Below are 115,343 nucleotides of genomic sequence, written 5' to 3'. Positions count from 1 at the left end.
CATGGCGGCACGGTGGCGGCGCAGATCGCGCAGCCGGTTCCTGTCCATGCCGAGCACGTCCTCGCCGTCGATGCTCAGCTCACCGGCGGTGGGCTCGATCAGCCGGGTCAGACAGCGCACCAGCGTGGACTTGCCGGAGCCGGAGAGCCCCATGACCACGAAGACCTCGCCCGGCTGCACGTCGAAGGAGACGTCGCGGACGGCGGCGGTGCAGCCGGTGCGGGCGCGGAGTTCCTCGGCCGAGAGACCGGCCTCGGCCGAGCCGGGTATCCGGTCGGCCTTGGGTCCGAAGACCTTCCACAGGCCACGGACGGAGAACACCGGCGCCTTGCCGTTGTTCTCGGACTTCTCAGGGGTCTCGGGGGTCTCGGGGACCAGGGTCGCGGACATCAGGCGTCACCTCCGGGAGCGGGTTGCGTAGCTCGGTCCCGGGAACGGTGCCGGTCCTGGGTGAGCAGTTCGGCGCACTTCTCGCCCACCATCAGAACGCCGATCATCGGGTTCACCGCGGGCATGGTGGGGAACACGGACGCGTCGGCGATACGTACGCCGTGCAGTCCGCGGATCGTCAGGTCGGGGCCGACCACGGCCTGTTCGTCCGTGGTGGCGCCCATGCGGCAGGTGCCCGCCGGGTGGTACACGGTGTGCGCGACCTTACGGGCGTACTCGCTGATCTCCTCGTCCGAGGTGACCTCCGGGCCGGGGCAGACCTCACGCTTCAGCCAGCCCGCCAGCGGCTCGGTCTTGGCGATCTCACGGGCGATCCGGATGCCGTCGACCAGGGTGCGGCCGTCGTAGTCCTCCTCGTCCGTGAAGTAGCGGAAGTCCAGCGCGGGCTTCACGGCCGGGTCGGCGCTGGTGAGGTAGAGCCGGCCGCGGCTGCGCGGCTTGGGGATGTTGGGGGTCATCGACACCCCGTGCTCGGGCTTCTCGTAGCCCAGCCGCTCGGGGTTGTCGGTGAACGGGATCTGGTAGAAGTGGAACATCAGGTCCGGGCCCCGGGAGTCGGGGTCGCGCCGGACGAACAGACCCGCGTCGGAGTCCATCGCGGAGTTGTCCGGGATGGGGCCGTCCGTCTCCCACACGATCACCGACTCGGGATGGTCGAGCAGGTTCTCGCCGACGCCCGGCAGATCGTGGACCACCGGGATGCCCAGCGCCTCCAGATCGGCCTTGGGACCGATACCGGAGTGCATCAGCAGCCGGGGGGTGTCCACCGCGCCCGCGCAGACCAGCACCTCGCGCGACGCCTCGATCAGCAGTTCCTCGCCGTCCTTGGTGCGCACCCGCACCCCGGTGGCGTGGCCGGTCTCGTCCAGCTCCAGCCGGTACGCCCAGGTCTCCAGCATCAGGTGCAGATTGGGCCGGTCCAGGAAGGGGTGCAGATAGGCGACCGACGCCGAGGAGCGCTTGTTGTTCTCCGGGTGGTAGGCGAGGTCGAAGAAGCCGACGCCCTCGTGGAAGGGCTTCTTGTTGAAGCCCTCCACCCGCGGCACCCCGGCGGCGGCCTGGGCGGCCTCCACGAAGTCACGCGCGATGGCGTTCCGGTCCTTCTCGTCCACGGCGACGATGTTGTTGCGCAGCCGGTCGAAGTACGGGTCCATGGACGTGGCGTCCCAGCCCTCGGCACCGGCCTCGGCCCACTCGTCCCAGTCGCCCGGCAGCGGCTTGAAGGAGATCAGGGTGTTGTGCGAGGAGCACCCGCCGAGCACCCGCGCCCGGCTGTGCCGGATGTGGGAGTTGCCGCGCGGCTGCTCGGTGGTGGGGTAGTCGTAGTCGAGGTCGCCGCCGAGCAGCCCCAGCCAGCGGCGCAGGGTGAGCACATCGGGGCGGTCGATGTCGGTGGGACCGCCCTCGATGACGGCGACGCGGATGTCCGGGTCCTCCGTGAGCCGGGAGGCGATCACCGACCCTGCGGTGCCGCCGCCGATGACGACGTAGTCATAGCCTTCAGGTACGGACATGGTGGGGGTTACTCCTCGCGGTCTTGCAGGGGCCCGCGACGGCGCGGGCCATGGGGCTGACGCCCCGGGTGGGGACGGATCACGGTGCGGACCGCCGGCGCCTCACCGGGCGCGGCCGGACCGCGGCCCGGGGGGCGGGCCGGGTCCGGCACGGTCCGGGAGGGACGCCGGCGGTGAGGTGTCAGCCGCCGAACCAGCGCACCGGGCTGGGCCGCAGGTTCTCGTAGACATGCTTGGACTCCCGGTATTCGGCCAGCCCGGACGGGCCGAGCTCACGCCCGACACCGGACTTGCCGAACCCGCCCCATTCGGCCTGCGGGAGGTAGGGGTGGTAGTCGTTGATCCACACGGTGCCGTGCCGCAGTCGGGCGGCGACGCGGCGGGCCCGTGCGGTGTCGGCGGACCAGACGGCGCCGGCGAGTCCGTACTCCGTGTCATTGGCGAGTGTGACGGCCTCGTCCTCGGTCTGGAAGGACTCGACCGTCAAAATCGGCCCAAACGTTTCCTCGCGCACCACGCGCATCTCGCGGTGGCACTGGTCGAGGATGGTCGGCAGGTAGAAGTAGCCGGTGGCGGGACGGACCGAGGAGGGCTCGGGCTGCTTGCCGCCGCAACGCAGCAGCGCGCCTTCCTCCAGGGCGGAGGCGACATACGTCTCGGTCTTGTCCAGCTGCTGGGCGGAGACCAGGGGGCCGCATTCGACACCCTCCTCGGTGCCCCGGCCCAGCTTGATCTTCTCGGCGCGACGGGCCAGCTCGGCCACGAAGCGCTCCCGCACCGACTCCTCGATGATCAGCCGGGCACCGGCGGAGCAGACCTGGCCGCTGTGGATGAACGCGGCGTTCAGCGCCTGGTCGACGGCGGTGTCGAAGCCCTCGGCGGTGGAGCAGGCGTCGGCGAAGACGACATTGGGGTTCTTGCCGCCGAGCTCCAGGGCGACCTTCTTCACGGTCGGCGCGGCGGCCTGGGCCACCTTGGTGCCGCTGACCAGACCACCGGTGAAGGACACCAGGTCCACATCCGGGTGCTCGGACAGCCGGGCGCCCACGGGGTCACCGGCGCCGGTCACCAGGTTGGCCACACCGGCCGGCAGCCCGGCCTCGACCAGCAGCTTCACCAGGTGGACGGTGGACAGCGGGGTCACTTCACTGGGCTTGATCACGAAGGTGTTGCCCGCCGCCAGCGCGGGGGCCACCTTCCAGCTCGCCTGGAGCAGCGGATAGTTCCAGGGGGTGATCATCGCGCAGACACCGACCGGCTCATGGACCACGACGCTGTGCACATCGGGGGTGCCGGCGTCCACCACGCGCCCGGCGGCCTCGCCCGTGACCTGGTCGGCGAAGTAGCGGAAGGCGTTGGTCACGTCATCGACGTCGACCCGGCCCTCCTCGAGGGTCTTGCCGGTGTCCCGGCTCTCGATGAGCGCGATGGTCTCCCGGTCGCGCTGGAGCAGATCGGCCACGCGGCGCAGCAGCGCGGCCCGCTCGGCCACCGGGGTACCGGGCCAGGGGCCCTCGTCGAAGGCGCGGCGCGCGGCGGCGATGGCCGCGTCGGTGTCTTCGGCGCCACCCTCGGCCACTACGGCGAGGGTCTTGGCGTCCGCGGGGTCGAGGACCTCCCGCTGCGCGCCGGATGCGGCCGTCCGCCACACCCCGTCCACATGAATGGTCTCGACTGACGACACGTCGTTCTGCCTTCCGGTTCTGCGGTCTTTCCCGCTGGCCACGCCAGCAACAAGGACCCCTAACCCAATGGGGCGAACGTATGCCCACTTCGTGAAGGAAAGTGGTGGGGCTCACGTCACTTGAGGTGGCGGTCCGGTCACTGGGTCGTGCAGTAGGCCGTGGGACAGAAGGTGTCCAGGGCCGCCTGGTGGACCTCTTGCTCATTCGCCCGGTCCCCGGACGGGCCGATGACCAGCACCGCGTACATCGTGCCGCTGGGCGCGGCGAAGCGGCGGTCCATGATCCGCCGATGGCCCTCGCTCTTGCTCTGGTAGGTGTACTCCAGCTCCGCCGGGTCCATGGCGGCGGTGCCGAGCGGCGCCAGGGTGACCTGCTCGTAGCCGCGGTGGCGGGAGGCCAGCCGCTCCGCCTCCTGGGCCGACGCGTACGGGGTGGCCTCGGGGCCGTGCAGCTCGAAGACCTGGATCATCGTGCTGTCGTCGGGTGAGGTGTAGAAGACGCTGACGCCCTCGACGGAGCGCAGCCAGCCGTCCGGGACGGCGAGGTGGAATCCGGCCGGATCGCTCTGGGTGCTGTAGCCCGCGGGCGGGGCACCGCCGGTCAGCGAGGGGGACGACGGGTCGCCGAACGGGGTGGCCGACGGTGAGGGCACCCCGGGCAGATCCGTGGGCACATCGGTGGCCGACCCGGTGGGCGCCTCGGTCCAGGGATCGGAGGTGGGCACACTGTCGGTCGTCGGGACGTCCGTGGGCGTGGAGGGGCTCTCGCTCACCCCCGGCAGTGGACCGGCCCGGTATCCGGTGTCCCCGTCGTCGCCGAACGCCACCCAGCCGGAGAACGCAGCCCCGACGGTCAGGAAGATCGCCACGGCCAGCGCCTGGTACACCCGGCGGGTCTCGGCGCCCGGCACCGGCGGAGGGGATGGCGGCGGCGCCGGTGCCCACTGCGGCGCACCGTCCGCGAGTGTGTCATCCCACTGCCATGCGGCCTCCTGGCGCTGCTCCTCGCCATCCGGCCACTGCTGCCGGTCGCCCGGCCCCCCGTGCTCCATGAACGCCCCCCATAGCGGAACTCTTCTGGCGATAAGGCGAGTTAGCCGACATACGGAGAACCCAGTATGAGGGACATCGCCTCGTCTGCCACCGTCTCGATCCCGGATACTTCGCCGGATACTCACTGGATGCGCCCCACCGCACCGGACGCGGCCGACCACACCGGACGCGGGCAACCGCCCGTGGCACCGCCCGCCCTACGGCTCCGATCCCGCCGGGCAGTACGCGGTGGGGCAGAAGGCGTCGAGCACGATCTCCTGCCGCTTCCGCTGCTCAGGCCAGTCCGCGGCCGGGCCCGCGATCAGCACCGCGTACTGCACTCCGTTCTCCCCGGAGAAGGCACGGTCGAGGATGCGGCGCTGACCGTACTTCTCGCTGCGATAGCCGTATTCGAGCTCGGCGTCCGCCCCGTCGCCGGGGCCGAGCCGCTCCAGCCGGTAGCGGTGGTAGCCGGGGTTCTTGCGCAGTCCCGTCTCCGCCTGGCTCAGCGCCTCATACGGGGTGATCTTGGGCTCGGTCAGCGCGAAGACCTGGATCAGACCGCTGGCGTCGGACGATTCGTAGAACACGCCCGTATCGCGCTTCTCCCGCTGCCAGCCCACCGGGACATCGAGGGTGAAGCCCTCCGGGTCCCGGGTGCGCACATAGCCCGCGGGTGCCTCACCGCCCGCACCCGAGGAGGCCGAAGGCACCACGGACTGCGGCGACGAGGGCACCGGGGACGACGGAGAGGACGGAGTGGACGCAGCGGACGACGGGGGCGGCACCCCGTCCCCGTTCGGCCACTCCGCGCTCGCGGTGGAACCACTCCGGGCCGGTTCACCGTCACCGTCACCGTCCAGCAACTTCCAGACGCCGAAACCGATCCCGCCGGTCAGCAGGACCGCGAGCACCGACAGCAGCACCACGCCCTGATGGGGCCAGGGCGGTCGGCGGCGCGGGGCCGACGGCCCCGCGCCCTCCCCCACCCAGCGCTGTGTCTCCTCGTCCCAGCGGGGGCCGTGCCCGCCACCCGGGGTGGTCATCTCAACCGCCCAGCAGCACGCCGACCGCCTGCCCCACGGCGACGCCCGACGCGAGCATGCCGATGCTGGCGCTGGCGTCCTGGAGCAGGGCACGCACCCGGGCCAGCCGCCCGACCCCGGCCCGGCCGGTGCGCTGGATCTCGTCCTGGGCGGTGGCCAGTTCATTGGACAGGGCCTGGACCTCCGGTCCGGGGACCATCCGCTCCAGATCGGCGGCGAGCTGCCGGACCGCCTCCAGCAGCTCCTCATACGCCGGGTCGCATGCCATCTCGCTCTGCGGCGCGTTCACGATGCGATTGTGGTCGCCGAAGCTGACCGTGCTGCCGCGGACACCGCCGATGCGGATGTCCCCGAACTTCCGCCCGCCGCCCCCGCCGGCCCCGCCGTTCGTCGGGCCGTGCTCACCGTCCGTGTCAGCCGTCGTCATGGCCGCCTCCCGCTCCATTGCGTGGGGTGTTGCTGATGGTGTTGTTGTCGCCGAAGCTGAGGGCACTGTTCTCGGCGGACTCGATGAAGATGCCGCCGCCGCTGACATTGATGACCTTCTGCTCGAACTCGCCGGTCTCCCAGCCGGCTTCGGCCAGCGCCTGCCGGACGCCATTGGCCACCCGGTCCTCGACGCTCTTCAGATAGCGGCTGACGTCCATCTCCTGGAACAGCGAGGCTCCGGTGTCACTGCCCAGCTCACGCACCGACGCCCAGGGGCCGTCGGGGATCGCGGCGTCATAACCGCCCGCGTACATCCGCCAGAGGAAGGCGAGCGACTGGAAGAGGCTGATCAGCGACCGGCCCGCCGCCGTGGGGGTGCGGGCCAGCGCCCAGACCGCCTTGCCCGGCATCCCGCCCCGGCGGTGGGAGTCGGAGATCCGGTCGACCGCGCGGAAGGCCGGGCGGATCGGGCGCAGCACATGGGGCGCGAACTCCAGCATCAGCATGCCGCCCTGGGTGTGCACCCGGACGAAGACGGTGACCACGACCTCTTCCCGCCACGCCCCGACCCGGACCCGCAGGAAGTGGCGCCGGATCTCCCCGCCCTCCTCGACAGCCTCGGCCCGCTCCCGGGCGAACTCCGCCTCGCCGTACGGCACCAGGGACCTGCTGCGCAGACCGGTGGCCTTGAGGAACACGCACTCGTCCAGCTCCAGACCGCGCAGCCGGTCACGGACCGCGCCGTCCTGCGGGGCATGGCCGGCGGACGGTGTGCGCAGCGCCTCGACCAGCGGGCGGATCCGCTCCAGGATCACGCGGTTGTCCAGCGGTACGGCCGTGGCGCCCTCGCGCGGGCGCAGCTCCACGGCGAGGGTCCAGGTGGCATGGGCGGTGCCGGCGCCGAGGAAGGGGTGCTGATCGTGGTAGAGGATCGCCGGTGCGTGCTGCTCGCGCCGGATCAGGGCGCGCACCCGCTGGAAGCGGGCGCCGTCGAACCGCTCGGCCGGGTCCCTGCCGGGGTCGGCGAAGGTCGTCTGATCCAGCTCGGTGGCCAGCACCCGGGCGATGTGCTCCCGGTGCCAGGCGACCGCACCGGCCATCGCGGCGGGGATCAGCAGCGCGAACCAGGCCGCGGTGGGATCCGCCCCGGCCAGCAGCGGCGGCGGCAGCGCGACGCTCAGCGCGGTCGGGTCCGCGTCATCGGCGAGGGCCAGCTCAAGGGCAGCGGCCACATAGGAGACCAGCGTGAGCCATCCGGCCACCCGCAGGACCGCGGCCAGCCGCCGCCGGTAGAGCCCGACCCGGTCGGCCCCCGGATAGTCGGCGCGGAACGGGCCGGAGGCGCCGCCCCTGGCCCAGGAGGCCATCAGCAGCAGCGCGCTGGACAGCAGGAAGGCGTAGAAGAAGCCCTTGGCGAGCAGGAAGTCCATCAGCCATAACGCCGCCAGCAGCGCCGTCCAGCCCGCCTCCACCCGGCGGGCACGCAGTGCGTGGGCGAGCACCCGGGCCGCGTCGACCCCGAGGGACGGCGCCACGGAGCGCTCCTCGTGGACATACAGCTCGTCCACGACGGCATCCCGGAAGTCGTCGTCGAGATAGGTGCCCGCGCACAGCAGCCGGGTGGCCTCACTGCTGGTGTGGGGTGAGGATGACGAGGGAACGGGGCGCACGGGCTCCGGCCGCGGACGCGGCGGACGTACGGCGTGATCGGCGCGACTGTCCCTGGCCATGCTCTCCCCCCGAGGCCGGCGTCAACTCCTCCCACGGTAGGGGAGGATGAGCCGACTTCACAGGGAATGGCCGAAGGGTCACACTCCGGAGTGAATACCGGAGTGTGAACCTTCGGATGACTGCCCGACGGAGAACGGACGCCGCTCAGGCGTCAGATGAGGCCGAGACCGCGCACCGCCTCGCGCTCCTCCTCGAGCTCCTTGACGGAGGCGTCGATCCGGGTGCGCGAGAACTCGTTGATGTCCAGGCCCTGGACGATCTCGAACGCGCCGTCCTTCGCGGTGACCGGGAAGGAGGAGATCAGGCCCTCCGGCACACCGTAGGAACCGTCGGAGACCACACCGGCGGAGGTCCAGTCACCGGCGTCGGTGCCGTTCACCCAGGTGTGGACGTGGTCGATGGCCGCGTTGGCGGCGGAGGCGGCCGAGGACGCACCGCGCGCCTCGATGATCGCCGCACCGCGCTTGGCGACGGTCGGGATGAAGGTGTCGGCCAGCCACTGCTCGTCGCTGACGACCTCGGCGGCATTCTTGCCCGCGACCTCGGCGTGGAAGACGTCCGGGTACTGGGTGGCGGAGTGGTTGCCCCAGATCGTCAGCTTGGTGATCTCGGCGACCGGCACCCCGGTCTTCTTCGAGAGCTGCGACAGGGCGCGGTTGTGGTCCAGCCGGGTCATCGCGGTGAAGCGCTCGGCCGGTACGTCCGGGGCGGCGGCCTGCGCGATGAGCGCGTTGGTGTTGGCCGGGTTGCCGACCACGAGGACCTTGATGTCGTCCGCGGCGTGGTCGTTGATGGCCTTGCCCTGCGGCTTGAAGATGCCGCCGTTGGCCTCGAGCAGGTCGCCCCGCTCCATGCCCTTGGTGCGCGGACGGGCGCCCACGAGCAGGGCCACGTTGGCGCCGTCGAAGGCCACGTTCGGGTCATCGGAGATGTCGATGCCGCGCAGCAGCGGGAAGGCGCAGTCGTCGAGCTCCATCGCGGTGCCCTCGGCGGCCTTCAGTCCCTGTGGGATCTCCAGGAGACGCAGCGCGACCGGCACGTCCGGGCCGAGCAGCTGACCGGAGGCGATACGGAAGAGCAGCGCGTAGCCGATCTGGCCTGCCGCGCCGGTGACGGTGACATTGACGGGAGTGCGGGTCATGGCGGTCTCCTGCGCTGTGTTTTCTGTCAAGATCTCTTGGTGTCGAGATACCTGCGTCAGGCTATCGGACGGCATCATGGGCCCGGTCTCCCGGGCCACTGTGTCACCGCTCACCGCTCACACGCCTGGGCGGCCGCCTGCCAGGAGGGGGAGTGCAGGCGGCCGCCCATAGCCGCACCCGTGGGGGGGTCGGCGTGCGTCTGCCCCCATTCCCGAGGGTCATTCCCCCTGAATCAAAAATCGTCCGGACGAGTTCCGAAGAGCCCTCTCACCCGTTCGCGGTACGGTCCGTGCAGCCACGCTTTCCGCTGGTCAGCGTGGCGCAGGCGGTGGCCTGCGCAGTGGTCTCCACCGGAACCATCCGCGTGTACGCGTCGCCGTCGGCGTCGACCTCGCCCCGCTGACCGGCCCCCGCGCCACCGCCGGGGGCGGTGACCCGTATCTCGTCGCCGGGGGCCGCCCGGGTGATCCGGGCCCAGGCCGCGCCGCAGGTCTCGCTGTAGCGGACCTCGACGTAGGCGGTGCCCACCGTGAGGTTGGCGGAGGTCGTCGCCTTCGCGCCGCCGCAGCCCATGTCCTCCGGGTCCTTGCCCGCGCAGCCCTTCCCCGCGCACTTCACCCCGCGCGGCAGGCTGGGCGCGGTGGTGGCCGGGGCGGTCTTCGGGGCCGCCGCCGGTTTCCCGTCGTCGCCGCCCGTGCCGACCAGCGCCACGGCCCCGGCGGCGAGCAGCAGCGAGCCCACGACGCCCCCGGCGAACAGCGCGATCCGGCGCCGCCCGCCCTTCTTCCCCTCGGCGGGCGCGTCCGGATGCGCGGCGGGGGGCGGGGCAGCGGGCGGCGTGGCGGCAGGAGCCGTGACGGGCACGGGGGACGCCGGAGCCGCGGGGGCCGTGGCAGCGGCCGCGGCGGTGGCGGTGGCGGCCGGAGCGGTGGGCAGCAGCGGCTGCTCCGGTCCGGGCAGTTCGACGGACCGCCCCGTGCGCTCCGTCCGCGCGGGCCCGTCGGCACGCCGGCCGTTCTTCCCGCCTCTCCCCTTCTTCTCCTCCTCCGGCGCGAACTCCTCGATGGCGGCGCGCGCCTGGGCGACGCTGATGGCCTCCATCGTCACGTCGTGCCGGTTCTCGGAGCGGCTCCAGGACCTTTCCGCCAACTCCCACAGGGTGATGAGGTGATGGGTCCCGGCGCCGGTGGCCTCCGCCAGCGCCTCCACCGCGCGCTGCGGCGGCAGCAGCCGTCCGTTGAGGTACCGCTCCCAGGAAGTCTTGCTGTAGCCGGTGCGGTCGGCGACGGTCACCACGCTCAATCCGCTGCGGTCGACGATCCTGCGCAGCTGACCGGTGAACTCCCGCACCTGCGGGTCAAGTTCTTCCGGAAGCTCCCTCCAGCGAGGCATGGCCTCCCCCTGTTCCCCCCGTGTAGATCCGGTGAATCTTCTCCAGGATGTCAGTTCCTCCGCCGGGGGCGCATAGCGGCTTTGGATATAAGCCGAACGCGCTCCTGCGCCCCAGCTCATCGTTGCGCAGCCGAGAACTCGTACCGGAATGGTCACCTCCGCGCCACAGGCTGCCAACGTCCATTGATCCCGCACAGCCGACACACAACGCTGAGGTCCATGCGGTCCGTCCTTCCTCGGGGGAGAGGGCGGACCGTCGCCGGGTCGAGAAGACCCGGCCCACAGCCGAACGGCGGCCCGTCCTCCCACGGGGGAGAGGACGGGCCGCCGTTCGTCCGGGGCAGCTCCTGAGAGCGCGTCAACCCGGCTAACGCACCGTGAACTAGCGCACCGTGAAGTGGACCAGATCCTCCAGGAACGGAATCGTCACCCAGGGATGCGGCTGGGCCATCAGGGACAGCAGCACGATCACCGCGCCCAGCAGCCCGTACGTCAGCATGTCGGTGAAGCGCGACCGCACCGCGAGCATCCCGACCTCCGGCAGCGCCCACCGCAGTACCGCGCCCGCCAGCAGTGCGAGCCCGATCACCAGGGTGCCCGCCCGGAAGGCGTCCAGGGCGACGATCATCAACCCCAGGCCGACCCCGCCCATCACCGTGAGCAGCGGCCACTGGCGCACCGGCGCCGGAGCGCCGCCGGACGCCGCCCGGCCACCGCCCTCCGGACGCGCGGTGTCCCGGGTGATCAGCGGGAAACGCCGTGACTTCCGGACGGGCGGCCCGGTCTGCGGCTCACCCGCCGCCGGTTCGCTCGCCTCAGCCGTCATGACCGGCTCCGCCGTCGGCCGCCCCCGCCGCGCGCTCGGCGGCCTCCACCACGTTCACCAGGAGCTGGGCGCGGGTCATCGGGCCCACTCCGCCGGGGTTCGGCGAGATCCACGCCGCCACCTCGGACACCCCGGGGTGCACATCTCCGGCGATCTTGCCGTGCTCGTCCCGGCTGACACCCACGTCCAGCACTGCGGCGCCCGGCTTGACGTCCTCCGGCTTGACCAGGTGCCGCACCCCGGCCGCCGCCACGATGATGTCGGCCTGACGCAGCACCGAGGGCAGATCACGGGTACCGGTGTGGCACAGCGTGACCGTGGCGTTCTCGGAGCGCCGGGTCAGCAGCAGCCCGATCGAGCGGCCGACGGTGATCCCGCGGCCCACGACCACCACATGCGCGCCCTTGATCTCCACACCGTGGTGGCGCAGCAGCTGGATGACGCCCTGGGGGGTGCACGGCAGCGGTCCGGGCTCGTTCAGCACCAGCCGGCCGAGGTTCATCGGGTGCAGTCCGTCGGCGTCCTTGGCGGGGTCCATCAGTTCCAGGACACGGTTGGTGTCGATGCCCTTGGGCAGCGGGAGCTGGACGATGTACCCGGTGCACTCCGGGTCCTCGTTCAGCTCGCGGACCACCGCCTCGATCTCCTCCTGGGTGGCGGTCTCCGGCAGATCACGCCGGATGGAGGCGATACCCACCTCGGCGCAGTCGCGGTGCTTGCCCGCCACGTACCACTTGCTGCCGGGGTCCTCGCCGACCAGCACCGTCCCCAGTCCGGGGTGGATGCCCTGCGCCTTCAGCGCCTCCACGCGAGCGACGAGGTCGGACTTGATCGCGGCTGCGGTTGCCTTGCCATCGAGAATCTGGGCGGTCATGTCTTTCATCCTCCCGGATGCGGGGACGTCGGATCCAATCAGGTGCGGCGGGGCCGCGCAAAGACTCGGTCGCGGCCCGGGCCGCGCAAAGGCCGCACCCCCGGACCCGGGGGTGCGGCCTGGTGGTGACGTACGACTCAGTGGAAGAAGTGGCGGGTGCCGGTGAAGTACATGGTCACGCCCGCCTTCGCGGCGGCCTCCACGACCTGCTCGTCACGGACCGAACCGCCCGGCTGCACCACGGCGCGGACCCCGGCGCGGGCCAGCACCTCGAAGCCGTCCGGGAAGGGGAAGAAGGCGTCGGAGGCGGCGTACGCACCGCGCGCCCGCTCCTCCCCCGCCCGCTCCACGGCCAGCTTCGCCGAGTCGACCCGGTTGACCTGGCCCATCCCGACGCCGACCGTGGCGCCCTCCTTGGACAGCAGGATCGCGTTGGACTTCACGGCGCGGCAGGCGCGCCAGGCGAAGGACAGCTCGGCCAGGCCGTCGGCGTCCAGCGCCGCACCGGTGGCCAGCGTCCAGTGCGCCGGGTCGTCGCCCTCGGCCTGGAACCGGTCCTTGGCCTGGACCAGCGCACCGCCCTCGACCGGGCGCTCCTCGACGGTCGCCTCGGGGGCGTCCGCGCAGCGCAGCACGCGGATGTTCTTCTTGCGGGCCAGCACCTCGACCGCGCCGTCCTCGTAGTCCGGCGCCACGATGACCTCGGTGAAGATCTCGGCGACCTGCTCGGCCATGGCGACCGACACCGGGCGGTTGACCGCGATGACCCCGCCGAAGGCCGACAGCGGGTCACAGGCGTGCGCCTTGCGGTGCGCCTCGGCGACGTCCGCGCCGACCGCGATGCCGCAGGGGTTGGCGTGCTTGATGATCGCGACGCACGGGGCGGCGTGGTCATGGGCGGCGCGCCGGGCGGCCTCGGTGTCGACGTAGTTGTTGTACGACATCTCCTTGCCGTGGAGCTGCTCCGCGTGCGCCAGGCCCTTGCCGGAGCCGTCGGAGTAGAGCGCGGCGGCCTGGTGCGGGTTCTCGCCGTAGCGCAGCACATTGGCGCGGGTGACGGTGGCGCCCAGGAACTCGGGGAAGCCGGAGTCGTCGGCGGCGGCGTAGTCACGGGCGAACCAGTTGGCCACCGCCACGTCGTACGCGGCGGTGTGCTGGAACGCCTCGGCGGCCAGCCGCTTGCGCCCGTCGAGGTCGAAGCCGCCGTCGGCGACGGCCTTCAGCACCTCGTCGTACCGCCCGGGGTTGACGACCACGGCCACGGACGGGTGGTTCTTGGCGGCGGCGCGCACCATGGACGGCCCGCCGATGTCGATCTGCTCGACGCACTCGTCGGGCGACGCGCCCGAGGCGACGGTCTCGCGGAACGGGTAGAGGTTGACGATCACCAGCTCGAACGGCTCCACGCCCAGCTCGCCGAGCTGCTCGCGGTGCGCCTCCAGGCGCTGGTCGGCCAGGATGCCCGCGTGGACCCGCGGATGCAGCGTCTTGACGCGGCCGTCCAGACACTCCGGGAAGCCGGTCAGCTCCTCGACCTTGGTGACCGGGACGCCCGCGGCGGCGATCTTCGCGGCCGTCGAGCCGGTGGAGACGAGCTGGACACCCGCCGTGTGCAGCCCGCGGGCCAGCTCCTCGAGCCCCGTCTTGTCGTAGACGCTGACCAGCGCGCGGCGGATGGGCCGCTTCGTACCTTCGGCGGTCACGGGATCCTTACCTTTCGTCCCTCAATGCGGTAGCCGTGACGCGCCAGACGCCCCACGACCTCGACGAGCAGCGAACGCTCGACTTCCTTGATCCGCTCATGCAGAGCGGACTCGTCGTCCTCGTCCCGGACCTCGACCACGCCCTGGGCGATGATCGGGCCGGTGTCGACGCCGTCGTCGACGAAGTGGACGGTGCAGCCGGTCACCCGCACACCGTGCGCGAGGGCGTCGCGCACACCGTGGGCACCGGGAAAGCTGGGCAGCAGCGCGGGGTGGGTGTTGACACAGCGGCCGCCGAACCGGGCGAGGAATTCCTTGCCCAGGATCTTCATGAACCCCGCCGAGACCACGAGGTCGGGCTCGTACCCGGCGGTGGCCCCGGCCAGCGCGGCGTCCCACTCGTCCCGGCTGCCGTGGTCCTTGACCCGGCACACGAAGGTGGGGATCCCGGCGCGCTCGGCACGCTCAAGACCCACGATGTCCTCGCGGTCGGCGCCGACGGCCACCACCTCGGCGCCGTAGGAGTCCACCCCCTCCGCGGCGATGGCGTCGAGCAGCGCCTGGAGGTTCGTACCGGAACCGGAGACGAGTACGACGAGACGGGCGGGGCGCCCGGGGCGGGCGGAGGAAGGCGGGGAGGCCACGGCGTGGATCTTTCTCGCGGGCGGTGCTGCCATTTGTGTGGTCGTACAAGGTCATGGGCTCGCGAATTCCGGGGAACTCTACGAAGCCGCCGACCGTCAGCAACGATACCGGCACACGAAGCGGCCCCCGGGGGACGGGGGCGGGCACGGGAGGTAGCGTCTGGACTGCGAATCCAACTGACGCCGTGGGAACGACCCTCGCGCCCGCGCCGCCGGACCGCCCGGCATCCGCCGGTCGCGGATCAGGTGTGCAGGACGACGACACAAGGGGAAGACACACTCCAGATGCCGGACCGACGCCGCCGCGCGGCTCATCGCCTCACTCCGACTCCCGCCTCGACCGGGGGGCGGCGATGAGGCACGCCCGCACGTCGCGTACGACGCCGCTGATGCATGAGCAGCAGTCGCCGTCCTCCTCACCCCCGCCCTCGCCCCACGGCCCCTCCGGGGACCCCTCCCGGGGCGGTTCCGCCGGGACCCCGTCCGGTGGTCAGGGCGGCGGCCCCGAGGACAATCCGTTCGCACCGCCGCCGGAGGACCGGCCGGACCAGCCCTGGCAGCCCCGCCACCACCCGGACGGCGGCAACGGCCGGGACGGCTCCGAGGACGGGCAGAACGGCCAGGACGGGCAGAACGGCCAGGACGGCCAGCAGCCCCCGGCCTGGGGCAGCCAGTGGAGCAGCCGCCAGCCCGGCCGCCAGGGCGGCGGCTTCGGCGGCCTCCCCGGCGCCAACCGGCCGGCCGGCCCCACCCAGAACAACCCCCGCTGGGACCCCACCGACCCGGCCCAGCGCCGCGCCCGGTACGCCCTGCTCTCGGGCATGTGGGGGTTCTTCTTCGCCCTCTTCAGCCTGCCGCAGATCGCACTGCTGCTCGGCGCGCTGGCCCTGTTCTGGGGCATCAGCTCGCTGCGGGCCAAGCCGCGCCGCCCGGCGCCGTCCCCGGTGCCCGCGCAGGCCGCGCTGAACGCACCGCCCCCGCCGCCCGGCGCCACCCCGGCCCGGCTGCCCGCGCCCGGCTCCACCGGGTCGAAGCCGCAGTCCACGGCGGCGATCAGCGGTCTGGTGACGGGCGGACTCGCGCTCGCCATCGTGGCCGCGACCTTCAGCCTCCAGCTCGTCTACAAGGACTACTACACCTGTGTGGACGACGCCCTGACCCAGACCTCCCGCACACAATGCGAGAACCTGCTGCCCGAGCAGCTGCGTCCGCTGCTCAGCACCGAGGACTGACCCCAGGGCCACGACCGACGACGACACGGCCCGGCAGGCGCTCACCGCCTGCCGGGCCGTGCGTATGTCCTGGCCGCCGTCCTGGCCGCGCCGCTACGCGTCCCGCGCGCCGTCGTCACCGGCCTCCGGCGACGCCGCCGTGGACTCGCTCCCGGCGGCGCCCGACCCGCCCGACTCCACCGGCGCGGTGGACGGCTCCGCCGCCACGGACGCGGTGGGCTTGCGCCAGGAGGTCAGCCGACGGCGCGGATGCGGAGCCGTACCGAGGGCCGGCCGGTCCGCCTCCGGGCCACCGTCCGGGGCACCGTTCCTGCTGCCGTTGGCCCCGCCCGCGCCGGGACGCCCATTGGCCGCCCCGGCGCCCTTCCCGGCGGAGCTCCCGTTCGCGACCGCGGAGCCCGTCCCGGCCGAGGACCCGTTCGCGGCCGGTGCACCGTTCCTGATGGAGCTCCCGTCGACCGCCGGGGCACCGTTCGTGCCCGAGGCACCGCCCTTGCCGGACGCCCCGCTCGCCGCCGGGGCGCCGTCCGTACCGGTCACCGGCGCCGTCGTGGGCCCGGCGGGGTCCTGGGCGGTGCGCGCACCGGTCTCTGCCGCGCCCCCGGCGCGCACCCGCTTCCGCCGACGGGCCGACCCGGCACGCGCGCCCGGGCGGAGCCACTGCCACCACGGCTCGGCCATCGCCTTGCGCAGATCGATGTCGTCCATGGGCGACGCCGGCCGCGGACGCGCCGCCGCCCTCGCCGCCGCCTCCGCGTGCTCGGCCTCGCGCTCGGCCTTCCGGGCGGCCCGCTCCGAGGCGCGTGCCTGGCGCTTCCGCGTCCGCAGCTCCGCGCTCGCGACCCGGGCCGCCTTCCACTCGTCCCAGGTCATCCACGTCGGGACGTACAGCCGGAACCAGCGCACCACCAGCGCGCCCGGCACTCCGAACAGCACCGTCCAGCCGAGCGTGGTCCCGCCCGTACGCCACCAGCTCGGGCCCAGGTCGGCGAGGATGCCGACGCCGAGCGGACCGCCGGAGACGGCGGCCAGCAGCGCCATCGCGGCCGAACAGCCCAGCGCGGCCAGCGTGGCCAGCAGTGTGGTCTCGGTGAGCGTCCAGGAGGGCCGGTCACCGCGGCCCAGCCGGCGCGCCGACGCGATCCCGATGAAGAGGGCGAGCGACATCCCCGCGGTGACCCCGGTCATCCAGACCAGCGGGACGCCGGACCCGTCGTCGGGCAGGGCGGCGACGAGGGGGAAGTCCGGCAGCTTCGGGGTCGAGGTGACCCCGAGCGGGGCGATCACACTGCCGCCGCCGGCCGCGAACCCGGCACCGACCCCGTACGCGGCGCCCCAGACGATCGCGTTCGGCAGCAGCGCCAGGCTCACCAGCAGCACCGCGAACCGCCCGGACCACACATCGCTGAGCTGGAGGAACGCAAGCTGGGCGGCGCCGGAGTGACTGAGCATCGAGGTGGCGGTGAGCAGCGCGCCACAGCCCATCAGCACCACCAGGGAGCTGGCCCCGGCCCGGAGCGCGGCCATCAGCGGACGGCGTCGGCACCAGCTACGGCCGCGCACCCACACCAGGGCGCGCACGGCACGGTCGGCGCCCCGGACCCGCAGGAGCGGGGCCTTGAACCGGGTGGGGAGCCGCACCGGGAACCGCCCGTCGGCCACCCACACCCCGAGGGCCGCGACGGTGCCGACGACCACCGGCAGGTGGAGCACCGCGCTGACCACATCGACGTGCAGCGGGCCGGACGCGGCGTAGAGCGCGGCCGCCAGGCCCACCAGCAGATAGCCGCCGCTCACCCACGCGAAGGCGGTGCGCGGATCCCCGGCGGACTCCTCGGACACCCACTGTCCGTCGCCGTCAGGGGTCTCCTGCTGGTAGACGGCGTGCTGTGCGGCGCGGTAGAGCATCCAGCACGGCACCAGGCCGATCAGCAGCGGGAGCAGTCCGATGGGCATCGAGTGCCCGGACAGCGTCTCGGTACGGACGAGGTCCGCGCCGTGGCCGAGCAGCCATAGATCGGCGGCGACGTGCAGGGCCCCGTCGGGGCTGCTCGCCGGGGACGGAGAGGTGATCCACAACAGGAGGACGGCCACGGAGAACGCGCCCAGGCCGAGCCCCGCGGCGACCACCCCGCCGAGGAAGGCCTCCCGGGCGGCGGAGGGACGCTGGAGCGCGGCGCGGCCGCGTGAGGACAACGTCGGGCTGCGATCGGTCGTCTGGGTCACGACGACCATGCTGCCAATAACAGCCCTTTCATCCCTACATCAAGCGATTGGTCGCCGTGTCGCGCTTAGTCCGTTTATGCGTCTTTTATTCATGCGCGGCCATATGGGCGATACGTACCTCCGCCGGAACGCCCCCGCGGAGAGCGGAAAAGGCGCGGGCCCGCACCACCCGGAGGTGATGCGGGCCCGCGCCTGTCAGCCGTGGACCGGCGCCGTGAAGGCGTCAGCCGGCCAGCGCAGCGCGCGCGAGGCGGGCGGTCTCGGACGGGGTCTTGCCGACCTTCACGCCCGCGGCCTCCAGGGCCTCCTTCTTCGCCTGCGCGGTGCCGGAGGAACCGGACACGATCGCACCCGCGTGGCCCATGGTCTTGCCCTCGGGGGCGGTGAAACCCGCCACATAGCCGACGACCGGCTTGGTGACGTTGGCCTTGATGAAGTCCGCGGCCCGCTCCTCGGCGTCGCCGCCGATCTCGCCGATCATCACGATCAGGTCGGTGTCGGGGTCGGCCTCGAAGGCGGCCAGGGCGTCGATGTGGGTGGTGCCGATGATCGGGTCACCGCCGATGCCGACGCAGGACGAGAAGCCGATGTCCCGCAGCTCGTACATCATCTGGTAGGTCAGGGTGCCGGACTTCGACACCAGACCGATACGGCCGGGCTTGGTGATGTCGGCCGGGATGATGCCCGCGTTCGACTGACCCGGCGTGATCAGACCCGGGCAGTTCGGGCCGATGATGCGGGTCTTGTTGCCCTTCTTGCCCGCGTAGGCCCAGAAGTTGGCCGAGTCGTGGACGGCGATGCCCTCGGTGATCACGACGGCGAGCGGGATCTCGGCGTCGATCGCCTCGATGACCGCGTCCTTGGTGAACTTCTCCGGGACGAAGATGACCGTGACATCGGCGCCGGTGGCGTCGATGGCCTCCTTGACGGAGCCGAAGACCGGGACCTCGGTGCCGTCGAAGTCAACGGTGGTGCCGGCCTTGCGCGGGTTCACGCCGCCGACGATGTTGGTGCCCGAGGCAAGCATCCGACGGGTGTGCTTCTGACCCTCGGACCCGGTCATCCCCTGGACGATGACCTTGCTTTCCTTGGTGAGGAAGATAGCCATGGTTTCTGGTGACCTCGTCCCTTACTTCGCAGCCAGCTCGGCGGCACGCTCAGCCGCGCCGTCCATGGTGTCCACCTGCTGCACCAGCGGGTGGTTGGCGTCGGTGAGGATCTTGCGACCCAGCTCCGCGTTGTTGCCGTCGAGGCGCACGACCAGCGGCTTGCTGACGTCCTCGCCCTTGGACTTCAGCAGCTCCAGGGCCTGGACGATGCCGTTGGCCACGGCGTCGCAGGCGGTGATGCCACCGAAGACGTTGACGAAGACCGACTTGACGTCGGGGTCGCCCAGGATGATCTCGAGACCGTTGGCCATCACCTCGGCGGAGGCGCCGCCACCGATGTCGAGGAAGTTGGCGGGCTTCACATTGCCGTGGTTCTCACCGGCGTAGGCGACGACGTCGAGGGTCGACATGACCAGACCCGCGCCGTTGCCGATGATGCCGACCTCGCCGTCGAGCTTGACGTAGTTGAGGCCCTTGGCCTTGGCCGCGGCCTCCAGCGGGTTGGCGGCGTCCTTGTCCTCGAGCGCCGCGTGCTCCGGCTGGCGGAACTCGGCGTTGGCGTCCAGGGAGACCTTGCCGTCCAGCGCGATGATCTGGCCGTCGCCGGTCTTGACCAGCGGGTTCACCTCGACGAGCAGGGCGTCTTCCTTGATGAAGACGGTCCACAGCTGCTGGAGGACCTCCGTGACCTGGCCCGCGATGTCGGCCGGGAACTTCGCGGCGGCGACGATCTCGGCGGCCTTCTCCGCGGTCACACCGTCGATGGCGTCCACCGGGATCTTGGCGAGCGCCTCGGGGTTCTGCTCCGCGACGACCTCGATCTCCACGCCGCCCTCGACGGAGGCCATGGCGAGGAAGGTGCGGTTGGTGCGGTCCAGCAGGAAGGAGACGTAGTACTCCTCCTTGATGTCCGCGGTCTGGGCGAGCATCACCTTGTGGACCGTGTGGCCCTTGATGTCCATCCCCAGGATCTGGCCCGCCTTCTCCACGGCGTCCGCCGGGTCGGAGGCCAGCTTGACGCCGCCGGCCTTGCCACGGCCACCGACCTTCACCTGCGCCTTGACGACCGCGCGGCCGCCCAGTCGCTCGGCCACCTCGCGCGCCGCCTCAGGCGTGTCGATGACTTCACCGGCCAGCACCGGTACACCGTGCTTGGCGAAGAGGTCCCTCGCCTGGTACTCGAACAGGTCCACGCGCGTCCGTCCCTTTTCTGGATATCGCGGTCGTTGTCTGCGCGGGCGTGCCGCTGGGGCAGCGTGAGGACGCGATCTTTGACGAGGGCGGCACACGTGCGCCGGGTACGCGGCATGTCCGCCACGCAGGTTATCCCTGTGGACCGGATGACCCTAAATCGCAGATCACACTCGAGCGGTGATTACGGTCACAGATCGCTGCCATGGGTATCTATTCCGATGGTGCCTCGCCCGGTGCGGTCGTGTCGCGGCGAAGCGGTGGCCCCGCCGGAGTGGCCCCCGGAAACGCCGCGACCGGGCGAGCCCCCTCCCCAAAGGGGGCCGCCCGGTCAGCGGCAGTCCTCTCCCCAAAGAGGGCTGCCGTACGGCACAGCTTTCCGTGCGGCCGGACCGGCCGCCGCGGAGATCAGACGGCCGGCAGCTCGGCCGGGACGGCCGGCACATCGGCCGGGACGGCCGGCACATCGGCCGGGACGGCCGGGAGGACCGGGAGCGCCGGGATGTTGGCGGCGTCCGTCAGGTCGGCCGGGACGGCCGGGAGCAGGCTCTTCGCACCGTCGGTGGCGTTGCCCGCGGTGACCTGGGCGTCCACGACGGCCGAGGTGCCGAGGTCCCGCGCGAACGGCACCGTGCTGGTGGCCACCTCCTGCGCGAACGGCACGGTGGTGACGACCACGCGCTGGGCCGCCGGAACGGCACCGGCGGCGGTGTCCTGGACGAACGGCACGACGTTGGACACGGTGCCGAGCGCGTGGCCCTGGGCGCTGCCGGTCACGTAGCCCGCGTACGGGGTGGTGTGGTCCACCGCGTCACCGGCCAGCACACCGGCGTCACCGACGGCGAGCTGGGCCACCGGGACGACCTTGACCACGACGCGGTGGGCGGCGGGCGGCAGCACGTCGGAGGCGGCGCCGTCCACGGTCGGCCGGGCGGCGTCCGCGGCGGCCTGCGCCGTGCCGGTGAGCTGCTCGGGACGGACGGCCGCGCCGCCGAGGGCGCCCAGCAGCTCGTCGGCCGAGCCGGGAACGGCGGGCAGCTCCGGGGTGGCGGGGAGCCGGGTGGGCAGCTCGGCCGGGACGGCACCGTCGACGGACGGCACGGAGCCCACGGCGGGCAGCGCGGAGCTGTCGGGGACGGCCGGCAGCGTGCCGAGGGCCGGGATGTCCACCGCACCGGGGACCACACCGGGGACCTCACCGGTGGGCAGGTCCACGTCGGTGCTCCGCTGGGCCTTGCCGGCCGCCTTCTTCACGGCCTTCCCGGCCTTCCCGGCGACCTTGTCCGCGTCCGCGTCGGCGGCACCGCCGGTGACGCGGTCCACGGTGCCGGAGGCGTCCGGCACACCCGGCAGGCCGTCGGTGGCGGGCACGCCGCCCTTGACGGTGCCGGTGACCGTCGAGGCGGCGCCGCCCACGGTCTTCTTCGCGGTGCCGGTGACCCCGGAGGTGTCGGCGAGACCGTCGGTCGCGCCCTTGACGGTGTCGGTGACCGAGTCGGTGGAGGCGGTGCCCCCGGCGGTCTCACCGACGCCGTCCACCGTGCTGGTGACGCTGTCGGCGGAGGGAACGGCGGGCAGCTCGTCGGCGCTGGCGGCGGCGGTGCCCAGGGCCCAGATGCCGGTGGCGGCAGCGGCGACGAGGAGGGAACGGCGGATGTTCTTGCGCATGGCGTGGAAGTCCTTCGAATTCACAAGGGGGATGTCGGACGGGCAGACCTGACCCGCCCCCGCGCGGCAGGTCTTGTGCAGACGGGGGTGAGGTCTGCCCTATCCGGGGAATTCGAGGACTTCGTCGTACCGCTCGCGCGTCGGCGCCGAGCTCTCCGCGCGGATCGCACCGGGCCGCAGCCCGAAGTGGTCCGTGCCGGACGGCTCCAGTGCGGCCTGGGTGTCCCCGCCACGGGGAGAGCCGCTGTCGCCGGTGTACTGGGGAACGGTCCCGAAGGGGGACCGGGGAAGGGGCAGCGCCGGGGCGCCACCGTCCTGGGCCGCGCCCGCGACCGCCCGGACGACCGGACGGTGCCCGGCGTCGTCGGCGGTGCGCGACGGGGCGGTGACGGACGGCGCCGCCTCCGGTCCCGCCGGGGCCGCGGTGGCCGCGGACCGCTCGGCATGCGGGGCGGAACCGCCCCGCGCCGCACGGTCCCCACCCGGCTCGTCGCCGGGCGCGGAGCCGTCGGAGCCCGCGCCGTCTCCGCTGCCGACACCGAGGTCGGGCAGCTCGACGGGCAGGTTGTCGCCGGTGTTCCGCACCAGGTCACCGACCGGATCGGTGACCGGCCGCGTCTGACGCTCGATCGGCTCCCGAACCGGGCGCACGGCCTCGGTGACCGCGTCCCCGGTGGCGTCGCCCGCCTCGGCGGCCCGCTCCCGGGTGTGGGTCCCGGCCTGTCCGGCCCGCTCGGCGCGGTCCCGGGCGGCGTCGGCCCCGGAGGGGTCGAGCAGCCCGGACGCACCGGAGCCCCGGGCCTGACCGGCCGTCACGGACGGCTGCTCCGGTCCGGCGGCGTGAGCGGTACCGCCGAACAGGAACGCCAGGGCCAGGAAGCCCCCGAGGAAGAACGCCGCCACCAGCGCTCGCCGAGCGGCCACCGTGCGCGGCAGGCGCACGGCGGCAGACAGGGCGAACACAGCGGACAAGAGCGGGCCTTCCGGGATATGGGACGCGTTGCCGGAGCACACGACGGATGGACGCACCGAGCAGGACGGGCCTGCCGAACCGGACGGTCGGATTCACGTCCGGGGCGACGAGGTTGATCCTTGCATGACGCACAGGGGGCGGCGCAAGCCCCTGGTCAGTGATGCATCACCATGTCCGGTATCGGCAGTTGGCGCCGCTCGATCGCCGCCGCCATCACCTCCGGGAAGAGATCGGGGGTGCAGGCGAAGGCGGGTGCGCCGAGCGCGGCGAGCGCCGCCGCGTGCTCGCGGTCGTAACTCGGCGCCCCCTCGTCGGACAGCGCGAGCAGCGCCACGAACTGCACCCCGGACGCCTTCATCGCCGCGACCCGCCCCAGCATCTCGTCCCGGATGCCGCCCTCGTAGAGGTCGCTGATGAGCACGACGACGGTGTCGGCGGGCCGGGTGATCCGCGACTGGCAGTACGCCAGCGCCCGGTTGATGTCGGTGCCGCCGCCGAGCCGGGTGCCGAAGAGCACGTCCACCGGGTCGTCGAGCTGGTCGGTGAGGTCCACGACGGAGGTGTCGAAGACGACGAGCCGGGTGGAGAGCGAACGCATCGAGGCGAGCACCGCGCCGAACACGGAGGCGTGGACGACGGACGCGGCCATCGACCCGGACTGGTCGACACAGAGCACCACGTCCTTGCGCACCCCGCGCGCCGCGCGCCCGTGGCCGATCAGCCGCTCGGGGACGACCGTGCGGTGCTCGGGGAGGTAGTGCGCGAGGTTGGCCCGGATGGTGCGGTCCCAGTCGATGTCCCGGTAGCGCGGACGGCTGGTCCGGGCGGAGCGGTCGAGGGCGCCGGTGAGTGTGGCGCGGGTGCGGGTGGCCAGCCGCTTCTCCAGGTCCTCGACGACCTTGCGGACCACCGCCCGCGCGGTGGTCCGGGTGGTCTCCGGCATCGCCTTGCTGAGCGTGAGCAGGGTGCCCACGAGATGCACGTCCGCCTCGACGGCCGCCAGCATCTCGGGCTCCAGCAGCAGCGCGGACAGACCGAGCCGGTCGATGGCGTCGCGCTGCATCACCTGGACCACGGAGCCGGGGAAGTACCGGCGGATATCACCCAGCCAGCGCGCCACCTGGGGCGCGGAGCCGCCGAGTCCGCCGGAGCGCGGACCGGACGCGGCGGGGCCACCGCCGTGCCCGGTGACGCCCGGTACGCCGCCGGTGCCGGGGCCGTCGCCGCCCCGGCCGCCGTAGAGCGCTTCGAGAGTGCGGTCCATGGCGGCGTCGGCCCCGCTGAGCGGGCAGCCGGTGCCGTCGGCCCCCCGCCCGCCCAGCACCAGCCGCCAGCGCCGCAGCCGCTCGTGGTGGTCGGTGGTGGTGGCGGTGGCGGGTGTGTGGCTGCTCATCCGGCTGCCTCCAGCGCGTGGTGGTGGTCAGGGGCGGGCGCGGCGGGGGTGAGGCCCAGCAGGAGCCGGACCACCGGCTCGGCCGCCGCCGCCCGTCGCGCGTCGAGACCGGGCCCGAACCCGGGCGCCGCGGGGGCGCTGAGACCGGGTGCCCCGCCGGGGACGCCGTGGTCCGGCCCGGCCGGACCGCGCCGCACCAGCTCACCGAGGGTGCGGCGGACGCCCGCGTCATACGCGGAGAAGGTGCGCCGCAGCAGCGGCAGCACATCTGTGAACGCCTCGGCGGACACACCCGTCAGCCAGTGGTCGACGAGGCCGAGCAGCCGCTCGTCGTGGACGAGCAGCATCCCGCCGCCCGCCTCGCCGCCGAGGAACCCCTCGACCCAGGCGGCGGCTTCGGGCGGAGCGGTGCCGGGCGAGAGGGCCAGCCCCATCAGCCGGGCGGCCTCGTCCTCGGCGAGCCGTCCGTCGTCCAGCAGCAACCGCGCGGCCCGGCCCCGGATCAGTCCGGGGACCCCGTCCCGCCCCGCGATCCCGCGCAGCGCCCCGGCCCACCGCCCGCGCAACCCGCCGTCGCGGTCCGCGCCGTCGCGGTCCGCACCGCACCGCGCGGCGGGCTCCGGCCCCGTCCCGGAATCGCCCGCCGGGGGCCGCGACGCCTCCGCCAGGAGGCCGACCGCACGGTGGACGGATTCCATATGGGCGCACATCTCGGCGGCACCGTCGGGGCCGAGACCGGCACAGGCGGGCGGGAAGCCGACGAGGACACGTTCGGCGAGACCGGCGGCGACCTCGGTGAGGGCCGCGGTGTCGGTGGCGCGCACATCGCCGTAGCGCACCGAGCGCACCAACGCGGGGAGGGCACGGGCGAGATGGCCGACGTCGGTGGCGAGCGCCGCGCGGTCGGCGAGCGCGCGCATCACCACGGGCAGGGCGTCCGCCAGCCCGGCGAGCAGACAGCGCTCGGCCAGCTCGGTGACCTCGGCGAGCGCGGTGGCGCCGACGGCCTCGGACTCCGCCCTGGCCGTGGCCGCGGACAGCACGGTGGTGCCCCAGATGCCCGCCTCGGCCACCCGGACCGCCAACTCCGGTTCCCAGCGCAGCCGCCATGTCTCGCGGAAGGTGCCGGTACTGCCGCGGGAGGCGGCCGGGGTGCCCCAGTCGACGCCGAGCAGCCGCAGACGGTGCAGCAGACGGCTGCGCGCCGCGTCGTTCTCCTTGCGCAGATCCAGCTCCAGTTCGCGGTCCGCGGCCTCCGGCCGGAGGCGCAGCGAACGCTGGGTGCGGGTCAGATCGCGCTGAAGCGGTACGGCCGGTGCGGTCTCGGGCACCTCCCCCAGGGCGTCCCCGACGACCAGCCGGTCCCGCACCAGCGCGAGCGGCACCTCGGAGCCGTCGCACATCACCGCCTGGACGGCGTCCATGGTCTCCGCGAGCCCGGCGAGCGGGCGGCCGCGCAGTGCCGCCAGGGTTTCGGCGAGCCGCACCGCCTCGATGACATGGGCCGACGAGACCGCCATGTCCTCGTCCCGCAGCAACCGCGCGACCGTGGTCAGCCAGCGCTCCAACGGCCGGTCGGGGGCGTGGAAGAGATGGCCGTACCAGCCGGGCGAGGTGATCCCGGCGCCGTAGCCGCTGTGCCGGGCCAGCCGGCGGTGGGTCCACGGCACCCAGCTCATCTCGGCCTTCACCCTGGGCAGCCCTCTGAGGAGCGCGCGGTCGGCGGTGACCGTGGCCCGGCGGGCGAGCGCGGGGACGTGCCACGCCCCGCAGACGACGGCCACCTGATCGCCGAACTCCCGGCGGGCCTGACGCAGTCGGAGCCGCATATGGGCTTCCCGGACGGCGTCGTCCTCATGGCCGCCGTCGCCGTACTCCGCCCGGAGCGCGGCCATGGCCTCGGCGACGGCGGTGAACGGCGCGAGCGGGGCGGACGGCTCCGGTCCGGACCCGGTGCCCCGGTGCTCCACGACGTCCTCCCACCAGCGCTCCGGATCGTCGTACCCGGCGGCCTCGGCGAGGGCGGCGAGCGGGTCCGGACGCACCCGCCCGTCCGGGCCGGGGCCCGGTTCCGACTCAGGCTCCGGCTCCGGCTCCGATGGCTTTGAGGCCGCCATGGCCAGGGAGTTCGCCGCCGGAAGGTCGATGAACCGCACGGGGACGCCGCGGGCCAGCGCCCATTGGATGGCCGCCCACTCCGGTGAGAACCCGGCCAGCGGCCAGAAGCCCGCGCGCCCGGGGTCGTCCGCCGCATGCGCGAGCAGGGCCACGGGCGGGCGCATCCCCGCGTCGGCGGCGAGCCCGACGATCCCGTCCGCCTCCGGGGGCCCCTCGATCAGCACCGCGCCGGGCTCGTACGCGTCGAGCGCCGCGCGCACCGCGCGGGCCGAACCGGGCCCGTGGTGCCGCACCCCCAGCAGCAGCGGCCACGCCGCCACCTCACCACCGGTGCCGTCCGTCACGCGCTCACCTCGCGGCAGGCACGGTAGAAGTCCCCCCAGCCGTCCCGCTCGCGGACGACCGCCTCCAGATACTCCTGCCAGACGACCCGGTCGGCCGCCGGATCGCGGACCACCGCGCCCAGGATGCCCGCGGCCACGTCACCCGCGCGCAGCACACCGTCACCGAAGTGGGCGGCCAGGGCCAGCCCGCCGGTGACCACGGAGATGGCCTCGGCCGTGGACAGCGTGCCCGAGGGCGACTTGACCTTCGTACGGCCGTCCGCCGTCACCCCCTGCCGCAGCTCGCGGAAGACCGTGACCACCCGGCGGATCTCGTCGATGCCCTCCGGCACCTCGGGGAGGTCCAGCGCGCGGCCGGTCTGGGCCACCCGCCGCGCCACGATGTCCACCTCGTCCTCCGGGGTCGCGGGCAGCGGCAGCACCACCGTGTTGAACCGGCGGCGCAGGGCGCTGGACAGCTCGTTGACCCCGCGGTCACGGTCGTTGGCGGTGGCGATGAGGTTGAAGCCGCGGACCGCCTGGACCTCCTCCCCCAGCTCCGGGATCGGCAGCGTCTTCTCCGACAGCACGGTGATCAGCGTGTCCTGCACATCGGCGGGGATACGGGTCAGCTCCTCCACCCGGGCGGTCAGGCCCTCCGCCATCGCCCGCATCACCGGGCTGGGCACCAGCGCCTCCCGGCTCGGACCGTGTGCCAGCAGCCGGGCGTAGTTCCAGCCGTAGCGGATGGCCTCCTCCGGTGTCCCCGCGGTGCCCTGCACCAGGAGGGTGGAATCGCCGCTGACGGCCGCCGCCAGATGCTCAGAGACCCAGGTCTTGGCGGTGCCGGGCACCCCCAGCAGGAGCAGCGCGCGGTCGGTGGCGAGCGTGGTGACGGCGACCTCGACGATACGGCGCGGGCCCACGTACTTGGGTGTGATCACCGTGCCGTCCGGCAGGGTACCGCCGAGGAGATAGGTGGCCACCGCCCACGGGGACAGCCGCCACCGGGCGGGACGGGGCCGGTCGTCGGCGGCGGCGAGCGCGCTCAGCTCGTCCGCGAACGCGTGCTCGGCGTGCGGACGGAGCACCTCGGCGGATTTGTTGGTTTCGGTCCCGGACACAGTGACGGTCACAGCTCCCCCACAGACTCGTTCCTCGCTCCGTCTCCGGATGTGTGTTCCGGACGCTTGTTCCACCCTGCACCACCCCACTGACAATGCCCCCGGCCCCAATGAACGTGCAGGTCACGGCAGTTGTCAGTGGGTGCTCGTACGGTCGGTGACATGAATCCGCAGGGGGAACGCTGGACGGCGGAGCAGGTGCTCGCACTGGCTCCTGACGCCGCGTCGCGCACGGCGGGCGGCAGACTGGCCGCGGCGGCGCCGTGGTCGGGCGCGGGGGCGCGCGACGGGGGTGTGTGGGGGCTGTGCGCGGGCAGCGGCAGCACGCCGTACCGGACGGTCGTGGATCTCGACGGACCCGGCTACCAGTGCAGTTGTCCGAGCCGGAAGTTCCCGTGCAAGCACGCGCTGGGGCTGTTGCTGCTGTGGGCGTCCGGCAGCGGGGAGGTGCCGGACGGCGGCGAGCCGCCGGAGTGGGCCGGGGACTGGCTGACCGAGCGGCGCCGACGTGCGGCGGGCGGGCCGGGGCTGCGGGCCGCCCCCGGACCGGCGGGGAACGGCGACGCCGAAGCGGGACACGGGGACGCGGAGGCGGGACGCCGGCGACCGGGCGGCGGCGCCGATCCGGAAGCGGTCCGGCACCGCGCCGAGCGCCGCGCCCGGCGTATCGCCGCGGGCGCCTCGGAGTTGGAGCGGCGCCTCACCGATCTGCTGCGGGACGGACTGGCCGCCGCCGACCGCGCGGGATTCGGGGCGTGGGACGAGACCGCGGCCCGGATGATCGACGCCCAGGCCCCGGGGCTGGAGGCCCGGGTGCGGGAGCTCGCCGCGATCCCCTCCTCCGGGGCGGGCTGGCCCTCCAGGCTGCTGGAGGAATGCGCGCTGGCGCACCTCCTCGACCAGGGCTTCCTCCATATCGACACGCTCAGCGAGGAGTTGGCGGCCACCACCCGCGCCCGGATCGGGGTCACCCTTCCGGTGGCCGAGCTGCTGGCCTCCGCCGAGCCGGTCCGGGACCGATGGCTGGTCCTGGGCCGCCAGGACGGCACCGACGGCCGTCTGACCACCCGCCGTGTCTGGCTCCGCGGGGAGCACACGGGCCGGATGGCGCTGCTGCTGTCCTTCGGCGCGGGCGGCCAGTCCCCGGAACCGGCACTGCCGACGGGGCTGCGGCTGGACGCCGACCTGGTGTACTACCCGTCCGCCCGTCCGCTCCGCGCGGCCCTCGCCGAGCGTCACCCGACACCGGCGGACGCCGGGAGCGAGGGGTTGGTGCCGCCGGGCACCGGCGTCGAGACGGCCCTCGCCGCGTATGGCGAGGCGCTGGCACGGGACCCCTGGCTGGAGGGGTGGCCGGTGGTGCTGGCCGGGGTCACCCCCGTCCCGGGCACGGAGGACGCGGGCTGGCAGCTCGCGGACCCGGCCACCGGGCTCGCCCTGCCCGTCGATCCCCGCTGCGCCGGGCGCACCGATCTGTGGCGGCTGCTCGCGACGGCGGGCGGCGGTCCGGTCACCGTCTTCGGGGAGTGCGGCCACCGCGGCTTCGCACCCGTCACCACCTGGGACCCGGAGCCGGTCCCGCTCACCGCCACCGCCACCGCCACCACATCGCAGGGAGGCCGCCGTTGACGCCCCGTACCGCTCCCCCGGCCACCCACCCGGCCGTGTCCCCGGACGCCTCATGGGACGACCTCGTGGCCGCCGCGCTGCTCGGCACCGAGCGCCGTACGCCGCCCGTCACCCCGCGGCCGGGGCAGGACGCGGCCGCCGCACTGCTGGACGCCGCCGCGCTCAGCACCGTGCGGCGGCGGGCCGGGCTGCGGCCCGCGCCCGCGCGGCCCGCACCGGCGCCCGCGCCCGCCGATCCCCGCCCCGCCCTGCCGCCGGCGGCCCGCTCCCGGCTGACGATGCTGCTCGCCGACCGTTCGGCCCCTGGGCGCGGCAGCCCGCGTTCGGCACCCGACCTCGCCGAACTGCTGCCGCAGTGGCTGGCCCTGGCCAACCACCACGGCTACCGCGCACCCGACGCGCTGCTCCCGGCGCTGCTGGACGCGGCCCGTGCCCGCACCGATCTGCGGCCCGAGGCGCTGACCCTCGGCGGACCGCGCGCGCTGTGGCTGGCCCGGCTCAACGGGGAATGGAAGTTCGCCCTGCGCGGCGGCGCGGGCCGGGCCACGCTGCCGCCGGAGGACACCGGTCCGGCGGCCGGGCCGGGCGGCGACGGCCGCTCCGATACTCAGCGGCTGTGGGAGGAGGGGCTGTTCGCCGAGCGGGTGTCGCTGCTCGCGGCGGCCCGCCACCACGACCCGGCGGCCGGTCTTGCCCTGCTCAGCGGCACCTGGGCGACGGAGCGGGCCGAGGACCGGCTGATGTTCCTGGACTCGCTGCGCGACGATCTCTCCCCGTCCGACGAGCCGTTCCTGGAACAGGCCCTCGCCGACCGCAGCCGGAACGTCCGGGCGACCGCCGCCGAACTGCTCTCCGCCCTGCCCGGCTCGGCCCTGGCCGCACGCATGGCCGGACGGACCCGCGGCTGTGTGTCGCTGACCGGGGCCGGACGGATCGCCGTCGAGGCCCCGGGTGCGTGCGACAGCGCGATGCAGCGCGACGGCATCGTGACCAAACCGCCCTCGGGACGCGGTGAGCGCTCCTGGTGGCTGGGCCAGCTCGTGGAGGCGACCCCGCTGGACCGCTGGACCGAGTGGTTCGGCGGCCTGGACGCCGCCGCGATCGTGGCGCTCCCGGTGGCCGACGGCTGGCAGGCCGATCTGCACGCGGCCTGGTGCCGGGCCGCGGTGCGGCAGCGCAGCGCGGAGTGGTCCCGCGCCCTGCTGGGCGCGCCCGCCCTGCCGCCCTCCCCGGGCGACGCCGCCCCGGCGGCCTGGCGCGACCCGGCCAGACTGCTCTCCGCGCTCCCGCCGGAGGAACGCGCCGGATGGGTCGCAGAGTTCATCGCCTCACACGGACTGTCGGACGCCTTCCGGCTGCTCGGTGTCTGCGCGGTGCCGTGGGCCGAACCGCTCGGCCGGGCCGTGGTGGACGCGCTCGACATCGCCCGGGACGCGGGCAGCTATCCGTGGAGCTTCAGCGGGGTCATGGGCCTGGCCGAGCGCTGTCTCGACCCGGGCCAGGCGGACCGTCTGGAGGTGCTGACGGCGATACCGGACGAGGACGAGGACACCGCGCCGGGCGCCGGAGGCTATTGGTCGGAGGCGTTCCAGCGGCTGGTGGGCACGCTGCGGCTACGGGAGACCATCCGCGCCGAACTCACCCCGCCCGGCCCATGATCGGCAGGCGCCCCGGCCCTGCCGGGGGCGGTTGCGCGCGGGGCTCGCGGCCAGGGGCCGGTGGGGAACAGCGGGGAGCCGGCCCCGCGCCGCCGGTCGGGACCTGGTGCTGATGTGGGCGTCATCCGGCGCGCTGTCCGGTCGGCTCGGCCGCCGCGAGGTCACCATCGCGACCGCCGGTCCGGCCTTTAAGCAGCAACCGGGAAACCCAGTACGCGACCCGCCTGGCTCGGCCACACGACGACATCGCGGGAGCGGATCACGGGGGCGATCACGGGGCACCAGCCCCGACAGCCGCACACCGGGCGGCCGTTGACCGGCGGCCGTCAACCGCTCCGGGGCCGCCGCGCGGCGGCGCGCCCACCGCCGTGTCCCACGGCCGCGCCCGCGCATACCCATGCCGGGACGCGGTGGCGGGTGCTTCACGGCGCGCCTCGGCGCGGAGCGCTCAGGCGGCCACCGGGCGGACGTTCTTCTGGACCCATTCCACGATGGACGTCGTCGTGGCGCCCGGAGTGAAGATCTCTGCGACGCCCTTCTCCTTCAGCGGCGCGATGTCGTCCTCGGGGATGATGCCGCCGCCGAAGACCTTGATGTCCTCCGCCTCACGCTCCCGCAGCAGCTCCAGCACCTTGGCGAAGAGCGTCATATGGGCACCGGAGAGGATCGAGAGCCCGATCGCGTCGGCGTCCTCCTGGATCGCGGTGTCGACGATCTGCTCGGGGGTCTGGTGGAGCCCGGTGTAGATGACCTCCATGCCCGCGTCGCGCAGCGCCCGCGCGATCACCTTCGCACCGCGGTCGTGGCCGTCCAGCCCCGGCTTGGCCACCACCACACGGATCGGACCGGTCACACCCATCACAGCCTCCAAGACCTAGCGCGCATCCGCGATCTGGCGCGCATCCCCGTAAACGCAGAACGCACCCATGTGAACGAACGTTATCTCCAGCATCCCCCACCCGGCAGTTTCGCGGCACGCAGCGAGGGGGAAATCACACGTGGGACACGTTCACCGAAGGCCGCCCCCACCGTCCACGATCGCATCAGCCGCAGATGCCCTCGGACGCCGACGCGTCGGACACGGACGCTCCGGACGCGGGGTCGGTCTCATCAGGGGAGCCGCAGCGGGGACCGCCGCACCGAGCAGCGCCGCCCATCGTCCATCGGCAGGCAATTGGCATGGGCATGGCGCAGCCGGTGCGGTGGTGCGGTCATAGCGGTGTCGTCATACCGGCATGGCCTCATACCGGCACGGCCTCACCCATGGTCACGGCCACGGCTGCCCCTGCGGGCACATCGGGAGGTCGGCCCATGGGCCTCATTCGTCTTCGCGCCATCGCTGTCGACCTGGCGATACTCGCCGGGCATCTGGTCCTCTACCCCACCGGCGTCCTGCCGGAGCGACCGCCCGCTCCTCCCCCGCCGGACGCCGCCGCCCGTCTCCCCACCGACGGCCGGGCCCGCCGCCCGGTCGTCCTGCTCCACGGGTTCATCGACAACCGCTCCGTCTTCGTCCTGCTGCGCCGCGCCCTGCGCCGCCACGGCAGACAGCATGTCGAAGCGCTCAACTACTCACCGCTCACCTGTGACCTGCGCACCGCCGCCGCGCTCCTCGCCCGCCACATCGAAGAGGTCTGCGCCCGCACCGGCCACAGCCAGGTGGATGTGGTCGGCCACAGCCTGGGCGGACTGATCGCCCGCTACTACGTCCAGCGGCTCGGCGGGGACCACCGCGTCCACTCCCTGGTGACGCTCGGTACCCCACATGCGGGAACGCGCGCGGCGCCCCTGTTGTCCGCACATCCGCTCGTGCGTCAGATGTGCCCGGACTCCGAGGTGATAGCGGAGTTGCGGCAGCCTGCCCCTGAATGCCGTACGCGCATGATCTCTTTTTGGAGCGACGCGGATCAGTTGATGATCCCGGCGGAGACGGCCCGGATAGACCATCCGGATGTGATCTCCCGGAACATTCGCGTCAGCGGAGTCGGACATCTCGCCCTACCTGTGCATTCGGCGGTCGCGGCCGGAGTCCTCGCGGCCCTGGACGCCGCCGACGAGACCCCGGACCAGACCCCGGCGGAGGCGCCGGACACCTTCTCGGTGGCCTGAACGGGACCCGGGCGAGGGCGCGACCGACCCCCGAGCGGGGTCCGACCATGACCCAGGAAGGACCGCAAGAAGATCCAAAGAGGAGCCGAAGACGGTCGTGCAAGGGCCTTGCGGGGACGGAAATTGCCGAACATCGATCGAACGCCGGGCCAAGGATGTGCGCACAGTCCGCCGAAAGACGACCAAATGCCCTTTCCCGTGATGCTCAAAACTTGCTGAAGATTGTCGCTGCCGCGTACCGCCGGGTACAGTCGCCGCTAATTCTCCTGCAGCCGAGGCGAAAGAGAAGTTGGTGGTGAACGACCGTCACCCGTCGGTGGGCTCCGGCCCGGCCGACCCCGCTCCTGGCGCCTCTTATCCGTATTACGAGGCATACGGTCAGCAGCAGGACACAGCGCACGGCCACGCCGGGTACGACGGCTACTCCACCGGCAGCTTCGACCAGCTCGGCGCCGCGTACGGCGACGGGGACCCGCTCTTCGGCGCGCTCCCCGGCGGCGACGGCGGCTACGACGCCTACGCCCCCATGAACTCCGGGCACTCCGGCCACTACGACGCCTCCCAGTGGGGCGCCACCGGCCACCACACCGGTACGTACGAGATGGGCCACGCCGCCCCGTACGAGACCGGCGCCTACGACACCACCGCGATGTGGGCCGCCTCCGGCTACCAGCTTCCGACGGACATCCCGTCCCAGCAGACCGCCGAGACCGGGAGCCACTGGGACATGAGCGCCTGGGGCACCGACACCACCGGCCAGACGGATCTGACAGGCCAGTTGGACGGCCGGCTGGACGCCACCGGCCACGTCGAGATCCCCACGCAGTGGGACAACTCCGGCACGGCGTACGACACGTACGGCACCACCGCACTCGACGCCACGGCGCTCGACACCTCCGGCTACGACACCGGCGGGTACGAGACCTATGACTCCTTCGACGGCTCGGACCTGACCTCGGGGATCGACACCGGTCAGACCCAGTTCTGGGACACCACCGCCTTCGCCACCGTCGATGAGACGCCGCACACCGGGTCCCACGACCTGTCGCAGGAGGCGGCGCACGACGAGCACCCCGGTGTCCCCGAGGCGGAACCCGAACCCGGGGCGGCGGCCGGAGACGAGCCCGCGCCCGATGCCGACGTGACGCTCCTGTCCCCGCCGTCGCCGCCCACCCCCGCCGCCCGCCGTGGAAACGGTGGCGGCAGCGGAAGGGCCCGCCGCCGCACCGTCTCCTCCCGTCCCAAGCGCTCCGCGCTCCTCACCGTCGCCGTCCCCTCCGTCTGCGCCCTCGGCGTCAGCGCGGTGGCCGCCGCGTCCGTCGGGATGAGCAACGACAAGAAGGACGGTTCGACCTCCCAGGCCGCCGCCGACACCGCACCGCCCGTCAAGGCCGCCGCCGTCAACAGCAAGCTGGACACCCAGCTCGCCGAAGTCCGCGAGGGCGCCGACGACTTCCGGGACCGCGCCAGCCGCACCCAGGAGCGCATCGACCTCAAGGAGCGCCAGGCCGCCGAGAAGAAGCGGAAGGCGGCGGAGGCCGCGCGCAAGGAGGCGCTGCGCCCCAAGTTCGCGCTCCCCGTCGCCCAGCACGGGCTGAGCGCCACCTACGGTCAGGCGGGCATCAACTGGATGTCCGTGCACACCGGTATCGACTTCCCGGTCAGCTACGGCACCCCCGTGATGGCCGCGACCGACGGCACCGTGCGGACCCAGTGGAACGACGCCTACGGGAACATGGTCATAGTGACCAGCCCGGACGGTACAGAGACCTGGTACTGCCATCTCAGCAGCGCCAAGATCCGCTCCGGGACCGTCAAAGCGGGCGACACCATCGCCTTCTCCGGGAACTCCGGCAACTCCACCGGTCCGCATCTGCACTTCGAGGTGCACCCCGGCGGCGGAGAGGCCGTCGACCCGCTGCCCTGGCTGCGCGGCCACGGCCTCAACCCGTCGTAAGCAATCCTGCGTAAGCAGTCCCGATCCCGGGGGCGGGACGGCCCACCCCCGGGACACCCCCGCGACTCCCTCTACAGCTTCTCGACCGGCGCGTACCGCAGCAGCAGCCGCTTCGGCTTCTCCTCGCCGAAGTCGATGGTGGCCTCCGCATTGTCCCCGCTGCCCTTCACCGCCACGACGGTGCCGAGCCCGAAGGTGTCATGGGTGACCCGGTCGCCCACGGCCAGCGAGACCGCGGGCCGCTCCTTCGCCCGCCGGGTGGCGAAACCGCTCGCCCCGCCCCGCGACCGCGACGCCCCGCCGCCGGAGAGGCCCCCGCCGGAGAATCCGCCGCCCCCGAGGGCGCCCATGGACGCCGACGGGGTGGCCGGACCGGTCCGGCGCCACTGCACGTACTGGTCCGGGATCTCCTCCAGGAACCGGGACGGCGGGTTGTACGCGGGCTGTCCCCAGGCGCTGCGCATCGTGGAGCGCGTCAGATACAGCCGCTCACGGGCGCGGGTGATCCCCACGTATGCGAGCCGCCGCTCCTCCTCCAGCTCCTTGGTCTGGCCGAGCGCCCGCATATGCGGGAAGACGCCGTCCTCCAGACCGCTGAGGAAGACGACCGGGAACTCCAGCCCCTTGGCCGTGTGCAGCGTCATCAGGGTGATCACCCCGGTGCCGTCCGGGTCATCGTCCGGGATCTGGTCGGAGTCGGCGACCAGCGCGACCTGCTCCAGGAAGTCCGCGAGGGTGCCGGGGTTCTCCTCGCCCCGGTCCTGCTCGAACTCCAGGGCCACGGCCGCGAGCTCCTGGAGGTTCTCGATACGGGTCTCGTCCTGCGGGTCCGTGGACGCCTGGAGCTCGGCGAGATAGCCGGTGCGCTCCAGCACCGCCTCCAGCACCGTGGCCGGGCCCGCGCCCGACTCCACGATGGTGCGCAGCTCCTCCATCAGCGTGTTGAACCGCTTGACCGCGTTGGCCGAGCGGGCCGCCATGCCGTACGCCTCGTCGACCCGGACCAGCGCCTGCGGGAAGGTGATCTTCTCGCGGAGCGACAGGGCGTCGATCATCGCCTCGGCGCGCTCGCCGATACCGCGCTTGGGCACATTGAGGATGCGGCGCAGCGGGACGCTGTCCTCGGGGTTGGCCAGCACCCGCAGATAGGCCAGGACGTCCCGGACCTCCTTGCGCTCGTAGAAGCGCACACCGCCGACGACCTTGTACGGCAGCCCGACCCGGATGAAGACTTCCTCGAAGACACGGGACTGGGCGTTGGTGCGGTAGAAGACGGCGACATCGCCGGCCTTGGCGTCGCCCGCGTCGGTCAGCCGGTCGATCTCGTCGGCGACGAACTGGGCCTCGTCGTGCTCGGTGTCGGCGACGTAACCGGTGATGGTGGCCCCGGCACCGGCCTCGGTCCACAGGTTCTTCGGACGGCGGTTCTCATTGCGCTCGATGACCGCGTTGGCCGCGCTGAGGATGGTCTGCGTGGAGCGGTAGTTCTGCTCCAGCAGGATGGTCCGCGCCTGTGGGTAGTCCTCCTCGAACTGGAGGATGTTGCGGATGGTGGCGCCGCGGAAGGCGTAGATGGACTGGTCGGCGTCGCCCACCACGCACAGCTCGCCGGCGGTGGTCTCCTCGGTGTCCGTGCCGACCAGCTCGCGCACCAGGGTGTACTGCGCGTGGTTGGTGTCCTGGTACTCGTCGACCAGGACGTGCCGGAACCGGCGGCGGTAGTGCTCGGCCACGTCCGGGAACGCCTGGAGCAGATTGACCGTGGTCATGATGATGTCGTCGAAGTCCAGCGCGTTGGCCTCGCGCAGCCTCGACTGGTACATCGCGTACGCCTCGGCGAGGGTCTTCTCGAAGCCGTCCGTGGCCTGCCCGGCGAAGGACTCCTCGTCGATCAGCTCGTTCTTCAGGTTGGAGATCTTGGCGCTGAAGGACTTGGGCGGGTACCGCTTGGGGTCCAGGTCGAGATCGCGGCAGACCAGCGCCATCAGCCGCTTGGAGTCGGCCGCGTCGTAGATCGAGAACGATGAGGTGAAGCCCAGCTTCTTGGACTCGCGGCGCAGGATGCGCACGCAGGCGCTGTGGAAGGTGGAGACCCACATGGCGTTCGCCCGCGGGCCGACCAGCTCCTCCACCCGCTCCTTCATCTCGCCCGCGGCCTTGTTGGTGAAGGTGATGGCGAGGATCTGGCCGGGGTGCGCTCCGCGCGCACCGAGCAGATACGCGATGCGGTGGGTGAGCACCCGGGTCTTGCCGGAGCCGGCTCCGGCGACGATCAGCAGCGGACCGCCGGTGTGCTCCACCGCCGCCCGCTGCTGCTCGTTCAGCCCCTCGAGCAGGGCGGCCGGGTCCACGGCGGGCCGGGCCGCGCCGTCCCGGTAGTACGCCTCCCGGGACGTGCTCGGCACCGGCGCGTCGAACGCGCCGCTGAACAGGTGGTGCGGTACGTCCTCGGCGCCGCCGGGGCCGTGGTGCCCGGGACCCTCGTGGTCCTCAGGGTGCTCGGGCGGCGGGGGCTCCTCGCCCGAGGGCCCGAGGTCCGCCAGGAAGCTGTCGTCAAAGAGGCTGCTCATCGCTGACCGAGTCTAGGCCGCCCCACTGACACCCCGAGTGCGAACATCACGAAACGGTTTCGGGCAAAAGGAACACCAGCCTTCACAGGGACCCCACGAGTTGGCTACCGTCCTGCGTCAGGCAGTCCGGACCATCGTCGGCGACCAGCGTCGGCACGGACCGCCTCCGCCGAGTCCGGTCCTGCCGCGAGGCAGCCGGAGCCGGGGACCCACACGTTCCACCGGGGTGAATCGGCCCGGCGACGGCACCTCGTGTGCCGCCCGGACGGGCCGTAGGGCAGCCTTCCGTCCGCCCGAACCCGACAGCTAACCCGGTAGGCGGTCCACGGAAGGAGTCGCCTCCCTTGGCGTCGCACCGCAAACCGCGGACCCGAATACCGGCCACGCTCACCGGTCAGAGCCGGCGCACCGCGGTCGGGGTCACCACGGCCGCCCTGGCCTCGGTCACCCTGCTCTCCCAGACGGCGAACGCCGCGCCCGGTGATCCCAAGCCCGCCACCCAGTCGATCGAAGCGGTCAAGAAGAAGGTCGACACCCTGTACCACCAGGCGGAGAGCGCCACCCAGGGCTACAACGCCGCCAAGGAGCGCACCGAGACCCAGCGCGCCAAGGTCGACAAGCTGCTGGACACCGTCGCCAAGCGCACCGAGAAGCTCAACGAGGCCCGCCGCACCCTCGGCTCCTACGCCGCCGCCCAGTACCGCAGCGGCGGTATGGCCAGCAGCACCGCCGCCATGCTCTTCTCCTCCGATCCGAAGGACGTCTTCGACCAGTCGCACCTGATGGACCGGCTCACCGGCCACCAGCGGCACGCCGTCCAGCAGTTCCAGGAGCAGCAGAAGAAGGCGGCCAAGGAGCGCGCCACCGCCACCAGCAGCCTCGCCTCGCTGACCTCCTCGCAGAAGACGCTCAAGGAGAAGAAGAAGTCCGTCCAGAGCAAGCTCTCCGAGGCCCGGCGGCTGCTGTCGAACCTGACCGCCAAGGAGAAGGCGCGGCTCGCGGAGATCGAGCGGAAGAAGCAGGAGGAGGCCAAGCGCAAGGCCGCCGAGCTGGCCGAGAAGCAGCGCAAGGCGGAGGCCGAGCGTCAGCGGCGGGAGGGGAACGACGGCTCCGGCTCGTCCACGCCGTCCACTCCCTCCAGCCCCGCGCCCTCGGACAGCACCAAGGCGGCGAAGGCCATCGCCTTCGCGCAGGCGCAGATCGGCAAGCCGTACGTGTGGGGCGCCACCGGCCCCAACTCCTTCGACTGCTCGGGGCTGACCCAGGCCGCCTGGAAGTCCGCCGGGGTGTCCCTGCCGCGCACCACCTGGGACCAGGTGAAGGTGGGCACACGGGTCTCCACGTCCGAGCTCAAGCCGGGTGACCTGGTCTTCTTCTATGACGACATCAGCCATGTCGGGCTCTACATCGGCGACGGGATGATGATCCACGCGCCGAAGCCGGGTGACTCGGTGAAGAAGGCGCCGATCACCGAGATGCCGATCTACGGCAGCGTCCGCCCCGCCTGACCCGGCGAAGCCGGATCAGGCGGCGCGCCGCCCACGCGAAGCCGGGGGCCGCCAACGGCCCCCGGCCACCCCGCCCGGCGCCAGCCGGAACAGCGGCCCCGCCCCGCACCCGTGCCGTGCACCGTGGAGCCGGACGCCGGTACGGGCGTTGCCGCCCGTACCGGGCGGACCGGGCACGCCGCCGGCCGGGCGCGGCGCCCGCCGCCATGCCGGGCAGGAACACCCACACCGGCCGCGCACCGGACAGCAGCCGCACCGCGGCCGGTGTCCGCCGTACCCGGGGCCGCCGCACCTGACGCACGTCCCCGATCCGGCGGAAGCCGGACCAAAGACGCGGAGTTGTCGCCATGTGCGGGCCGCAGGCTGCCCGGCAGCGCTCCCGCACGCGGAACATGCGCGCGCCCCCGCCCGGCCGGAGCCGGGGCGGGGGCGCGGTGGGGGGTGACGGTTACGTGCCGGGCTTGCGGCCGTAGACGTAGACGTCGTCGCCGTTCTTCAGCAGGCTCCAGTACTTCTTGGCGTCGGACTTGTTCATGTTGACGCAGCCGTGGGAGCCGGGCGGGGACCACACACTGCCCGCGATCGAGTGGAACGCCTGACCGCCGTCGAAGAACTGGCTGTACGGCATGGCCACGTCGTAGATCGTCGACCAGTGGTCGATGTTCCGCCAGTAGATCTTCTTCAGCCCGGTCCGGGTCTCATAGCCGTTCCGTCCGGTGCGCACCGGCACCGGTCCGTAGACCAGCCGGGAGCCGTCCTGGACCCAGCTGAGCTGGCGGGTGAGGTCGACACAGGCGATCCGGCCCTTGTTGGTGGGGCACTTCCGCGCCGCGTTGGGGTTGTGGCCCGCCGCCTTCTGCGCGTTCTTCAGGCTCATCACACCCCAGGTGACGGGCCCCGCATAGCCGATGGTCGGGCTGATCCCGTGGTTGATCTGGAACTTCTGGATCGCCAGACAGTCGGTACGCGACTGCCGTCCGTCCACCGGGCGGCCGAGGTACTTCTCGACCTTCTTCTGGTACGGCCCGGTGTCCGTCGTACACGACGATGCGGCCTGGGCCGGGGTGGCCAGGGCGACCGCGAGCGGCATCACCATGCCCGCGAGGCCCAGCGCGACGCCCGCACGCCGTATCCGCCTGGTCCCGAACCTCCGCACGAACCCAGGACCTTTGTCGTCCATGAGTTCTCTGCCTGCCCCCACAACCCCCATTGCCCGCTCCCTCCGGCCGTCTTGTGCACTTAAGACAGCGTGCGACTGCAAAGGGTTGCGTACGAATTGGTGTGCGGTATCAAGCCGTTATCGAACGCGGAACACGGGCCCCGGGAAAGATCACGTCCACAGCACGGCGATGAAGATGTTCACCGTGGTGAGGGCACCTACCGCGCCGAACACCGGAGACTCCACCTTCTCCTCGTCCCGCTTCACATAGACCAGCGCCAGGATCACGATCAGCAACGCCATCTTGATGCCGATCTTGACGTTGTTGACGGAGCCGCCGTCGGCCTGGTTCAGCCCGACCAGCGCCACCCCGGTCACCAGCATGGTGAGCGCCCCGTGCAGCATTCCGGGGGTCATACGCGCGGTGCCCGCACTCATCTGCTTCATCTGGGAGAGAAATCCGCCCAGCAGCGCGGCGATACCGATGATGTGCAGCCCGACGAAGGCGTGGATGAGTACGTCCATACTCACGGAGATTAGCGCCGTGCATAGCACCGCCTTTCACTCGGGTGGGCCCTGATCACGGCTTCGGTCACGGCCACCACGCAGTGCCACTCACCCCGCGCTCGGCGTGATCAGCCAGTGGTACAGGAACGAAGAAATCCATCCATTCCCGTGCATCGCCCCGCACCACCCCCGTTCCCCGGCCTAGCTTCCTCCTCCAGACGGCAGCCCGCCCCCCGTCAACCGAGGGTCCCCGCCTCATGGGTGGGCTGCCGTCCGTCCGACCCAGCACCACACCGAACCGCCAGCACAGCCCAGGAAGGTGTACCGCCGCCGTGGCGTCGCACAGGAAGTCGCGCAGCGGGCCCAAGCGCTCGCTCGTCAGCAGCACCGCCCGGACGGCCGCACTCCTCGCCCTCACCGGCGCCGTCTCAGGGACCGCCCTCGAGGGCACCGGGCATGCCGAGCCCCGTCTCACCACCGCTCAGGTGAAGGCCAGGGTCGACCGGTACCGGATGGAGGCCGAGGAGGCCGCGGAGAAGTACAACGGCGCCCGGGAGAAGGCCGATACGGCCCGCCGCGCGCTGAGTGAGCTCCGCGACGAGGCCGCCCGCAGAACCGCCCGGCTGAACACCGCGCGCAACGCCCTCGGCGCGTACGCCACCGCCCAGTACCGGGCCGGTACCGTCGCCCCCACCCTTCAGCTCGCCCTGTCCTCCTCCCCGGACGAGTACCTCCAGCGGGCCTCGCTGGCCGAACGCGCGGCGGGACGCCAGGCCGCGACGATCACCGGCATCACCCGCCAGGAGAAGGCGCTGCGCCGGGTGCGCGGCGCGGCGGCCGACCGCCTGGCCGAGTTACGCAGTTCGCAGGAGGCGCTCTCCCGCCACAAACGGGCCGTCGAGAAGAAACTCGCCGCCGCCGACCGGCTGCTGGACCGGCTGACGGCCGAGCAGCGCCGCCGTCTGGCGGACCGGGAGCGGCCCGGCGCCCGGACCGCCCCCGCCGCCGGCGGGGCCGCCGCGCAGGCCCCCGCCACGACCGGCCGGGCCGCCCGCGCCGTCGCCTTCGCCCACGCAGCCCTCGGCAAGCCGTACGTCTGGGGCGCCACCGGCCCCCACGGCTACGACTGTTCGGGGCTGACCCAGGCCGCCTGGAAGTCCGCCGGGGTCGCCCTGCCGCGCACCACGTACACCCAGATCAACGCGGGCCGCCGGGTCGGCCGCTCCCAACTGGCCCCCGGCGACCTCGTCTTCTTCTATGCGGGCATCAGCCATGTGGGGATCTACATCGGCGACGGCCGCATGATCCACGCCCCCCATCCCGGCGCCCCGGTGAGGGTGGCCCCGATCGACCAGATGCCCTTCGCGGGCGCGAGCCGTCCCGTGTAGCCGGTACAGCCCGTGTAACGGACCGTGCAGCGGAACCCGACGAGGGGCGGGGCCGGGCGCCACGCCGCGTAGAGGACCGAGAGGCCCAGGGCGACCGGCAGGACCGCCCCGGGGCTGACTCCGGCGTGGATGAGCACGATTCCGGTCACCAGGACGGCGAGGAATGCGGCGAGATCGGGTCGTCCAGGAACGCTGTTCACTACGATTGCCTTTCTTGTCACGCCTCGTACGAGGCTGACTCCAGACTGGAACGGGCCGGGCGCGTTGCGGTAGTCGGCACAGTTGCCGACCGTCCGCAACACCCGAAGGGGACGCGACATGGGGACGCGACATGGGGAGCCTTGAGCCGCTCGGCGGCCATCTGCCGGACGAGGCACGCGAGTTGGCGGCAGAGCTGCGACGGCTGTTCACCGGACTGGAGGTGAGCGTGCGCCGGTACGCCGCGCGCCGTCACCGGGACGCCGGGTCGATATCCCGCTTCCTCAACGGGACCCGCGTCCCCGCCTGGGAATTCGTGGCGGATCTGCTCACCGACGTGGCCGAGTGCCGGGGCGGTGCCGCGACCCCGGAGACCATGGAGCATCTGCGCGGACTGCACCGCCGCGCACTGGCCGCCAGCGGATCCCCGCTGCACCGCGTGGAGCTGCTGGAGCAGCAGTTGGTGGAGGCCGACCGGATGGCCCGGCGGTCCGCCGTCCGCGAGCAGGCCCTGGAGAACGCGTTGCTGGACGCGCAGCACCGGGCCGCCGACCTGGAGACCCAGTTCCGCCAGTTACAGGCCGCCGCCGATGACCGCGAATGGGCCCTCGCCGACGCCGAGACCGCGCTGCGCGCCTACGAGGACCCGCTCGCGGCGCTGCGCAAGGAGCGGGACCAGCTCAAGGACCAGGTGGAGGTGTTGAGCGAGGAGCTGAAGGAGGCGCACACCCGCCGGATACGGGCCGAACAGCGCTGCAACGACCTGGAGCGGCAGCTCGTCACGGCGGAGGAGGAGGCCCGCGCCGGAGCCGCGCGCGAGGCGGAGCAGGAGGAACGGGCGCAGGCGGCCCGCACCGAGGCGCTGGAGGAGGAGCTGCTGCGGCTCCGCCGCCGGGTCGAGGGCCTGGACGACCAGCTCGACGAGGAACCCCGGTACTTCGTCACCGTCCCCGCGGACGGCCCGGAGCGGACGCGGTCCGACACGGTGACGGCGGGCGGGCTCGACCGGCGCTACGCGTTCGAGAACTTCGCCGTCGAGCCGTCCAACCGCTTCGCGCACGACCTGGCCGTGGCCGTGGCCGAGGTCCCGGCGCAGAACTACAACCCCCTGGTCATCCACGGCGACCACGGCCTGGGGAAGACCCATCTGCTACATGCCATAGGCCACTACACCCGCAGCCTCTATCCGCGCACCCGGGCCCTGTACATCGACTGCATGCGGCTGGTCGGGCTGTTGCGGGTCCCGGAGGTCGACATGCTGCTGATCGACGACATCCTGCCGCTGGACGGCGGGGACAGCGGGGCGCTGAAGTCGGCGCAGCGCGGAAGGCTGCTGCATGTCCTGGACGATCTGCTGGGCGCGGGCAAGCAGATCGCCCTCACCTCCGCGCGCCCTCTGTCGTCGATGCGGCTGGACCCGGAGCTGCGCGAGCGGCTGAGCGGCGGTCTGCCGGTGGGTATGGGGGTGCCCGACGACGACACCCGGCGCGCGGTGCTCCGGATGAAGGCCGAACGGGAACGGCTCGACGTCCCGCCGGCCGTCCTGGAGATGATCGCCGCCCGCGCCGGGCGGAACATCCGGGAGCTGGAGGGAGCGCTGGTCCGGGTGACCGCCTTCGCCAGCCTCAACCGGAGCCCGATCGACCTCCTCCTCACGGAGACCGTCCTCAACGACATGGCGCGCGGGGTCGGCACGGAGACCACCGGCGAGGACATCATCCGCGCCACCGCCGACTACTTCGGGCTGACCGTCGAGGATCTGCGCGGTCCCGAGCGGGCCCGGGTCCGGGTGACCGCCCGGCAGATCGCCATGTACCTGTGCCGTGAGCTGACGGAGTACTCCGTGCCGACCATCGCCGCCTTCCTCGGCGGCCGGGACCCCAGCGCCGTCCTCAACGCCGACCGGAAGATCCGCGCCCTGATGAGTGAGCGCCGCTCCATCTACAACCAGGTCACCGAGCTGACCAGCCGCCTCCTCTTCAGCTGAGGACCGGGTGGGGGTGAAGACTGGGGCCATGACCTCCCTTGCTCCGGTGGTGCTGTCGGGTTACGGCCCGGTGGGCCGGGCCTACGCCGACCGTCTCCTGACCGCCTCCGCCGACAGCCCGCTGCGGCTCGCCGCCGTCCGCACCAGCGCCGCCGAACGCACCACGCCCCGGCTGTCCCCGGGTCCGCTGCCGCCGCTCGCCGAAACCCTGGAGCGCACCGGGGCGGTGGTGCTGGCGCAGGCGGTGCCGTCCTCCCCCGCGGTACGCGAACAGGCCGCGGCGGACGCGCTGCTCGCACTGCGCCGCGGAGTCCACGTGGTGTCCGCCACCAAGAGCCATCTGCTCAGCCACTGGGCCGAGTTGGGCCGGGCGGCGGCCGAGGGCGGCGCCCTGATCCGTATCTCGGGCGCCACCGGGGCCGCGCTGCCCGCCGCGGACACCGCGAGGACCGGGGTGCGCGGCCTCGGCTGCCGTACGCTCCGCGCCTGCCCCACCGGTACCGCCACCTTCGTCCTGGACCGGCTGGCCGCCGGGGATCCGTTCCCCGCCGCCGTGGCGGAGGCCCGGCGGCGCGGGATCGCCGAGGCCGACCCATCGGCCGACCTCTCCGGCGCCGACGCGGCCACCAAGGCCCGGCTGCTGGCCGCCCTGCTGTGGGGGTGGGACGCGACGGCCGTGCGCACCGATCTCGACGGCGCCGGGATCGACGACGGCACGGCCGAGCGGGCCCGCGCCGCCGCCGCGCGGGGCCACCGGCTGCGCGCGGTCGCCACCGCCTCGGCCGGGGAGCCGCTCACGGTCCGGGTCCGGCTGGAGGAGACCGCACCGGGCGATCCGCTGTACGCCCTGCTCGGGCCGGAGAAGGCCGTCGTCTACGGCTGTGAGGCGGGCGACATCGCGGTGAGCGGCGGTGCCTCCAGCCCGCTCGGCGCGGCCCTCGCCATGGTCAAGGACACCCTTGACGTGGCCGTGCCGAGGGGCTTCGGGTTCGGCATCGGCTGATCAGCGGGCGCTGAACGCTATGAACTCGGCCCAGGCGGCGGGTGAAACGGCCAACTGAGGTCCGGACACCTGCTTGGAGTCCCGGACGTGCACGGTATGGGCGCAGGCGGCGACCTCTACGCAGTTGCCGCCTTCGCTGTTGCTGTGGCTGGACGTGTGCCAGGGAATGGCGACCTCTACACAGGCGCCGCCCTGCGTGTCACTGTGGCTGGACTTGCGCCAGGACATGGCGACCTCGACGCAGTTACCGCCGCCCGTGTCGCTGTAGCTGGACTTGAACCACGCGAGCTGGTCGCTCATAGCTCCTCCGCCAACTTTCTGATGAAGTTCGCCGACTCCTCAGGACTGAGAGCCCGCCGAAGGATCATGGCATGCCGCTGAGTGATGATGCTGACCTTCGCGGGGTCCGCAGACAAGACCCCCGTCTCCTGGGCCTCCACATAGGCGATGTGCTCGTGCTCCGCAGTCTCCAGCAGCACGAACGGCCCGTTGAGTCCCGGATGGGCACCTCCCAGCCGCAAGACCTGGACGATCACATTGCGCCGCCCAGCCACCTCTACCAAGCGCTGTAGCTGCCGGATGTGGACGTCCATCTCATCGACGGGGTAGCGCAACGCGGCTTCGCCGATCACGAAGTTGAACGCCTTCGTCTGCTTGTCCAGTACGACCTGTCGCTCGAGCCGAGCCGTGAGTCGCTCCTCGATCGTCTCGTCGTCCAGCACCGGAAGGTGTGCGTGGAGCAGCGCCCGGACAGTCTCCTCGGTCTGCAACAGACCAGGAATCAGCAAGGGCTCGTACGAGCTGTGGACGATCGACTCGCCTTCGTACCGCATGAAGTCCTGCGAATACGACGCGAACTTCTCCGGCTTCAGATACTCGTTCGCCGCGATCAATAACCCCCGCGCACCGAACATCTGGTCCGCGACCTCAAGTACCCGCAGGGTCGGCTTCCGCCGCCCCTGTTCCATCGACTTGATGCTCTCGAACTCGTAGTTGGCCTCCTTGGCCAGCTCCTCCCGGGTGACACCCGCCTGCGTACGCCACATCTTGAGCTGGTTTCCGCAGTACCGCCAGGACATCGGCGGCTGGGAACTCCCTTCCATGACCGTCACCAGGTCCTCCCTCCCTGAGTCACCTCACGTACGCACACGCTCCGTACCTGCGTCGTTACTGCGCGACCCTACGCCTGACCAGCAGCATTCCGGCCATGAATGCCCCAACTTCCCCACCTCCGAGGGACATCGAATGGCGTTTACCGCGCCATCCGCGCAGCGTCGGCCGCGCCCGTGTGCTCCTCCGTGAACAGGCGCGTTCCTGGGACCTCCCGGAAGAGGTGACGGAGACCGCCGCGCTGCTCCTCAGCGAGCTGATGACGAACGCGTGCCGGCACGCCCGCGTATCCCCAGGCCGGGAGGTCCGCGCACGCTACGTAGTGCGTGACGAGAAGCTGCGGGTGGAGGTGTCGGACGCCAGCGATGTGATGCCTCAGCCCCGGCAGGCGGGGCCCGAGGACGAGTCGGGGCGCGGGCTGGCGTTGCTCACCGCGCTGGCGGACGGGTGGGACGCCGAGCGGCGCCCGTGCGGTATCGGGAAGACGGTGTGGTTCGAACTCAAGCTGGTGGGGGCGTGAACGCGGCCGCGAGGCCGTTCTCCACCAGTCCGAAGGCGCGCTCGGCGTCGCGGACCGCGTCCGGGTAGCGCGCGTCGGCGCTCTGGCCGGAGCCCACACACGCGAAGTTGTCCGAGGACAGCGTCCACTGGACGGCGATGAGCTGGGCGGCGGCCACGCGGGCGACGAGGCCCGGGACCTCCGTGGTGTCGCACAGGGCCTCCGCGAGGGCCTGTTCACTGCCCACCTTGAAGCGCTGCATGCGGTCGATCAGGGTCGGGTTCCCGAAGATCAGCCCGGTCAGCGCGCGGATCGCGGGGTGGTCGCAGAGACCGGTGATGGGGTCGCGGCGGCGCAGCCCGTCGAGGAAGTGCGCGCGGAGGGCGTCCGGCGGGGTGGTGTGCGGCGGACGCTCCCGCACCACCCGGGCGGGTTCGGTCTCGTGGTCCGCCATGCGGTGCACCACGAGGTCTTCCTTGGTCGTGAAGTACGCGAACAGCGTGCGCTTGGAGACCTCGGCGGCCTCGGCGATCTGGGCCACGGAGACCTCGGCGAAGCCGTGCTCCAGGAAGAGGGCGATCGCCGCTTCGGAGATCGCCGTACGGGTGCGCTGCTTCTTGCGCTCACGCAATCCGGGCTGGTCGGTCACGGCGTCGACGATACCAGGCGCGCTGCACTTGGTAGATTTCTGCACCTGGTATACATTCCTACTCAGTGAAGCGAACCGACGCTGTGATGACGGAGGCTGTGATGAACGCTGTGGTGACGCAGATCGCGACGGAGATCGAGACGGACGTCGTGATCGTGGGCGCGGGGCCGACGGGGCTGACCCTGGCGCACGAACTGGCGCTGGCCGGGGTCCGGGCCGTGGTGCTGGAGCGGCTGGAGGAGCGGCTCAAGCAGGTGAAGGGCGGGACGATCCAGCCGCGTACGTCCGAGATGCTGGAGCTGCGCGGGCTGCTGGAGCCGATGCTGAAGCGGGCCACGCCCCGGGACGAGACGGCGACCGGACACTTCGCGCTGCTGCCGGTGGCGCTGGACTGCACCCCCTGGGACACCGCTCACCGGTACCCGATCGGGCTGCCGCAGTGGGAGATCGAGGAGGTGCTGGAGGACCGGGCGACCGCGCTGGGCGCGGAGGTGCGGCGCGGGGTCGCGGTGACGGCGGTCGAGCAGGACGCCGACGGGGTGACGCTGACGACGTCGGACGGCGGCCGCGCCCGGGCGCGGTACGTGGTGGCGTGCGACGGCGGGCGCAGCACCGTGCGCAAGCTGCTGAAGATGGGCTTCCCGGGCCGCCCGGGGACGTACACGTCGGTGCTGACGGACATCCGGCTGTCGTCGGCCTCCTCGCTGGTCCCGGCCACGGCGGGGCACATCAGCACGCTGACCCGGCAGACCGAGGACTACTGGACGATGATGGTCCCGCTGGGCGACGGGAAGTACCGGTTCACCTTCGGCAACCTGAAGACGCCGGAGACCGACCGGGACACGCCGGTCACCGAGGAGGAGGTCGCCGAGGCGCTGCGGGCGGTGTACGGGGAGGAGACGGTGCTCGCGGGGGTGGACAACTCCTCGCGGTTCACAGACGCCACCCGGCAGGTCGAGCGCTACCGCGCGGACCGGGTGCTGTTCGCCGGGGACGCGGCGCACATCCACCCGCCGCTGGGCGGGCAGGGGTTGAACCTCGGTGTGCAGGACGCGTTCAACCTGGGCTGGAAGCTGGCCTCGGTGGTGCGGGGCGAGGCCACTGACGGGCTGCTGGACAGCTACCACGCCGAACGCCACCCGGTGGCGGCCCGGGTGCTGCACCACACCTCGGCCCAGCGGGCGCTGTCCAACCCGTCGCCGAGCCCGGACGTGGAGGCGCTGCGCGAGATCATGTGCGACCTGCTGCGGCTGCCGGACGCCAACCGCCAGATGGCCGGGCTGATGTCGGGGCTGTCCCTGCGCTACGACCTGCCGGGCACACATCCGCTCACCGGCGCGCGGCTGCCGGACACCGGACTGTCCGTGGCCGATCAGGAGATACGGCTGTCGGAGCTGTTCGGGGCGGGGCACACGGTGCTGCTGGACCTGACCGGTGCGGTCCCGGCGGAGACGCGGCTCCCGGAGCGGGTGGACCTGGTCCGGGCGCGGGCTCTCGGTACGGCACCGGCGGCGGCCGCCCTGCTCATCCGCCCCGACGGCTATGTGAGTTGGGCCGCCGACGACGCCGACACCTGCCGTACGGAACTGCCCACCGCGCTGGCCGAACATTTCGGAGCATAGAGCGCTTCAGACACTAGACATCACCAATTAGTCTGATTCTCATAGAAGTTGGGGCATCTGGATCTCTATTCTCGTCCTTGCGTATTTCATGCACGTATACGAGAAAGGGAAACCACATGTCCGATGGACGAGGCAGACGAAGATCCCGGACGGTGACGGTGTCCGTACTGGCCCTGGCGTTGCTCGGCGCGGGGAGCGGTGGGGCGATGGCGGCCGACGGCGGCGTATCGGCCGGAACCCCGCTCTCCCGCGAGAAGCGCGCCTGCACCTGCGATCCCGCATATCAGCGGGCCTCAGAGGCCGAGTTGGAGCGCATGCACCCGGGTCTGCAGACCGCCCGTACCGTCCTGGGCGTTCTGAGTTCCCTCGTGGTGGGGCCCGAAGGCGATATCGCCCCGGAGGTCTCGGCACCCGCCGCCGAAGCCGCGGGAGGCCGGGCCGTCGAAGGCTCCGAAGGTTCCGAGGGCTCCGCGCCCACCGCCGACAACACCGCCCGCACCTCTGAGGACCCGGTGACAGCCGCCGGAGGCTCGGCATCCGCCTCCGGGGCTTCGGCAGCCACCGCCTCCGGTTCAACCCCGGTTGAGGTCGAGGGTGTCGTTCCGCTCGAAAGCTGGAAGGGAGGGCAGGTCGGCGACACCAGCGCCACCGGGAACCCCACGGCGACCACACCGGAGGTCTCGTACACCATCGTGAACGAAGGCTCGTCCACTCCCTCGACAGAGGTGGCGCCGGAACGGATCACGACCCGGCTGCTGGACCCGAGCGACGAAGACTACGTCGAGGGCGTGGAGCAGGACGACTTCGACCGCTACAAGGACGGACTGCCCCAGCCCACGAGCGAGGAGGACGTCGCGGCGGCCGTGGACCAGGGGGCGGACACCACCGTGACGCTGTGGCGCGGGACCTCGAACGCCGAGGCCGAGGCCATGGTCAAGAACAGCTCGGCCTCCGGGGAGCCCGCCTCCGCCGACACTCCCCGGCCGACGCGCGAGGAGGCCCGGGCCCAGGTCGGCACGGGCAAGGGCATCAAGGACTCATCCGGCACCGTCAAGAAGCTCCGTGAATTCACCACCGAGCGCGGCGTCGCCGACTCCTTCAGTTCCTACAAGGACAACAGCCTGGTGGTGGCCGACATCTCGGCCCGGTATCTGACCAAGGGAAGCGGTTCCGAAGGCGGCTGGGTGGCCAACCCCACCGCCCCCGCGAAGGTTCGCGCCGTCGTGGTGCGTCCGTTCACCCTGAAGCCGATGGGCAACGCGTCGTAACTCCGCGCCTGCCGGGGCCCTCGCCGCGCCGGCCGCTCCCACCCGGAGGGCGAGAAGGCGAGGGCCCCGTGTCGACAACTCCGAGCGTCGATCTCGAGTACGATGCGTCGAATTTTCGAACGATCGTGCACTCAGGTGGGGATATACCGAAATGCAGCATATGCGGCGGTGGGTGGCGGGGGCGGTCGGCGCCATGGTCCTGGCGGGGTCGCTGACCGGCTGTCTCTTCGAGACGGACGGGACGGACGGCAAGGACGACAAGGCCGGCGCCCCTTCCGAGCCCAAGCTCGGCGACAAGGGCACCGCATGCGAACTGCCGGTGCGGTTCACCCTGGAGAAGCCCTGGAAGGCCAAGGAAGTGGACAAGGCGGTCCAGAAGCAGATCGGTCCGCTGGCCGACCAGGGCCCGGTGACCATCGTCTGCGAGCTGGACGCCAAGCCCGCGGGGCACATCGGCTTCATCCGCGTCCTGACCGGCACCAAGGACACCGCCGCCCCGGGCGGCACGTCCCGCGCCCTGATGCGCGCGTTCGTGAAGGACGCGAACTTCGAGAGCCGGGTGAAGCTGCGCGAGGTCAAGGCCGGTGACCTGCCCGCCACGGAAGCCGGCTACTACGTCACCGACCTCGCGGCCGGAGAGATCAGGCCCGTACGCGCCCTGGCCGTGATGACCGAACGCGGCGGCGTGGTCCTCGAACTCGGCGGCATGGACGCCGAGGAGCACAAGGCGATGCTGCCCGCCTTCCGCCTGGCGAAGGAGTCCATGGAGAAGATGGGCGGCAAGAGCGGCTGAGGCTCAACGGCCGCGTTCGTCCCCCACATCTTCTCCATCGGCAGGCGCTCCAGCCGGTTCTTCTCGGAGAAGGCTCCCATCTCGGAACACGGAGCCTCGAACTCCAGGAACAGCGGATAGCCCTCCAGCTCGCTGTTGGCCGAGTACTGCACGCCCTGCGCGCCCGCCGGAAGGTCCACCCGGTGGTCGCTCAGGGCCTTCTCGAGCGAGACGTTGACATCGGCCTTCGGGTACTGGTGGTCGAAGGTGTCATCCGAAGGCAACGAGGAGGCCCACACGGCGGCACATCGACGTCCCGCGCTCAGACCAGGCGGCGGGCCGCGGCCCAGCGGGTGAGTTCGTGGCGGTTGGAGAGCTGGAGTTTGCGGAGGACCGCGGAGACATGGCTCTCGACCGTCTTCACCGAGATGAAGAGCTGCTTGGCGATTTCCTTGTAGGCGTAGCCGCGGGCGATCAGGCGGAGGACCTCGCGCTCGCGCTGGGTGAGGCGGTCCAGGTCCTCGTCGACGGGCGGGGCGTCGGTGGAGGCGAAGGCGTCGAGGACGAAGCCCGCGAGGCGGGGGGAGAAGACCGCGTCGCCGTCGGAGACCCGGAAGATGGCGTCGACCAGGTCGGTGCCGGTGATGGTCTTGGTGACGTAGCCGCGGGCGCCGCCGCGGATGACGCCGATGACGTCCTCGGCGGCGTCCGAGACGGAGAGCGCGAGGAAACGCACCGGGCGTTCCGGGTCGGCCATCAGGGCGGCGCTGCGGCGCAGTACCTCGACGCCTCCGCCGCCGGGGAGGTGGACGTCCAGCAGGACCACCTCGGGGCGGGTCGCGCCGATCACGGTGACCGCCTGGTCGACGTCGGCGGCCTCGCCGACCACCTCGACACCGGTACGGGCGGTCTCGCCGATCTCGGCCTGGACGCCGGTGCGGAACATCCGGTGGTCGTCGACGAGCACCACACGGACGCGCCGGGCCGAAGTGCCGTCGTCGGCGCCCGTCGCGCCGCTGTCGTGGGTGCCGCCCGTCGCCTCGGTCATGTCGTCGCCCTCTCCATCTCCAGCTCCACTTCCGTGCCCCCGTCGGGCGCGGACCTCAGCCTGGCCGTACCGCCGTGCCGCTGCATCCGGCCGATGATCGACTCACGGACGCCCATCCGGTCCTCCGGCACCGCGTCGAGGTCGAAGCCGGGGCCCCGGTCGCGCACGGAGACGAAGACCGTGGCCCCCTCGACCTCGGCGTAGACCTGGACGGCCCCGCCCTCGCCACCGTACTTGGCGGCGTTGACCATCGCCTCGCGGGCGGCCTGGACCTGCGCGCCCAGCCGCTCGTCCAGCGGGCAGTCACCGACGACCACGACCTCGATCGGGACCCCGTGGTGGTCCTCCACCTCGGCGGCCGTCTTCTTCACCGCCTCGGCCAGGGTCTCCGGCTCCTCGTCCTCGTCCTTGCCGGTGCCCTCGGGCCGGTAGAGCCAGGCGCGCAGTTCGCGCTCCTGGGCGCGGGCCAGCCGGGCCACCTCGCGGGAGTCCTCCGCGTTCCGCTGGATCAGGGTGAGGGTGTGCAGCACCGAATCGTGCACATGGGCGGCCACCTCGGCGCGCTCCTGGGCGCGGATGCGCATCAGCCGCTCCTCGGAGAGGTCCTGCGTCATCCGGACCACATAGGGACCGGCGAGCAGCGCGATGCCGACGATCACAGCCAGGGCGGCCTGGAGCACGGCCCCGAGGTGCTTGGCCGACCCCTGGAGCACCACGATGCCGGTCACCCCGGCCCCGACCAGCAGCACCCCCGCGGCGGCCCGCGCCAGCGGCAGGACCCGCTTGCTGCGGCTCAGCTCGACCCACTGGGCCCTGCGGGCGTTGTCCGCCTGCCGCCAGAAGAGGGCGACACCGGCGCCGATCAGCAGCAGCGGCCAGATGTAGGTGTTGGCGCGGCCCAGGTGGAAGCCCTGGATGAAGATCGCCATCCCGATGAGGAGGGCCAGCAGGGCGAGGATCTGGCCCCGGTCGGGCCGGCGCGCCAGGATCCGGCGGCGGCCGTCGGGGCCCTGGGTGACCAGCGGGCGGGTGGTGGTCGTCTCCACCCCGCCGACACCGAGCGGGACGACGAACCAGAAGAGGGCGTAGACCAGGGCGCCGAAGCCCTCGGCCATGAACAGCGCCACGAAGACGATGCGCACCCAGGAGACCGGCAGCCCCATGTGCCCGGCGAGCCCGCGCGCGACACCGCCCAGCAGACGCCCCTCCGCACTGCGGTACAGCTTGCGCGGCGGCGGCTCGGCAGGGACGGTCGGGGACGCGGGGGCGGTCATGCCCCGATCGTCACACGGCCGGGGCGGCCGCGGTATCAGGGTCGCCCCTGATCGATCCCGGAGTGGCCGGGACCGAACCGGGGGTCACTTGATGACGAAGCCCTCGCGGACCGCGTCGAAGACCGGTCGGTACTTCGACCAGTCCGCGTCCGGCGCGCTGATGTAGAGGGCGTACTGATAGCCGCCTTCCTTGCCGAAGCCGAGGTCGATGGCACGGAACATCCGCTCCTTGCCCTGGAACCTGAACTCCCACACCGCCGCGGCCTGGTCCCGGAACTTGGTCTTCTGCAGGCGCATCCGGTGGTAGATCGGATAGCCCTTCTGGAACCCCTGCTCGAGCTCCTCGAAGTGCGAGACCTGGTCCTTGGGCGCCAGGTCCAGGACGTCGATCTGAAGCCGGACCAGCCCCTCGGGGGCCAGGTAACGGACCTCCTGGGTGCCATCGACGGCGCTTTCGGAGCCGGTGTCCTTGGTCCACCCGTCCGGCACCGGGAAGGAGACGCCGAGCTGCTTCTCCTTCACCACGTGGTAGCCCTCGGGGGTCGGCGGCGGGGTGTAGGCGGGCTGCTCGGTGGTGCGGGGCGCCGAGGGGGCGCCCGCGTTGTCCCCCGACCCCTGGACGCCGGGCAGCTCCTTGTCCAGACCAAAGACGTAGATACCGGCCGCGACCGCCACGACGGACAGTGCGGAGCCCGCGGCGATCCACTGCGACCTGCGGCTCTTCTTCGGCAGCGGCGTGGACCCGGAATCGCCGTGCGCCGCAACGGAGTCCGGGTGTCCGGGCCCCGGGGGCGCGGCCGACCCGTGGGCGGCGAAGGCGGAGTTGGGCGGCGTATGCGGTGCATGCGACGTGGGCGGCGTGTGCGGCCCGTGCGACGTCGGCGGGGTGTGCGGCCCATGCGACGTGGGCGGCGTATGCGGCCCGTGCGACGTCGGCGGCGTGTGGTGCGTGTACGCCGTGGGCGGGGTGTGGGGCGTCGGCGGTGTATGGGGCGTGGGCGGGGTGTACGACGTGGGCGGCGTACCGGGCCCCGCGGTCACATGGGTGGAGGACCCCGACGGTGACTCACCCGTGACCGGGCCGAAGCCCGGTATCGGCAGCGCCGTGGTCTCGGCCTCCGAGGCCGGGATCCGCAGCGCCCGTTCGGTGTCCTCGGCCGACGGCCGGTGCTCGGGATCCTTCGCGAGCAGCGCCTCGATCAGCGGGGTCAGCGCCCCGGCCCGGGTCGGCGGGTCCAGCGGGTCCACCGCGATGGCGTAACCGGTCTCGATGGCCGTGGCCTTGCGGAACGGCGCCCGTCCCTCGACGGCCTGATAGAGGGTCGCCCCCAGCGCCCACAGGTCGGAGGCGGGGCCGGGGGTGCGGCCGCGCACCCGTTCGGGCGCGATGTAGTCGATGGAGCCCACCACTTCACCCGTTTTGGTGAGGGTGGATGTGCCGGTGGCCATCGCGATGCCGAAGTCGGTGAGTACGACCCGGCCTTGGGGACCGAGCAGTACGTTGCCGGGTTTGACGTCGCGGTGCAGGACGCCCGCCGCGTGCGCGGCGCGCAGCGCGGCGATCATGCCGCGGCCGATACGGGCGGCGTCGGCGGGCGACACCGTGCCGCCGTCCTTGAGCAGATCGGCCAGGGTCGTGGAGGGCACGTACTCCATGACGATGCACGGCAACCCCTCGTGGTCCACGACGTCATGGACCACCACCACGTTGGGGTGGGTGATACGGGCCGCGCTGCGCGCCTCACGGCGGGTGCGCTCGTGCAGCGTCGTCAGTTCGTCGTCGGTCAGGTGCATCGAGACATGGAGCTGTTTGACCGCGACCTGGCGGCCCAGCAGTTCGTCCTCGGCGCGCCAGACCGTACCCATGCCGCCGCGGCCGACTTTCTCGACCAGCCGGTAGCGACCGGCTATCAGCCGCCCTTCCTCCGACACCGCGTTCCCCTCCCGCTTACCCGGCCCGGCAGCCACTACCGCGTCCCGCATATGTTCGATGGGCCACGATAGCCGCCGCGGCCTCCGGGGCGATCTCAGGGAAGGCCCAGGGATGTGCCGGATACCGCCGCGCGCCCCCACTTGTCACCATGGCCGTATGACCGATACACCCACTGTTGCGGACGGAGCCGACGGGCTGCCCGGTTCCCGCCCGTACGGGCAGCCACCCCTTCGGCGCAGTCGTGACCACAAAGTGATCTCCGGGGTGTGCGGTGGGCTCGGCCGGTTCTGCGACCTGGACCCGGTGATCTTCCGGGTGGTGCTGTCGGTGCTCGCCGTCTCGGGCGGGTTCGGTCTGATCGTCTACGGCTTCTGCTGGCTGCTGGTGCCGATGCACGGCGAGGAGGAGAACGAGGGGCGCAAGCTGCTGTCCGGCCGGGTGGAGGGGCCGGGGCTCACCGCGGTGCTGGTCGCGCTGGTCGGCTGCGGGCTGTTCCTGTCGATGCTCAACCAGGGCAGCGTGATGTATTTCGCGGTCATGCTGACCCTCGCCGCCTCGGGCGCGGCGTACTGGTCGCACCACCGGCGCCAGGTGGAGAGCGAGGGCGCGGTCGATCCGGCCACCGCGCAGGCGGTCGCGGACGCGCCCCCCGAGACCCAGGCCCCGCCCACCCGGGGCGGTCCCGGGCCCTCCTGGTGGCGGGATCCGATTGTCAAGGACGGCACCACCGGACCGGTGGGCGCCGCCTCGGGCTATCTGTGGGGGCCGGAAGAGGGCCCCGCGGAGAGCAGCGCGTACGACCGGGTCAGGGACGCGGTGACCGACCGGGCCCACCAGGTGCGCCAGCGGGGCTCGATCGGCGGCTGGACCTTCGTACTCGCCGTCGCCGCCGGGGTGCTGGGCGCGCGGCTGATGTGGTCCGGCCATCCGCTGGGCACCAGCCTGGAGGTCGGATTCGCGGGCGCGCTGGGGGTCTTCGGGCTCTCGATGGTGCTCAGCTCGCGGTACGGCAGGACCGGGTCCGGCACGGTGCTGCTCGCGGTGATCACCTGTGGGCTGCTGGCGGGTGCCGCGGTGCTCCCCAAGTCCGTCACCCCGCACTGGTCGCATACGACCTGGGCCCCCGCCTCGGCCGCCGCGGTCCGGGACGGCTACGAGATGGGCGGCGGCGTCGGTGAACTGAAGCTGGACCGGCTGGCGCTGAAGGCGGGCACCACGGTGACCACCCGGGCCGAGGTGGGCGCGGGCAAGCTGGAAGTCACGGTTCCGCGGGATGCCCGCGTCGAGGTCAGCGCGCACACCGGCCTCGGGGACATCCGGCTGCCGGGCGACGGCGGGCGGGACATGGACGTCGAGCCCGACCGGGACCGGAAGGAGACGCTGGCCCCGTCCGGCGGCGAGAAGCCACGCGGCACGCTGAAGCTGACGCTGGAGGTCGGCCTGGGGAACGTGGAGGTGAAGCGGTCATGAGGAAGCATCCGTTCGAACCGGGCAAGCTGGTGGCCGGGCTGGTGATGCTCGGCGTGGCGCTCGCCTACGCGCTGGACGCGGCCGGGGAGTGGGACGTACGCCCGCTGGTGCTGCTGCCGTCGGCCGTGTTCGGGCTCTGTCTGGCCGGGGTGGTGTCGGCGCTGACGCACGGGCTGCGGCGCCGTCGGACGGCCGAGCGCGAGACGCCCTGACCCCTCCGGTGGGCTGCCGGGCCGTGTCGTCCGGACCCCGCGGGTCCGCGGCACGACGCCCGGCACCGCGCCCCGCCGCGTGGAGGGGCAACCCTTCGCCGTGCGATCCGCCCCGGCCAGGCGGCGGGAGATGCCCTCTGCCAGGAAGCCGGTCCGACGCCTTGCGGGCTGACCGGCCACACCAGGACGCCTGCCACCGGCCGGGCCTGACCGACCGGGGGTAGAGCATGTGCGCGAAGTCCCGCCGGGCCCGCGACGCCCGGAGCGTCCGGGCATGCCCCGGACTCCGTCCGGAGGTGCCCCGGACGCCTCGGGCTGATCCGGCACGACGCGCGGCCACGCCCTACAGGTAGTACGGGGAGGCGCGCCCGCGGCGGCGCCTGGCGATCGCCGCGTCCAGCGACAGATACGGCGCACCGGCCAGCACCAGCGGCAGCCACGCCATCAGGTACATCAGGTCGTTGCCGTAGTAGTACGGCGTGGTCTGCCAGCTCACCGTCAGCCACAGGCTGAGCGAGATCGCCGCCCCGCCGAACGCGGCCAGTCGGGCCAGCAGACCGACCAGCACGCCCAGTCCCACGGCCAGTTCACCGCAGGCGATGGCGTAGCCGAACGCGGAGGGGTCCTTGAGGCTCTGGTCGATCAGCCAGGGGACGGCCGAGGTGTCGCGGACCTGGCCCATCAGGGCGCCGATCGAACCCGGTCCGGCGTCGGCCAGGAAGGTCGGGTCGGTGAGCTTGTCGATCCCCGCGTAGACGAAGGTGACACCGAGGAAGAGCCGCAGCGGCAGCAGCGCGTAGTGGGCGGCCGTGGCCCGCACTCCGAGCGGTGGACCGCCCAGGTCACCGATACCGTTGACGCTTCCCGCACTGCCCGCGGGACCGCTTCCGACCGTGCGATCCGCATGCCTCATGGCGACCGCCCTCTCCCGTTGACGACTCAACGATTCCATACGGAGCGGACGGCGGATATGACTCAGCCGGAACCGGGGTCATCCATCCGGTTCCGGCCGCTCGCCCGGGTCACGGTCAGTCGAGCACGTCGATCAGATAGCGGTTGGTCTCGGCGCCCGCGGCCGTGACCACCTGCACCTCCACCCGGCCCGGTTCCACATCCACCGGCACCGGCACGGTCAGCGCGGTGTCCGTCGGATTGCCGAACCCCCCGGCCACCGGCACCAGCGGTACATGGACGTGCACCGCGCCGATCCGGACCACCATCCGGGCCAGCCGGTCCGGGTCCTGGGCGCCCGGCGGTACGAAGCCGTTGCCGCGGATCTCGATGTCGTCACCGGTGCGGATCGGGGCGTCGCGGTCGATGCCGCCCTCCTCGGGGCGGACCCGCACCACCGACAGCACGGTGGGGCGCCCGCCCTCCGTGTACTTCCCGGCCAGGTACATCAGGGTGGAGACGACCGTCAGCAGGGCCAACCCCCACGGCAGATCGGGCAGCCGCCACGGCTCGCGCGCCAGCCGGACGGCGGTGAACGCGAGCGCGGCGGTGTGGACCACGACGTACTGCGCGTCGGCGAAGCTGCCGCGGCCCGCGTCGTCGGTGAGCAGATCGGCGGCGCGCGGCCGGACCGCGCGCACCTTCTGGAGCCGCTGCGCCCGTACCCGGGCGGCCACCACCAGCCGGGCCATCACGGCGGCCAGGCAGGTCAGCCCGGTGACGGTGAGCAGCGCGGCGACCCGGCCGACCGCCAGGCCGTCGGTCAGCCGGGGCCGGTCGCCCGGGTCGAGGGCCAGTTCACCGCCGAGGACGAGCACCGCGAACACGGCGAACGCCAGCCAGGCGGCGGCGACCGTACGGGAGGTGGAGAGCCGGTTGTCCTCGCCGACCAGCGGGGCGAGTGGACCGCCCGCGCCGTGGTGCAGCCGGGCGGTGAGGGTCAGCAGGGCGGCGGTGACGGCGGCAGCCGCGATCCCGGCGGTCCTGGCCACCGACCAGCCGGTGCCGAGCGCGGTGGCCAACTGCCCGATCAGCAGCGCCGCGACCGCGCCCCACACCACCAGCAGCGTGCGCCGCCACACCGCGTCACGCCATGCGGTGCACTCGGCGCGCCCGCTGTCGACGACCGTACGGGCGGCCTGGGCCAGTTCGTCGGAGACCCACTGCCGGGAGGCCCCGGCAGAATGCGCCAGCGCCGCCGGAAGGCCCTCTCCGGCCGCGAACCGCTCCCGCATGGCCACGAACGCGGCCACCGCCCTGCGATGGCCCTCACGGGCGCCCTGGGGGCATTCACAGCCGGTGTGGCCGGGCCCGTGCGGGTGCCCCTCCACCGTCGCGGCGTTCTCCGCCGTCTCCACCGCCACGAGGGTCGCTCCGTCGTTCGTTCGTACTGGTTCGGCACCGACGTTCGGTTTCCGGACCGGTCCGGGCGGCGCCAACTGACATGTGACGAGAGGGAATTGTGCCGCACCGCGGAGGGTGTCAGGTCAACAGGTCCGGCTCGGCGCGGGTGATCTGGAGATACAGCGGCTGATAGTTGATCCACGCCACAAGATCGTTCCCGAGCTGCTCCCGGAGCCGCGCCGCGTCCTCGTCACCGATGGGCACCGGCTCCCCCGCCGCCTTCGCGGCGAGCTGCGCCTGGCACGACCGCTCCATCGTGATGAACCACCACGCGGCGGCGTCGACCGAGTCGCCCACCGTCAGCAGACCGCGATTGCGCAGGATGAGGGCCTTGTGGGTGCCGAGCGCGGCGGCGATCCGGCGCGCCTCGTCATCGTCCACCACCACTCCGGTGGACGCGTCGTAGAGCGCATGGTCCTCGAAGAACGCGCACACCTCCTGGTTGAGCGGTTCGAGCCGCTCGCCGAGCGAGGACAGCGCCCGGCTGTGCACCGAGCGGCTGTGCGCGACGGCCACCGCGCCCGGCCGAGCCCGGTGCACGTGGGAGTGAATGACGAACGCCGCCTGGTTGACGTGGTAGCGGCCCTCGACCACCTGGCCCGCCTCGTTGACCAGGATCAGGTCCTGGGCCCTGACGTGACCGAACGGCATGCCGAAGGGGTTCACCCAGAAGCAGTCGGCCAACTCCGGGTCGCGGACGGTGATGTGGCCCGAGACCCCCTCCTCGTAGCCGTACCGTCCGAACAGCCGCAGCGCCGCGGCGAGCCGCTCCTTGCGGTGGCGCCGCTCCTCGCCGGGCGAGGCGTGCTGCGGCGGCATGGTGATGTGCAGCTTGTCGGTGGGTATCGGCTCGGGCGCCGGCCGGGGCATCGGCATGGGGCTGTTCATGGGCGGCTCGCTCACTCCTCGCGCTCCTGGGGGTGCTCGCAGCGGAAGCTACCTCCGGGTAGAGCGGGAGGCCAGACCGTTGCGCACGATCCGTGCCCACGGCGGGAACGGCGACGCCGCCGCCCCTGGAGCAGGGACGGCGGCGCGGGCCTGGCGATCGGGGTGGGTCACTCCCACTCGATGGTGCCGGGCGGCTTGCTGGTGATGTCCAGGACGACCCGGTTCACCTCGTCCACCTCGTTGGTGATGCGGGTGGAGATCCGCGACAGCACGTCGTACGGGAGCCGCGACCAGTCGGCCGTCATGGCGTCCTCGGAGGAGACCGGGCGCAGCACGATGGGGTGGCCATAGGTGCGGCCGTCGCCCTGGACGCCGACCGAGCGGACATCGGCGAGGAGGACGACCGGGCACTGCCAGATCTCGCGGTCCAGACCGGCGGCGGTCAGCTCCTCACGGGCGATGGCGTCGGCCTCGCGCAGCAGGTCCAGCCGGTCCTTGGTGACCTCGCCGACGATGCGGATACCGAGCCCGGGGCCCGGGAAGGGCTGACGGTGGACGATCTCGTCCGGCAGCCCGAGCTCCTGGCCGACGTTGCGCACCTCGTCCTTGAACAGCCGGCGCAGCGGCTCCACCAGCTTGAACTCGAGGTCCTCGGGGAGGCCGCCCACATTGTGGTGGGACTTGATGTTGGCGGTGCCGGCGCCGCCGCCGGACTCCACCACATCGGGGTAGAGGGTGCCCTGCACCAGGAACTCCACGGCCTCGCCCGCGGCGCCCGCCTCGGCCACCAGCTCGGCCTGGGCCTGCTCGAAGACCCGGATGAACTCCCGGCCGATGATCTTCCGCTTCTCCTCGGGGTCGGAGACCCCGGCGAGCGCGGACAGGAACCGCTCCTCGGCGTCGACGACCTTGAGCTGGACGCCGGTGGCCGCCACGAAGTCCTTCTCGACCTGCTCCGACTCGCCCTTGCGCATCAGGCCGTGGTCCACGTAGACGCAGGTGAGCTGGTCGCCGATGGCCTTCTGGACGAGGGCGGCGGCGACGGCGGAGTCCACCCCGCCGGACAGCCCGCAGATCGCGCGCTTGGTGCCGACCTGCTCACGGATGGCCGCGACGGACTCCTCGACCACATTGGTGGTGGTCCAGGTGGGCTCCAGCCCGGCGCCCCGGTAGAGGAAGTGCTCCAGCACCTGCTGGCCGTGGGTGGAGTGCATCACCTCGGGGTGGTGCTGTACGCCGTAGAGCTTGCGCTCGTCGCATTCGAAGGCGGCGACCGGCACCACATCGGTGGAGGCGGTGACCGCGAAGCCCGCCGGGGCGGCCGAGCAGGCGTCGCCGTGCGACATCCACACCGACTGCTCCTCGGGGGTGCCCGCGAAGAGGGTGGAGCCGGGCTTGGACACGGTCAGCGGGGTACGGCCGTACTCCCGGGCACCGGTGTTGTCCACGGTGCCGCCGAGCGCGACGGCCATGAGCTGGAAGCCGTAGCACATGCCGAAGACCGGGATCCCGGCCTCGAAGAGCGAACGGTCGACGCTGGGCGCGCCCTCGGCGTAGACCGACGACGGTCCGCCGGACAGGATGATCGCCTTGGGGTTCCTGGCGAGCATCTCCTCCACCGGCATGGTGGACGGGACGATCTCGCTGTAGACGCGGGCTTCGCGGACCCGGCGGGCGATGAGCTGGGCGTACTGCGCGCCGAAGTCGACGACCAGGACGGTGTCGGGGGCGGCAGCAGGGGACGCTGATGGCACTTCGGCGGCCTTCCGGCGGTGGTGATCGGGGTGGTACTCGGGCGGACCGGTCCGCACAGGGGACTGTTCCGGCGCGTTGGACTTTCGATTCTAACGGGCTCATAATCGGCGCCATGTCCACGCGCATGACCTTCGTCTTTACCTATGGCACCGGCCCGTCCGGCTGCCATGGTCGTGCTGCTTGAACCACTGACAAGCGACTTCCCAGGCGCCCCGGGCCGGCAAAGGCCCGGGGCGCTGGTGTTTTCCCTCCTCCGGGCTCTCCCGCCGGACTCCGGGTCCACCCCCGAGAGACCAGGAGAAACGGAATATGAGCACCACCACCGGCAGCAGTACGGCCGAGGTCAGCGACGCCGCCGAGGTGATCCGCACCGCACGGGAGCGCATCGACGCCCTCGACGCCCGGATCCTGGACCTCGTCCGGGAGCGGATGGACGTCTCGGCCTCCGTCCAGCGGGCCCGGATCGGGTCGGGCGGGCGGCGGGTGCACCTCTCCCGCGAGATGGAGATCCTCGACCGCTACCGGGAGGGGCTCGGCAGGCCGGGCACCACCCTCGCCATGACGCTGCTGGAGCTGTGCCGCGGCCGGATCTGACGTTCGGCGCCATCACCCGTACGGCGCGTGACCGGCCCGCGAGCGGGCTCGTTGAGCCCGGTGCCGCACCAGCCAGGAGCGGCCCGGAAAAATCCACGCGTGGCTCAGATCCGTCGAAGCGATGAGACGCGCCCCCTGCGGTGATTCAGGCGGTGCGCGTCGTGGGACCTCGCTCCGGCGAGGTGACCGGTCGGCAGGGGACAGCAGCCCGGTCACCACCTCAAGGACGGTCGGTCCCGGGGACGCCTGGGACCGACCGTATCCGGTCGAAACGGTTGCGCCCGGTGCTCCGCATCCACCACGATGCAGGAAGGCGAAAAGCCCCGGGTCACACTCCCGTCATTGGTACAACCACGCGGGCGTACGCCCCCTTCGACATCTTCTGAACTCCGGCCCCGAAGCCAGCGGCGCAACCCCCCGGCGCCGCTTCTCAGCACCGGCGCTGCCCTGACGCCGGTGCTGACCGCCTAGGGCCCCGAGGCGCCCGCCCGCTCGGGCGCCCCGGGGCCCTTCGCATGGGTATCGCCGCCTCCCGGTGCCGCTCCCCACAGACCGCCGCGGCGGATGCCACCCCTCGCTCGCGACCGGCCGTGACCGACTTCTGACCGAGTCGCCGGATTCTGTGACCATTCTGTGAGCAAAAGTGAAGGCAACCTTTCAGCCACCGGGCTGGTCATGTACGTGCACAGCACGGCCAGACCGCGCCCCACCGCGACGGCCTTCCACATGCACGCCGCCCACCAGCGGCGCGTACGGACCCAGAAGAGGTCTTCATGAAGATTCGCCGCGTTCTGGCGACCGCCGCGGCCACGGCCGCCATCGCTCCCGCCGCCCTGCTCGCGGCACCGGCTGCCTTCGCCGAGGAAAACCCCACGCCGACGCCGTCGGTGACGGAGACGACCCAGCCGCCGCAGTCGCCGGACCCGTCGCAGTCCCCGACCACGCCCGCGCCGAGCGACACACCCACGAGCCCCACGCCGACGGACACGACGTCCCCCTCGACCGAGCCGACGGACACGGCCTCGCCGTCGACCGAGCCGACGGACACCGCCACCCCCACCGACAAGCCGACGTCGCCCACCGACGAGCCGACCGGGCCCGGTGAGTGCGCGGAGGACGGCGACTACCACGAGGACCCCGATCTCAGCACCACCCTCACCGGTCTGCCCTCGAAGGTCGTGGCGGGCAGCGGCTTCCACGGCTTCGGCTTCCAGGTGAAGAACGACTCCGACCGCACCTACAAGCGGGTGGACTTCGGTGTCGTCGCGGCGACCGTGGACGCCGACGACTTCGAGGGCACCGGCAAGTACCTCACCCTCCAGTACAAGGACCCCGACACCGGCGTGTGGACGAACATCTCCACCGACGACAGCGACCCGGGCGCGGGCTACGTGGGCTACACCGATGTGCGTCCGCACGAGACCCTCACCGTCGACCTCCGGCTGAGCGTGGCCAAGAGCGCGCCCGAGGGTTTCGGCTACGCGATCAGCATCGGCGTCTACGCGGACGACAAGGGCAACTGCGTCTTCTCGACCGGTGAGTACTACGAGTTCGACGTGCTGGCGGCCGGTTCGGAGCCGGGCGAGGTGCCCCCGGCCGAGCCCAAGCCGCAGGGCGGCAAGAAGCCGCTGCCGGAGAAGCCCGAGGGCAACACGGAGATCAACCCCAAGGGCAGCCTCGCCGAGACGGGTTCCTCCTCCGCACTGCCGACGATCGCCCTGATCGGCGGGGTGGCGATGGCCGCGGGCGGCGGAGCCGTCTTCGTGGTCCGTCGCCGTCGCACCGGCGGCGCCGCCGCGTAACGGCCCCCGGGCCGACGCGCAGGCACCACGCCGCAGCGAGGGGCCGCCCCCACCGTCCGGGGGCGGCCCCTTCGCCGTTGGCGGACGTCAGCTCCCGGACGGGGCCGGGGGAACCGCCGGCACCGGAAGCAGGGGCAGCTTCAGCGCCCCGAACGCGTCCGCCGGAACCGCCGGAGCGGTGGGCTCCACGGGTGTCAGCCGCTGGTACGGCTCGCCCTGGGCGGGGCGCGGATCGGCCTCGCCCTTGTTCGGCCACAGCGACATGGCCCGTTCGGCCTGTGCCGTGATGGTCAGGGACGGGTTGACGCCGAGGTTCGCGGAGATCGCCGAGCCGTCCACGACATGGATGCCCGGGTGCCCGTACAGCCGGTGGTACGGGTCGATCACCCCGTGCTCGGCGTCCTCACCGATCGGACAGCCACCGAGGAAGTGGGCGGTCAGCGGGGTGCCCATCAGCTCCCCGACATTGCTGCCCGCGAAGCCGTTGATCGACTCGGCGAGGTGGCGGGCCGCCTCGGCGCCCTCGGGGATGTAGTCCGGGTTGGGCAGGCCGTGGCCCTGCCGGGCGGTCAGCAGTCCCTTCCCCAGCCCCTTGGACTTGCGGTACGTGGTCAGCGAGTTGTCATGGGTCTGCATGACCAGGCCGATGATGGTCCGCTCCGACCAGCGCCGGTTGGACAGTGAACGCGCCGCCATCGTGGGGTGCTTGATGTTGGCGCCGATGAACTGGAGCCAGCGCGGCACCCGTCCGCCGTGGGGGATCTGGAGGATGGACATCAGGCCCATCGCGTTGGAGCCCTTGCCGTAGCGGACCGGTTCGATATGGGTGGTGTCGTTGGGGTGGATCGATGAGGTGATCGCCACCCCATGGCTGAACTCGGCCTTCTTCTCCCCCGGGTTCTTCGCCCGGAACCGGCGGTCGGTGGTCTGCGCGCCCACCAGCGCCTCGGAGTTGGTGCGGGTGAGGAAGCCGAGCCGGTCGGAAAGCCGTGGCAGCAGCCCCTTGTCCCGCATGGTGTGCAGCAGGGTCTGGGTGCCGTAGGTGCCCGCGGCGACGACCACGTAACGGGCGCGCAGCGCGGTGGGTTTGCCCTTGCGCCGGTTGTCGGTGGGCACGGTGGTGACGCGGTAGCCGCCCTGCGGATCGTCGCTCACGGCCGCCACGGTGGTCATGGGGTGGACGGTCGCACCGGCCTTCTCGGCGAGGTAGAGGTAGTTCTCGTTGAGGGTGTTCTTGGCGCCGTGGCGGCAGCCGGTCATGCATTCACCGCATTCGGTGCACGCCTTGCGGTCCGGGCCCGCGCCGCCGAAGTACGGATCGGCCACCGTCTCCCCCGGCTCCGCCTTGGCTTCGGCGGAGCCGTCGGCGTCCTGGCCGTCCCCGAAGAACACACCGACCGGGGCCATATGGAAGGTGTCGCCCACCCCCATCTTCTCCGCGGTGGCCTTCAGATGGACGTCGGACGGGGTGAGCGTGGGGTTCAGCCGCACCCCGAGCATCCGCCGCGCCTGGTCGTAGTAGGGCCGCAGTTCGTCCTGCCAGTCGGTGATGTGCCCCCACTGGGGATCCCGGAAGAACGGCGCGGGCGGTACGTAGAGGGTGTTGGCGTAGTTGAGCGAACCGCCGCCGACCCCGGCGCCCGCGAGCACCATCACCTTGCCCAGGACATGGATGCGCTGGATCCCGAACAGCCCGAGGGCCGGGGCCCACAGGTAGTTGCGCAGGTCCCAGGAGTTCTTGGGCAGGCTCTCGCGGGTGAAGCGGCGGCCCGCCTCCAGGACCCCGACGCGATAGCCCTTCTCGGTCAGCCGCAGGGCCGACACCGAGCCGCCGAATCCCGAGCCGATGACGATGACGTCGTAGTCGAAGCCGGCGTCGTCGGTGGCGGAGCCGGTGCCGTCGCCGGGTTGCTTGTGGTGGGCGGACTTGTCCCCTGACAACGGGTACCTCCGTGGATACGTACTGGTCAGCGCAGGCGCAGTGCCTTCATCGCGCGCAGGCTGCGGGTCATGAAGGCCGCGTACTTCTCATCCGTCATCCCGAAGGACGGGCCCAGGGGCAGCAGTCGCTGGTGAGCGACGGTCTGCGCCTCGGTGTACTTGAGGATCCCCTCCGAGCCGTGCCGGCGGCCGAGCCCGGAGTCGCCCATACCGCCCATGGGGGCGTTGACGCTGCCGTAGGCCGCGCCGTACGCCTCGTTGACGTTGACCGTTCCGGCGCGCAGCCGGGCGGCGACGGCCCGGCCGCGCCCGCCGTCCTTGGTCCAGACGCTCGCGTTGAGCCCGTACGGGGTGGCATTGGCGCGCTCGACGGCGTCGTCCTCGTCGGTGAAGCGGTAGATGGAGACGACCGGGCCGAAGGTCTCCTCGGTGCACACGGCCATCGGCGGCTCCACCCCGTCGAGGATCGTCGGCTCGTAGAAGTAGGGGCCGATATCGGGCCGGGCACGGCCGCCCGCGACGACCGTGGCGCCCTTGGCGACCGCCTCCTCCACATGGCGGGTGACGGTGTCGAGCTGGCGGTCGGAGACCAGTGAGCCCATCTCGGCGCCGTACGCGAGCGCCTTGCCCAGCCGCATCGCCTTGGTCCGGGCGGCGAACCGCTCCAGGAAGGCGTCCGCGACCGACTCATGGACGTACAGCCGCTCGATGGAGATGCAGAGCTGTCCGGCGGAGGCGAAGCAGGCGCGCACCGCGCCCTCGGCCGCCCGCTCCACATCGGCGTCGCGCAGCACCAGCATGGCGTTCTTGCCGCCGAGTTCGAGGGAGCAGCCCACCAGCCGGGCGGCGGCGGCCTGGGCCACGCCGCGGCCGGTGCGGGTGGAGCCGGTGAAGGAGACATAGTCGGCGTGCTCGATGACGGCCGGGCCGACCACCGGCCCCTCGCCGAGCACCACCTGCCACACCCCGGCGGGCATTCCGGCCTCGAGCATCAGCTCCCGCGCCCACAGGGCGGTCAGCGACGTCTCGGTGTCGGGCTTCATCACGACCGCGTTGCCGGCGACGAACGCGGGGACGGCATCGCCGACGGACAGCTCCAGCGGGTAGTTCCAGGGCACGATCTGGCCGACCACCCCGCGCGGCTGGCGCAGCTCGGTGACCTTGGTCAGGGTCGGCACCACACCGACGCGGGCCTTGGGACGCAGATAGCCGTGGGCCTTGCGGCCGTAGTGGCGGGCGGCCAGCACCACGCCCTGGATCTCCTCATGGGCATGCAGCCGGGTCTTGCCCGTCTCGAGCTGGATGAGGTCCAGGATCTCCGACTGCCGCTCCAGCAGCAGGTCATGGAAGCGGAGGAGGACGGCGGCACGCCTGCGGACCGGTAGCGCCGCCCAGGTCCGCTGGGCCTCACGGGCCCGCTGGAAGGCGGTGGCGACATCTTCCGGGGTGGACTCGGGCAGCTCGGCGGCGAGCACCTCACCGGTGAACGGTGTGTGGTTGACGGTGCGGCCGCTGCCCACGACGCCCTTGCCGAGCCGGGCGACCAGCTCGGGGGTGACGACGTCGGCGGCGGTGCGGGTGCCCGGGGCCGCGACCGGATTGCCGTCGGCGGGGGCGGTGGTGGTGCCGCTCTGTGCGCGTGCGCTGTCCTGCGTCTCCGTCATGCGGCTGAGAGTAGGCGGCCGCGGCCGGTTTGGGTACCCGTCGGTAACTCCCCTTCACCGGTCACACACAATCGCGCCAGCAATTGCTGGCGCGACGTGTGTTCACAAGGCGGTCGGCGGCTCAGTCGGTGTCGAGGCGGAACTTCTTGTTGATCTTGAAGTTCTTCAGGAGATCCTCGTACATCCGGTCGCCGGTCTTCCGGGCGTCGCCCTTCTCGGGCATCGTCAGGGTGAGCTCCCAGGCGATCTTGCCCTTGACGGCGTACACATGGTCCCGGTCCAGATAGGAGATACGGGGGTTGTCGCTGGAGGTACCGGGCTCGTAGTAGGTGGTGCTGAAGTCCGCGGCGGGGGCGCCCTGCTGCTCGGTGTTCTCGATCGCGCTCACCGTGGGCTCTTCCATCTGCGACTGGGCGCCGTCCTCATTGAAATCCCGGAGGGATCCGGCCGAGGCCCTGGAGCTGGTGATCCGGCGCTCCGAGTCGTTGGCGAGCGCGCCGAGCGTGATCGTGTAGACGCCGCTGGGATCCGTGAACGTGACCTCCGGCGCATCGTCGTAGGTGTCGTTCTGGACCCGCTTGTACCCCTCGGGCATCGCCAGGGTCGCGCCGACCAGGGACTGCTCGTCGCGCTCGACCCAGCCGGACGGCAGCGGGCTCTCGCTCGCGAACGGCTTTGCGATCACCAGCACCAGGGCGGCGGCCACCACCAGCACCAGTGCGCCCAGACCCGCCTGGGCCTTGCGGTTCTTGTGCAGGATGGGCGGGACGAAGCGGTTCCCCGCGGGCTGCGGTGCCGGGGACGGCGCCGCGGACGGCGCCGCGCCGAATCCGGCCCCGGCCGCCATCGTCGGCAGGCTGCCCGCGGCCATCGTGGGCGCGCCGGACGCGAAGACGGTCGGCGTGGGCTCGGGCGGACGGGCCGCGGTCTCCAGCGCCCGCCGGATCTCGGCGGCGGAAGGACGCTGTGAGGCGTCCTTGCGCATCATCCGCATGATGATGTCGCCCAGCGGCCCCGCAGCCCGTGCGGGCATCTGCGGTTCCGCCTGCAACACGGCCTGGAGGGTGGACGGGGAGTGGCTGCGGCGGAACGGGGACATGCCCTCCACGGCCGTGTACAGCACCACGCCCAGCGACCACAGGTCCGACTCGGGACCCGGCCGCTGCCCCAGCACCCGCTCGGGCGCGACGAATTCGGGCGAGCCGACGAAACCGCCGGTCTCGGTGAGCCCCTGCTCGCCCTGGATCTGGGCGATGCCGAAGTCGGTGAGCACCACCCGGTCTCCCCGGCCGAGCAGCACATTGTCCGGTTTGACGTCACGGTGCAGCACCCCGGCGTCATGGGCGGCGGCGAGACCGTCCAGCACCGCGAGACCGATCCGGGCCGTCTCGCGCGGGTCGAGGGTGCCCTCGGTCAGCCGGTCGCCCAGGGACTGCCCGGTCACCAGCTCCATCACGATCCACGGCCGCCCCTCCTCGACCACGACGTCGTGCACGGTGACGACGGAGGGGTGGTCGATCCGGGCCGCGGCGCGCGCCTCGCGCTCCATCCGCCGGTAGACCGTCTGCCGCTCGCTGTCCGGGAGGTGGTCCGGGACGCGCGGCTCCTTGACCGCCACCTCCCGGTCCATGACCTGGTCCTGGGCCCGCCAGACGGTACCCATCCCGCCGTGGCCCAGCCGGGCGGTCAGCCGGTAGCGCTGACCGATGACCCGCCCCGCGTCCGGACCGGCGGACCGGCCCGCGGGCGGTTGCTGCGCGGCGAACTGGGTCGGCTCATAGGGGCTCGCGGGCGGCTGCGCGCCGTGGGCAGGCGTCCCCTGGGCGCGCGGCGGCGGCAAGGTGTAACTGGTGGGCTCGTCCGCCCGTCCCCCGTCGTTCGTCATGGCTCAATCTTTACCTGTCCGGGGACCGGCTCCGCCACCGGCCCCGGGGTGTGCGGAACGCTCGTGACAAAGCCGTTGCGGCGGGGCTCAGTCCGATCGGCCGGAACGGGCGAATGTGGCGACAGCCGTGTCGAAATACCGCTTTCCCTGACCTTTTTGCGCCACCGGGGCGGAGAGCCACAGGTCGTACATCTTCCCGTCGGCGTTCCAGCTCAGATCGAACGTCTGCCGTGAGCCGCCGTCGTCCGCGCCGCCGTTCCACACGAACGCCCAGAGCGCGGCGGGATGCCCCTGGTGGGTGGTCTCGATGACCTGGCCGCTGCGGTAGCCGGGGTACTCCCGCGGCCCCTTGGCGTCCGCCTCCCGGCTCAGTCCCAGCGGCCCCTTGGGGTCCTGCTGCTGGATCTGCACCCCGATCCGGAACTCCTTGCCCGGCGAGTAGTAGTAGACCCGGGGCGCTTCGTAGGAGCGGCTGTACCCCTTGGGCACGGCGATCGTGAAGCCCAGCGGGTCCTTGACCCGCTCATAGCCCTCGGGCACCCCGCCGGACCGGGAGGGGCCGGGGTCCGGGGTGCGCGAGGAGGGGCGGGAGTTCTGCCCGCCGTCCGCGCGGCCGTCGTCCCGGCCGTGGGCCGGACCGTCACCGGCCTTGGTGTCACCGCCGTCCTTCAGCAGGACCAGCGCGCCAAGACCCGCCCCGGCCAGCGCCAGGACGGCGATGACCGCCAGCCATGCGGTACGGCCGCGGAAGCGCTTCCCCGGGCGGGCCGCAGCCCGCTCCGGCTCGTCCGGCGTGGCTCCGGCGGCCGGGCGCGGCGCGGCCCCGGGGACGAGCGCGCGGCCCGGCCGGGGCTCGGCGCGCGGCAGCGGCATCTCCGGGGTGTCCCCCGACTCCACGTACGAGCGGAGCAGTCCGGCGGCCTCCGCCGCGCCCAGCCGCTCCTCCTGATCCCGCCGCAGCAGCCCCTCGACGGCCGGTGTCAGCCCTCCGGCGGCCTCGGGCACCGTGATCCCGTCGAAGACGACGGCGTGCAGCACCGCGGCCAGGGAGTCGCGGTGGAACGGGGACTGGCCGCTCACCAGCGTGCACAGCAGCACCCCGAGCGACCACAGATCCGACTCGGGGCCGGTCCGCCGCCCGGACATCCGCTCCGGCGCGGTGTATTCGGGCGAGCCGACGAACGAACCGGTCTCGGTGATCGTCGTGGCGCCGGAGACCTGCGCGATCCCGAAGTCCGTGAGCACCACCCGCCCGGTGCCCGCCTCCAGCAGCACATTGGCGGGCTTGAGGTCCCGGTGCAGCACCCCGCGGGCGTGCGCCGCGCGCAGCGCGTCCAGCAGTGCCAGTCCGATCCGGCCCGCCTCGCGCGGACCGACCGGACCCTCCGCGGACAGCCGGTCGGCGAGCGAGACCCCGTCGACCAGCTCCATGACGATCCAGGCGCGCTCGTCCTCCTCGACCACATCGTGCAGGACGATCACATTGGGGTGCTTGAGCTGGGCGACCGTGCGGGCCTCGCGCAGTGTGCGCTCACCGTGCAGCCGGGCGTCCAGGGACGACAGGCCCTCGTCGTCCACATGCAGTTCCTTGACCGCCACGTCCCGGCCCAGCAACTGGTCGACGGCCCGCCAGACCGTGCCCATACCGCCGCGCCCGAGCCGCGAGACCAGCTCGTACCGGCCCGCGATCAGGTGTCCCTCGCCCCCGGAGTTGCCCATGGCCCTCATCTTGCCTCACGTCCGGAGGGGATCTTCGGGCGCGGCCACGGCCGCCGTCCGGCCGGTGGCATCCGTCGCCATACCTGACAGGAGATGTCCGGTACGCGCTCTACCGTCGGCCGTATGACCGATGCCCGCCCCACGCTCCGTATCTCCGCCGCACAGCGCCGCGCCCGGCTCGGGCGGCGCCATCTGCTGGCGCCGTCCACCCGCGCGGCCACCGTCGAGGAGGTCACCGGCGCGCTGGTGGCCCTGCACGCCACCGACCCCGCCACCGTCTATCTGTCGGCGTGCGCGCGGCTGCGCGAACCGCGCGCGGCGGAGCTCGACCGGGCGCTGTACGAGGACCGCACGCTGGAGCGGATGCTCTGTATGCGCCGCACCATGTTCGTGGTGCCGGCCGGCCTGGCCCCCACCGTGTACGCGGGCGCCGGGCGGGCCATCGCGGTCCGGGAGCGTGCCACGCTCCTCAAGCACCTGCGGGAACGCGCGGAGGGCTGGGACGAGGAGCGGCTGGCGGCGGCCGAGCGGGAGGCGCTGGCGGCGCTCGCGGCCCGTGGCGAGGCCACCACCGCCGAACTGTCCGCGGCCGTGCCCGCGCTGCGCGAGACGATCCTGATGTCGCCGGGGAAGCGGTACGAGGCACGGCAGAGCGTCGGCAGCAGACTGGTGCGGCTGCTCGCGGCCGACGGGCGGGTGCGCCGCTGCCGTCCGCGCGCCACCTGGAACAGCAACACCTTCCCGTGGGCCCCGGCCCGGCCGCTGCCCGAGGTGCCGGAGCGCGCGGCGAAGGCGGAGCTCGCGGGGCGCTGGCTGCGGGCGTTCGGCCCCGCCACCGAGGCCGATCTGAAGTGGTGGACGGGGTGGACGGTCACCGACACCCGGCGGGCGCTGGCCGATGTCGCGGCGGTACCGGTGGAGCTGGCGGAGGGCCCGGGGTTCGTGGCCGAAGGGGACGAGGAGCCGGTGGCCGGGTGCGAACCGTGGGCCGCGCTGCTGCCGAGCCTGGATCCGACGGCCATGGGCTGGCGGCAGCGTGACTGGTATCTGGACCCGGAGCGGGTGCCCCTGCTCTTCGACGGCACCGGCAACATCGGCCCCACGGTGTGGTGGAACGGCCGGATCGTGGGCGCCTGGACGCAGCGCGCGGACGGCGAGGTGGTGTGGCGGCTCTTCGCGGACGAGGGGCGGGAGGCGCGGTCGGCGCTGGAGGCGGAGGCGGCGCGGCTGAGCGGCTGGCTGGGGGAGACCCGGATCACCACGCGTTTCCCCACGAAACTGGAGCGGGAACTGGCGCGCTGAGCGGCCCGCGCGAGCCCTCTCCCGGGCTCGCTCCGGGACCGGCGCGTTGTCCGATGATCGACGCGCCACCGGAACACCTGACCGGCAGCCCGTCCCCACGGGCGATTGAGCGTGACCCCGGCGTGCGGAAACCTGGGACGTGCCGATGTTCAAAGGGGCGGACCGCGGCCGCCCCGCATCGACGCAGAGACACCGAGACGCAGCAGACGCAGCAGACGCAGACGGGAACCGCAGAGGAGAACCGGCCGGACACCGGTCCGGGGCGCGCACGCCGAGCCGCCCCGCGGCGGGGGTCCACGGGGCGGCGGTTCGGGTGGGCGCGCCGGACGTGGCGCGCCGCGTGGCGTCGGGCCGCTAGCGGGCGACCTTCCAGGTGCGCGAGTCCTTCAGCAGCTTCCGCAGCGCGGGGTCCTTCACCGCGGCGGTGGTGTCGGTCGCCTTGGCCTTCACCTTGTGGGACTTACCGTCGGTGCGGACACCTAGGGACGCGGGAGTGATGGACTTCCTGCCGCGCGCGGAGCGCACCTCGTCACCGTCCACGTACCACTTCAGGGACGCCTTCTTGGGGATGTGCACCGTCAGCGTGGTCTTGCGCCCGACCGGTTCGTCGGTGGGCGTCGGGCTGCTGATCACGCTCGCGTGCCGGTAGAAGCCCGCGATCATCGCCTCCCGGCCGGGCAGGCTGAACTCCCGGCCCAGGGTGCGCATGATGGAGTTCTCCGTGGGGCGGTTGATGCCCTTGGGGTAGTAGCGCCCGCCCTCGTAGGCACCGACCGTGCCGCCGTCCGGAGAGGTCCGGCCCAGCCAGCGGTACCACTTGGTCCGCTGGTCGGCCATCTGGTCCGCGCTCAGCGTGGAGGCGTTGGCCTCCTCGGGCTCGGCGCCGGTATAGGTGCCGTTGTCCGGATAGACGTACTCGTCGGCGAGTTTGCCGAGCGAGTGGCCGGTCTCGTGGACGGCGACCTGGTCGGAGTCGGCGTGGTCGGACGAGGCGGTGGCGACGCCGTCGTAGCCGACCTGTGAGGTGACGGTGTAGCCCGCGCCGCCGTACTTGGCCGAGTTGGAGAGCACGACCACCAGATCGGCCTGCGGGGCCTTGGCCGCGTAGGACTCGACCTTGTCGGTGTCGACGCACAGCAGCCGCTCGAGGTCGTCGCACCAGAAGTACGAGTCGAGGGCGGTGTCCTTGACGACGTCCTTGCCGGGGTCGCCGGAGACGCCCGACTGGTTGGAGACGGCGTCCACGGACCAGACGTTGAACAGGTCCCGGTAGGAGGCGTACGGCTCGACCGCGGACATCTCCTGCCACTTGGCGCGCAGATCGGTGTGGAAGTCCTCCTGCTGGGAGGCGGTGTACCCGTCGCCGATGAAGACGACGTCCACCTTGTCCCCGACCGGTCCCTTCCTGATGACCGAGCCGACATCGCCGTCGTCCGCCTTCTCGGCGGCGGACAGCGAACGGTCCGCGCGGGTCAGGCGCTCGGGCGTCGCGGCCGGGACCTCGGTGTGCCGGGGGTGGGCGCCGGGACGGCTGAAGTACTCGACCTCATGGGTGCCCCCGGCCGGAGCGGCTGACGGAGTGTCACCGGAGCCGCCGCTTCCGCCGGGGGTCGCGGTCGCGGTCGCGGTGAGCGCCGCGGCCAGGGCGATGCCCCCGGTGGTGGCCGCGATGCGGAAGGGGACGCGTCGGCGTATGTGTCGTCGCACGGTGGCTCCCGGAATCCATCCCATAAGCGGCCGATTAAGCAGGGTTAATTTGCGGCTCAACCTACGGGGCGCACCCGTATCGGGCAATAAGAACGCGACAAGTCCCGGGGAAATCTGACATGGCGTCCGCCACACTCCCCGGGGCCACCGGTCCCCCTCCGTCAGACGCGGGGCGGACTCACACCGCTTCGTCGCGGGCCAGCCGCAGCAGCCGGTCCAGCACCCCGCGGCCCCCGGTCCGCAGCCCGTCGTGCTCGAACTCGTCCGTCACCCAGGTGCGCAGGCCCCGGATGGCGCGGGCGGTGGTGAGCGCGTGCGCGGTGTCCACGTACAGGTCGTCGTGGTAGACGACGGCGGCCACCGGCACGGTGTTGCGGGCCAGCCGCTCCGCGTCGTACAGCGGGCCCCAGCCGGTGCGCGCGGCCAGGAGTCCGGCGGTCCCGGCCAGCGGGCGCAGCGCCGCGTGGGTGTCCAGCATCCAGGGGTGGACGGTCTCGGCGGTGAGCGGCACCGGACCGCCGGCCGCGGCCGCCGCCTCCGCGTCGAAGCCCGGGAACTCCTCGCGGATCCGGTGCGCCGACCAGTCGGTGGCGCGGCCGTCCTGGGCGTAGATGGACTCGTGCAGCAGCGCGTAGAGGGGGCTGGCGGCGCGGGAGAGGACGGCGGCCACCTGCTCGCGGAACCCGTCGGCCAGCCGGGGCCCGTCGGGGGTCGGCGCGAACGGCTCCTCCAGCAGGTGGTGGAGGAGATGCGCACCGTCACCGCCGCCGAGCAGGATGCCGAGCTGCTGGAACGCGGCCGGGGTGAGCCGGGTGCCGTCCGGCAGCACCTCCTCGTGTGCGGCCAGGTGCCGGACCACGGCGCGGACGGTCTCCGCGTCGCCGGGGTAGCGGGCGTAGTGGGCGAGGGACTTGCGTTCCATCCGCGGATACGCGACGCGGTAGACCGCGTCGGCGTCGGCCTCCAGCGAGGGAAGCCCGCCGGCTATCAGGACGGTGTCCAGCCCCTCGGGGGCGTGGGAGAGGTAGCTGACCGCGCAGAAGCCGCCGTAGCTCTGCCCGAGCACGGTCCAGGGGCGGCCGCCGGTGAGCCGCGCGCGGATCAGCTCGCAGTCCCGCACGATCGCGTCGGCGCGGAAGTGGGCCAGGTAGTCGGCCTGCTGCTCGGGGGTGCCGCGCAGCGGGAGGGTCTGCCGGGTGGCCGGGGTGGAACGGCCGGTGCCGCGCTGGTCGAGCAGCAGGACGCGGTACTCGTCCAGCGCCCGGTCCAGCCAGCCGGCGCGGCCGACCGGCCGGGGCGCCCCGAAGCCGGGCCCGCCCTCCAGGTAGAGCAGCCAGGGGAGCCCCTCCCGGCCGGCGCCCGCACGGTCCGCGGCGACGACCTCCCGGCCGAAAACCCTGATCCGCTCGCCGTCGGGCGCCGTATGGTCGAGCGGTACGTCGAAGTGGTGGTCGGTGAGGAGCAGTCCGGGCTGCCGGACGGTGGTCGTCTCAGTACCCGGACGGGCGGGAGCCGTTTTCCTCGCCTCAAGCATCTTTTAATCCTCACGTAAATGGACTTAGCTCGGCGATTAAGCTACCGCCGGGGAGAAGAGGGCACGTGTCCGAGAGAAGCGCCGGAGACGGGCGGACCACGGCGGACGCGACCGGGGAGATCGGTCGCCGGGTGCTGCGGCTGCGCACCGAGCGCGGGTTCACCCAGCGCCAGCTCGCCGAGCCCGCCTACACCGCCGCCTATGTCTCCACCCTCGAAGCGGGCAGGGTCCGCCCCTCCGAGGCCGCGCTGCGCCATCTCGCCGGACGGCTCGGGGTGACCTACGAGGAACTGACCACCGGGCGTTCACCGCGGGACGCCACCCGGCTGCGGGCCGGACTGACCGACGCCCGGCGGGCGCTGGCCACCGGGGCCGCCGAGGACGCGGCCGCGCTCTTCCTGGACCTGCACACCGAGGCGGAGCGGCTCGGCTTCGCCGAGGAGCGGGCGGCGGCCCAGCTCGGGCTGGGCGACTGCGCGCTGGAGACCGGCGAACTGAGCACTGCGCGTGATCACTTCGAGGCGGTGGAACGGCTGCTGGCCGAGGAGCCGCTGCCGCGCCGGGTCCCGGCGATCCGCGGGCGGGCGGTGGCCCATCTGCTGGCGGGCGAGCTGCGCTACTCCTGCTATCTGCTGGAGAGCGCCCTCGACGAGCTGAACGCCTCCGGACTGCACGACCCGGGCGCCCTGCTGCTGCTCTACACCGCGGCCATCGGCCCGTACATGGACATGGGCGCGCACGGCCGGGCGATGCGCGCCGCCGAACTGGCGCTGGCGCTGGCCCCCCAGGTGGACGACCCCGGTCTGGTGGCCCGGATGCACCGCGGCGTGGCCCGCACCCTGATCGCCGAGGGCCGCACCGCGGAGGCCGACGCCTCGCTCGCCAAGGCCCAGGAGCTCTACGAACAGCTTCGGATCCACACCGACCTGGCCCACTGCCACTGGATGCGCGGCTATGTGCACGCCCAGGACGGCAATCTGGAGCGGGCCGAGCGCGAGCTGCGCACGGCGCGCGACATGCTGGCATCCAAACGGGCCGCGCTGTTCACCGTGCAGGTGGAGGTGGAACTGGCGGACGTCCTGCGCCGCCGGGGCCGCACCGCCGAGGCGGAGGCCCTGCTGCTGCCGCTGCTGACCCGTTCCGCCGAGGCGGACGGAGAAGTCCCCGCCGAGGCGCGGGGGGAGGTCCCCGCCGGGACGGAGGGGGCCGGGCTCACCGCCGAGCGCGGCGCGGTGCACGCGGGCGGCGCCCACCGGCTGCTGGGACTGATAGCCGACGAGCGGGGTGACGCGGACACCGCCGAGGAGCACTACTGCGCGGCGCTGTCGCTGCTGGAACGCACGGGCGCGGCCGGGGACCTGGCCGATCTGTGCCGGCTGCTCGGCGATCTGCTGCGGCGCGAGGGACGGCTGGAGGCCGCGATGGACGCGTACCGCACGGGGCTGGGCCACCGGGCGGCGCCGGGCACCACCACATTGGGTCCGGCTCCTGCCGAACCGCCCGTGTGACACGGGCGTCAGTAAGACCAAAGCCGGGAGCAACAGCCGGAGGAACAGCACGATGCACGGCGGTCAGGCAGTAGACGGAAGCGCACCCGGACGTGCGCGCGGACCGGCATGTCAACGGGGTGACGCGCCCGCCGTCCGTGGTGTCCGACCCCGGCGTTGCCGGGCGGAGGCCGGTCCCTCCCCCCGCGGGGGGCCGGTCAGCGCTGGGTCTGCGCACACGGCGCGGCGGGCGGTCAAGAGTTGGGCAGGCCGCCGCGTGTGGGGGTCGCGGCGGCCTGAGCGCGGCAGCGCCCCGCTGATTGACCCTTGCCGGGACCGGTCAGATCCGCGGCAGTCACTGCGCGCCGAGAGGCCCTGCGGCGCGGTGACGGGGCTGGGGTCTGGGTCGACCCCGCGGGGTGGTGCAGCATGTGGTCCACTCTGCCCGGTGGGCGGCCGGACCGGCATCCACCGCTGGTCTCCTGTCACCCCCGCCAACCGGAGGGGGTGCCTCCCCCAATTGGGCGGAGTGAAACGCTCCATTTTCCCGCGGGCATACGGCAGGCTGTCCGGGCAATGGGCATGACAGCTGAGGAGAGGGAGCGGCCGGTGATCCGTGTTGCTGTAGTGGATGACGAGGCGCTCGTGCGTTCCGGTCTGCGGCTGATCCTGGGCACGGCCCCGGACATCGACGTGGTCGCCGACAGCTCCGGGGCCGGGGCGGTCGACACCGTGCTGCGCAGCGGAGCCGACGTCGTCCTCCTCGACATCCGGATGCCGGACGCCGACGGGCTGACCGTACTGAGACAGTTGCGGGCCGCACCCCGCTCCCCCGCCGTCGCCATGCTGACGACCTTCGACGTCCAGGAGTACCTCGCTGCCGCGCTGCGCGCCGGAGCGGCGGGCTTCCTCCTGAAGGACACCGATCCGGAACAACTGGTCCGCGCCGTGCGGACACTCGCCCAGGGCGGCAGTGTCCTGGACCCCGGTGTCACCCGCGCCGTGATCGGCGGCTTCCTCGCCGCCGAGGCCGAAGTCACCGCCGCCGAGGCGATCGAGGCCCTCACCCCGCGCGAACGCGAGGTGCTCGCCCTCCTCGGCGAGGGCCTCGCCAACCCCCAGATCGCCGAGCGGATGGGGCTGGCCGCCAGCACCGTCAAGGACCACGTCCGGGCGGTGCTCGGCAAGCTGGGCGGTCTCAACCGTGTCCAGGCGGCCATCGTCGCCGACCGCGCCGGACTCATCGCCGGCCGCCCACCGATAGGCGGGACCCGATGACTGTCTCCTCCCTCCGTCCCTCCCCCAGCCCGCTCTTCGAGGACATGCAGCCCCCGGCCCGGGCACCGCGGAAGCGGCTGCCGCGCTGGGCCGCCCGCTGGGGCTCACTGCTGATCCCGCTCGTCCTGGCGGTGGCCGACGCGCTGCTCGTCAACGGCGTCACCTTCGGTCTGGAGCTCAACGTCTCCCTGGTGGCCGCGGGGGCCCTGCTGCTGCGCCGCCGCCTCCCGGCGCTGGTCTTCCTGGTCACCCTGCCGGGGATCCTCATCGGCTACATCTGGTTCGCGCCGATGATCGCCCTCTACACGGTGGCCCGGCGCCGCCCGGACCGCAGACTGCTGGGCTTCCTGGCGCTGCTGCTGGCCGCCGCGCACTTCATCCCGTGGCCGGTCTCCGACTTCGAGCCCACCGCCTACCGGGACAACACCCTGGTCCTGATCGACGCCTGTGTGACCTCCGTCGGTCCCATCGCGCTGGGGCTGCTGGTGCGCACCCGCAGCGAACTCGCCGCCCGGATAGACGACCTCACCCGCAGCCGCCGCCACGCGGACGAGCTGATCGCCGAGCAGGTGCTGAGCACCGAACGGGCCCGGCTGGCCCGCGAGATGCACGATGTCGTGGCCCACCAGGTCAGTCTCATCAGCCTCCAGGCGGGGGCGGTGCAGATCAGCGCCGAGGACGCCAAGGCGCGGGAGGGTGCGCGGACCATCCGCGAACTGTCCGTCCGCACCCTGGACGAACTGCGCCATATGGTCGGGATCCTGCGCGCCGCCGGGGGCGACCTGGAGGACCTGACCCCACAGCCCCGGCTGGCGGATCTGCCCCGGCTGATCGAACTGAGCGCGCTGGACGTCGCCTACGAGGCGGACACCGCGGAGGCCCCGGAGGACGACGAGGGGCGTACCGCGGAGGCGGTGGAGCGCGCCGCCTTCCGGATCGTGCAAGAGGCGCTGACCAATGTGCGCAAGCATGCGCCGGGTGCGCGGGTGACGGTACGGGTCAGGGATCTGGACGCGGCACGGGAGTTGCTGCGCGTCGAGGTGCGCAACGGGCCGCCGGACGCGTCGGCCGCGTCGCCCGGTCTGCCCGGCGGCGGCCACGGCCTGGTCGGCCTGCGGGAACGGGCCCAGTTGCTGGGCGGAACGCTGAAGGCGGGCCCGACGGACGACGGGGGGTTCGTCGTACGGGCGGACTTCCCCAAGACACCACCCCGGGCGGCCCGTTCGTAACGGCGGGCGGCCCGGCCGCGGGCCGTTGGCGGACGCGGAGGGACTGGTCAGGCCGAGAGGGAGTCGACCGCGTCCTCGTCGTCCTCGTCCGGCTCGGTGGCCGCGTCGAGGTCGGGGTAGACGTCGAACAGCCGCCGCACGCCGAGTGCCGCGAGCACCCGGTGGACATGGGAACCGTGGGCGGCCCCCTGGGGCGGCAGGATCAGCCGCAGCCGGCCGGAACAGGACCGCATCAGCCGGCGCGCCGCGATGAGCACACCGACGCCGCTGGAGTCGCAGAACCGGACCTCCGAGAGGTCCAGGACCAGCCAGTGGCGGCCCTCGGCGACCGCGTCGTGGACGTGCTGCCGGACCGCGGGCGAGGTCACCAGGTCCATTTCGCCGGAGACCTGGAGTACGACCCACTCCCCCCGGCGGTCCTCCATCACCTTCAACGTCACGCGCCCGAAGCCCTTCGCTCGCCGCTAACCGGAATTTGCTGTTCCCGGGCGGCTGCCCGCCCTTCCGCCGCGTGAAACTCCCCGTGGCACACGCCGTAGGGATTGACCCTATGCCCCGGCGAAGCGTTTCGTCTCGTCAATCCTGCGCAAAGTGAGGGGGTCAATACCATGTGCAGCCTGCTCGCGCGGCACTTTGCCCCATGGACGCGCGTCACGTCAGCCCCCGGCACTACATTCGAGTAGGAACGCGGGCACAGTGGCCGGACACCCGGCCGGACGACTCAGGGATGGGGGCCGTATGCCGAACGACGCACCGCCCCGCTGGGACCGCAGGATGCAGCAGCGGCTCGCGCGCGGCGAAGCGGCCGCACTCGGTGAGTTGTATGACCGCTTTGCCTCACTTGTCCATAATCTCGCCCATCGCGTCCTGGAGGACGAGGAGGCGGCCGACCGCGTCACCCGTGAGGTCTTCGGCTATATCTGGGAGCACCCGGACGCCTATGACCCCAAGCAGGGTTCGATGCGCTCCTGGGTCGCCACGCTCACCCACCGCCAGGCGGTGCGGCGGCTGCGGCAGTCGCACACCGCCACGGCCGAGGAGGATGAGCTGACCACCGAGGACCTGGAGGAGCGGATCCGCGACGCGTCGGTCGCCGCCCGCGCCGACTACATCGTCACCTCCATGCCCGCCCCGCTGCGCGCCGCCCTGGAACTGGCCTACTTCGACCGCCGCGACTACCGGCAGGCCGCGGCCGCGCTCGGGGTGACCGAGGACGAGGCGCGGCGCCGTCTGCGGCTGGGGCTCCAACTGCTGTCCACCGCCTATGTCCAGTCCCCGCGCGCCGTCCCGCCGCCCGGATACGGACGAGCGCTGTGAGCGGGGCGGGCGGCCCGGAGCCGCACGGCGAGGACGCGTTCGGGGACGACGCGTTCGGCAACCGCCCCGGTGCGGGCCGTAACGGCGGCGGCCGCCCCCGCGACCGGAGTGACGAGGGTCACGCCGATGATCCGGGCGGCGGAAGAGGCGGCCCCGGCCGGGGCGATGAGACCGGTATCCCTCCTGAACCGTTCGGCCCGCCCCGGATACCCCCGCCCCGCGCGGCCGCCGAGGACTGCGGACACTGGCCGGGCGCCCTGGACGCCGGGATCCCCGCGCCGCGGCGGCCCGGCCGCGACCCCATGGCACCCCCGTCCACCGTCGCCGGTCCCGGGCCAGGACCCGGTCCCGGCACCGCGCCCGAACCGGAAGCCGAACCGGAACCGGAACCGGAAGCCGCGGCGGAGCCCGGCCCCACGGCCGGGTCCACGGCCGGGTCCGCCCCGATGCCCCGGCCGCCCTCGCACGATCTGCTCCGCTCCCTGCTGGGCGCCTGGGCGCTGACCGCCTGCTCCCAGGAGGAGACGGCCGCCGTCGAGGACCACCTCAACGACTGCAACTCCTGCGCCGAGGAAGCGCTGCGGCTGCGCGAGGCCGTCGGGCTGCTGCACTCCGAGCACAGCCTCGACCTCGACCCCCTGCTGCGCTCCCGGGTGCTCGCGGGCTGTCTGGGCCGCCGCCCGGCCCGGATCCCGGTGCCCTCCTGGGCCGCCGCGTACGACGCCGAGGCCGCCCGGCTGGACGCGCTGCTGCGTGACATGGGCGAGGCGGAGTGGCGGGCGCCGGTACGGCTCAAGTGGTTCGACGGGGAGCGGCTCACCGGCCGGGACACCACCGTCGAAGGGGTGATCGGCCATCTGATGGTGGTGGACGGCCTGATCGCCGCCTCGCTCGGCCTCCCCGATCCGCTCGGCACCACGGCGCCCGGTTCACCCTCGGAGCGCACCGAGGCGTACTGGCGGACCGGGCCCGCGCCCGCGTCCGGCACCGAGCCACGGCCGAACATCCGGGAGTTGTGGCGGGAGCAGGGCCACACCCTGGTCCGCACGGTGTCGTTCGCCGGACGCGGGGTGTCCGACCTGGACGTGCCCTACGGCGATTTCGCACTCCCCCTGCGGGATGCCTTCCTGGACCGCGCCTTCGAGTGCTGGGTGCACGCCGGGGACATCGCCGAGGCCGTCGACTACCCGTATGAACCCCCGGCCTCCGCCCACCTCAAGGCCATGATCGACCTGTGCGCCCGGCTGCTCCCGGGCACCCTGGCCGAGCGCCGCCGCGCCGGGCTCGCCGCCCCGCCCCGGCGGCTGGTCGCGGCGGGCTCCCCGGGCCGCACCCTCCACCTGGAGGTCGAGGGCGTCGGCGGCGGCGACTGGTACATCCCGCTGGACTCCCCGGCCGCGCTGGCCTCGCCCGAGGAGGAGGTGGCGCATATCGCCCTGGACGGCGAGGCGTTCTACCAGCTCGCCGCGGGCCACGTACCGCCCGCCGAGGCCGCCGCGGGCCAGTCCGGTGATATCGAGGCCATCCGGGACGTCCTCTACGCGACGGCCTCGCTGTCCCGCCTCTGAGCGAAGCGGGTCCTTCAGGCTCTAGTCGAAGACGACCGTACGGTGGCCGTTCAGCAGCACCCGCCGCTCGCTGTGCCACTTCACGGCACGCGCCAGCGCCTGGCACTCCACGTCCCGGCCGACCGCCACGAGCTGGTCCGGGGTGAGCTCATGGCCCACCCGCTCGACCTCCTGCTCGATGATCGGGCCCTCGTCCAGGTCCGCGGTCACATAGTGCGCGGTGGCGCCGATCAGCTTCACCCCGCGCGCATGCGCCTGGTGGTACGGCTTCGCGCCCTTGAAACTCGGCAGGAAGGAGTGGTGGATGTTGATGATCCGGCCCGAGAGCTGCTTGCACAGGTCGTCCGAGAGCACCTGCATATAGCGGGCCAGCACCACCAGCTCCACCCGCTCGGCGCGCACCAGCTCCAGCAGGTCGGCTTCCGCCTGCGCCTTGGTGTCCCGGGTGACCGGGATGTGGTGGAACGGGATCCCGTAGGAGCCCACCAGCTCCTGGAAGTCGGTGTGGTTGGAGACCACCCCGGCGATCTCCACCGGCAGCGCCCCGATCCGCGACCGGAACAGCAGGTCGTTCAGACAGTGCCCGAACTTGCTGACCATGAGCAGGATGCGCATCTTCTGGTCCGCGCGGTGGATCTGCCAGTCCATCCGGAACGACTCGCCGACCGCCGCGAAGCTGGCCCGCAGATCCTCCACCCGCACCGGCGCGTCCGCGCTGAAGTGCACGCGCATGAAGAACAGGCCCGTGTCGCGGTCCCCGAACTGCTGGCTGTCCTCGATGTTGCACCCGGTCATGAACAGGAAGCTGGACACCGCGTGCACGATGCCCTGCTTGTCCGGGCAGGACAGCGTCAGGATGTACTGATCGGGGGAGTGCGACTCGCTCATGACTCCATAGCGTCGCACACCCGGGAAGATCCTCAGACCGCCCGCGTCATGATCGCCAGCACTTCGAGCGTCCGCGGCGGCACATCCGGATCCTCACCGTCGTTCCCGGCGAGCCGCACATGGGCCTCCCGGGCCGCCCGCACCGCCTCCGGCCACGCATGGTGGTCCAGATAGGCGGAGACCGGAGCGTCGGCACCCACCTGGTGCATGATCCTCAGCACCCGCAGCACGGCGACGTCGACCAGCGCCGCCTCCTGCGAGTCGCGGAAGATCGTCCCGACGTACTTCTCGGCGGACCAGCTGTCCAGCCAGGTGTCCTCGACGAGCCGGTACACGGCGTCGGTGACATCTCCGTATCCATCCTGGCCGGCCAGCCAGCACTCCCGCTGGAAGACCGGATCGGCGAGCATGTGCAGCGCGGAGCGCACATTGCTGCGCCAGCGCCACCACGGCATGTCGTTGACAGGCATGCCGCCCATGGTGGTCGAGCGACGGCCGCGACGGGAAGACTTCTCCGAACCTTGCACAGTCATCGATCGTACGTTCTTCACATCCACGGACGAGCCGCCCCCCGCTGTTCATCCTCCGGCCACCCCTGATTGGGGTGTCATAGCGGTGGAGTTCCGCCCGAACGGACATTCTCGATCACCATGACCGTCCGGCGACGCCCGTTCTCCCGTCCCTTCAAAGCCGCGGTGGCGGCGCTGTGCACGGCGCTCGGGGTACCACTGCTCGCCGGGTGCGGCACCCTGGCGGAGGGGGCCGACAGCGACTCCATCACCGTGATGACCTGGGCACCCGAGGGCACCAAGGCGACCAATATGCCGGGTATGCCCGCCATGGCGAAGGCCTACGCCCGCTGGGTCAACGACTCCGGCGGGATCAACGGCCGCACCCTGCGGATCGTCACCTGCAACGAGCGCAACGACGCGATCCAGGCGGCCCGCTGCGCCCAGCGCGCCGAGGAGGAGAAGGCGGTCGCGGTCGTCGGCTCGTACAGCCAGCACGGCCGTTCGTTCATCTCCCCGCTGGAGGTCGCGGGCATCCCCTACATAGGCGGCTACGGACTCACCCAGGAGGAGTTCGAGAGTCCGTACTCCTATCCCGTCAACGGCGGTCAGGCCGCCCTGCTGGTGGGCAACGGCCGTCAGCTCGCCTCCGTCTGCCGGCGGGTCTCCCTCGTCCGCCCGGACACCATCGCGGGCGACGAACTGCCCGAGCTGCTCGACACCGGCCTCCGCGCGGGGGAGCGCCGCCCGGCCCACGATGTGCGCGCCCCCGAGGGCGCGGGCGACTACACCCGGCAAGCCCGCGGCGCCCTGGAAGGGGTGGGCGCCGCCGTGCCGGACACCACCGGACAGACGGAGCTGGACGGCTCCTGCGTCACCGCGGCCCTGGGCAACCGCACCGGCACCTTCTTCGACTCCTTCCGGCGGGTGCAGGAGGACCACCCCAAGGTCCGTATCGCCTCGGTCCTCGGCAGTGTGCGGCAGTCCCTCGTCGACAGCACCGGCGGCGGCGACAGCGCCCTGGAGGGCGCCTACGCCACCGGCTGGTACCCGGCCGCGGACGACCGGCGCTGGGCCCGGATGAACGAGGTGATCAGCAAGTACGCCTTCGACGACAACCGGATCGACCCGGCCGACCCCGGCACCCAGACCACCTGGATCGGCTACACGGTGCTGCGCTCGGTGCTGGAGTCGCTGGACGGCGGCCGGGTCACCGCCCGTACGGTGCGCAAGGCGCTGGACCACGGCCACGAGGTCGGCACCGGCGGACTCACCCCGCCCCTGCGCTGGGGCTACGGCGACACCCTCAACGTGCCCAACTACCCGCGGATCGTGAACGCGGACGTGACCTACCAGGTGGTGCGGGACGGACGGCTGGTCGCGGTGCGCAAGGGCTTCGTCGACGTGGGCAGGACGATGGAGCGTTACCACCCGACGGGCTGAACCCCGGCACGGCCGGAGGGCCCCGGCACGCGGAAGGGGCGGGGCCGCCCGGCCCCGCCCCTTCTCACGACGTACGGATCAGAGCTGGGTGGCGTCGTGCCGGGTGAGCCCGTACTTCGAGGCGATCGGGTTCCACAGCCCGGCCGCCTTCCGCTTGGCCGCGGTCGCCTGACCGCTGGCCCGCTCGGCCGCCCCCACGTGCGGGGAGTTGCGGGCCTTGCCCTTGTGGCAGCCCTTCTTGCCCGCGACCTGGTCGGCCCAGGCCGCGTACTGGTTGTCGGCCGTGGCCGAAGACTTCCACGCCCTGGTGAGCGCGGCGGTGAGCTGCGTGTGGTTGGGCAGCTTGTCCACCGAGAGCTTGTCCAGCCGGGTCACCAGGTTGTTGCGCTGACCCGCCGCGGTCCGCAGATCCGAAGCGGCCGTGGACAGGTTCTTGCAGGACTTGATGTTGCCCACGGCCCTGATCACCGCCGCCCGGCTGTTGTTGCTGTCGGCGAGCAGCAGGTCCAGCGCCTTCGCCTGCGGCTGCGCGGGATCGGCGGCCTTGGTCGGCTTGTCGTCCTCGGCGCCCGGGGAGGCGCTGTTGAGGGTGGTGTCCTTGTCCTTCTTGTCGTCGTCATCGCCGCCCGCGCTGATCGCGGCACCGGCGGCGAGTCCGGCGATGGTGCAGCCCGCCACCACGATGCCGATCAGCACGGCGGGCGACATCCGGCGGCGGCCACCGCCACCGCCGTGACGGCCACCGCCGTCCGGCTCCCCGCCGGAGGGCGGGACGGCCGGACCGTGCGCGCCGAACTGCGGAAGCTGCTGGGTCTCGTCGGGCGCGTCCATGCCCGCCGCACCGCCGTCGGAGCGGAACAGACCGTCGAACTCGGCGGGCGGCGGCCGGTCCCCGGGGCGGCCCGGACGGATGGAGTAGGGGGAGGCACCGGTACGCGGCGGCTCGTCCGCCGACACCGGCCCCGGGAGCACCTGGGTCTCCTCGGCGGCGTGCACCGGCGGCTGCGCCGCGGGCATGGGCTGTGCCGCCGGGCCGCCGCGGTGCGCGCCCCGGGTGGGGCGTACCGCGCGAAGCTGGGTGGTGGACTCGGCGGGCGATTCGGCCTTGGGAGCCTCGGGCGGCAGCGGTGCGCCGCCGGTGGCCTTGGGAATCAGGGTGGTGGGGGTGTCCTGGTGCGGCTGTGCCTGCGGCGGCACGCCGGGTATCGGACCACGGCCGCCGGGTATCGGGCCGGGGGCGCCGGGCGCCGGTCCCGAGCCGGTGACGGGGGGCAGATAGGCGGTCGCCTCGGCGTCGGAGGCGGCGGGCTGCGGCGGCAGGAGCTGCGTCTCGTCGGCGGCGTCCGGGAACGGCTGCGCGGATCCCTCCGGCGGAAGCTGTCCCTGGTACGCCTGTGCCTGAGAGAACTGTCCCTGCCCCTGAGGGAACTGTCCCTGATGCGGCAGATGTCCCTGATGCGGCTGTCCCTGCGCCGGCTGTCCCTGCGTCGGGAACGGGCCCTGCGGCTGCCCCTGGGCGGGGGCCGCGCCCCAGCCCTGCTGCTGCCCGTACGGCTGCCCCTGCGGCGGCAGCGGCGCGGCCTGACCGTAGGAACCGCCCTCCGGCGGCAGCGGGTCCGTGCCGGGCGACGGGCTCTGGGCACCCTGCGGCCCCCAGGGCTGACCCCATGCCTGGCCGCCCGCCGGGGCCGCCTGGTGCTGCTGGTCCGAGGGCCACTGGTCACCCTGGGCAGGCAGCACGACGCCCTCGCGCACGGGTTGCGTGGGCTGGGCGGGCGGGACCGCAGGCAAGTGCGGCTCGTTCCCCTGTCCGCTCTGCGTCACCGGGACTCCTTGGGCTATGCGGAACTTACGCAATCGTCGGGTCACGCTACCGGTTCGCCGATGGGTCCGTAGCCCGCCGGACCGCGCGGAGAGGGAGAGACTGGTCACCGCGATCGTCGTCACACCGCTGTGACCAGGGAAAACGCAGAACGGCCCGGCGCGGTGGCCACCGGCGGCCACCGGCGGCCGCCGGACCGGGCGCGACCTGCGACGGGACGGCGAATGTCACAAACCCCCAACAAACCCCGACAGATGTACGGCTCACACACCGCTACGTCCCCCGTCCCCGCGACGGAGGGACGGGGACGGGGGACGAGTCAGGCGGCGTGCACCTCCAGGCGCGCTCCGAACTCCCGCACCACCGGTTCGTCCCGGTAGGGCTCCAACCGCTGCTGGAAGTCCTCCAGATAGTCGGTGCCACGGCTGGACCGCAGGGTGCCCAGCAGATCCACCGCCTGGGTGCCGATCTGGCACGCCTGCTCCACCTCGCGCTCCTGCACATGCGCGGTGGCCAGCAGCATCAGCCCGATCGCCCGGCGCCGCACCCTCCCCTCCGGATGGGCCTCCAGGGCCTCTTCGGCGCGCCGCCGGGCCGACTCGGCCTGCCCCAGGTCGCGATGGCAGTGGGCCAGCTCATCGGCCAGGTAGGCACGGTCGAAGTGCTGGATCCACACCGGGTCGTCACCGGTCTCGCCACCGCTGCCGTCGGCCCGCTCCATGGCGTCCAGCGCCCGCCCGGCCGCGGTCTGGCTGGACCGGGCGTCGCCCAGCAGGGCGTGGCCGCGGGCCTCGGCGGCCAGGAACATCGACTCGGCGCGCGGCGGCACCTGGCCGCGCGATCCCTCCTGCGCGGCCTTCGCCAACTGGGCGATCTCCCGGGGGTTTCCGAGCTGGGCGGCGAGGTGGCTCATGCTCGCGGCGAGCACATAGCCGCCGTAACCGCGGTCCCCGGCCGCCTGGGCCAGCCGCAGCGCCTGGATGTAGTAGCGCTGGGCGAGCCCGGCCTGGCCGGTGTCGACGGCCATGTACCCGGCCAGCTCGGTCAACCGGGAGACCGCCCCGAACAGTTCGCGGCCGACCGCCTCGCGGTAGGAGCCGGCGAGCAACCCGGAGACCACGCTGTTCAGATAGTGGACGACCACGGGGCGCACATGCCCGCTGCCGTAGCGGTGGTCCAGTTCGACGAGCGCGTCGGTGGTGGCGCGCACCGCCGCCACATCCGCGCGGCCCACCCGGGCCCCGGCCGTCCGCGCGACCTGCACATCGGCACCGGTGATCAGCCAGTCACGGCTGGGCTCGACCAGCGCGGAGGCGGCGACCGTGGAACCGCTCAGGAAGTCACGGCGGCCGACGTCGCTGCGCCACAACTCGCAGACCTGCTCTATGGCGCCGATGACGGTGGGCGAGAACTGCAGCCCGACGCCCGACGCCAGGTTCTTGCCGTTGGCCATCCCGATCTCGTCGATCGTGACGGTGCGGCCCAGCTTGCGGCCGAGGGCCTCGGCGATGATCCCCGGGGCGCGTCCCCTGGGCTGCTGTCCGCGCAGCCAGCGGGCGACCGAGGTCTTGTCGTAGCGCAGATCGAGACCGTGCTCGGCGCCGCACATATTGACCCTGCGCGCCAAGCCGGCATTGGAGCACGCGGCTTCCTGGATGAGCGCTTGCAGCCGTTCGTTCGGCTGTCGCGCCACAAGCGGCCTAGCGGCCATGGCTTTACCCCCTGTGACTGCTGTGCGTTCTCGGCTCTTGCCCGTCCCTGTGGATCAATGCCCCGCAGATATCGCGGATATACGGCGAATGATGGTGAATGCGGACCTTGCCCGTATTGACCAACATCGCCGTATCGTTCGCGTGCGGGGCCGACACGAGGCCGGGGCGGTATCCACCCCGGACGACGCGGCACGGCTGCCGGAGTCCCGGACGCCCGTCACGCATGGTGGCTACCCGCTCACAGTCCCGCGACCCCATACGCGCCCCCGGCCATGCACCCATGCGCCCCGCGTGACGTCGTCGCGCACCCCCCGCTCCCGGCCGTCCCGCTCGCCCGGGTACCCGGCCGTAACCCTTGCTGACCCCGGAAGTTGTCCTGTGCGTGGACGAGATCATGGACGTTTCAGGAACCTCGCAGATCCCCCGGCAGCGCGGGGAGCGGCTGGCCGACACCGCCGTGCGCTACGCCGAGGAGCGGCACTGGGACGTGCTCGCCGGCACCTGGCTGGAGCCGGTGGCCGGTGCGGAACGCTGCTCCTGCGCGGACCCCGGCTGTCCGTCCCCCGGCGCCCATCCGGTCGGCCGCGACTGGGGCGACCAGGCGACCGGCAGCCCGGTCGTGGTCCGCCGGATGTGGACCGCGCGCCCGCACGCCTCGATCCTGCTGCCCACCGGACGCACCTTCGACGCTCTCGACGTACCGGAGTCGGCGGGCTGTCTGGCGCTGGCCCGGATGGAGCGGCGGAACGTCGAACTCGGCCCGGTCACCTCCACCGCCACCCGCCGGATGCTCTTCTTCGTCCTGCCCGGCGGCGCCGCGAAGCTCCCCGGGCTGCTGCGCGGCCTCGGCCGGCCGACGGGCGCGCTCGACCTGGTGGCCCGCGGCGAAGGGGACTATGTGCTCGCGCCCCCGACCCGGGTCGGCCGGTACGGCCCGGTCCAGTGGGCCCGCCGCCCCACCGCCGCCAACCGCTGGCTCCCCGACGCCGAGGAGCTGGTGAATTCCCTCGCGTACGCCTGCGGCCGGGACGGACGGCGGGAGGGCCGCTGACGGACCGGTTCCGCTCCGGCCTCCCCCGCGTAATGTGTCCGGGCACGGGGGCATGACCCGCCCCCGCAGGGATGACGTGGGAAGACGGGGTGAATCCGGTGCCGGAGGAAGTGACTCGGCAGCGCCAGAGCGGTGCGGCCGCGGTACGGGTGAGTGGGCTGTGGAAGCGCTACGGCGAGCAGATCGCGGTCCACGGCATCGATCTGGAGCTGCCCGCGGGCCAGTTCATCGGCCTGGTCGGCCCCAACGGCGCGGGCAAGACCACCACCCTCTCCATGATCACCGGCCTGTTGCGGCCCGACTCCGGCACCGTCGAGGTCGCCGGACATGACGTCTGGCGGGACCCGGCCGAGGTCAAGGCCCGGATCGGGGTGCTGCCCGAAGGGCTGCGGCTCTTCGAGCGGCTGTCCGGCCGCGAACTGCTCGCCTACACCGGGCGGCTGCGCGGTCTGCCCGGTGAGGAGGTCGACAAGCGCGCCACCCAGCTTCTGGACGTCCTGGACCTGGCGGGCGCCCAGAACAAGCTGGTGATCGACTACTCCACCGGTATGCGGAAGAAGATCGGCCTGGCCGCAGCACTCCTCCACAACCCGGAAGTCCTCTTCCTCGACGAGCCCTTCGAAGGCGTCGACCCGGTCTCCGCGCAGACCATCCGCGGGGTGCTGGAGCGCTACACCCGCTCCGGCGCCACCGTGGTCTTCTCCAGCCATGTGATGGAGCTGGTGGAATCGCTGTGCGACTGGGTCGCGGTGATGGCGACCGGCCGGATCCGGGCGCACGGCCCGCTGGCCGAGGTGCGCGGGGACGCCCCCTCCCTCCAGAACGCCTTCCTGGAGCTGGTCGGCGCCCAGCAGCGGGGGGCGGGCCAGGACCTCGACTGGCTCGGCGGCGGTGCCCGATGACGGTCACCGATCCGCTGGGCACCACCGCCCCGGCGCCCCCGGCCACCCCGACCGGATCGCCCACCCCGGTCCTCGTCGCGCTGAAGCTGTCGCTGCTGCGCAACGGGCTGCGGCAGTCCTCGGGCCGCCGCGCGGCCTATGTCACCTCGATCGTCTTCACCTTGCTCTTCGCCGCGCTGCAACTGCTCGGTCTGATCATGCTGCGCGGTCATGACCACGCCGCCGCCCTCGTCACCGTGCTCACCGCGCTGCTCGCCCTGGGCTGGGCCGTGGCGCCGCTGTTCTTCCCCGGCGGTGACGAGACTCTGGACCCGACCCGGCTGGTGATGCTGCCGCTGCGGCCGCGGCCGCTGGTCGGCGCGCTGCTGGTGTCCTCCCTCGTCGGCATCGGTCCGCTGTTCACCCTCACCCTGGCGGCGGGTTCGGCCGTGGCCCTCGCCCACGGGGCGGCCGCCGCGGTGGCGGGTGTCGCGGCCGTGGCATTGGACCTGCTGGTGTGCGTGGCGCTGGCCCGCGCCGTCGCCACCGCCAACATCCGCCTGCTCACCAGCCGTAAGGGCCGCGATCTCGCGCTGCTGAGCGGGCTGTTCGTGGCCATCGGCCTCCAGTTCGTGAACCTCGGCTGGCAGCGGCTCTCCGGCGAGAACGGGCTTGCGGTCCTGGAACCCGCGGCCGATGTGCTGCGCTGGGTGCCGCCCGCCGCGGCCGTCGACGCCGTCCAGGGGGTGAGCGAGGGCGCGTACGGCGCCGCCGCCGCCCAGTTCGCGCTGACCGCCGTCACACTGGTGCTGCTGCTGTGGTGGTGGCAGCGGGGGCTGACGCAGCTCATGACCGCCCCGGACGCCTCCACGCTCCAGGCGGACGCCCCCGGGCGGGCGTCCGGCGGACGGGACACGGGCGGTCCCCTGGGGCGGCTGCTGCCCGCGGGCCGCACCGGTGTGGTGCTGCTCCAGACCTTCCGCTACGCCGTGCGCAACCCCAAGAGCAAGGCCAGTTGGGTGACCTCGCTGGCGGTCGGGCTGCTGGTGCCCGTCGTCACCTCCCTCCAAGGCGCCGGCTCCATCTACTCCGCCTGCTGGGCCCCCGGTCTGCTGGGCATGGTGATGTTCAACCAGTTCGGGCAGGACTCCTCGGCGTTCTGGATGGTGTCGCAGACCATCTCCTCACGGCGGGACGCCTATCTGGAGCTGAAGGGGCGGGCGATGGCCATCGGGCTGGTCGCTCTGCCGTACGTCACCCTCGCTGTGGGCATCGCCGCCGCGGTGATGAACCGGTGGGACGCCGCAGCCGAAACGCTGGGACTGGGTCTGGCGCTGGTCGGCGCGCTGGTGGCGGCCGGCGCGGTGGCCTCGGCGCAGTTCCCGTACTCCATCCCCCAGGACAGCGGCTACAAGAACGTGGCGCCGGGGCAGGCGGGGCTCGCCTGGATCAGCATCTTCGGCGGGATGATCGTCGGGGCGGCGCTCACCGCACCGGTGCTGGGCATGACGATCTGGCTGCACCTCAGCGGTGCGCATGAACTGCTGTGGCTGGTCCTGCCGGTGGGCGCGGTCTATGGCCTGCTGATCGCGGAGGCCGGGCTGCGGCTGGGCGCACCGCGGACGCTGGCGCGGCTGCCGGAGATCCTGGCGGCCGTGAGCAAGGGCTGAGGCTCGGAGCACGATCTGAGGCGGTGTCCTGGGACACCGCCTCAGCCGGCGGAACGTCACGAGCGGTGGTGACTAGTAGTCGAGGTACTTGCTGTAGACCCAGCCGCGGGTCCCGGCGTGCAGTCCCGAGGTGGTCCGCTTCGTGAGCTTCCCGTAGGACCAGCTCTTGGCGAAGACCCGGGTGCGGCAGAAGTACCGGAAGGAATCGCCTCGGTAAAGCGTCCCTATCGCACGGTGACCCTTACCGGGTCCGGCGCGGAATCGGGCACCACTGGTGTCCACCGTGAAAGTGACATCCGGCGAATTGAACCGGCAGGCGGACGTGCCGACGGCCGACGCGGTGGGAGCCAAGGCCACCGAACCGCCCAACACCAGCGCGGCCGAGAGCACGACCATTGAGGCTTTACGCTTGATCTTCACGCAATCTCCCCCCATGATCAGTAATTCATTGCGCTCCCGAGAGCTTAGCACCAGCCAATCCGGCACCCCGGCACCCGGTAAGGCGGGACGAATCCGGATAGGTTGAATTCCGGAATAGCCGGATGAATATGAGGGAATGTCAGACGAGCGCGTCCCTGGTCAGCCCGGCGGCGCGGGTGTGACCGGAGAGCGCGAGCGTCAGCTCGAACTCCCCCAGTACGGACCGGATCACATGCTCCACACCCGCCTGTCCGTCCAGCCCCAGCCCGTACGCGTAGGGCCGCCCCAGCAGTACCGCGCGGGCGCCGAGTGCCAGTGCCTTGAAGACGTCGTCCCCGGTGCGGATCCCGCTGTCGAACAGCACCGGGAGCCGGTCACCCACCGCGTCGGCCACCCCCGGGAGCGCCTCGGCCGCCCCGATCGACCCGGCCACCTGACGGCCGCCGTGGTTGGAGACGACCACCCCGTCCATCCCCGCGTCGGCCGCGCGGCGGGCGTCATCGGGGTGCAGGATCCCCTTGAGCACGATCGGCCCCTTCCAGCGCTCCCGCAGGAAGGCCAGGTCGTCCCAGGTCTTCCCGGGGTCGCCGAACATCTGCACGAAGTGCAGCACCGCCGCGTCCGGGTCCTCGTGCACCGGTTTGGCCAGCCCTGCCTGAAAGGCGGGATCGGTGAAGTAGTTGGCGGTGCCGACCCCCCGCAGGAACGGCAGATACGCCTGGTCCAGATCGCGCGGCCGCCACGCCAGCATCGGGGTGTCCAGGGTGACGAACAGCGCCGTGAACCCCGACGCCTCGGCCCGCCGCAGAAAGCTCTCGGTGACCTCGCGGTCCTTGCCCCAGTAGAGCTGGAACCAGCGTTCGCCGTCCCCCATCGCCTCGGCGACCTGCTCCATCGGCGTACTGGACGCCGAGGACAGCACGAATGGCACCCCCTGCGCGGCCGCCGCGCGGGCCGCGGCGGGCTCCGCGTCCGGGTGCATGATCGACAGCACCCCGATGGGCGCGAGGGCGAGCGGCGCGGCCAGCCGGGTGCCCAGCAACTCCACCGACACATCCCGCCGACTGGTGTCACGCAGCATCCGCGGCACGATCCGATGGCGGTCCAGGGCAGCCCGGTTGGCCCGCTCGGTGGAACCGCTGCCCGCGCTCCCCGCCACATAGCCGACCGGTCCGGGACCCAGCCGCGCCGCCGCCACCTCCTCCAGCCGGGAGGGGTCGGCGGGCAGCCGGGGCACCGCGCCGGTCATCCCGTTGAGATAGATCTCGTACTGGAACGCCGCCCAGTCCTTGCCCGGTTCCGGCTCCGTGTTCCCGCCGCCGATCATGCTGGTCCTCCCGCATCCGATTCACCGTTGCGCATTCCTGACGCCATGACTTCCCCGGCCGCCCCGCCGAATACCGGATTCCGAACTTCCCAACCATTCAGGAAATCGGTCCCGTTCGGGCCACGGCGACTGAGCGGAACAGAATCGACCGGTCGACACGGTATCTAGGGCTACCCCTAGGATCTCCTTACGCGATCACGCCACGGGAGATCCGAAATGGGCGCGTGATGGCGACAGTTCCACATATGGGGAGATCACTTGTCGTTCACCAAGGCGATACGGAACGGAATCGTCGGCGGTCCGTTCCACGGGAAGCACTCATGACGGACCGGCCGCGCGGACTGCTGCCGATCACCCGGAGCGGTCTGGTCTCGGACCCCCGGCTGGAGAGCGCGGTACGGCGGATCGGCGCCCGGCACGGGATGGACTACCTCGACGACGACGCCGTCCGCGCCCTGTTCACCGAGCACCGGCGACGGCTCGCCCGCACCGGGCGGACCAGGGGTGTGACCGGCATCCTGCTCATGCTCGTGGGGCTCCTCTGGCCGCTCTTCATCCAGGCCCACCCCACCTATCTGGTGGCGTCGGACCCGTACTCGGGGCGCTCGGCCAGGGACGCGATCTCACTGGGCGCCGCAGTGCTGCTGGTGGTGGCCGGCACGGCCCTGGTCGTGTCCACCTACCGTGCCCATATGCGGCAGTTGCGCCACCCCCGGCTGGCGGGCTACCGCCTGGTGCTGGCCGCCGCCACCGCCCACGGCGTACCGGTGGCGCACGTACCGGGCTGGCTGATCGGCCAGGACCGGGACGGCAGCCGGCCGAGGGCCCCGCTGCCCCACTACGAGACCGCCCCCGCCCCGGCGGCGGCACCCGCGGCAGCCACGGACGAACAGCTCCCGCAGGTGCCCGAGAAGCCGCGCGCGATCGCCGAGTACGAGCGCGTCGCGGACCAGGGCGGCTGGCATGACGAGACCGGCTGGCTGCTGCTCTTCGCGGGCGGCGGCGCCATGCTGTGGGCGGCCACCGAACTCGACTCCCTGCTGCCGGGGGTGCTGGGCCTCGGGATCTGCACCGCGCTGGCGGTCTGGGTCTGGACGACCGGCGCCGCACAGGGCAGGCACAAGGACGCGCTGCGGGAACAGGCCCGCGCCTATGTCCGCGCGCTGAAGACCGCGCAGGCCGCGGGCTCGGTGATCCCGGAGCTCTCCCCGCAGCTCCGCGCGCTCATCGACGACTGACACATCCCCGCGGCGCTCCTAGGGCCCGTCTTCAAAGGGGCCGCCCTGCTCCCGACGCCTGGCACGGCACCTCACTGCGTTGTCGGACTCGCCCGAGTACGCCCAGTACGAGGGCGATCCTCCGCCTTGCGAGCCGCCCCCAGCTACCGCTGGGAGGTGCCCCCTGCACCAGACGCCGGTCGCGGCCGGACGCCCCCTTTGAAGACGGACCCTAGGCCGGGAGCGCCGCGGAGAGGAAGGGCTCCACGACCCGGCGCCAGCCGTCCGGCTGGTCGTAGTGGACCAGATGACCCGCGTCCACCACTTCCGCGTACTCCCCCTGGGGCAGCACCCGCACCATCTCCTGGGCCTCGGCGCGGCCCAGCTCGCCATCCAGCCCGCGCACCACCAGCGTCGGGCACTCCACATGCGCCAGCTCTTCCCAATGGGCGTCATGCACCCAGGTCTCACGGGCCTTCAGCATCTGGCGCCGGGAGAAGACCGGCCGCCAGCCGTCCGACCGCTCGGCCATGATCTCCGCGAAGAACTCGCCCCGGGACGGATTCGGCCGCTCCAGCACCGGATCGTCCTCGCCGAACCACTTCCGCACATCGGCCAGGGTGGCGAACGGCACCGGCCACGACCCGAACCACTCCGCCCACTCCCGCTGTGACGCCGCGCCCAGCGCGGAGGCCCGCATATCGCAGATGACCAGGGCCCGGACCAGGTCGGGGCGGTGCGCCGCGAGCTGCCAGGCCGTCAGGGCGCCCATCGCATGGCCGATCAGGGTGACCGGCGCCAGACCGAGCTGCTCCACGGCGGCCGCCGCGTCCTCCACATAGGCCCCACGGCCGAACGGGCCTTCGACCGGCTTCTCACTGCGGCCGTGCCCGCGCTGGTCCAGCGCGACGGCCCGGTGCCGGGTGGAGAGCCAGCGGGCGGTCTCCGCCCAATGGGCGGCGCGGCCCATCAGCCCATGGAGGAGCAGCACTCCGGGCCCGCATGAGCCCGCCCCGCCGCGCGGCTTGGGCGGATCGGTGAACTCCCACGCGGCGAGCCGGACGCCGCCGGCTCCGCTTACGTCGATGCGGCGCACCATACGTTCCGGCACCTCCATCCCTCTCTCGAGCACGCCCACAGTATCGAACCCACATTCGAATAGAGGGGTGTCGCCGGGCAACACCCCTCGTTCGAGTGACCATGCTCAAGGATTGGTCGTCTCCGCCGAGGGGAGACAGCTAGCGGGAGGCGGACTGCTCGGGGAAGGGAGTCCGCGGGGGACGACCCTGGGAGCTCGGGGCTCCGGGTCACCGGGGCGCCGGGTCGCACCGGCCGCGTTCGCGCGGTCCGTGCGGCCCGGGGCCCTGCGGGGGGACATGGGGAAGCAGGGCCTCGCCACCTTCGGGTGCCGGGGCCCTCGCTCATGAACACCCGCCCGGTGACACGGCCCGTCGGGCCCATAGGAGCCCCCTCCCCCTGACCCCGGAAACGCCTCGGCGCGCGAGCACGCATATGCGTCAGCGTGGCACGCGTCGGCGCGCCCCGCTCGGGGTTCCTGGAACTCCGGTGTCGGGAATATCCGTCGTCGCAGGTGGACGACGTCAGGGTGTCAGCGCTTGGCCACGAAGACGTGGGAGGCGATCTCCGACTCCAGCTCGGCCGCCTCACCGCTGCTGCCGACCAGCACACCGCCCGGCGACTCGGTGACGCTCACCACCGAACCCGGCTGCACCCCGGCCCGCCGCAGCGTGTACATGAGCTGGGCGTCCGTCTGGATCGGCTCGCCGATCCGGCGCACCACCACCGTCTTGCCCTCGGTGCCCGGCTCCAGCTCACGCAGGCTCACCATGCTGTCGTCCAGGAACGGATCGGCCTCGGCCTTCTCGCCGAGCTCCTCGAGACCCGGGATCGGGTTGCCGTACGGCGACTCGGTGGGATGACGCAGCAGCTCCAGCACCCGCCGCTCCACCGCCTCGCTCATCACGTGCTCCCAGCGGCACGCCTCGGCGTGCACCTGCTCCCACTCCAGCCCGATGACGTCCACGAGCAGGCACTCCGCGAGCCGGTGCTTGCGCATCACCCGCGTCGCCAGCCGACGGCCCTCCTCGGTGAACTCCAGATGCCGGTCGCCCGCGACCGTCACCAGACCGTCGCGCTCCATCCGCGCCACCGTCTGGCTGACCGTGGGCCCGCTCTGATCGAGACGCTCCGCGATCCGGGCGCGCATGGGGACCACGCCCTCCTCCTCAAGCTCGAGGATGGTGCGGAGATACATCTCCGTGGTGTCGATGAGTCCGGACATGCGTGCCCCTCGATGTGTCGTGCGGTGGCCCTCACCCAATTCTGACGCATCCCACCGACAACGGGGCCGAGACGGCCCCTTCCGTACCGACGGCGGGGACTGCTATTGACAGCGTCATGATCCAAGCACACACCGGAACGACACCGGGGGGCGCCCGCCCATGAGCGATTCCGAAGCCGCCGGACGCTTCTTCGACGCGGCCGTCGACCTGCTGCACCGCGTCCGGGACGAGGAGTCCGAACGGATCTCCGCCGCGGGCCGGCTGATCGCCCGGACGGTCCGCGCGGGCGGCCGCCTCTTCGTCTTCGGCGCCGGGCACTCCTCGCTGCCCGCCCAGGACGTCGTCTACCGCGCGGGCGGTCTGGCGCTGATGAACCTGCTCCCGGCCCCGGGCCTGGTCGGCGTGGACGTCATGCCCGCGACCCTGGGCAGCGCGCTGGAGCGGATCGAGGGCCTGGCCACCACCGTCGTGGAGCAGAGCCCGCTGCGCGCGGGCGACCTGCTGATCGTGATCTCGCTCTCGGGCCGCAACGTCCTGCCGGTGGAACTGGCACAGACGGCCCGCGCCCGGGGCATCACGGTCATCGGCGTGACCTCCCTCGCCTACGCGACGGGCACGACCCCCCGCAATCCGACGGGGAGCTTCCTGAAGGACCACTGCGATCTGGTCCTGGACAACAAGATCGCCGTGGGCGACGCCGAACTCACCTCCGAAGCGGTCGGCGCCCCCTTCGCCCCGGCGTCCACGGTGGTGACGAGCGCGCTGATGCAGGCGGTGATCGCGACGGCAGTGGAAGAACTCGCCGCGAACCACGCGCAACCCCCGATGCTCAGATCGGGCAACGTCGACGGCGGCCACGCCTGGAACGAACGCGTCATGAGCGATCACGCGGACCGCATCTTCTACCACCGCTGACGGAGAGCCGCCGACGAGACGGGAGGGGCCGGGGTCGCAGGGGTGGGGGTCCTGGACGCTATCGGATATGTGTGGCGCCGATTCCCGGCCCACCCCACGGCTCCGGGCACCGGCGCCGTAAATATCCGGTCCCGGGCCGCCACCCCGGAGGCCCCGGACCCGCATCCGCCCCCGCACCCGCTGCTACGCGCCCAGACCGGCAAGGTCCATCGCCGCGGCGACCCGCGCCGCCACATCCTCCGCGTACACCGCGTCCGCGCGGTCGAACGCACGGCGCGTGGGTCCGCGCAGGAACGTGGCCACGCCCAGGGTCCGCCCCCGGCTGCGGAGCACCGCGCACAGCGCGTGCACGGTGCCGTCCGGCCATTTGCGGGCGGCCGTCCACTGCGCCAGCACCACCTCGTCCGTGCGGGACGCGGTGGCCCGCACCGCACCGCAGCGCGCCACCGCCTGGAGCGCCGGATGGCCCTCCGGGTACGCGACCGGGATCCCGCCGGGCTGGGTGGGCGGACACGGCCCCGGGGCGTCGCACGGGGTCATGGCCACCCGCACCAGCCGCAGATCACCGCCTCCCGGCGACACCAGGTCGACCAGCGCATGATCGGCGAACCCCGCCAGCGCGAAGTCCAGATGCACCGAGGCCGCCTCCATCGGGTCCTCGCACTCGCCCGCCGCCCGCGCCGCCCGGTGGAGCTGGCTGCTCCGGAAGCGCATCCGGGCGCTGTCCTGCTCATGCGTCTTCGCCTCGGTCACATCCTGGAAGATCCAGGCCACCCCGAGCGGCACCGGCTCCTCGGCGAGCGGTGAGGCCAGCCGCAGAAAGCCGCTGCGCCAGCAGCGCCGCGACGGTCCGGACCCCTGCCCCAGCGCCGCCCGCACCACGGCCCCGCCGTCCTCCTCAAGGTCCTCGTACCGGACGGCGTCCGCCATCTCCAGGTCCTCGTCGGGCTCGCGCAGCGTCACCCACAGTTCGGTGGGCGCGGGCGGGGCGCCCTCGGCCAGGACGTGCTGGAGGGCGCTCTCGACCTCCTCCACGCCCTGGTCCAGGAGGTCGCCCAGCGGACGGCCGAGCACGGCCTTGCGCCCGGTCCGCAGGGCGATCGCCGCATTGCCGTTCACCACGGCCACCCGGAGATCGGCGTCGACGAGGACCACATGCCACGAGGCGTCCTCGAACAGCGCCTCGCTCAGCGCGATCGACCGCTCCAGGTCGATCTGCGAGTGGACCTCGCTGAAGGCGCAGTACACCCCGGCGGGACGGCCGTCCGCGCCGGGCACCGGCGAGGACTGGGTGCGGACGAGCACCCGTCCGCCGCCCTTCGTCACCAGTGCGAATTCATGGACCTGACGGGCTCCCCCGTCCCGCACCGCCATCAGCCGCCGCTGGACCTCGTCCGCGTCCGCCTCACGGGCCGCCCATCCGGCGAGCCCCTTGCGGCCGACGGCCTCGACCGCCGTCCAGCCGAGGACGCGCTCGGCCTCGCGGTTCCAGTGGGTCACGGTGCCGTCGGCGTCGAACGCGCACAGCGCCGCGTCCATCCCGTCGAGCAGGGCGGTGAGCAGATCGGGGCCGTCCCGGCCGGGAACCGGCCCGGAGGCCGCGGACTGCGCGGGAACGGACCGCGCGGAGGGCGCGGAACGGGCTGGACGTGCAGGTTCGGATCGTGGTGAAGCGGTCACCGGACACCCCCTGCGGGACGCGGCTGGCTGTGGTGGTGCACGTCGTGACATTGAACTCGAACGTGACGCGCGCCACACCACATTCCACCAAATCGTTGCCTCCCGGAAATTCGCTTGTGTGTCGTCCGGGACCGTTTTTAGGCTGTGGGTACACGAGAAGGGAGGTGGTTCGGCAGATGTATGAAATCCGGACGCGTGAGGTGGCTGCGGGCTAGCCGTCCGTCGTCGCGCTCTGCGCACCGCCGGACCTGCGCACAGATCCTGTGTGCGGCCGGCCAATCCCGAGCAGTCACCCGACCCGTGGGTCGCCGGTACGTCCGACCGGCTTCCTCGTGCCGTACGGCACGAGGAAACGACCCACGGGTCGTCTGCGTTTCCGCTCCGCGAGGTACCGGTGATGCGGCTGCGATCGCGGGCGCATCGCGGCCGCGGGCGCAGTTCCCCGCGCCCCTTCAGGGCGCCACCGTGCCGAAGATCGACGAGGCCCGCGCCCTCAGGGCGCCCCGCGCCCCCTCAGGGGCTCAGCCGCTCGACCTCCCAGCGACCGCGGCCGCCCTCCTCCGCCGGGACCCACACATACCGCAGCCGGTCGTGCAGCCGGTTCTGCCGTCCCTGCCAGAACTCCACCGCCTCCGGCACCACCCGGAAGCCGCCCCACTCCGGCGGCACCGGCACCTGCTCGCCCGGCGGATAGCGGTCCGCCAGCTCCGCGTAGGAGCGGTCCAGCTCCTCGCGGGAGCCGACCACCGAGGACTGGGCACTGGCCCACGCCCCGAGCTGCGAACCGTGCGGCCGGGTCCGGAAGTACGCCGCCGTCTCGTCCCGTCCAGTGCGCCGCGCGGTGCCCAGGACGATCACCTGACGGGCGATCGGATGCCAGGGGAAGAGCAGCGAGACATACGGGTTCTCGGCCAGCTCCCGGCCCTTGCGCGAGCCGTAGTTGGTGTAGAAGACGAACCCGCGCTCGTCGAAGCTCTTCATCAGGACCGTGCGGGAGCTGGGGCGCCCCGCCGCGTCCGCGGTGGAGACGACCATCGCGTTGGGCTCGAAGAGCCCGCTGCCGACGGCCTGCTCGAACCAGTGCGTGAACTGCCGGTACGGATCGTCCGCGAGATCGGCCTCGGCCATGCCCTCGGCACGGTAGTGCTCGCGCATGGCGGCCGGATCGTACGTACGCGCGGACGAGGCGGACGCGCGCGCGGCGGACGCGGCGGAAACGGACGGCTCCGGGTCAACGTGAGGCACGCGCATATCTTGCAACATCGCCGGTCCACCGCAGGGGGTACCCCGAAAGAGCGAAGTCCCCTCCACCGCCGGGTGGTCTTTCCCCCGTCGTGGGGACCGGTAACCCTCCCTCCGGGGGACGGCGGGTGTGCCGCTTCTCACGCTTCCCCATGGGTAGCGAAGCCAGCAGACTGTGGCTGACCATGCGCCTGTCAGGGTCCGCTGCCACTCGGTGCCGCACCTCTTCGGGCACGGCTGGGTGACCACCAGCCGCACGGGGCACACCACCGGATAGCCGGTACGGACCGCGAGCCGCCGACGCGGCCGTGGAACCGTCCCGGTACCGACCACCGGCAGCATGCACGACAGCCACCTGACGATTCCGCCGACGCAGCGGTACCAGCCCCGCCGCCCGCACCACGAGCACGGTCCGCACCAGCAATCCGCCCACCGCCGACCACATCATGAGGAGCCGCCTGATGTCCGACTTCGTACCCGGACTCGAGGGAGTCGTCGCGTTCGAGACGGAGATCGCCGAACCCGACAAGGAGGGCGGCGCGCTCCGCTACCGAGGCGTCGACATCGAGGACCTGGTGGGCCATGTGTCGTTCGGCAACGTCTGGGGCCTGCTGGTCGACGGCGCCTTCAACCCCGGGCTGCCCGCCGCCGAGCCCTTCCCCATCCCGGTGCACTCCGGGGACGTCCGGGTCGACGTCCAGTCCGCGCTGGCCATGCTCGCCCCGGTGTGGGGGCTGAAACCGCTGCTGGACATCGACGAGGAGCAGGCCCGCGAGGACCTGGCCCGCGCCGCCGTGATGGCCCTGTCCTACGTCGCCCAGTCGGCCCGCGGCCAGGGGCGGCCGATGGTGCCGCAGCACGAGATCGACAAGGCCGGGACCATCGTCGAGCGGTTCATGCGGCGCTGGCGCGGTGAGCCCGACCCCAAGCACGTCGCCGCCGTCGACGCCTACTGGACCTCGGCGGCCGAACACGGCATGAACGCCTCCACCTTCACCGCCCGCGTCATCGCCTCCACCGGCGCCGATGTCGCCGCCGCGCTCTCCGGTGCGGTCGGCGCCATGTCCGGCCCGCTGCACGGCGGCGCGCCCTCCCGGGTGCTGGGCATGATCGAGGAGATCGAGCGCACCGGGGACGCCGGGGCGTATGTCCGCCAGGCCCTGGACCGGGGCGAGCGGCTGATGGGCTTCGGCCACCGCGTCTACCGAGCCGAGGACCCGCGGGCGCGGGTGCTGCGGCGCACCGCCAAGGAGCTGGGCGCGCCCCGGTTCGAGGTCGCCGAGGCCCTGGAGCGGGCCGCCCTGGACGAGCTGCACAACCGCCGCCCGGACCGGGTGCTCGCCACCAACGTGGAGTTCTGGGCGGCCATCGTGCTGGACTTCGCCGAGGTCCCGGCGCATATGTTCACGTCGATGTTCACCTGCGCCCGCACCGCCGGGTGGAGCGCGCACATCCTGGAGCAGAAGCGGACCGGACGGCTGGTCCGGCCCTCCGCCCGCTACACCGGGCCGGGCACCCGCAGCCCGCACGACATCGAGGGCTACGGGGACATCTCGCGCTAGCGCGAGGCGTCCAGCACCCCGTCCAGGATCGCCGCCCACTGGACGACGACCCGCTCCCGGCGCGGGCCGTCGTCCGTGAGCAGATTGGCCAGGCCCAGTCCGCGGCCCATGTCCAGCAGGCCCTGGACGGTCTCCCGCACCCCCGGCACGGACTCGTCGGCGCCCAGCAGCTCCACCGCCATCCGATGGGTCTCCCGGCCGATCCGCGCCTCCAGCGCGGTCACCCGGGCGCCGAGCTGCTCCTCGTTGGCCGCCGCCACCCACAGTTGGAGGGCGGCCCGGAACAGCGGGCCGGTGTAGAGGCCGACGATCGCCCGCACCACCGCCCGGTTGCGGCCCTCCCCCCGCGGGGCGGGGAGGGTCCGCAGCTCCGCCGAGCGCTCCTCGGCGACATGCTCCACCGCGGCCGTGAACAGGTCCTCCCGGGTCGGGAAGTGGTGCTGGGCCGCACCCCGGGAGACCCCGGCGCGCTCGGCCACCACCGCCACCGTGGACCCCGCCCAGCCGTACTCGGCCAGACAGGACACGGCGGCCTCCAGCAGCCGCTGCCGGGTGGCGCGGCTGCGGTCCTGCTTGGGGTCGCGCGGCACGGTACGGGGACCCGAACGGGCTGTCCGCGTCACCGCCCCGCCCCCGCCGCGCCGCCACCGGCCGCGTCCGGCACCCACGGCGGGTCCCGGCGCTCCAGGAACGCCGTCATCCCCTCGCGGGCCTCCGCCGAGCCGAACAGCCGCGCCGACAACTCCGCCAGCGACTCCGCATCCCGGTCGAAGGTCCGCAGCGTCTCCGCCGTCACCAGCCGCTTGGACTCCGCGAGCCCCTGCGGGGAGCCCCGGCGCAGGCCGTCCAGCACCGGGGCCAGCAACTCGTCCGGATCCCCGTCCGGGTCCGCCAGCGTCACCAGACCGATCCGGGCCGCCTCGGCCGCGGCGAACTTCTCCCCGGTCAGGTAGTAGCGGGACGCCGCGCGCGGATCCAGCCGGGGCAGCAGCGGCAGCGAGATCACCGCGGGCGCCAGCCCCAGCCGCGCCTCCGTGAAGGCGAAGCTGGAGCCCCGGCCCGCCGCCGAGATGTCGCAGGCCCCGAGCAGTCCGAGCCCCCCGGCCCGGACATGTCCGGCGACCCGGGCCACCACCGGTTTGGGCAGCTCCACGATCGCCCGCAGCAGTGCGACCAGACCGAGCGCGCCGGTGGTGGCCGGCGGCTCCTTCAGGTCCGCGCCCGCGCAGAACGTGTTGCCGGTGTGGGTGAGCAGCACCGCCCGGGTGTCCCCGTCCTTCCCGGCCGCCGCCAGCGCCTCGTGCAGCTCGGTCACCAGCCGGGCCGAGAGCGCGTTGCGGTTGTGCGGGGAGTCGAGGGTCAGCGTGGTGATGCCGCGGGCGTCGGTACGCCGCACCAGCGGCTGAGGCGCGTCGGTCATGTCGCGGTCGAACTCCTTTCCCTGGCGCGCAGCTCGCGCCTGAGGATCTTGCCGGTGGCGGAGCGCGGCACGGCGTCCGTGAACTCCACACTGCGCACTTTCTTGTACGGGGCCACCTGACCGGCAACGTAACGGATCAGGTCGTCCCCCGAGACACGGGCTCCGGGCACCCGCACCACGTAGGCCTTGGGCAGTTCATTGCCCGCCCCGTCGGCCACCCCGATGACCGCCGCGTCCGCGACGTCCTCATGGGTGAGCAGCACGGCCTCCAGATCGGCGGGGGCGACCTGGTAACCCTTGTACTTGATCAGCTCCTTGACCCGGTCCACCACGTACAGCCAGCCGTCGGCGTCCACATGTCCGACGTCCCCGGTGCGCAGCCAGCCCTCCGCGTCGATCATCGCGTGGGTCTCCTCGGGCCTGCCCAGATAGCCCTTCATCACCTGCGGCCCCTGGACCAGGATCTCCCCGTCCACCCCCACCGCCACGTCCTGACCCGTCTCCGGGTCCACCACGCGCATCCGGGTGCTCGGCAGCAGCCGGCCCACCGTGCCCGGGGGTACGTCCCGCGCGTCCAGCGGCACCAGGTGCGACCCCGGGGACAGCTCCGTCATCCCGAACGCCTGGAGCAGCGGCGGCAGCCCCAGCCGGTCGGCACACGCCTGTGCCAGCCGCGCGTCCAGCGGCGCCGCCGCGCTGAGTACGAACCGCACCGACGACAGGTCCCGCCCCTCCACCGCCGGATGCTTCGCCAGCGCCAGCACGATCGGCGGCGCCACGTACACCGCCTCCGCCCGGTGCTTCTCGATTGCCGTCAGGAACTGCTCCAGATCGAACCGCGGCAGCACGATGACCGTGCTGCCGTTGCGCAGCGGCGCGTTCATCAGCGCCGTCAGCCCGTAGCTGTGGAAGAACGGCAGCACCGCCAGCACCCGTTCGCCCGGGCGCGTCGGCACCAGCGTCTCCACCTGCGCCAGGTTCGTCGCCACGTTCCGGTGGGTCAGCATCACCCCCTTCGGGGTGCCCGTGGTCCCCGACGAGTACGGCAGCACCGCCACGTCCTCCACCGGGTCGATCTCCACCACCGGCTCCGGCGCGGTGCACGCGAGCATCTCCCGCAGCGAACGGTGTCCGCTCGCCTCGTCGCATACGAAGACCTCGCGCACCCCGCCGGCCCGCTCGGCCGCCTCCCGGGCCACTCCGAGCAGCGGGGACACGGTGATGATCCACCGTGCCTCCGCGTCCCTGAGCTGCTTGGCGAACTCCTCCGCCGTCGCCAGCGTGTGCACCGTGGTGACGGTCGCACCGGTGCGCGTCACGCCGTAGAACGCCGCCGGGTAGATGATCGAGTTGGGGCTGTGCAGCGCCACCGTCTCGCCCTTGCCGATCCCGGTCTCCGCCAGGGCGGCCGCGATCCTCCGTGAGGCGTGGTCGAGGGCGGCATAGCTCATGCTCGCCCCCGTCACCCCGTCCACCAGCGCGGTCCGCTCACCGAACTCATCCGCCGCACGGGCCAGTACGGCCTCGTGGATGGGCAGATCGACGGGCGGGACATCCGGGTAGTCGCTGTGCAGCACCATGGCGTTCCCCTCGAATCCGATTACCTTCCCGTCGACACTGCCCAACTCCCCGGTCGATACGTGCCTGTTCGGACTCAGTACGACTTCGGCAGGCCCAGCGTCTGGTGCGAGATGAAGTTGAGGATCATCTCCCGGCTCACCGGCGCGATCCGCGCCACCCGCGACGCCGTGATCAGCCGCGCCAGCCCGTACTCCGCGCTCAGCCCATTGCCGCCGAGTGTGTGCACCGACTGGTCCACCGCCTTCACCGCGGCCTCGGCGGCGGCGTACTTCGCCATGTTCGCCGCCTCCCCCGCCGCCGCGTCATCGCCGCCGTCGTACAGGTACGCGGCCTTCGCGGTCATCAGCCGGGCGAGCTCCAGCTCGATATGCGCCTGCGCCAGCGGGTGTGCGATGGCCTGGTGCGCACCGATGGGCTCCTTCCACACCTGGCGGGTCCGGGCGTAGTCCACCGCCTTCGCCAGCGCGAAACGGCCCATGCCCAGCGCGAACGCCGCCGTCATGATGCGCTCGGGGTTCAGCCCGGCGAAGAGCTGGAGCAGCCCCGCGTCCTCGTCGCCCACCAGCGCGTCGGCGGGCAGCCGGACGTCGTCCAGCACCAGCTCGAACTGCCGCTCGTCCGAGTCGAGTTCCATCGGGATGTGGTGGTACGCGAAACCGGGTGTCTCACGGGGGACGATGAACAGGCACGGCTTGAGCTTCCCGGTCCGCGCATCCTCGGTGCGGCCCACGATCAGCGTGGCGTCGGCGGTGTCCACCCCGGTGATGAACACCTTGCGGCCGGTCAGCACCCAGTCGTCGCCGTCACGGCGGGCGGTGGTGGTGATCCGGTGCGAGTTCGAGCCCGCGTCGGGCTCGGTGATGCCGAACGCCATCCGTACGCTGCCGTCGGCGAGACCGGGCAGCCAGCGGCGCTTCTGCTCCTCGGTACCGAAGCGGGAGATGACCGTGCCGCAGATGGCGGGCGAGACGACGAGCAGAAGCAGCGGACAGCCCGCCGCGCCCAACTCCTCCAGGACGATGGACAGTTCGGCTATGCCGCCGCCTCCGCCGCCGTACTCCTCGGGGAGGTTGATCCCGAGGTAGCCCAGCTTTCCGGCCTCTTTCCACAGCTCGTTGATGTCGCCGCCGTGGCCCTTGCCGAGGGCGGCGACAGCGGCGCGCAGATCGGCGCGCTCGGGGGTGTCGGTGGTGATCGGGTTCATATGCCGCTCCTCGTGGGTGCGTGCTGCCGTGGTGGGTGCGGTGCGATGTCACGGGGCGGGGCCGGGGCCTCCGGGGTGGCGTCCTGGACCGGATATTTACGGCGCCGGTACCCGGAGACGCGGGGTGCACCGGGAATTGGCGCCACAAATATCCGATAGCGTCCAGGACACCACCCCTGCGACCCCTGCCCCTCAGGTGCGTTCGTCCTCCGCCGCCACCACCGCGAGCAGGGCACCGACCTCGACCTGACGGCCGGTGGCCACGTGCAGCGCGGTGAGGACCCCGGCGGCGGGTGCGGTGATGCGGTGCTCCATCTTCATGGCCTCCAGCCACAGCAGCGGCTGTCCGGCCTCGACCCGGTCCCCCACGGCCACCTCGGCGACCCGGACCACCGTGCCCGGCATGGGTGCCAGCAGGGAGCCGGGTTCCGTACGGGCGGTGGGGTCGGGGAACCGGGGCAGGGCGGTGAAGGCGAAGGACCCCAGGGGTGAGTCCACATGGACCTGGTCGCCGTATACCGCCACGTCGAACGTCCGCCGGATACCGTCGGCTTCGAGGACCACCCGGTGCGGATCGGCCCGCACCAGTCGGATGTCCGGGAACCGGTCGGCCACCAGACCGTCGCGGGTGAGCCGGTAGCGGACCTCGTGCTCGGTGCCGTCCGGTTCCGCGCGGTAGGTCTTGACCTGCGGCTGGGAGGCGACGTTGCGCCAGCCGCCCAGTCGCCCGGCCACGGACCCCGGCCGGTCACTGGCGTCGGCCACCGCCGCCACCAGGGCGGACAGGGCGGCGTCATCCCTCGCGGACGTCGTCAGCGCGTCGAGATGGCGCTCCAGGAAGCCGGTGTCCATCCGCCCCTCGGTGAACACCGGGTGGCGCAGGGACCGTACGAGCAGCTCACGGTTGGTCACCGGGCCGTGGAGGGTCGCGCGCTCCAGCTCATGGGCCAGTCGCCGCAGTGCCTCCCCGCGGGTGGGGGCCCAGACGATGACCTTGGCGAGCATCGGGTCGTAGTGGACGCCGATCCCGTCACCGTCCACGATCCCGGAGTCGATCCGCAATCCGGGCGGAGAGCCGCCGACGAGACGGGAGGGGCCGGGGTCGCAGGGGTGGGGGTCCTGGACGCTATCGGATATTTGTGGCGCCAATCTGGGGTTCACCACACTTCTCCGGGTACCGGCGCCGTAAATATCCGGTCCAGGGCCGCCGCCCCGGAGGCCCCGGCCCCGCACCCCGGCACCCTGCTCCGGCTCACCCCCCACAAAGGCGAACCGGTGCATCACACCCGTCTGCGGCTGCCACCCCCGCCCCGGGTCCTCCGCGTACAGCCGGGCCTCGACCGCGTGTCCGTCCGCCTCGGGAGCGGCTCCGAGCCGTTCGCCCTCCGCAACGCGCACTTGCAGGGCCACCAGGTCCAGGCCGTAGATCTCCTCGGTCACCGGGTGCTCCACCTGGAGCCGGGTGTTCATCTCCAGGAAGTACGCGCGGTCGCCCGAGACCAGGAACTCCACCGTGCCCGCGCCCTCGTACCCGATGCTGCGCGCCGCGTTCGCCGCGGACTCGTGCAGTACGGTGCGCAGCGCCTCGTTCAGCCCCGGGGCCGGGGCCTCCTCGATGACCTTCTGGTGGCGGCGCTGGAGGGAGCAGTCACGGGTGCCGAGCGTCCACACCGTGCCGTGGGTGTCGGCGAGCACCTGCACCTCGACGTGGCGGGCGCCCTCCAGATAGGGCTCCAGGAAGACCTCGCCGTCGCCGAAGGCGGACGCCGCCTCCGCGCGGGCGGATTCGAGTTCGGCGGGGAGCGCGTCGAGGTCGCGGACCACCCGCATACCGCGCCCGCCGCCGCCCGCCGCGGCCTTCACCAGGAGGGGGAGGTCGGCGGCGGTGACCCGGTCGGGATCGCCGGGTTCGAGGAGGGGGACACCGGCCTCGCGCATCAGCTCCTTGGCCCGGGTCTTGGAGGCCATGGCCTCCATCGCGGCGGGCGGCGGCCCGATCCAGACCAGTCCGGCGTCGGTCACCGCGCGGGCGAAGTCCGCGTGTTCGGAGAGGAAGCCGTAGCCGGGGTGGACGGCGTCGGCCCCGGCGGCGAGGGCGGCTTTGACGACGAGGTCGCCGCGCAGATACGTGTCCGCGGGCGCGTCGCCCGGCAGCCGTACGGCGGCGTCGGCCTCGTGGACGTGCGGGGCGTCGGCATCGGCGTCGGAGTACACGGCGACGGTGGCGATGCCGAGTTCACGGCAGGTGCGGAAGACGCGGCGGGCGATCTCGCCGCGGTTGGCGACCAGGAGGGAGCGGATCATTTTCCTCACATCCGGAAGACGCCGAAGCCGCGTGCGCCTTCGACCGGTGCGGTGTGGATGGCGGACAGGCAGAGGCCGAGCACGGTACGGGTGTCGCGGGGGTCGATGACGCCGTCGTCGTAGAGCCGCCCGGAGAGGAACATGGGCAGGGACTCGGACTCGATCTGCTGCTCGACCATGGCGCGCAGCCCGGCGTCGGCCTCCTCGTCGTAGGGCTGTCCCTTGGCGGCGGCGGACTGCCGGGCCACGATGGACAGGACGCCCGCGAGCTGCTGCGGCCCCATGACGGCGGACTTGGCGCTGGGCCAGGCGAAGAGGAAGCGGGGGTCGTAGGCCCGGCCGCACATGCCGTAGTGACCGGCGCCGTAGGAGGCGCCGATGAGTACGGACAGATGCGGGACGCGGGAGTTGGAGACGGCGTTGATCATCATGGCGCCGTGTTTGATGATCCCGCCCTGCTCGTACTCGCGGCCGACCATGTAGCCGGTGGTGTTGTGCAGGAACAGCAGCGGGATGTCGCGCTGGTTGGCGAGCTGGATGAACTGGGCGGCCTTCTGGGACTCCTCGCTGAAGAGCACGCCCTGGGCGTTGGCGAGGATGCCGAGGGGGTAGCCGTGGAGACTGGCCCAGCCGGTGGTGAGGCTGGTGCCGTAGCGGGGCTTGAACTCGTCGAAGTCGGAGCCGTCGACGATACGGGCGATGACCTCTCGGGGGTCGAAGGGGACCTTGAGGTCGCCGGGGACGATGCCCAGGAGCTCATCGGCGTCGTACTTGGGCGGTTCGGCGGGGCCCGGGTCGGGGTGCGCCTTGCGCCAGTTGAGGCGGGCGACGACACGGCGGGCCTGGCGCAGGGCGTCGGGCTCGTCGGTGGCGAAGTAGTCGGCGAGGCCTGAGGTACGGGCGTGCATCTCGGCGCCGCCGAGCGACTCGTCGTCGCTCTCCTCGCCGGTGGCCATCTTGACCAGCGGCGGGCCGCCGAGGAACACCTTGGAGCGCTCCTTGACCATGATCACGTGGTCGGACATCCCGGGGACGTACGCACCGCCGGCGGTGGAGTTGCCGAAGACCACGGAGACGGTGGGGATTCCGGCGGCGGAGAGCCGGGTGAGGTCGCGGAAGAGCGCGCCGCCCGGGATGAAGATCTCCTTCTGGCTGGGGAGATCGGCGCCGCCGGATTCCACGAGGCTGACCACGGGGAGCCGGTTGACATGGGCGATCTCATGGGCGCGCAGGGACTTCTTCAGGGTCCACGGATTGCTGGCGCCGCCGCGCACGGTGGGGTCATTGGCGCTGATCACGCATTCGACACCGGAGATGACGCCGATACCGGTGACGAGGGAGGCGCCGACGGGGTAGTCGCTGCCCCAGGCGGCGAGCGGGGAGAGTTCGAGGAACGGGGTGTCGGGGTCGAGGAGCAGCTCGATGCGCTCACGGGCGAGGAGCTTGCCGCGCTTGCGGTGCCGGGCGACGTACTTCTCACCGCCGCCGGCCAGCGCCTTGTGGTGCTCGGCGTCGAGTTCGCCGAGCTTGGCGAGCATCGCCTCGCGGTGGGCCGTGTAGTCGGCGCCGCCGGGGTCGAGCGCGGACGCGAGCACGGTCACAGCAGTACCTCCGGTATGTCCAGGTGGCGTGAGCGCAGCCATTCGCCGACGGCTTTGGCCTGCGGGTCGAAGCGGGCCTGGGCGGCGACGCCTTCGCCGAGCAGACCGTCCACGGTGAAGTTCAGGGCGCGCAGATTGGGCAGGGTGTGGCGGGTGACGGGCAGCCCGTCCGTCTCCGGCAGCAGCGCGCGAAGCCGCTCGGTGGTGAGGGTGTGGGCGAGCCAGCGCCAGGCGTCCTCGGTGCGGGCCCAGACGCCGATGTTGGCGCTGCCGCCCTTGTCGCCACTGCGGGCCCCGGCGACGGCCCCGAGGGGGGCGCGCCGGGTGGGGCCGGACGGGAGCGGCGGTGGCAGGTCGGGTTCGCCGACGGGGGCGAGGGCCTGGTGGCCGGGCGCCGGGGGGATGGCCGTACGGGTGCCGTCGGGGAGGACGGCGGTGTGGGTGACGGCGTCGGCCGGGGTCGCCACCGCCTCGAACACGCCGTAGGGGGAGGCCTTTCCGGGCGGGGCGGTGACGTGGAAGCCGGGGTAGCTGGCGAGGGCCAGTTCGACGGCGGCGGCGCTGACCGCGCGGCCGACGGTGTCGGGGTCCCGGTCGCGGACGACGAGCCGCAGCAGGGCGCTGGCCTCCTCCTGCCCCGCGGCGTCGGGGTGGTCGGTGCGCGCCAGGGTCCAGCGCACCTCGGCGGGGCGGCGGCGGGCGAGCGCGGCGTCGAGCTGGCTCTGTACGAGCGCGGCCTTGGCCTCGATGTCCAGGCCGGTGAGGACGAAGACCACCTCGTTGCGGTGGCCGCCGAGGCGGGTGAGCCCGGTCTTGAGGGTCGGCGGCGGCGCCTCGCCGCGCACGCCGTCGATCCGCACCCGGTCGGGGCCGTCGGGGGTGAGCCGGACGGAGTCGAGGCGGGCGGTGACATCGGGGCCCGCGTAGCGGGCGCCCGCGGTCTCGTAGAGGAGCTGGGCGGTGACGGTGCCGGTGGTCACGGCGCCGCCGGTGCCCGGGTGTTTGGTGATCACGCTGGAGCCGTCCGCGGCGATCTCGGCGAGCGGGAAGCCGGGGCGGCGGATGTCGTGGTCGGTGAAGAAGGCGTAGTTGCCGCCGGTGGCCTGGGTGCCGCACTCCAGGACATGTCCGGCGACGACGGCCCCGGCCAGCGCGTCCCAGTCGTCGGCGGCCCAGCCGAAGTGGGCGGCTGCGGGGCCGGTGACGAGGGCGGCGTCGGTGACCCGGCCGGTGACGACCACGTCCGCGCCGCCGCGGAGGCAGGCGGCGATCCCGGCGCCCCCGAGATAGGCATTGGCGGTGAGCACACCCGGGCCCCAGTCGCGGGTGGCGAGCAGATCGTCGCCCTCGACGTGCCCGACACGCACGGCGATGCCCAGCTTGTCGGCGAGGGCGCGGATGTCGTCGGCGAGGGCGGCCGGGTTGAGCCCGCCCGCGTTGGTGACCAGCCGTACGCCGCGCTGGACGGCGAGGCCGAGGGTGTTCTCCAACTGCCGCAGGAAGGTGGTGGCGTAGCCGCGGCCGGGGTCCTTCATCCGGTCCCGGCCGAGGATGAGCATGGTCAGTTCGGCGAGATAGTCACCGGTCAGGACGTCCAGCGGGCCGCCGGTGAGCATCTCGTGGACGGCGTCGAACCGGTCGCCGTAGAAACCGGAGGCGTTGCCGATGCGCAGCGGGGCGGTCATGCGGCACCCCCGCCCGGCAGGCGGCCCTTTCCGGGCGGTCCGGCGAATGCCTGGGCGATGTCCAGCCAGCGATCGGCGTCCGGGCCGTACGCGGTCACGGCCACGTCGGCGCGGTGGGCGCGCTGGGTGACCAGCAGACAGAAGCCGAGGGCGTCCCCGGTCACCCGCTGTGCGGCGTCCTCGGGTCCGAAGGTCCACACCCCGCCGCCGGGGGCGGTGAGTTCGACCCGGAACTCCTCGGCGGGCGGCTCCAGTCCGCGCGCCGCGTATGTGTAGCCCCGCGCCCGGACCCCGATCAGCGCCACATGGCGCAGCCGGGCGGTGGGGGCGCGGCGGGCGCCGAGGGCGTCGGCGATGTCCTGCCCGTGGGCCCAGGTCTCCATCAGCCGTCCGGTGGCCATGGACTTCACGCTCATCGGCGGCCCGTACCAGGGCAGCCGGGCGCCCGGGGGTGCCTGGGCGAGCGTCCGGCACAGCCGTTCGCGCCCGTCCCGCCAGCGCCGCAGCAGTTCCGCGGGCGGCAGTGCGGCGCCCTGATCCGCGCCCTCGTCCACGAACCCGCCCGGTGCCGCCCGTGCCTTGCGCACCTCCGCCGCGAACCCGTCCGGATCGAGCGCGGCCTGCGCGGCGCGTTCGTCGGTCCAGGCGAGGTGGGCGATCTGGTGCGCGACGGTCCAGCCGGGCGCGGGGGTCGGGGTCCGCCACCCCGTGTCGTCGAGCCCGGCCACCAGACCGTCCACCTCGTCCCCCTCGGCGCGCAGATCGCCGAGCAGGGCTTCCGTATCGGACACGCGTGGCTCCCGTCGTCGGGGGTGTCGTGCGGGCGTCGGGAGTGAGCGTGGCAGCACCGAGAGAAACAATCAAGCATGCTTGCATGATTTTCGGTCATGGCCACACCCCCGGGAGCGCCCCGTCGAGCCTCCGGGAACCCGGAGCGAGGGATCGACGTTCGGACATCCGCCGGACCGGTGCGAAGGAAGCCGTCGGCACGGTCCGCGGATGTGTGCTGCGCCACGACCTGCGGCGAAACCAACAAGACGGTAATGGCGTCCTGTTCCGGGTGAGACTGCGGCAATGGTCTCGATGGCTCGATCGGAGCGGTCGACGGGTCGGTGCGCCGTCGGTGTACAGGGGGGAGCGGATCAGTGTCCGTGCATGACAGAGGCGTTTCGGCGCCGGACGGCCCGAAGCCGGGTGACGGCTGCCGGGTGGACGGCAGCAGCGTCGGCGGAAAAGGAACGATCGCATGACGCAGAAGGACGCCATGGAGGGTGGGGCGGCCGAGCGCATACCCGCTCATGCGCAGCCGTCGGATGTGATTCCTGGTTCGCCGGGGACGGTTGAGGCTCTGGCGGTCAAGCTTCGTGCGTATGCGGGGGCGTTCAAGGACGGTGAGGACAAGCTCAGCGATCTGTCCTTGATGAACTGGACCGGTGCGGCGAATGAGGGTTTCAAGACCGCCACCAGCAAACTGCCGCAGCATCTGGAGGCGGCGCAGAAGTACTTCACCTCGGCTGCTGGTGCGCT

At 72.5% G+C, this 115,343-nt stretch carries 90 protein-coding genes, 1 pseudogene and 1 riboswitch (1 of these 92 running past the window's edge); of the genes and pseudogenes, 31 read left to right on the top strand and 60 right to left on the bottom strand.

Going from position 1 to position 115,343, the window contains the following annotated elements; genetic code table 11:
• The 13 genes from NMK44_RS18615 to purN form a co-directional block, all read right to left on the bottom strand.
• Nucleotides 1-390, bottom strand: the beginning of a protein-coding gene (locus NMK44_RS18615; protein WP_254744452.1) for a quaternary amine ABC transporter ATP-binding protein. The gene continues 708 nt to the left of window position 1, outside the view; 390 of the gene's 1,098 nt are visible here — the first part of the coding sequence; it begins with the start codon at nt 388-390; the stop codon falls past the left edge of the window.
• Nucleotides 390-1,964: a GMC family oxidoreductase gene (locus tag NMK44_RS18610; protein ID WP_254744450.1), complete on the bottom strand. Its 1,575-nt coding sequence runs from the start codon at nt 1,962-1,964 to the stop codon at nt 390-392. The genes NMK44_RS18615 and NMK44_RS18610 overlap by 1 nt, the downstream gene beginning before the upstream one ends.
• 181 nt (nt 1,965-2,145) lie before the next feature.
• A complete protein-coding gene (locus tag NMK44_RS18605) occupies nt 2,146-3,648 on the bottom strand; it encodes an aldehyde dehydrogenase family protein (RefSeq protein WP_254744448.1) in 1,503 nt (500 codons plus the stop codon).
• 137 nt (nt 3,649-3,785) lie between these two features.
• A complete protein-coding gene (locus NMK44_RS18600) occupies nt 3,786-4,700 on the bottom strand; it encodes a serine/threonine kinase C-terminal domain-containing protein (RefSeq protein WP_254744446.1) in 915 nt (304 codons plus the stop codon).
• A 198-nt stretch (nt 4,701-4,898) separates the two neighbouring features.
• On the bottom strand, nt 4,899-5,726 hold the full coding sequence (locus NMK44_RS18595) for a serine/threonine kinase C-terminal domain-containing protein (protein ID WP_254744444.1): 828 nt from the start codon (nt 5,724-5,726) through the stop codon (nt 4,899-4,901).
• Between the two features lies 1 nt (nt 5,727).
• Complete coding sequence (locus NMK44_RS18590; RefSeq protein WP_254744442.1) at nt 5,728-6,153, bottom strand: hypothetical protein; 426 nt, start codon at nt 6,151-6,153, stop codon at nt 5,728-5,730.
• The gene (locus NMK44_RS18585) at nt 6,140-7,885 is read right to left on the bottom strand and encodes an AbeC-like domain-containing protein (RefSeq protein ID WP_254744440.1); all 1,746 of its coding nucleotides are present in this window, start codon (nt 7,883-7,885) and stop codon (nt 6,140-6,142) included. Before NMK44_RS18585 ends, NMK44_RS18590 begins: the two co-directional genes overlap by 14 nt.
• A 152-nt stretch (nt 7,886-8,037) precedes the next feature.
• Nucleotides 8,038-9,027 carry a malate dehydrogenase gene (locus NMK44_RS18580; protein WP_254744438.1) on the bottom strand — a complete coding sequence of 330 codons (990 nt, stop codon included), beginning with the start codon at nt 9,025-9,027 and terminating at the stop codon, nt 8,038-8,040.
• Nucleotides 9,028-9,295: 268 nt separating this feature from the next.
• The gene (locus NMK44_RS18575; RefSeq protein ID WP_254744436.1) at nt 9,296-10,420 is read right to left on the bottom strand and encodes a helix-turn-helix domain-containing protein; all 1,125 of its coding nucleotides are present in this window, start codon (nt 10,418-10,420) and stop codon (nt 9,296-9,298) included.
• A gap of 382 nt (nt 10,421-10,802) precedes the next feature.
• Nucleotides 10,803-11,246 carry a DUF3017 domain-containing protein gene (locus NMK44_RS18570; protein WP_254744434.1) on the bottom strand — a complete coding sequence of 148 codons (444 nt, stop codon included), beginning with the start codon at nt 11,244-11,246 and terminating at the stop codon, nt 10,803-10,805.
• On the bottom strand, nt 11,236-12,120 hold the full coding sequence (locus NMK44_RS18565; protein WP_254744432.1) for a bifunctional methylenetetrahydrofolate dehydrogenase/methenyltetrahydrofolate cyclohydrolase: 885 nt from the start codon (nt 12,118-12,120) through the stop codon (nt 11,236-11,238). Before NMK44_RS18565 ends, NMK44_RS18570 begins: the two co-directional genes overlap by 11 nt.
• A 137-nt stretch (nt 12,121-12,257) precedes the next feature.
• On the bottom strand, nt 12,258-13,823 hold the full coding sequence (gene purH / locus NMK44_RS18560) for a bifunctional phosphoribosylaminoimidazolecarboxamide formyltransferase/IMP cyclohydrolase (RefSeq protein ID WP_254744430.1): 1,566 nt from the start codon (nt 13,821-13,823) through the stop codon (nt 12,258-12,260).
• Entirely contained in the window at nt 13,820-14,500 is a 681-nt protein-coding gene (gene purN / locus NMK44_RS18555; RefSeq protein ID WP_254744428.1) for a phosphoribosylglycinamide formyltransferase, read from the bottom strand. The genes purH and purN overlap by 4 nt, the downstream gene beginning before the upstream one ends.
• 356 nt (nt 14,501-14,856) lie before the next feature.
• Here purN and NMK44_RS18550 point away from each other — a divergent pair, with 356 nt between their 5' ends.
• Complete coding sequence (locus tag NMK44_RS18550) at nt 14,857-15,699, top strand: hypothetical protein (protein ID WP_308358473.1); 843 nt, start codon at nt 14,857-14,859, stop codon at nt 15,697-15,699.
• Between the two features lie 93 nt (nt 15,700-15,792).
• On the opposite strand, the gene NMK44_RS18545 is transcribed toward NMK44_RS18550, so the two are convergent.
• The 8 genes from NMK44_RS18545 to NMK44_RS18510 all read right to left on the bottom strand — a co-directional run bounded on the left by NMK44_RS18545 (nt 15,793) and on the right by NMK44_RS18510 (nt 27,836).
• Nucleotides 15,793-17,925: a cell division protein PerM gene (locus NMK44_RS18545; protein WP_254744424.1), complete on the bottom strand. Its 2,133-nt coding sequence runs from the start codon at nt 17,923-17,925 to the stop codon at nt 15,793-15,795.
• Between the two features lie 223 nt (nt 17,926-18,148).
• Entirely contained in the window at nt 18,149-19,033 is an 885-nt protein-coding gene (gene sucD / locus NMK44_RS18540) for a succinate--CoA ligase subunit alpha (protein ID WP_254744422.1), read from the bottom strand.
• Between the two features lie 21 nt (nt 19,034-19,054).
• Nucleotides 19,055-20,227 carry an ADP-forming succinate--CoA ligase subunit beta gene (gene sucC / locus NMK44_RS18535; RefSeq protein WP_254744420.1) on the bottom strand — a complete coding sequence of 391 codons (1,173 nt, stop codon included), beginning with the start codon at nt 20,225-20,227 and terminating at the stop codon, nt 19,055-19,057.
• A 406-nt stretch (nt 20,228-20,633) separates the two neighbouring features.
• Nucleotides 20,634-21,893 (bottom strand): hypothetical protein, encoded by a 1,260-nt coding sequence (locus NMK44_RS18530; RefSeq protein ID WP_254744418.1) that lies wholly within the window; start codon nt 21,891-21,893, stop codon nt 20,634-20,636.
• Between the two features lie 99 nt (nt 21,894-21,992).
• On the bottom strand, nt 21,993-22,865 hold the full coding sequence (locus NMK44_RS18525; protein WP_254744416.1) for a hypothetical protein: 873 nt from the start codon (nt 22,863-22,865) through the stop codon (nt 21,993-21,995).
• A gap of 155 nt (nt 22,866-23,020) precedes the next feature.
• Entirely contained in the window at nt 23,021-24,259 is a 1,239-nt protein-coding gene (locus NMK44_RS18520) for a VWA domain-containing protein (protein WP_254744414.1), read from the bottom strand.
• Nucleotides 24,256-26,721 (bottom strand): DUF5682 family protein, encoded by a 2,466-nt coding sequence (locus NMK44_RS18515; protein ID WP_254744412.1) that lies wholly within the window; start codon nt 26,719-26,721, stop codon nt 24,256-24,258. Before NMK44_RS18515 ends, NMK44_RS18520 begins: the two co-directional genes overlap by 4 nt.
• Nucleotides 26,718-27,836: an ATP-binding protein gene (locus tag NMK44_RS18510; protein WP_254744410.1), complete on the bottom strand. Its 1,119-nt coding sequence runs from the start codon at nt 27,834-27,836 to the stop codon at nt 26,718-26,720. The genes NMK44_RS18515 and NMK44_RS18510 overlap by 4 nt, the downstream gene beginning before the upstream one ends.
• A 150-nt stretch (nt 27,837-27,986) precedes the next feature.
• On the opposite strand from NMK44_RS18510, the gene NMK44_RS18505 reads away from it, so the two are divergent.
• Nucleotides 27,987-29,453 (top strand): SWIM zinc finger family protein, encoded by a 1,467-nt coding sequence (locus NMK44_RS18505; protein ID WP_254744408.1) that lies wholly within the window; start codon nt 27,987-27,989, stop codon nt 29,451-29,453.
• On the top strand, nt 29,450-31,111 hold the full coding sequence (locus NMK44_RS18500; RefSeq protein ID WP_254744406.1) for a DUF5691 domain-containing protein: 1,662 nt from the start codon (nt 29,450-29,452) through the stop codon (nt 31,109-31,111). Before NMK44_RS18505 ends, NMK44_RS18500 begins: the two co-directional genes overlap by 4 nt.
• A gap of 448 nt (nt 31,112-31,559) precedes the next feature.
• On the opposite strand, the gene icmB is transcribed toward NMK44_RS18500, so the two are convergent.
• Nucleotides 31,560-31,970: a coenzyme B12-dependent isobutyryl CoA mutase small subunit gene (gene icmB, locus NMK44_RS18495; RefSeq protein ID WP_254744404.1), complete on the bottom strand. Its 411-nt coding sequence runs from the start codon at nt 31,968-31,970 to the stop codon at nt 31,560-31,562.
• A 452-nt stretch (nt 31,971-32,422) separates the two neighbouring features.
• On the opposite strand from icmB, the gene NMK44_RS18490 reads away from it, so the two are divergent.
• Nucleotides 32,423-33,220, top strand: coding sequence for an esterase/lipase family protein (locus tag NMK44_RS18490; RefSeq protein ID WP_254744402.1), 798 nt, complete (start codon nt 32,423-32,425; stop codon nt 33,218-33,220).
• 295 nt (nt 33,221-33,515) lie between these two features.
• Nucleotides 33,516-35,177: a M23 family metallopeptidase gene (locus NMK44_RS18485; RefSeq protein ID WP_254744400.1), complete on the top strand. Its 1,662-nt coding sequence runs from the start codon at nt 33,516-33,518 to the stop codon at nt 35,175-35,177.
• Nucleotides 35,178-35,248: 71 nt separating this feature from the next.
• Here NMK44_RS18485 and pcrA read toward each other — a convergent pair whose 3' ends face one another.
• Nucleotides 35,249-37,747 (bottom strand): DNA helicase PcrA, encoded by a 2,499-nt coding sequence (pcrA, locus tag NMK44_RS18480; protein WP_254744398.1) that lies wholly within the window; start codon nt 37,745-37,747, stop codon nt 35,249-35,251.
• Between the two features lie 157 nt (nt 37,748-37,904).
• Nucleotides 37,905-38,083: riboswitch (cyclic di-AMP (ydaO/yuaA leader) on the top strand.
• 8 nt (nt 38,084-38,091) lie between these two features.
• On the opposite strand from pcrA, the gene NMK44_RS18475 reads away from it, so the two are divergent.
• Nucleotides 38,092-39,255 carry a C40 family peptidase gene (locus NMK44_RS18475; protein ID WP_254744396.1) on the top strand — a complete coding sequence of 388 codons (1,164 nt, stop codon included), beginning with the start codon at nt 38,092-38,094 and terminating at the stop codon, nt 39,253-39,255.
• A 448-nt stretch (nt 39,256-39,703) separates the two neighbouring features.
• Here NMK44_RS18475 and NMK44_RS18470 read toward each other — a convergent pair whose 3' ends face one another.
• Nucleotides 39,704-40,351: a L,D-transpeptidase gene (locus tag NMK44_RS18470; RefSeq protein ID WP_254744655.1), complete on the bottom strand. Its 648-nt coding sequence runs from the start codon at nt 40,349-40,351 to the stop codon at nt 39,704-39,706.
• Between the two features lie 234 nt (nt 40,352-40,585).
• Entirely contained in the window at nt 40,586-40,939 is a 354-nt protein-coding gene (locus tag NMK44_RS18465; RefSeq protein ID WP_254744394.1) for a hypothetical protein, read from the bottom strand.
• Nucleotides 40,940-41,253: 314 nt separating this feature from the next.
• Between NMK44_RS18465 and NMK44_RS18460 the strand changes: the two genes are divergently transcribed.
• From NMK44_RS18460 to NMK44_RS18450, 3 genes are all read left to right on the top strand, one after another.
• On the top strand, nt 41,254-42,309 hold the full coding sequence (locus NMK44_RS18460; protein WP_254744392.1) for a C40 family peptidase: 1,056 nt from the start codon (nt 41,254-41,256) through the stop codon (nt 42,307-42,309).
• 331 nt (nt 42,310-42,640) lie between these two features.
• Nucleotides 42,641-44,494 (top strand): DnaA ATPase domain-containing protein, encoded by a 1,854-nt coding sequence (locus NMK44_RS18455; protein WP_254744390.1) that lies wholly within the window; start codon nt 42,641-42,643, stop codon nt 44,492-44,494.
• A gap of 28 nt (nt 44,495-44,522) precedes the next feature.
• Nucleotides 44,523-45,497 (top strand): homoserine dehydrogenase, encoded by a 975-nt coding sequence (locus NMK44_RS18450; RefSeq protein ID WP_254744388.1) that lies wholly within the window; start codon nt 44,523-44,525, stop codon nt 45,495-45,497.
• Here NMK44_RS18450 and NMK44_RS18445 read toward each other — a convergent pair whose 3' ends face one another.
• Nucleotides 45,498-45,797 (bottom strand): DUF397 domain-containing protein, encoded by a 300-nt coding sequence (locus NMK44_RS18445; RefSeq protein WP_254744386.1) that lies wholly within the window; start codon nt 45,795-45,797, stop codon nt 45,498-45,500.
• A complete protein-coding gene (locus NMK44_RS18440; RefSeq protein WP_254744653.1) occupies nt 45,794-46,600 on the bottom strand; it encodes a helix-turn-helix domain-containing protein in 807 nt (268 codons plus the stop codon). The genes NMK44_RS18445 and NMK44_RS18440 overlap by 4 nt, the downstream gene beginning before the upstream one ends.
• A 104-nt stretch (nt 46,601-46,704) precedes the next feature.
• Between NMK44_RS18440 and NMK44_RS18435 the strand changes: the two genes are divergently transcribed.
• Nucleotides 46,705-47,127 carry an ATP-binding protein gene (locus NMK44_RS18435; protein ID WP_254744384.1) on the top strand — a complete coding sequence of 141 codons (423 nt, stop codon included), beginning with the start codon at nt 46,705-46,707 and terminating at the stop codon, nt 47,125-47,127.
• Here the strand turns inward: NMK44_RS18435 and NMK44_RS18430 are convergent.
• Nucleotides 47,108-47,755, bottom strand: a complete 648-nt coding sequence (locus NMK44_RS18430) for a TetR/AcrR family transcriptional regulator (RefSeq protein ID WP_254744382.1) — start codon at nt 47,753-47,755, stop codon at nt 47,108-47,110. The genes NMK44_RS18435 and NMK44_RS18430 overlap by 20 nt on opposite strands.
• A 101-nt stretch (nt 47,756-47,856) precedes the next feature.
• On the opposite strand from NMK44_RS18430, the gene NMK44_RS18425 reads away from it, so the two are divergent.
• The 3 genes from NMK44_RS18425 to NMK44_RS18415 all read left to right on the top strand — a co-directional run bounded on the left by NMK44_RS18425 (nt 47,857) and on the right by NMK44_RS18415 (nt 51,438).
• Complete coding sequence (locus tag NMK44_RS18425; protein ID WP_254744380.1) at nt 47,857-49,377, top strand: FAD-dependent monooxygenase; 1,521 nt, start codon at nt 47,857-47,859, stop codon at nt 49,375-49,377.
• A 116-nt stretch (nt 49,378-49,493) separates the two neighbouring features.
• Nucleotides 49,494-50,645, top strand: coding sequence for a DUF4765 family protein (locus tag NMK44_RS18420; RefSeq protein WP_254744378.1), 1,152 nt, complete (start codon nt 49,494-49,496; stop codon nt 50,643-50,645).
• Nucleotides 50,646-50,796: 151 nt separating this feature from the next.
• Complete coding sequence (locus tag NMK44_RS18415) at nt 50,797-51,438, top strand: lipoprotein (RefSeq protein WP_254744376.1); 642 nt, start codon at nt 50,797-50,799, stop codon at nt 51,436-51,438.
• A gap of 301 nt (nt 51,439-51,739) precedes the next feature.
• Here NMK44_RS18415 and NMK44_RS18410 read toward each other — a convergent pair whose 3' ends face one another.
• From NMK44_RS18410 to NMK44_RS18400, 3 genes are all read right to left on the bottom strand, one after another.
• On the bottom strand, nt 51,740-52,465 hold the full coding sequence (locus tag NMK44_RS18410; RefSeq protein ID WP_302888374.1) for a LuxR C-terminal-related transcriptional regulator: 726 nt from the start codon (nt 52,463-52,465) through the stop codon (nt 51,740-51,742).
• A complete protein-coding gene (locus tag NMK44_RS18405; RefSeq protein ID WP_254744374.1) occupies nt 52,462-53,739 on the bottom strand; it encodes an ATP-binding protein in 1,278 nt (425 codons plus the stop codon). The genes NMK44_RS18410 and NMK44_RS18405 overlap by 4 nt, the downstream gene beginning before the upstream one ends.
• A gap of 84 nt (nt 53,740-53,823) precedes the next feature.
• Entirely contained in the window at nt 53,824-55,671 is a 1,848-nt protein-coding gene (locus NMK44_RS18400) for a serine/threonine-protein kinase (protein WP_254744372.1), read from the bottom strand.
• Nucleotides 55,672-55,828: 157 nt separating this feature from the next.
• Here NMK44_RS18400 and NMK44_RS18395 point away from each other — a divergent pair, with 157 nt between their 5' ends.
• Both NMK44_RS18395 and NMK44_RS18390 read left to right on the top strand, forming a co-directional pair.
• A complete protein-coding gene (locus tag NMK44_RS18395; protein ID WP_254744370.1) occupies nt 55,829-57,142 on the top strand; it encodes a PspC domain-containing protein in 1,314 nt (437 codons plus the stop codon).
• Nucleotides 57,139-57,354 (top strand): hypothetical protein, encoded by a 216-nt coding sequence (locus NMK44_RS18390; RefSeq protein ID WP_254744368.1) that lies wholly within the window; start codon nt 57,139-57,141, stop codon nt 57,352-57,354. The genes NMK44_RS18395 and NMK44_RS18390 overlap by 4 nt, the downstream gene beginning before the upstream one ends.
• A gap of 343 nt (nt 57,355-57,697) precedes the next feature.
• On the opposite strand, the gene NMK44_RS18385 is transcribed toward NMK44_RS18390, so the two are convergent.
• The 4 genes from NMK44_RS18385 to guaA all read right to left on the bottom strand — a co-directional run bounded on the left by NMK44_RS18385 (nt 57,698) and on the right by guaA (nt 62,351).
• Nucleotides 57,698-58,267 (bottom strand): DoxX family membrane protein, encoded by a 570-nt coding sequence (locus NMK44_RS18385; RefSeq protein WP_254744366.1) that lies wholly within the window; start codon nt 58,265-58,267, stop codon nt 57,698-57,700.
• Nucleotides 58,268-58,382: 115 nt separating this feature from the next.
• A complete protein-coding gene (locus NMK44_RS18380) occupies nt 58,383-59,669 on the bottom strand; it encodes a hypothetical protein (RefSeq protein ID WP_374215293.1) in 1,287 nt (428 codons plus the stop codon).
• A 118-nt stretch (nt 59,670-59,787) separates the two neighbouring features.
• Nucleotides 59,788-60,585, bottom strand: coding sequence for a class II aldolase/adducin family protein (locus tag NMK44_RS18375; protein ID WP_374215299.1), 798 nt, complete (start codon nt 60,583-60,585; stop codon nt 59,788-59,790).
• Between the two features lie 179 nt (nt 60,586-60,764).
• Nucleotides 60,765-62,351, bottom strand: a complete 1,587-nt coding sequence (gene guaA, locus NMK44_RS18370; RefSeq protein ID WP_254744364.1) for a glutamine-hydrolyzing GMP synthase — start codon at nt 62,349-62,351, stop codon at nt 60,765-60,767.
• 268 nt (nt 62,352-62,619) lie between these two features.
• Here guaA and NMK44_RS18365 point away from each other — a divergent pair.
• Nucleotides 62,620-62,946, top strand: a pseudogene (locus NMK44_RS18365) (chorismate mutase); the annotation flags it as partial.
• 773 nt (nt 62,947-63,719) lie between these two features.
• Complete coding sequence (locus NMK44_RS18360; RefSeq protein ID WP_254744361.1) at nt 63,720-64,748, top strand: LAETG motif-containing sortase-dependent surface protein; 1,029 nt, start codon at nt 63,720-63,722, stop codon at nt 64,746-64,748.
• 87 nt (nt 64,749-64,835) lie between these two features.
• On the opposite strand, the gene NMK44_RS18355 is transcribed toward NMK44_RS18360, so the two are convergent.
• The 4 genes from NMK44_RS18355 to NMK44_RS18340 all read right to left on the bottom strand — a co-directional run bounded on the left by NMK44_RS18355 (nt 64,836) and on the right by NMK44_RS18340 (nt 71,957).
• Nucleotides 64,836-66,689 (bottom strand): GMC oxidoreductase, encoded by a 1,854-nt coding sequence (locus NMK44_RS18355; RefSeq protein ID WP_302888372.1) that lies wholly within the window; start codon nt 66,687-66,689, stop codon nt 64,836-64,838.
• A 26-nt stretch (nt 66,690-66,715) separates the two neighbouring features.
• A complete protein-coding gene (locus NMK44_RS18350; RefSeq protein ID WP_254744359.1) occupies nt 66,716-68,353 on the bottom strand; it encodes a succinic semialdehyde dehydrogenase in 1,638 nt (545 codons plus the stop codon).
• A 121-nt stretch (nt 68,354-68,474) separates the two neighbouring features.
• Nucleotides 68,475-70,238: a serine/threonine-protein kinase gene (locus NMK44_RS18345; RefSeq protein ID WP_254744357.1), complete on the bottom strand. Its 1,764-nt coding sequence runs from the start codon at nt 70,236-70,238 to the stop codon at nt 68,475-68,477.
• An 87-nt stretch (nt 70,239-70,325) separates the two neighbouring features.
• Nucleotides 70,326-71,957, bottom strand: a complete 1,632-nt coding sequence (locus NMK44_RS18340; RefSeq protein ID WP_254744355.1) for a serine/threonine-protein kinase — start codon at nt 71,955-71,957, stop codon at nt 70,326-70,328.
• Between the two features lie 123 nt (nt 71,958-72,080).
• Between NMK44_RS18340 and NMK44_RS18335 the strand changes: the two genes are divergently transcribed.
• On the top strand, nt 72,081-73,259 hold the full coding sequence (locus NMK44_RS18335) for a winged helix DNA-binding domain-containing protein (protein ID WP_254744353.1): 1,179 nt from the start codon (nt 72,081-72,083) through the stop codon (nt 73,257-73,259).
• Nucleotides 73,260-73,613: 354 nt separating this feature from the next.
• Here the strand turns inward: NMK44_RS18335 and NMK44_RS18330 are convergent, their stop codons facing one another.
• Together NMK44_RS18330 and NMK44_RS18325 are read right to left on the bottom strand one after the other, a co-directional pair.
• Nucleotides 73,614-74,966 (bottom strand): M64 family metallopeptidase, encoded by a 1,353-nt coding sequence (locus NMK44_RS18330; protein ID WP_254744351.1) that lies wholly within the window; start codon nt 74,964-74,966, stop codon nt 73,614-73,616.
• 178 nt (nt 74,967-75,144) lie between these two features.
• Nucleotides 75,145-76,500 (bottom strand): alpha/beta fold hydrolase, encoded by a 1,356-nt coding sequence (locus NMK44_RS18325; protein ID WP_254744349.1) that lies wholly within the window; start codon nt 76,498-76,500, stop codon nt 75,145-75,147.
• A gap of 65 nt (nt 76,501-76,565) precedes the next feature.
• Here NMK44_RS18325 and NMK44_RS18320 point away from each other — a divergent pair, with 65 nt between their 5' ends.
• The 3 genes from NMK44_RS18320 (at nt 76,566) to NMK44_RS18310 (ending at nt 80,494) form a co-directional block, all read left to right on the top strand.
• Nucleotides 76,566-78,008, top strand: a complete 1,443-nt coding sequence (locus NMK44_RS18320; RefSeq protein WP_254744347.1) for a helix-turn-helix domain-containing protein — start codon at nt 76,566-76,568, stop codon at nt 78,006-78,008.
• 588 nt (nt 78,009-78,596) lie between these two features.
• Nucleotides 78,597-79,265, top strand: a complete 669-nt coding sequence (locus tag NMK44_RS18315; RefSeq protein WP_254744345.1) for a response regulator — start codon at nt 78,597-78,599, stop codon at nt 79,263-79,265.
• Between the two features lie 44 nt (nt 79,266-79,309).
• A complete protein-coding gene (locus tag NMK44_RS18310; protein WP_254744642.1) occupies nt 79,310-80,494 on the top strand; it encodes a sensor histidine kinase in 1,185 nt (394 codons plus the stop codon).
• A 47-nt stretch (nt 80,495-80,541) separates the two neighbouring features.
• On the opposite strand, the gene NMK44_RS18305 is transcribed toward NMK44_RS18310, so the two are convergent.
• Nucleotides 80,542-80,919, bottom strand: a complete 378-nt coding sequence (locus NMK44_RS18305; protein ID WP_254744640.1) for an STAS domain-containing protein — start codon at nt 80,917-80,919, stop codon at nt 80,542-80,544.
• Nucleotides 80,920-81,232: 313 nt separating this feature from the next.
• Between NMK44_RS18305 and NMK44_RS18300 the strand changes: the two genes are divergently transcribed.
• Nucleotides 81,233-81,811 (top strand): sigma-70 family RNA polymerase sigma factor, encoded by a 579-nt coding sequence (locus NMK44_RS18300; RefSeq protein WP_254744343.1) that lies wholly within the window; start codon nt 81,233-81,235, stop codon nt 81,809-81,811.
• Complete coding sequence (locus NMK44_RS18295) at nt 81,808-83,379, top strand: maleylpyruvate isomerase N-terminal domain-containing protein (protein ID WP_374215292.1); 1,572 nt, start codon at nt 81,808-81,810, stop codon at nt 83,377-83,379. Before NMK44_RS18300 ends, NMK44_RS18295 begins: the two co-directional genes overlap by 4 nt.
• A gap of 21 nt (nt 83,380-83,400) precedes the next feature.
• Here the strand turns inward: NMK44_RS18295 and purU are convergent, their stop codons facing one another.
• Nucleotides 83,401-84,267 carry a formyltetrahydrofolate deformylase gene (gene purU / locus NMK44_RS18290; protein ID WP_254744341.1) on the bottom strand — a complete coding sequence of 289 codons (867 nt, stop codon included), beginning with the start codon at nt 84,265-84,267 and terminating at the stop codon, nt 83,401-83,403.
• 32 nt (nt 84,268-84,299) lie between these two features.
• Nucleotides 84,300-84,800, bottom strand: a complete 501-nt coding sequence (locus NMK44_RS18285; protein WP_254744339.1) for an SCO4402 family protein — start codon at nt 84,798-84,800, stop codon at nt 84,300-84,302.
• Between the two features lie 117 nt (nt 84,801-84,917).
• Here NMK44_RS18285 and NMK44_RS18280 point away from each other — a divergent pair, with 117 nt between their 5' ends.
• On the top strand, nt 84,918-86,219 hold the full coding sequence (locus NMK44_RS18280; RefSeq protein WP_254744337.1) for an ABC transporter substrate-binding protein: 1,302 nt from the start codon (nt 84,918-84,920) through the stop codon (nt 86,217-86,219).
• Between the two features lie 78 nt (nt 86,220-86,297).
• Here the strand turns inward: NMK44_RS18280 and NMK44_RS18275 are convergent, their stop codons facing one another.
• Both NMK44_RS18275 and NMK44_RS18270 read right to left on the bottom strand, forming a co-directional pair.
• Entirely contained in the window at nt 86,298-88,043 is a 1,746-nt protein-coding gene (locus NMK44_RS18275; RefSeq protein ID WP_254744335.1) for a hypothetical protein, read from the bottom strand.
• 317 nt (nt 88,044-88,360) lie between these two features.
• Nucleotides 88,361-89,752, bottom strand: a complete 1,392-nt coding sequence (locus NMK44_RS18270) for an NsdA family TPR-like regulatory protein (RefSeq protein WP_254744333.1) — start codon at nt 89,750-89,752, stop codon at nt 88,361-88,363.
• Nucleotides 89,753-90,147: 395 nt separating this feature from the next.
• Here NMK44_RS18270 and NMK44_RS18265 point away from each other — a divergent pair, with 395 nt between their 5' ends.
• From NMK44_RS18265 to NMK44_RS18255, 3 genes are all read left to right on the top strand, one after another.
• Nucleotides 90,148-90,804, top strand: a complete 657-nt coding sequence (locus NMK44_RS18265; protein ID WP_254744331.1) for a bifunctional DNA primase/polymerase — start codon at nt 90,148-90,150, stop codon at nt 90,802-90,804.
• A gap of 98 nt (nt 90,805-90,902) precedes the next feature.
• A complete protein-coding gene (locus NMK44_RS18260; RefSeq protein WP_254744329.1) occupies nt 90,903-91,706 on the top strand; it encodes an ABC transporter ATP-binding protein in 804 nt (267 codons plus the stop codon).
• Nucleotides 91,703-93,355: a transporter gene (locus tag NMK44_RS18255; RefSeq protein WP_254744327.1), complete on the top strand. Its 1,653-nt coding sequence runs from the start codon at nt 91,703-91,705 to the stop codon at nt 93,353-93,355. The genes NMK44_RS18260 and NMK44_RS18255 overlap by 4 nt, the downstream gene beginning before the upstream one ends.
• Nucleotides 93,356-93,427: 72 nt before the next feature.
• Here the strand turns inward: NMK44_RS18255 and NMK44_RS18250 are convergent, their stop codons facing one another.
• Both NMK44_RS18250 and NMK44_RS18245 read right to left on the bottom strand, forming a co-directional pair.
• Complete coding sequence (locus tag NMK44_RS18250) at nt 93,428-93,775, bottom strand: SH3 domain-containing protein (RefSeq protein ID WP_254744325.1); 348 nt, start codon at nt 93,773-93,775, stop codon at nt 93,428-93,430.
• Between the two features lie 139 nt (nt 93,776-93,914).
• Nucleotides 93,915-95,102 (bottom strand): lactate 2-monooxygenase, encoded by a 1,188-nt coding sequence (locus NMK44_RS18245; RefSeq protein ID WP_254744323.1) that lies wholly within the window; start codon nt 95,100-95,102, stop codon nt 93,915-93,917.
• A 320-nt stretch (nt 95,103-95,422) separates the two neighbouring features.
• Here NMK44_RS18245 and NMK44_RS18240 point away from each other — a divergent pair, with 320 nt between their 5' ends.
• Nucleotides 95,423-96,340, top strand: coding sequence for a hypothetical protein (locus NMK44_RS18240; RefSeq protein WP_254744321.1), 918 nt, complete (start codon nt 95,423-95,425; stop codon nt 96,338-96,340).
• Nucleotides 96,341-96,551: 211 nt separating this feature from the next.
• Here the strand turns inward: NMK44_RS18240 and NMK44_RS18235 are convergent, their stop codons facing one another.
• Nucleotides 96,552-97,418: an alpha/beta fold hydrolase gene (locus NMK44_RS18235; RefSeq protein WP_254744636.1), complete on the bottom strand. Its 867-nt coding sequence runs from the start codon at nt 97,416-97,418 to the stop codon at nt 96,552-96,554.
• A gap of 510 nt (nt 97,419-97,928) precedes the next feature.
• Nucleotides 97,929-98,621, bottom strand: coding sequence for an iron-dependent transcriptional repressor DtxR (locus NMK44_RS18230; RefSeq protein WP_254744319.1), 693 nt, complete (start codon nt 98,619-98,621; stop codon nt 97,929-97,931).
• A gap of 160 nt (nt 98,622-98,781) precedes the next feature.
• Here NMK44_RS18230 and NMK44_RS18225 point away from each other — a divergent pair, with 160 nt between their 5' ends.
• Nucleotides 98,782-99,537 (top strand): SIS domain-containing protein, encoded by a 756-nt coding sequence (locus tag NMK44_RS18225; RefSeq protein ID WP_254744317.1) that lies wholly within the window; start codon nt 98,782-98,784, stop codon nt 99,535-99,537.
• A 183-nt stretch (nt 99,538-99,720) separates the two neighbouring features.
• Here the strand turns inward: NMK44_RS18225 and NMK44_RS18220 are convergent, their stop codons facing one another.
• Nucleotides 99,721-101,268: a PAS domain-containing protein gene (locus tag NMK44_RS18220; RefSeq protein ID WP_374215291.1), complete on the bottom strand. Its 1,548-nt coding sequence runs from the start codon at nt 101,266-101,268 to the stop codon at nt 99,721-99,723.
• A gap of 462 nt (nt 101,269-101,730) precedes the next feature.
• On the bottom strand, nt 101,731-102,468 hold the full coding sequence (gene pdxH / locus NMK44_RS18215; RefSeq protein WP_374215290.1) for a pyridoxamine 5'-phosphate oxidase: 738 nt from the start codon (nt 102,466-102,468) through the stop codon (nt 101,731-101,733).
• 452 nt (nt 102,469-102,920) lie between these two features.
• On the opposite strand from pdxH, the gene NMK44_RS18210 reads away from it, so the two are divergent.
• Entirely contained in the window at nt 102,921-104,021 is a 1,101-nt protein-coding gene (locus NMK44_RS18210; protein ID WP_254744314.1) for a citrate synthase 2, read from the top strand.
• Here the strand turns inward: NMK44_RS18210 and NMK44_RS18205 are convergent.
• The 8 genes from NMK44_RS18205 to NMK44_RS18170 all read right to left on the bottom strand — a co-directional run bounded on the left by NMK44_RS18205 (nt 104,018) and on the right by NMK44_RS18170 (nt 114,607).
• Nucleotides 104,018-104,644, bottom strand: coding sequence for a TetR/AcrR family transcriptional regulator (locus NMK44_RS18205; RefSeq protein WP_254744313.1), 627 nt, complete (start codon nt 104,642-104,644; stop codon nt 104,018-104,020). The two genes, NMK44_RS18210 and NMK44_RS18205, sit on opposite strands and share 4 nt — an antisense overlap.
• Nucleotides 104,641-105,441, bottom strand: coding sequence for an enoyl-CoA hydratase family protein (locus tag NMK44_RS18200; protein ID WP_254744311.1), 801 nt, complete (start codon nt 105,439-105,441; stop codon nt 104,641-104,643). The genes NMK44_RS18205 and NMK44_RS18200 overlap by 4 nt, the downstream gene beginning before the upstream one ends.
• Entirely contained in the window at nt 105,438-107,021 is a 1,584-nt protein-coding gene (locus NMK44_RS18195) for an AMP-binding protein (RefSeq protein WP_254744309.1), read from the bottom strand. The genes NMK44_RS18200 and NMK44_RS18195 overlap by 4 nt, the downstream gene beginning before the upstream one ends.
• A 74-nt stretch (nt 107,022-107,095) precedes the next feature.
• The gene (locus NMK44_RS18190; protein ID WP_254744307.1) at nt 107,096-108,226 is read right to left on the bottom strand and encodes an acyl-CoA dehydrogenase family protein; all 1,131 of its coding nucleotides are present in this window, start codon (nt 108,224-108,226) and stop codon (nt 107,096-107,098) included.
• A gap of 192 nt (nt 108,227-108,418) precedes the next feature.
• A complete protein-coding gene (locus NMK44_RS18185; protein WP_254744305.1) occupies nt 108,419-110,530 on the bottom strand; it encodes an acetyl/propionyl/methylcrotonyl-CoA carboxylase subunit alpha in 2,112 nt (703 codons plus the stop codon).
• Between the two features lie 5 nt (nt 110,531-110,535).
• Nucleotides 110,536-112,131 carry an acyl-CoA carboxylase subunit beta gene (locus tag NMK44_RS18180; protein WP_254744303.1) on the bottom strand — a complete coding sequence of 532 codons (1,596 nt, stop codon included), beginning with the start codon at nt 112,129-112,131 and terminating at the stop codon, nt 110,536-110,538.
• Nucleotides 112,128-113,816, bottom strand: coding sequence for an acyclic terpene utilization AtuA family protein (locus tag NMK44_RS18175; protein WP_254744301.1), 1,689 nt, complete (start codon nt 113,814-113,816; stop codon nt 112,128-112,130). The genes NMK44_RS18180 and NMK44_RS18175 overlap by 4 nt, the downstream gene beginning before the upstream one ends.
• Nucleotides 113,813-114,607, bottom strand: coding sequence for a TIGR03084 family metal-binding protein (locus tag NMK44_RS18170; protein ID WP_254744299.1), 795 nt, complete (start codon nt 114,605-114,607; stop codon nt 113,813-113,815). The genes NMK44_RS18175 and NMK44_RS18170 overlap by 4 nt, the downstream gene beginning before the upstream one ends.
• Before the next feature lie 455 nt (nt 114,608-115,062).
• Here NMK44_RS18170 and NMK44_RS18165 point away from each other — a divergent pair.
• On the top strand, nt 115,063-115,343 hold a 281-nt coding region (locus NMK44_RS18165; protein WP_254744297.1), incomplete at its 3' end, for a putative T7SS-secreted protein.

It is taken from the genome of Streptomyces cucumeris, assembly GCF_024295805.1.
GTDB lineage: Bacteria > Actinomycetota > Actinomycetes > Streptomycetales > Streptomycetaceae > Streptomyces > Streptomyces cucumeris.
This window is presented reverse-complemented; position numbering and strand designations above follow the sequence as displayed.

What these genes read in the sequence shown, in the direction of transcription:
- NMK44_RS18610 (WP_254744450.1), bottom strand. Translation starts at nt 1,964, where the DNA reads ATGTCCGTACCTGAAGGCTATGACTACGTCGTCATCGGCGGCGGCACC.
- NMK44_RS18600 (WP_254744446.1), bottom strand. Translation starts at nt 4,700, where the DNA reads ATGGAGCACGGGGGGCCGGGCGACCGGCAGCAGTGGCCGGATGGCGAG.
- NMK44_RS18595 (WP_254744444.1), bottom strand. Translation starts at nt 5,726, where the DNA reads ATGACCACCCCGGGTGGCGGGCACGGCCCCCGCTGGGACGAGGAGACA.
- NMK44_RS18590 (WP_254744442.1), bottom strand. Translation starts at nt 6,153, where the DNA reads ATGACGACGGCTGACACGGACGGTGAGCACGGCCCGACGAACGGCGGG.
- NMK44_RS18585 (WP_254744440.1), bottom strand. Translation starts at nt 7,885, where the DNA reads ATGGCCAGGGACAGTCGCGCCGATCACGCCGTACGTCCGCCGCGTCCG.
- NMK44_RS18580 (WP_254744438.1), bottom strand. Translation starts at nt 9,027, where the DNA reads ATGACCCGCACTCCCGTCAATGTCACCGTCACCGGCGCGGCAGGCCAG.
- NMK44_RS18575 (WP_254744436.1), bottom strand. Translation starts at nt 10,420, where the DNA reads ATGCCTCGCTGGAGGGAGCTTCCGGAAGAACTTGACCCGCAGGTGCGG.
- NMK44_RS18570 (WP_254744434.1), bottom strand. Translation starts at nt 11,246, where the DNA reads ATGACGGCTGAGGCGAGCGAACCGGCGGCGGGTGAGCCGCAGACCGGG.
- NMK44_RS18565 (WP_254744432.1), bottom strand. Translation starts at nt 12,120, where the DNA reads ATGACCGCCCAGATTCTCGATGGCAAGGCAACCGCAGCCGCGATCAAG.
- purN (WP_254744428.1), bottom strand. Translation starts at nt 14,500, where the DNA reads ATGGCAGCACCGCCCGCGAGAAAGATCCACGCCGTGGCCTCCCCGCCT.
- NMK44_RS18550 (WP_308358473.1), top strand. Translation starts at nt 14,857, where the DNA reads ATGCATGAGCAGCAGTCGCCGTCCTCCTCACCCCCGCCCTCGCCCCAC.
- sucD (WP_254744422.1), bottom strand. Translation starts at nt 19,033, where the DNA reads ATGGCTATCTTCCTCACCAAGGAAAGCAAGGTCATCGTCCAGGGGATG.
- NMK44_RS18530 (WP_254744418.1), bottom strand. Translation starts at nt 21,893, where the DNA reads ATGCGCAAGAACATCCGCCGTTCCCTCCTCGTCGCCGCTGCCGCCACC.
- NMK44_RS18520 (WP_254744414.1), bottom strand. Translation starts at nt 24,259, where the DNA reads ATGAGCAGCCACACACCCGCCACCGCCACCACCACCGACCACCACGAG.
- NMK44_RS18505 (WP_254744408.1), top strand. Translation starts at nt 27,987, where the DNA reads ATGAATCCGCAGGGGGAACGCTGGACGGCGGAGCAGGTGCTCGCACTG.
- icmB (WP_254744404.1), bottom strand. Translation starts at nt 31,970, where the DNA reads ATGGGTGTGACCGGTCCGATCCGTGTGGTGGTGGCCAAGCCGGGGCTG.
- NMK44_RS18490 (WP_254744402.1), top strand. Translation starts at nt 32,423, where the DNA reads ATGGGCCTCATTCGTCTTCGCGCCATCGCTGTCGACCTGGCGATACTC.
- pcrA (WP_254744398.1), bottom strand. Translation starts at nt 37,747, where the DNA reads ATGAGCAGCCTCTTTGACGACAGCTTCCTGGCGGACCTCGGGCCCTCG.
- NMK44_RS18470 (WP_254744655.1), bottom strand. Translation starts at nt 40,351, where the DNA reads ATGGTGATGCCGCTCGCGGTCGCCCTGGCCACCCCGGCCCAGGCCGCA.
- NMK44_RS18465 (WP_254744394.1), bottom strand. Translation starts at nt 40,939, where the DNA reads ATGGACGTACTCATCCACGCCTTCGTCGGGCTGCACATCATCGGTATC.
- NMK44_RS18455 (WP_254744390.1), top strand. Translation starts at nt 42,641, where the DNA reads ATGGGGAGCCTTGAGCCGCTCGGCGGCCATCTGCCGGACGAGGCACGC.
- NMK44_RS18450 (WP_254744388.1), top strand. Translation starts at nt 44,523, where the DNA reads ATGACCTCCCTTGCTCCGGTGGTGCTGTCGGGTTACGGCCCGGTGGGC.
- NMK44_RS18445 (WP_254744386.1), bottom strand. Translation starts at nt 45,797, where the DNA reads ATGAGCGACCAGCTCGCGTGGTTCAAGTCCAGCTACAGCGACACGGGC.
- NMK44_RS18440 (WP_254744653.1), bottom strand. Translation starts at nt 46,600, where the DNA reads ATGGAAGGGAGTTCCCAGCCGCCGATGTCCTGGCGGTACTGCGGAAAC.
- NMK44_RS18435 (WP_254744384.1), top strand. Translation starts at nt 46,705, where the DNA reads ATGAATGCCCCAACTTCCCCACCTCCGAGGGACATCGAATGGCGTTTA.
- NMK44_RS18425 (WP_254744380.1), top strand. Translation starts at nt 47,857, where the DNA reads ATGAACGCTGTGGTGACGCAGATCGCGACGGAGATCGAGACGGACGTC.
- NMK44_RS18420 (WP_254744378.1), top strand. Translation starts at nt 49,494, where the DNA reads ATGTCCGATGGACGAGGCAGACGAAGATCCCGGACGGTGACGGTGTCC.
- NMK44_RS18415 (WP_254744376.1), top strand. Translation starts at nt 50,797, where the DNA reads ATGCAGCATATGCGGCGGTGGGTGGCGGGGGCGGTCGGCGCCATGGTC.
- NMK44_RS18410 (WP_302888374.1), bottom strand. Translation starts at nt 52,465, where the DNA reads ATGACCGAGGCGACGGGCGGCACCCACGACAGCGGCGCGACGGGCGCC.
- NMK44_RS18405 (WP_254744374.1), bottom strand. Translation starts at nt 53,739, where the DNA reads ATGACCGCCCCCGCGTCCCCGACCGTCCCTGCCGAGCCGCCGCCGCGC.
- NMK44_RS18395 (WP_254744370.1), top strand. Translation starts at nt 55,829, where the DNA reads ATGACCGATACACCCACTGTTGCGGACGGAGCCGACGGGCTGCCCGGT.
- NMK44_RS18390 (WP_254744368.1), top strand. Translation starts at nt 57,139, where the DNA reads ATGAGGAAGCATCCGTTCGAACCGGGCAAGCTGGTGGCCGGGCTGGTG.
- NMK44_RS18385 (WP_254744366.1), bottom strand. Translation starts at nt 58,267, where the DNA reads ATGAGGCATGCGGATCGCACGGTCGGAAGCGGTCCCGCGGGCAGTGCG.
- NMK44_RS18375 (WP_374215299.1), bottom strand. Translation starts at nt 60,585, where the DNA reads ATGCCGATGCCCCGGCCGGCGCCCGAGCCGATACCCACCGACAAGCTG.
- NMK44_RS18360 (WP_254744361.1), top strand. Translation starts at nt 63,720, where the DNA reads ATGAAGATTCGCCGCGTTCTGGCGACCGCCGCGGCCACGGCCGCCATC.
- NMK44_RS18350 (WP_254744359.1), bottom strand. Translation starts at nt 68,353, where the DNA reads ATGACGGAGACGCAGGACAGCGCACGCGCACAGAGCGGCACCACCACC.
- NMK44_RS18345 (WP_254744357.1), bottom strand. Translation starts at nt 70,238, where the DNA reads ATGACGAACGACGGGGGACGGGCGGACGAGCCCACCAGTTACACCTTG.
- NMK44_RS18340 (WP_254744355.1), bottom strand. Translation starts at nt 71,957, where the DNA reads ATGGGCAACTCCGGGGGCGAGGGACACCTGATCGCGGGCCGGTACGAG.
- NMK44_RS18335 (WP_254744353.1), top strand. Translation starts at nt 72,081, where the DNA reads ATGACCGATGCCCGCCCCACGCTCCGTATCTCCGCCGCACAGCGCCGC.
- NMK44_RS18325 (WP_254744349.1), bottom strand. Translation starts at nt 76,500, where the DNA reads ATGCTTGAGGCGAGGAAAACGGCTCCCGCCCGTCCGGGTACTGAGACG.
- NMK44_RS18310 (WP_254744642.1), top strand. Translation starts at nt 79,310, where the DNA reads ATGCAGCCCCCGGCCCGGGCACCGCGGAAGCGGCTGCCGCGCTGGGCC.
- NMK44_RS18305 (WP_254744640.1), bottom strand. Translation starts at nt 80,919, where the DNA reads ATGGAGGACCGCCGGGGGGAGTGGGTCGTACTCCAGGTCTCCGGCGAA.
- NMK44_RS18300 (WP_254744343.1), top strand. Translation starts at nt 81,233, where the DNA reads ATGCCGAACGACGCACCGCCCCGCTGGGACCGCAGGATGCAGCAGCGG.
- purU (WP_254744341.1), bottom strand. Translation starts at nt 84,267, where the DNA reads ATGAGCGAGTCGCACTCCCCCGATCAGTACATCCTGACGCTGTCCTGC.
- NMK44_RS18285 (WP_254744339.1), bottom strand. Translation starts at nt 84,800, where the DNA reads ATGACTGTGCAAGGTTCGGAGAAGTCTTCCCGTCGCGGCCGTCGCTCG.
- NMK44_RS18280 (WP_254744337.1), top strand. Translation starts at nt 84,918, where the DNA reads ATGACCGTCCGGCGACGCCCGTTCTCCCGTCCCTTCAAAGCCGCGGTG.
- NMK44_RS18270 (WP_254744333.1), bottom strand. Translation starts at nt 89,752, where the DNA reads ATGGCCGCTAGGCCGCTTGTGGCGCGACAGCCGAACGAACGGCTGCAA.
- NMK44_RS18265 (WP_254744331.1), top strand. Translation starts at nt 90,148, where the DNA reads ATGGACGTTTCAGGAACCTCGCAGATCCCCCGGCAGCGCGGGGAGCGG.
- NMK44_RS18255 (WP_254744327.1), top strand. Translation starts at nt 91,703, where the DNA reads ATGACGGTCACCGATCCGCTGGGCACCACCGCCCCGGCGCCCCCGGCC.
- NMK44_RS18245 (WP_254744323.1), bottom strand. Translation starts at nt 95,102, where the DNA reads ATGATCGGCGGCGGGAACACGGAGCCGGAACCGGGCAAGGACTGGGCG.
- NMK44_RS18240 (WP_254744321.1), top strand. Translation starts at nt 95,423, where the DNA reads ATGACGGACCGGCCGCGCGGACTGCTGCCGATCACCCGGAGCGGTCTG.
- NMK44_RS18235 (WP_254744636.1), bottom strand. Translation starts at nt 97,418, where the DNA reads ATGGTGCGCCGCATCGACGTAAGCGGAGCCGGCGGCGTCCGGCTCGCC.
- NMK44_RS18230 (WP_254744319.1), bottom strand. Translation starts at nt 98,621, where the DNA reads ATGTCCGGACTCATCGACACCACGGAGATGTATCTCCGCACCATCCTC.
- NMK44_RS18225 (WP_254744317.1), top strand. Translation starts at nt 98,782, where the DNA reads ATGAGCGATTCCGAAGCCGCCGGACGCTTCTTCGACGCGGCCGTCGAC.
- NMK44_RS18220 (WP_374215291.1), bottom strand. Translation starts at nt 101,268, where the DNA reads ATGTCACGACGTGCACCACCACAGCCAGCCGCGTCCCGCAGGGGGTGT.
- pdxH (WP_374215290.1), bottom strand. Translation starts at nt 102,468, where the DNA reads ATGCGCGTGCCTCACGTTGACCCGGAGCCGTCCGTTTCCGCCGCGTCC.
- NMK44_RS18210 (WP_254744314.1), top strand. Translation starts at nt 102,921, where the DNA reads ATGTCCGACTTCGTACCCGGACTCGAGGGAGTCGTCGCGTTCGAGACG.
- NMK44_RS18200 (WP_254744311.1), bottom strand. Translation starts at nt 105,441, where the DNA reads ATGACCGACGCGCCTCAGCCGCTGGTGCGGCGTACCGACGCCCGCGGC.
- NMK44_RS18195 (WP_254744309.1), bottom strand. Translation starts at nt 107,021, where the DNA reads ATGGTGCTGCACAGCGACTACCCGGATGTCCCGCCCGTCGATCTGCCC.
- NMK44_RS18190 (WP_254744307.1), bottom strand. Translation starts at nt 108,226, where the DNA reads ATGAACCCGATCACCACCGACACCCCCGAGCGCGCCGATCTGCGCGCC.
- NMK44_RS18185 (WP_254744305.1), bottom strand. Translation starts at nt 110,530, where the DNA reads ATGATCCGCTCCCTCCTGGTCGCCAACCGCGGCGAGATCGCCCGCCGC.
- NMK44_RS18175 (WP_254744301.1), bottom strand. Translation starts at nt 113,816, where the DNA reads ATGACCGCCCCGCTGCGCATCGGCAACGCCTCCGGTTTCTACGGCGAC.